Source organism: Blautia caecimuris, from assembly GCF_024622975.1.
In the GTDB taxonomy this organism is placed as follows: Bacteria; Bacillota; Clostridia; order Lachnospirales; family Lachnospiraceae; genus Blautia_A; species Blautia_A caecimuris.
The window spans coordinates 173,014-266,804 of the sequence record NZ_JANJZT010000002.1 but is presented as its reverse complement, the minus strand read 5'-3'; the positions used below and the strand labels follow the sequence as shown (position 1 = coordinate 266,804).

General features: G+C 42.6%; 75 protein-coding genes and 6 pseudogenes (1 of these 81 running past the window's edge). 68 read left to right on the top strand and 13 right to left on the bottom strand.

What is annotated here, in order from left to right; genetic code table 11:
• The 3 genes and pseudogenes from NSA57_RS02685 to NSA57_RS02675 form a co-directional block, all read left to right on the top strand.
• Window positions 1–317 (top strand): annotated as a pseudogene (locus tag NSA57_RS02685) (hypothetical protein); the annotation flags it as partial.
• The gene (locus NSA57_RS02680) at window positions 301–501 is read left to right on the top strand and encodes a hypothetical protein (protein WP_257463918.1); all 201 of its coding nucleotides are present in this window, start codon (window positions 301–303) and stop codon (window positions 499–501) included. The pseudogene NSA57_RS02685 and the gene NSA57_RS02680, both read left to right, overlap by 17 nt.
• 265 nt (window positions 502–766) lie before the next feature.
• Window positions 767–1,216 (top strand): annotated as a pseudogene (locus NSA57_RS02675) (group II intron reverse transcriptase/maturase); the annotation flags it as partial.
• Window positions 1,217–1,256: 40 nt separating this feature from the next.
• On the opposite strand, the gene NSA57_RS02670 reads toward NSA57_RS02675, so the two are convergent.
• Window positions 1,257–2,111: an IS3 family transposase gene (locus NSA57_RS02670; protein ID WP_257463917.1), complete on the bottom strand. Its 855-nt coding sequence runs from the start codon at window positions 2,109–2,111 to the stop codon at window positions 1,257–1,259.
• A complete protein-coding gene (locus NSA57_RS02665) occupies window positions 2,111–2,404 on the bottom strand; it encodes a transposase (RefSeq protein WP_257463916.1) in 294 nt (97 codons plus the stop codon). The genes NSA57_RS02670 and NSA57_RS02665 overlap by 1 nt, the downstream gene beginning before the upstream one ends.
• 102 nt (window positions 2,405–2,506) lie before the next feature.
• Here NSA57_RS02665 and NSA57_RS02660 point away from each other — a divergent pair, with 102 nt between their 5' ends.
• On the top strand, window positions 2,507–3,220 hold the full coding sequence (locus NSA57_RS02660; RefSeq protein ID WP_330671284.1) for a transposase: 714 nt from the start codon (window positions 2,507–2,509) through the stop codon (window positions 3,218–3,220).
• A 148-nt stretch (window positions 3,221–3,368) separates the two neighbouring features.
• Here NSA57_RS02660 and NSA57_RS02655 read toward each other — a convergent pair whose 3' ends face one another.
• Window positions 3,369–4,958 (bottom strand): response regulator transcription factor, encoded by a 1,590-nt coding sequence (locus tag NSA57_RS02655; RefSeq protein ID WP_257463915.1) that lies wholly within the window; start codon window positions 4,956–4,958, stop codon window positions 3,369–3,371.
• Window positions 4,955–6,712, bottom strand: a complete 1,758-nt coding sequence (locus NSA57_RS02650) for a sensor histidine kinase (RefSeq protein ID WP_257463914.1) — start codon at window positions 6,710–6,712, stop codon at window positions 4,955–4,957. Before NSA57_RS02650 ends, NSA57_RS02655 begins: the two co-directional genes overlap by 4 nt.
• A gap of 294 nt (window positions 6,713–7,006) precedes the next feature.
• Here NSA57_RS02650 and NSA57_RS02645 point away from each other — a divergent pair, with 294 nt between their 5' ends.
• The 8 genes and pseudogenes from NSA57_RS02645 to NSA57_RS02610 all read left to right on the top strand — a co-directional run bounded on the left by NSA57_RS02645 (window position 7,007) and on the right by NSA57_RS02610 (window position 13,196).
• On the top strand, window positions 7,007–7,699 hold the full coding sequence (locus tag NSA57_RS02645; protein ID WP_257463913.1) for a transposase: 693 nt from the start codon (window positions 7,007–7,009) through the stop codon (window positions 7,697–7,699).
• On the top strand, window positions 7,666–8,091 hold the full coding sequence (locus NSA57_RS02640; protein WP_257463912.1) for a hypothetical protein: 426 nt from the start codon (window positions 7,666–7,668) through the stop codon (window positions 8,089–8,091). Before NSA57_RS02645 ends, NSA57_RS02640 begins: the two co-directional genes overlap by 34 nt.
• 165 nt (window positions 8,092–8,256) lie before the next feature.
• Window positions 8,257–9,588, top strand: a complete 1,332-nt coding sequence (locus NSA57_RS02635; protein WP_257463910.1) for an ABC transporter substrate-binding protein — start codon at window positions 8,257–8,259, stop codon at window positions 9,586–9,588.
• A gap of 59 nt (window positions 9,589–9,647) precedes the next feature.
• Window positions 9,648–10,511, top strand: coding sequence for a carbohydrate ABC transporter permease (locus NSA57_RS02630; RefSeq protein WP_257463909.1), 864 nt, complete (start codon window positions 9,648–9,650; stop codon window positions 10,509–10,511).
• Window positions 10,511–11,338 carry a carbohydrate ABC transporter permease gene (locus NSA57_RS02625; protein ID WP_257463908.1) on the top strand — a complete coding sequence of 276 codons (828 nt, stop codon included), beginning with the start codon at window positions 10,511–10,513 and terminating at the stop codon, window positions 11,336–11,338. The genes NSA57_RS02630 and NSA57_RS02625 overlap by 1 nt, the downstream gene beginning before the upstream one ends.
• Window positions 11,339–11,391: 53 nt before the next feature.
• The gene (locus NSA57_RS02620; protein ID WP_257463907.1) at window positions 11,392–12,204 is read left to right on the top strand and encodes an MBL fold metallo-hydrolase; all 813 of its coding nucleotides are present in this window, start codon (window positions 11,392–11,394) and stop codon (window positions 12,202–12,204) included.
• Between the two features lie 188 nt (window positions 12,205–12,392).
• Window positions 12,393–12,674: pseudogene (locus NSA57_RS02615) on the top strand (substrate-binding domain-containing protein); the annotation flags it as partial.
• 378 nt (window positions 12,675–13,052) lie between these two features.
• The gene (locus NSA57_RS02610) at window positions 13,053–13,196 is read left to right on the top strand and encodes a hypothetical protein (protein ID WP_257463906.1); all 144 of its coding nucleotides are present in this window, start codon (window positions 13,053–13,055) and stop codon (window positions 13,194–13,196) included.
• 28 nt (window positions 13,197–13,224) lie between these two features.
• On the opposite strand, the gene NSA57_RS02605 is transcribed toward NSA57_RS02610, so the two are convergent.
• Both NSA57_RS02605 and NSA57_RS02600 read right to left on the bottom strand, forming a co-directional pair.
• Complete coding sequence (locus NSA57_RS02605) at window positions 13,225–14,139, bottom strand: IS3 family transposase (protein WP_257463905.1); 915 nt, start codon at window positions 14,137–14,139, stop codon at window positions 13,225–13,227.
• Window positions 14,136–14,420, bottom strand: coding sequence for a transposase (locus tag NSA57_RS02600; RefSeq protein WP_009261811.1), 285 nt, complete (start codon window positions 14,418–14,420; stop codon window positions 14,136–14,138). Before NSA57_RS02600 ends, NSA57_RS02605 begins: the two co-directional genes overlap by 4 nt.
• Window positions 14,421–14,437: 17 nt before the next feature.
• On the opposite strand from NSA57_RS02600, the gene NSA57_RS19895 reads away from it, so the two are divergent.
• Window positions 14,438–14,668, top strand: coding sequence for an integrase core domain-containing protein (locus NSA57_RS19895; RefSeq protein ID WP_354183245.1), 231 nt, complete (start codon window positions 14,438–14,440; stop codon window positions 14,666–14,668).
• Between the two features lie 39 nt (window positions 14,669–14,707).
• Window positions 14,708–14,944, top strand: a pseudogene (locus tag NSA57_RS02595) (reverse transcriptase domain-containing protein); the annotation flags it as partial.
• Between the two features lie 239 nt (window positions 14,945–15,183).
• Here the strand turns inward: NSA57_RS02595 and NSA57_RS02590 are convergent.
• Complete coding sequence (locus NSA57_RS02590; protein ID WP_022220923.1) at window positions 15,184–16,047, bottom strand: AraC family transcriptional regulator; 864 nt, start codon at window positions 16,045–16,047, stop codon at window positions 15,184–15,186.
• A 200-nt stretch (window positions 16,048–16,247) separates the two neighbouring features.
• On the opposite strand from NSA57_RS02590, the gene NSA57_RS02585 reads away from it, so the two are divergent.
• The 27 genes and pseudogenes from NSA57_RS02585 to aspS all read left to right on the top strand — a co-directional run bounded on the left by NSA57_RS02585 (window position 16,248) and on the right by aspS (window position 50,109).
• Window positions 16,248–19,286 (top strand): glycoside hydrolase family 2 TIM barrel-domain containing protein, encoded by a 3,039-nt coding sequence (locus NSA57_RS02585; protein WP_257463903.1) that lies wholly within the window; start codon window positions 16,248–16,250, stop codon window positions 19,284–19,286.
• A gap of 157 nt (window positions 19,287–19,443) precedes the next feature.
• Window positions 19,444–20,841 carry an MFS transporter gene (locus NSA57_RS02580; protein ID WP_257463902.1) on the top strand — a complete coding sequence of 466 codons (1,398 nt, stop codon included), beginning with the start codon at window positions 19,444–19,446 and terminating at the stop codon, window positions 20,839–20,841.
• 351 nt (window positions 20,842–21,192) lie between these two features.
• The gene (locus tag NSA57_RS02575) at window positions 21,193–21,993 is read left to right on the top strand and encodes a helix-turn-helix transcriptional regulator (protein ID WP_257463901.1); all 801 of its coding nucleotides are present in this window, start codon (window positions 21,193–21,195) and stop codon (window positions 21,991–21,993) included.
• Between the two features lie 161 nt (window positions 21,994–22,154).
• Window positions 22,155–22,967: an HAD-IIA family hydrolase gene (locus NSA57_RS02570; RefSeq protein WP_257463900.1), complete on the top strand. Its 813-nt coding sequence runs from the start codon at window positions 22,155–22,157 to the stop codon at window positions 22,965–22,967.
• A 28-nt stretch (window positions 22,968–22,995) separates the two neighbouring features.
• A pseudogene (locus tag NSA57_RS19775) lies at window positions 22,996–23,433 on the top strand (hypothetical protein); the annotation flags it as partial.
• Window positions 23,434–23,474: 41 nt separating this feature from the next.
• Entirely contained in the window at window positions 23,475–23,693 is a 219-nt protein-coding gene (locus NSA57_RS02560) for a hypothetical protein (protein WP_330671283.1), read from the top strand.
• Between the two features lie 117 nt (window positions 23,694–23,810).
• Entirely contained in the window at window positions 23,811–24,527 is a 717-nt protein-coding gene (locus NSA57_RS02555; protein WP_257463898.1) for a recombinase family protein, read from the top strand.
• Window positions 24,524–25,594 carry a recombinase family protein gene (locus NSA57_RS02550; RefSeq protein WP_257463897.1) on the top strand — a complete coding sequence of 357 codons (1,071 nt, stop codon included), beginning with the start codon at window positions 24,524–24,526 and terminating at the stop codon, window positions 25,592–25,594. The genes NSA57_RS02555 and NSA57_RS02550 overlap by 4 nt, the downstream gene beginning before the upstream one ends.
• Entirely contained in the window at window positions 25,591–27,168 is a 1,578-nt protein-coding gene (locus NSA57_RS02545) for a recombinase family protein (RefSeq protein WP_257463896.1), read from the top strand. The genes NSA57_RS02550 and NSA57_RS02545 overlap by 4 nt, the downstream gene beginning before the upstream one ends.
• Before the next feature lie 121 nt (window positions 27,169–27,289).
• Window positions 27,290–27,541: pseudogene (locus NSA57_RS02540) on the top strand (tyrosine-type recombinase/integrase); the annotation flags it as partial.
• Between the two features lie 497 nt (window positions 27,542–28,038).
• Window positions 28,039–28,506 carry a low molecular weight protein-tyrosine-phosphatase gene (locus NSA57_RS02535; protein WP_257463895.1) on the top strand — a complete coding sequence of 156 codons (468 nt, stop codon included), beginning with the start codon at window positions 28,039–28,041 and terminating at the stop codon, window positions 28,504–28,506.
• 453 nt (window positions 28,507–28,959) lie between these two features.
• Window positions 28,960–29,910 carry a DUF5688 family protein gene (locus NSA57_RS02530; RefSeq protein ID WP_257463894.1) on the top strand — a complete coding sequence of 317 codons (951 nt, stop codon included), beginning with the start codon at window positions 28,960–28,962 and terminating at the stop codon, window positions 29,908–29,910.
• Between the two features lie 103 nt (window positions 29,911–30,013).
• On the top strand, window positions 30,014–30,778 hold the full coding sequence (locus tag NSA57_RS02525; protein ID WP_257463893.1) for an N-acetylmuramoyl-L-alanine amidase: 765 nt from the start codon (window positions 30,014–30,016) through the stop codon (window positions 30,776–30,778).
• Between the two features lie 594 nt (window positions 30,779–31,372).
• Window positions 31,373–31,966: a YdcF family protein gene (locus NSA57_RS02520; protein WP_257463892.1), complete on the top strand. Its 594-nt coding sequence runs from the start codon at window positions 31,373–31,375 to the stop codon at window positions 31,964–31,966.
• Window positions 31,967–32,561: 595 nt separating this feature from the next.
• Window positions 32,562–34,277: an ICP22 family protein gene (locus NSA57_RS02515; protein ID WP_257463891.1), complete on the top strand. Its 1,716-nt coding sequence runs from the start codon at window positions 32,562–32,564 to the stop codon at window positions 34,275–34,277.
• 59 nt (window positions 34,278–34,336) lie between these two features.
• Window positions 34,337–34,687 carry a TIGR04086 family membrane protein gene (locus NSA57_RS02510; RefSeq protein WP_147598137.1) on the top strand — a complete coding sequence of 117 codons (351 nt, stop codon included), beginning with the start codon at window positions 34,337–34,339 and terminating at the stop codon, window positions 34,685–34,687.
• An 80-nt stretch (window positions 34,688–34,767) separates the two neighbouring features.
• A complete protein-coding gene (gene scfA / locus NSA57_RS02505) occupies window positions 34,768–34,908 on the top strand; it encodes a six-cysteine ranthipeptide SCIFF (RefSeq protein WP_015524633.1) in 141 nt (46 codons plus the stop codon).
• 513 nt (window positions 34,909–35,421) lie between these two features.
• Window positions 35,422–36,786, top strand: coding sequence for a thioether cross-link-forming SCIFF peptide maturase (gene scfB, locus NSA57_RS02500; protein WP_173752357.1), 1,365 nt, complete (start codon window positions 35,422–35,424; stop codon window positions 36,784–36,786).
• A gap of 213 nt (window positions 36,787–36,999) precedes the next feature.
• Window positions 37,000–39,396, top strand: coding sequence for a protein translocase subunit SecD (secD, locus tag NSA57_RS02495; protein WP_147598139.1), 2,397 nt, complete (start codon window positions 37,000–37,002; stop codon window positions 39,394–39,396).
• Between the two features lie 58 nt (window positions 39,397–39,454).
• Window positions 39,455–41,167 (top strand): single-stranded-DNA-specific exonuclease RecJ, encoded by a 1,713-nt coding sequence (gene recJ, locus NSA57_RS02490; RefSeq protein WP_173752355.1) that lies wholly within the window; start codon window positions 39,455–39,457, stop codon window positions 41,165–41,167.
• Between the two features lie 172 nt (window positions 41,168–41,339).
• A complete protein-coding gene (locus tag NSA57_RS02485) occupies window positions 41,340–41,864 on the top strand; it encodes an adenine phosphoribosyltransferase (RefSeq protein ID WP_147598141.1) in 525 nt (174 codons plus the stop codon).
• Between the two features lie 68 nt (window positions 41,865–41,932).
• Entirely contained in the window at window positions 41,933–44,260 is a 2,328-nt protein-coding gene (locus NSA57_RS02480) for a RelA/SpoT family protein (RefSeq protein WP_022067553.1), read from the top strand.
• Between the two features lie 41 nt (window positions 44,261–44,301).
• Window positions 44,302–44,931: an MBL fold metallo-hydrolase gene (locus tag NSA57_RS02475; RefSeq protein WP_022067552.1), complete on the top strand. Its 630-nt coding sequence runs from the start codon at window positions 44,302–44,304 to the stop codon at window positions 44,929–44,931.
• Window positions 44,903–46,447, top strand: coding sequence for a coproporphyrinogen dehydrogenase HemZ (hemZ, locus tag NSA57_RS02470; RefSeq protein WP_257463888.1), 1,545 nt, complete (start codon window positions 44,903–44,905; stop codon window positions 46,445–46,447). The genes NSA57_RS02475 and hemZ overlap by 29 nt, the downstream gene beginning before the upstream one ends.
• A gap of 9 nt (window positions 46,448–46,456) precedes the next feature.
• Window positions 46,457–47,029: an HD-GYP domain-containing protein gene (locus NSA57_RS02465; protein ID WP_390428125.1), complete on the top strand. Its 573-nt coding sequence runs from the start codon at window positions 46,457–46,459 to the stop codon at window positions 47,027–47,029.
• 12 nt (window positions 47,030–47,041) lie between these two features.
• Complete coding sequence (gene hisS, locus NSA57_RS02460) at window positions 47,042–48,298, top strand: histidine--tRNA ligase (RefSeq protein WP_257463886.1); 1,257 nt, start codon at window positions 47,042–47,044, stop codon at window positions 48,296–48,298.
• Window positions 48,299–48,312: 14 nt separating this feature from the next.
• On the top strand, window positions 48,313–50,109 hold the full coding sequence (gene aspS / locus NSA57_RS02455; protein ID WP_257463885.1) for an aspartate--tRNA ligase: 1,797 nt from the start codon (window positions 48,313–48,315) through the stop codon (window positions 50,107–50,109).
• Between the two features lie 74 nt (window positions 50,110–50,183).
• Here the strand turns inward: aspS and NSA57_RS02450 are convergent, their stop codons facing one another.
• Window positions 50,184–51,374: a hypothetical protein gene (locus NSA57_RS02450; protein ID WP_257463884.1), complete on the bottom strand. Its 1,191-nt coding sequence runs from the start codon at window positions 51,372–51,374 to the stop codon at window positions 50,184–50,186.
• Window positions 51,375–51,624: 250 nt separating this feature from the next.
• Here NSA57_RS02450 and NSA57_RS02445 point away from each other — a divergent pair, with 250 nt between their 5' ends.
• The 4 genes from NSA57_RS02445 to NSA57_RS02430 are packed head-to-tail and all read left to right on the top strand — an operon-like array spanning window position 51,625 to window position 57,074.
• The gene (locus NSA57_RS02445) at window positions 51,625–53,151 is read left to right on the top strand and encodes an efflux RND transporter periplasmic adaptor subunit (RefSeq protein ID WP_257463883.1); all 1,527 of its coding nucleotides are present in this window, start codon (window positions 51,625–51,627) and stop codon (window positions 53,149–53,151) included.
• Window positions 53,152–53,164: 13 nt separating this feature from the next.
• A complete protein-coding gene (locus tag NSA57_RS02440; protein WP_022067545.1) occupies window positions 53,165–53,845 on the top strand; it encodes an ABC transporter ATP-binding protein in 681 nt (226 codons plus the stop codon).
• Window positions 53,842–55,809 carry a biotin/lipoyl attachment domain-containing protein gene (locus NSA57_RS02435; RefSeq protein ID WP_173752352.1) on the top strand — a complete coding sequence of 656 codons (1,968 nt, stop codon included), beginning with the start codon at window positions 53,842–53,844 and terminating at the stop codon, window positions 55,807–55,809. The genes NSA57_RS02440 and NSA57_RS02435 overlap by 4 nt, the downstream gene beginning before the upstream one ends.
• A gap of 14 nt (window positions 55,810–55,823) precedes the next feature.
• Window positions 55,824–57,074: an ABC transporter permease gene (locus NSA57_RS02430; protein WP_173752351.1), complete on the top strand. Its 1,251-nt coding sequence runs from the start codon at window positions 55,824–55,826 to the stop codon at window positions 57,072–57,074.
• A gap of 123 nt (window positions 57,075–57,197) precedes the next feature.
• Here NSA57_RS02430 and NSA57_RS02425 read toward each other — a convergent pair whose 3' ends face one another.
• Complete coding sequence (locus NSA57_RS02425; protein WP_257463882.1) at window positions 57,198–58,475, bottom strand: sensor histidine kinase; 1,278 nt, start codon at window positions 58,473–58,475, stop codon at window positions 57,198–57,200.
• A 253-nt stretch (window positions 58,476–58,728) separates the two neighbouring features.
• Between NSA57_RS02425 and NSA57_RS02420 the strand changes: the two genes are divergently transcribed.
• Both NSA57_RS02420 and NSA57_RS02415 read left to right on the top strand, forming a co-directional pair.
• Window positions 58,729–61,020 carry an ABC transporter substrate-binding protein gene (locus NSA57_RS02420; RefSeq protein ID WP_257463881.1) on the top strand — a complete coding sequence of 764 codons (2,292 nt, stop codon included), beginning with the start codon at window positions 58,729–58,731 and terminating at the stop codon, window positions 61,018–61,020.
• Between the two features lie 234 nt (window positions 61,021–61,254).
• Window positions 61,255–63,603, top strand: coding sequence for an ABC transporter substrate-binding protein (locus tag NSA57_RS02415; protein ID WP_257463880.1), 2,349 nt, complete (start codon window positions 61,255–61,257; stop codon window positions 63,601–63,603).
• A gap of 225 nt (window positions 63,604–63,828) precedes the next feature.
• On the opposite strand, the gene NSA57_RS02410 is transcribed toward NSA57_RS02415, so the two are convergent.
• On the bottom strand, window positions 63,829–64,509 hold the full coding sequence (locus NSA57_RS02410) for a response regulator transcription factor (protein WP_147598151.1): 681 nt from the start codon (window positions 64,507–64,509) through the stop codon (window positions 63,829–63,831).
• Between the two features lie 286 nt (window positions 64,510–64,795).
• Here NSA57_RS02410 and NSA57_RS02405 point away from each other — a divergent pair, with 286 nt between their 5' ends.
• From NSA57_RS02405 to argS, 6 genes are all read left to right on the top strand, one after another.
• The gene (locus tag NSA57_RS02405) at window positions 64,796–65,659 is read left to right on the top strand and encodes a carbohydrate ABC transporter permease (protein ID WP_147598152.1); all 864 of its coding nucleotides are present in this window, start codon (window positions 64,796–64,798) and stop codon (window positions 65,657–65,659) included.
• Window positions 65,656–66,495 (top strand): carbohydrate ABC transporter permease, encoded by an 840-nt coding sequence (locus NSA57_RS02400; protein ID WP_173752346.1) that lies wholly within the window; start codon window positions 65,656–65,658, stop codon window positions 66,493–66,495. Before NSA57_RS02405 ends, NSA57_RS02400 begins: the two co-directional genes overlap by 4 nt.
• A gap of 6 nt (window positions 66,496–66,501) precedes the next feature.
• Window positions 66,502–67,947 (top strand): efflux RND transporter periplasmic adaptor subunit, encoded by a 1,446-nt coding sequence (locus NSA57_RS02395; protein WP_257463879.1) that lies wholly within the window; start codon window positions 66,502–66,504, stop codon window positions 67,945–67,947.
• Window positions 67,944–68,981: a hypothetical protein gene (locus NSA57_RS02390; RefSeq protein ID WP_257463878.1), complete on the top strand. Its 1,038-nt coding sequence runs from the start codon at window positions 67,944–67,946 to the stop codon at window positions 68,979–68,981. Before NSA57_RS02395 ends, NSA57_RS02390 begins: the two co-directional genes overlap by 4 nt.
• A 226-nt stretch (window positions 68,982–69,207) precedes the next feature.
• The gene (locus NSA57_RS02385) at window positions 69,208–70,077 is read left to right on the top strand and encodes a DegV family protein (RefSeq protein ID WP_257463877.1); all 870 of its coding nucleotides are present in this window, start codon (window positions 69,208–69,210) and stop codon (window positions 70,075–70,077) included.
• A gap of 35 nt (window positions 70,078–70,112) precedes the next feature.
• Window positions 70,113–71,879 (top strand): arginine--tRNA ligase, encoded by a 1,767-nt coding sequence (gene argS, locus NSA57_RS02380; protein ID WP_257463876.1) that lies wholly within the window; start codon window positions 70,113–70,115, stop codon window positions 71,877–71,879.
• Between the two features lie 4 nt (window positions 71,880–71,883).
• On the opposite strand, the gene NSA57_RS19890 is transcribed toward argS, so the two are convergent.
• The gene (locus NSA57_RS19890) at window positions 71,884–71,961 is read right to left on the bottom strand and encodes a helix-turn-helix domain-containing protein (protein ID WP_408611611.1); all 78 of its coding nucleotides are present in this window, start codon (window positions 71,959–71,961) and stop codon (window positions 71,884–71,886) included.
• 96 nt (window positions 71,962–72,057) lie between these two features.
• On the opposite strand from NSA57_RS19890, the gene NSA57_RS02375 reads away from it, so the two are divergent.
• The 6 genes from NSA57_RS02375 (at window position 72,058) to tsf (ending at window position 78,236) form a co-directional block, all read left to right on the top strand.
• Entirely contained in the window at window positions 72,058–72,420 is a 363-nt protein-coding gene (locus NSA57_RS02375; protein WP_179979119.1) for a GntR family transcriptional regulator, read from the top strand.
• Entirely contained in the window at window positions 72,417–73,319 is a 903-nt protein-coding gene (locus NSA57_RS02370; RefSeq protein ID WP_257463875.1) for an ABC transporter ATP-binding protein, read from the top strand. The genes NSA57_RS02375 and NSA57_RS02370 overlap by 4 nt, the downstream gene beginning before the upstream one ends.
• On the top strand, window positions 73,294–75,516 hold the full coding sequence (locus tag NSA57_RS02365; RefSeq protein WP_257463874.1) for a DUF6449 domain-containing protein: 2,223 nt from the start codon (window positions 73,294–73,296) through the stop codon (window positions 75,514–75,516). Before NSA57_RS02370 ends, NSA57_RS02365 begins: the two co-directional genes overlap by 26 nt.
• A complete protein-coding gene (locus NSA57_RS02360) occupies window positions 75,509–76,318 on the top strand; it encodes a pseudouridine synthase (protein ID WP_257463873.1) in 810 nt (269 codons plus the stop codon). Before NSA57_RS02365 ends, NSA57_RS02360 begins: the two co-directional genes overlap by 8 nt.
• A gap of 182 nt (window positions 76,319–76,500) precedes the next feature.
• Window positions 76,501–77,247 carry a 30S ribosomal protein S2 gene (gene rpsB / locus NSA57_RS02355; protein ID WP_022067527.1) on the top strand — a complete coding sequence of 249 codons (747 nt, stop codon included), beginning with the start codon at window positions 76,501–76,503 and terminating at the stop codon, window positions 77,245–77,247.
• Between the two features lie 50 nt (window positions 77,248–77,297).
• Entirely contained in the window at window positions 77,298–78,236 is a 939-nt protein-coding gene (gene tsf / locus NSA57_RS02350) for a translation elongation factor Ts (protein ID WP_138271386.1), read from the top strand.
• Window positions 78,237–78,424: 188 nt separating this feature from the next.
• Here tsf and NSA57_RS02345 read toward each other — a convergent pair whose 3' ends face one another.
• Complete coding sequence (locus NSA57_RS02345) at window positions 78,425–79,108, bottom strand: helix-turn-helix transcriptional regulator (protein WP_257463872.1); 684 nt, start codon at window positions 79,106–79,108, stop codon at window positions 78,425–78,427.
• Between the two features lie 182 nt (window positions 79,109–79,290).
• Here NSA57_RS02345 and NSA57_RS02340 point away from each other — a divergent pair, with 182 nt between their 5' ends.
• The 3 genes from NSA57_RS02340 to NSA57_RS02330 all read left to right on the top strand — a co-directional run bounded on the left by NSA57_RS02340 (window position 79,291) and on the right by NSA57_RS02330 (window position 82,454).
• Complete coding sequence (locus tag NSA57_RS02340; RefSeq protein WP_022066717.1) at window positions 79,291–79,668, top strand: RidA family protein; 378 nt, start codon at window positions 79,291–79,293, stop codon at window positions 79,666–79,668.
• Window positions 79,669–79,714: 46 nt separating this feature from the next.
• The gene (nhaC, locus tag NSA57_RS02335; RefSeq protein WP_173752338.1) at window positions 79,715–81,214 is read left to right on the top strand and encodes a Na+/H+ antiporter NhaC; all 1,500 of its coding nucleotides are present in this window, start codon (window positions 79,715–79,717) and stop codon (window positions 81,212–81,214) included.
• A 64-nt stretch (window positions 81,215–81,278) separates the two neighbouring features.
• The gene (locus NSA57_RS02330) at window positions 81,279–82,454 is read left to right on the top strand and encodes a MalY/PatB family protein (protein WP_257463871.1); all 1,176 of its coding nucleotides are present in this window, start codon (window positions 81,279–81,281) and stop codon (window positions 82,452–82,454) included.
• Between the two features lie 125 nt (window positions 82,455–82,579).
• Here NSA57_RS02330 and NSA57_RS02325 read toward each other — a convergent pair whose 3' ends face one another.
• Complete coding sequence (locus NSA57_RS02325) at window positions 82,580–86,809, bottom strand: 2-hydroxyacyl-CoA dehydratase (protein ID WP_257463870.1); 4,230 nt, start codon at window positions 86,807–86,809, stop codon at window positions 82,580–82,582.
• A 349-nt stretch (window positions 86,810–87,158) separates the two neighbouring features.
• On the opposite strand from NSA57_RS02325, the gene tgt reads away from it, so the two are divergent.
• The 6 genes from tgt to serC form a co-directional block, all read left to right on the top strand.
• Window positions 87,159–88,295 (top strand): tRNA guanosine(34) transglycosylase Tgt, encoded by a 1,137-nt coding sequence (gene tgt, locus NSA57_RS02320; RefSeq protein ID WP_173752336.1) that lies wholly within the window; start codon window positions 87,159–87,161, stop codon window positions 88,293–88,295.
• Between the two features lie 137 nt (window positions 88,296–88,432).
• Window positions 88,433–88,732 (top strand): preprotein translocase subunit YajC, encoded by a 300-nt coding sequence (yajC, locus tag NSA57_RS02315; protein WP_022066724.1) that lies wholly within the window; start codon window positions 88,433–88,435, stop codon window positions 88,730–88,732.
• A 226-nt stretch (window positions 88,733–88,958) separates the two neighbouring features.
• The gene (gene leuB / locus NSA57_RS02310) at window positions 88,959–90,041 is read left to right on the top strand and encodes a 3-isopropylmalate dehydrogenase (protein WP_147598168.1); all 1,083 of its coding nucleotides are present in this window, start codon (window positions 88,959–88,961) and stop codon (window positions 90,039–90,041) included.
• 143 nt (window positions 90,042–90,184) lie between these two features.
• Window positions 90,185–91,861: a dihydroxy-acid dehydratase gene (gene ilvD, locus NSA57_RS02305; RefSeq protein ID WP_138269805.1), complete on the top strand. Its 1,677-nt coding sequence runs from the start codon at window positions 90,185–90,187 to the stop codon at window positions 91,859–91,861.
• A 138-nt stretch (window positions 91,862–91,999) separates the two neighbouring features.
• Window positions 92,000–93,688: a biosynthetic-type acetolactate synthase large subunit gene (ilvB, locus tag NSA57_RS02300; RefSeq protein ID WP_257463869.1), complete on the top strand. Its 1,689-nt coding sequence runs from the start codon at window positions 92,000–92,002 to the stop codon at window positions 93,686–93,688.
• Window positions 93,672–93,791: the start of a 3-phosphoserine/phosphohydroxythreonine transaminase gene (gene serC, locus NSA57_RS02295; RefSeq protein WP_173752333.1), read on the top strand. Its footprint extends 963 nt past the window's final position; 120 of the gene's 1,083 nt are visible here — the first part of the coding sequence; its start codon is at window positions 93,672–93,674; its stop codon lies off the right edge, out of view. The genes ilvB and serC overlap by 17 nt, the downstream gene beginning before the upstream one ends.

Here is a 93,791-nt window from a genome sequence, read left to right as displayed (position 1 = left end):
CTTTCTTTGATAACACTATTTTACCATACATCATCTCAAAAATATATAGCAGAAATTTAATTTATTCTATACTAGTTAGAGAAATCAAAGAAGAACTTGATACAGAAATTGAAGTTCTGAAATTGTTGGATACAGTTGAATATGATTATCCAAACTTCCATTTATCCATGGATTGCTTTATCTGCAAGATTAAATCAGGTGATTTGGTATTGAAAGAACATGAAGATTCAGCATGGTTAACGAAAGATACATTATATAGTGTGGATTGGCTACCGGCAGATCAGGGATTGATTCCCCTGGTTGAGAAACACTTATGATTCCTGGACTGAGGACACCGATGCGGAGACGGTGAAGACGGTGGTAGCCGGACTTCAGATGATGGGACTCAACGCAAAGGAAGAAAGGCGGACCATCAAGAAGGTCTTTGATATGAGACCACAGCCACAGCCGGATGCTATAAAACAGCCACAGGAACAGCCTAATGAAGAGCCGGATGGCTGACAGTGGAGATTCCTCGCAGGCTGATGAATGATACGGTACTTGCCAATCTTGACTGCATCATCGATGGAAAGGGTAGCCTGACGAAGAAAATAAGCAGGTGAACTGGTGCTGAAAAGCCGTGATCGAACTTATGATGAGTTCTGCGAAAAAGAGGAACTCGGAGGAATGGTCACAAGTCGGTTGAAATAAACAGGCATTATTCAGTCTAATGATAAGGATTACGAGTAAGACCAAAAGGGTCACTTTCGAGAGGAGGTGATGCCTTATGCCAAAGAAAAGTAAAACATTATGTGTAGATGACCTGCGTCATGCGGAGTACTACGGAATGCAAGGTACTTTTGATGAACTATATCAAAAAAGTCAGAACGGTGAAGTATTTGAGAATCTTATGGATTTGATACTGAGCAGGGATAACATTTTACTTGCGTACCGAAACATCAAAGCGAACAAAGGCAGCTACACGGCAAGAACAGACAAAAAGAACATCACAGATATTGGGAGTCAAACTCCTGATGATGTGGTAAAAAGAGTGAGATTTATTGTTACGGGAAGCGAACACGGCTACAGACCAAAGCCTGTAAGACGGAAAGATATCCCGAAACCAAACGGAAAAACACGTCCGCTGGGAATCCCATGTATATGGGATAGGTTGATACAGCAATGTATCAAGCAGATCATGAAACCAATCTGCGAAGCAAAGTTCAGCAATAATAGTTTGTACTGGTCAAGCTTTTTGGTAACACTTTGTTCGGAAATCATGCTCTATATCGAAACTCCATTGGTGTCATATAGTTATTCGTTGAATGAGGTCTCACATAGTTGTACCAGTTAATGTATTGCTTTGTCATTTCATCTAACTGCTCAACACTTTCAAAAGTATATCTATAGTAAAAATAATTTTTGAAAGTATTATAAAATCTTTCCATTGGCGCATTATCATAAGGACAGCCAGCCTTGCTCATACTTTGAATTACGCCGTTATCCTTGCAAAAATTGACAAACTCCCAAGATGTATATTGTACTCCCTGATCGCTGTGCAGAAGTATTCCATTGCTTGGTTTTTCTTTTTTTAGGGCTTCCGTAAGTGTTTCTATTGCAAGTTCTGTATTTATGTAGTCGCTATTGACTGATGCTATAGCAGATCTGTCAAATAAATCCATAATGGTACAGTTATATCGAAACTTACCATTAGGCTGACGCATATATGTAAAATCAGTGCACCAAATCTTATTTTTTTCATCGACGTTGAAGTTTTGTTTTAAGAGATTATCAAAGATTTTATGTTTTTTACAGCTTTTGTAACCTGGCTTTTTTCTCATAACTATAGCAGACAGATTAAGATCCTTATTCATATATTTATGGATGGTTGTTGTACTCAGATGTATACCATATCTTTGTAGAAAGATTTTCATAGGCCGATATCCAATAGTTCTATTATTGTTGTAATAGATATACTTTATCCTTTCATAAACCATAAATCTTTGCTCGTAATAATCTCTTTTCGTATCTTTCAGATAATTGTAGTAACAATTAAGACTAATCTTAAAATGTCTGCACAACCATCTTAAGCCAAATTGCTCCTTATTTTTGTCAATGAATCGATATACCACTAATCGATTTCCTTTGCAAAGAATGCCGCTGCTTTTTTTTTAAAATCAATTTCTTTATCCTTCTCATGAAGAAGCTGGTTCAGTCTTCTGATTTCCTTTGCAGATTCGAATTCTTCCTGTGATGTTTTAGTGGTAGTTTTATATTGGCATTCTTCACCATGTTTTTTTACCCACCCGGTGAGGGTGCTTTTTGCAACATTGTAGTCAGCTGCTATCTCACTTATTGAGCGATCACCTGCCATATAGGCTTTGACTACTTCAATTTTAAAATTTTCATTGTAACGTGTGGCCATGATTGGTCCCTCCTTTGGATAATAAATATTATATACTATCCGAACAAGGTGTTACAAATTTAGTTTACCACTACAGCTACTTATAGAAAAAAATCCGGTAAACTGTACCGAGGTTATACAGCTAATCTTGAAGAAACAGTTGGTAAGAATGGCTCTGTAATCACAGATTATCAGTTTGATAAAAATACACATACCGATAGTCATTTCCTTCAGGATACGCTTTCAGCAATGGAAAAGTCCGAAGAAGAAATCATTCTGATTACAGATGGTGGTTATGACGGACAGGATAACATTGCTCTTGCAAAGGAGAAAAATGTCAAACTGGTAACAACAGCTCTGATAGGGAAAGAGGCTCCAGATGCTTTGGCTGACTTTGAATTTAATGAGGATGGAACCCGTCTGTTAAAATGTGCCGCAGGTCATGAGCCTATAAGCCAGAGTTTTACAAAATCAACAAGACAATGCAGAGTATCATTTGACCGTAATCATTGTGCTGGTTGCCCATATCAAGATCAGCGCCGTCCAAAGATATATAAAAAAGTTGCCACTTTTATTGCTTCAAAAAATGCATCTAACAGAGCGAAAAGCCAAAGATACATGCAGAGTGAAGAATTCAGTAACTTAGCAAGGTTGAGAAATGGTGTAGAAACTATTCCTGCTAACATCCGAAAGAATTATCATCTTGATAAACTTCCAAGAGGTAAACAGCGTGGTAAATTTTTCTTTGGAAGCAAAATAGCTGCATTAAATTTCCGAAAGCTCTTTGGATTCCGAAAGGGCTTGGGTAATTATGCTCCAAATCCAGTATTAGTGTAAAATACACTGAAGAAATAGTAAGGAATGACAGTAAACAATAGTAAACGCTCCATAAGTGGGGGTACCCACTATGGAGCGTTTACGTATGAAATCTCAGAGACAGTACAAGGTCTTCCGATATTTTTTCGGATGACCTTGTTTTAACATTCTATAACTGTTTCATGATAAAACGATAATCAGTAGGTGCCATTTGAAAATTAGTATAAAAAACCTGGTTAAAATACTTGGTAGAAGTATAGCCTACTTTTTCTGAAATGTCAGATACTTTCATAGTAGTATGGGCAAGAAGCTCCTTAGCGGCTTCCATTCGACGTTCTGTGAGAAGCTGTGAAAAACCCATAGAGAGTTCTTTCTTTAGCAACCGGGAAATATATGAGCTATTGCGATTTATAAATTCTGCGGCATCATTTAATCCTATTTGTTTTTCATAGTTTTTATTTATGTATTCTATAACGGTATTAACGATTATTCCTGTGTTTCGTGTAGTGACACAGGACAGTTCCTGGATAATGTTTTTGATGCAGTTGGAAAAAATAGTTCTGCTGTGTTCGCTGCAGGGTTGTTCCATGCAGTAGCGTGTCATCGGAGCAGTAAGATAGCTGCTGTCCCTGGAATCATCCAGAAAATTTTTCAGTTGAATATGAAGGTTTAATTCGACTAGCTTGATAGCATCCTGTTGAGTGAGCAGATTTTCATTCTGTATCAGTGAAAAAAAAGCATCTCCGATTTCCAGTGCATCATTGAGATTACGTGTCTGAATGGCATTGATCAGATTGGAAATGATTTCGTTAATCTCAATAATACTGGAATTGTAATCATTTATTTCTGCAAAAAATAAGATACTGTCTTCCGGTGAAACGATGTTGGAAGCTTTATAAGAAAAACAATATTGTATCTGTTTATTGAGCTTAGGAAACTGTTGAATAGAGTTTCCGAGTTCACTGATTCCAATTGTGATAGAAGAAAAAAGTTTTTCCCTGGTATAACAGATCAGTGAATATGCCAGGCTTTTAACTTCTGCAACAGGGTCAGCAGATGTAACAGGCATAAGAATATATACAATGTTTCCAATATAGCATGATGCAATACCGTCATAGTCTTTATTAATCTTTTTCGACAGAGAATAAGAAATATAGTATTCCTGATTCTGCAGGATGTTCATACTGTTCGTGGTATTACACTTAATACCAATCAAATAGAACAAATCTGGATTCAGACCAAGTGAAAGACATTGCCGGAGCTGTTCAGGAGAAAAACTGGTGACAGGATTGATCAGCAAAGTTTCCATAAACTGTTTTTTCAAAAGACTCTGATTTTCTTTAAAAAATCTGGAAAGCATTTCTTTTTGTTTCTCTATATTTCCCTGCTCCTGAACTGCATTTATGGCTTTCTTTAAGCAGGCAAGGAATATGTCACTGTTCAATGGTTTAAGAAGGTAATCAAAGGCATCATATCTCAAAGCCGCCTGTGCATAAGAAAACTCGGAGTATCCGGAGACAAAGATGACCGGCAGGTTTAATTGTGATTCAGATATTTTCTGAAGAAGATGGATTCCATTTTCACAGGGCATTTGAATGTCCGAGAACAGAATATCAGGATGCTTTGTCTGAATGATGGTCCAGGCATCAGCTGCATTAGTGGCTGTCAGGATGGTGTGAGATTTAAAGTCAGACTGCCGGATTATATTTTCCATTGTCTGAAGTGCAATTGCTTCGTCGTCAACAAGTAATATTTTCATTTCAGATGTCCTGCTTTCTCAATTGGTTTTTCTACTAGTTTCAAAGGAAGACGAACCGTGATACATGCTCCATTGTTTTCGTTATTTTGCAGGATCAGTCCATGATTTTCGCCATAATAGAGCTTCAGTCGTTTGTCGATATTGTAAATTCCGTAAGCGGTGGAGGGCTTTTGCTGAGAACTTTTGGAAAAATTTTCCATGAATTCCTGGGAAAAACCTGGACCGTTGTCCTTTACACAAATCTGCAGATCGGCACCATCTGTACTTCCAAGGATTGCAATGATGCCTTTGCCAGAAATTTTGGAGGTTCCGTGGATCACTGCGTTTTCAATCAGAGGCTGGAGAATCAGCTTGGGAATATAGCAATGGTATAAAGCTTTGGGAATATCAATTAAAATAGTCAGATTATTTCCAAAACGAAGTTTTTGTATATAGGTATATTCTTTTACATAATACAAGGTCTCTTCCAGTGTGTTGAATGGTTTGCCTTTCAGGGACATGCGCTCAATATCAGCAAGTGAATTCAGTGCATGGTGACATTCTTCTTTTCTGTCCATATCTATCAGGCCGGAAATACAATTCAAAGTATTGTAAAGAAAGTGTGGATTGATCTGTGCCTGGAGACTTTCAATTTCAATATTCTTTGTAAGAATTTCCTGGTCATGGATCTTTTCAGATAATGCACGGATACGCGAAAGAGTCTGATTGTAAACATTGGATAACTGGGAAAATTCAATGGAACTATTCATATGGATAAATGCATCATTATCAATTGCTTTTGTTTTATTTAGTTTTTCCATGAAATAGTCAAATTCATCCGCTATACTTCGGGAGATAAAACGTGTTGCTCCGATAATTGCGATTAGAGCAAGAATAGATGGAAAAAGCAGCAGGATCACGAACGTGCGGGTTCCTTTATAAACCAGAGACTGATTGGTTATCAGCAATAATTGCAGATTACTTATGCTGGTGGAAAAGGAATCTGCTGTATATTTATATATCTGTGTATTTAAACGTTCAGTTTTTATGAGCTCAATAATATTCTGTTCTGAAAGTTCAGTAGTATTCCTGAAAATATGATGATTATTGTCAATTAAAACAAATTGGTACACGTTACTGTTCAGGGAAAAGATTTTATCAAAAACAGCAGCCTTGGACTCCACAACCAGTGTGCCAAGACGTTTTTTTCCTGTAGTCTCAGTTTTTCCAGTCCATTGATAAATAGTTCGACACATGTATAATTTGTCTGAAGCATCACTGATCTCAAAGATATAAGGTAATCCGTGGTAATCATCACCTTTTTTCAGAATTTCTGAAATGCAAGACGGGGAAAAACCAGATACTGGCTGTGATGAGTTGCTGGCTGTTGAAATCAGTTTTCCGCTGTCAGTGATAAAAAATACATTATCTGAATAGTTAACACTTAAAGAAGGATAATAGGGGGCGTCATTTAATAAAAGCTTTTGGAATTCCTGTCCATCATCCTGTGTTATGTTTATAAGATTGTTTTGTGTTGTATTTTTATAGCAAAAGATACTGGAATCTGAGGTAAACTGAGTAAAATAGGATTCCAGGGATGTGAGAGCCGTACTAGCGTAGGCTGTTTTTTCATTCTCAGAGGATTCTTTTACTGAGTGAAAATAAAATATGGTATCGATTGCTCCGATGGAAAGAAATGTGATCAGTAAGATAGGAATCACATAACGCGTGTATTTAATTCGAATGCTGACAGGGTGAGTTGTTTTTTGCTTCATACAAACCTCTTTCCGATAAATGTATTAGATATTTTGTCTTTTTGTAACTGTTCAGTATCCTCACAGTTATGTTTTTTTATTATAACTATAAATGAGCAAGTTCGTGATTTTGCATAAAAGAAAGACACCTCGATTCCGTGTGTTGTATAATGAAAGTGCCTAAACAAACATTTGCAACATTTACGAAAGAAGGTGTCTCTCGCAAATACTATACATCATTCCTCATTCATATACAACCAGTTTAAAAAATTAAACTTATGCAAATTTTATTCGTACCGAGTAATAAACCATCTTATGAGTATCCTAATCAGTATTTTCATTTCAGGATACCATGGAAAAACCACGGACTTTGCTAAAAACAGTTCCTGTCACAGAACTACGATTGCCCATTTCCTCAATTCCGGAAAATGGGATGATTCATTACTTTCAGATACGTTAAAATGCTCTGTCATTGAGATTATTTATTCAGAAGCAGCACGCACCGGAAAGCCTGTTTTCTGTATTGTGGACGATACGATCGCTTCAAAGACAAAGCCTTCGTCACAGGCTTTACATCCCATTGAAGATGCGTATTTTCACCAATCCCATTTAAAGGGAAAACAGGATTACGGGCATCAGGCAGTTGCTGTTATGCTTTCCTGCAATGGTATTGTTCTGAACTATGCTTTTGTAATGTACAATAAGTCAATTTCCAAGATTGACATTGTACAAAACATTGCAAAGGAGCTGCCTGTTCCACCGGTAATGTCCTATTTTCTTTGTGACTGCTGGTATGTTTCTGAAAAGATAATCAATACCTTTGCACAGAGGGGGTTCCATACCATCGGTGCTTTGAAAACAAACCGTTTGCTGTATCCATCGGGAATGAAAAAGAAACTTAGTGAACTGGCCGCCGAATTGTCTGTTACACATAGTGAATTTGACCTTGTGACAGTCAAAAATGAAACTATTATGTGTACCGGTACGAGGGAAACCTCAACGGCATAGAAAATGCGGTAGTTCTTTTGAGTTATCCGGAAAAGGCATTTGGTGATCCCAAAGCATTGCGTGCTTTCATCAGTACAAACGCAGCCCTATCTACACAGGAGATTCTTTCCTGGTATGTGTGTCGATGGCCTATTGAAGTATTTTTTCGCCAGTGTAAGGATAAACTGGCACTGGACGGCTATCAGATACGCTCTGCACAGGGAATCAAAAGGTACTGGCTACTTATGTCACTGGCACATTTCATGTGTGCAGTGGGTACTGGTAGGTTTTGTTCGTTTGAAACTGGATATCACGAAATCTGTGATACCATTCAGCTGGAAAAGTATCGTTATCTTTTTCAATGCGCAAAAGAAAGTAATGATTTTGATTCATTTATGAAATTTGTAGTGTAGTTTTGTGCAATTTTTCAAATTTGCTCATTTATAGTATTATAACATATGAGACTCGGAAAAAAAGAGAAGGTAAAAAATTTGGTATAGGATGTCATTATTCTGGAATCGAAAATTACTATGGATGAGAATATAATAAAGATATCAAAGAACAGGAGGATTTAACTTATGAGAAAGAGAGTAATCAGTACCTTGTTGGTAATGGCAACAACAGCAGGTTTATTTTCTGGAAATGTGTCTGCAGTGTATGCAGAAGAGCAGTCATCCGGAGATTATGAATATCAGGAGCTGGAGGATGCGGAAATTACATACTTTAATTATTCCGTAGAAGGAAAAGAACTGTATGAGAAAGAAATTGCTGCTTATAACGAAATTCATCCGAACGTGAAAATTAATCTTGAATTAGTTGGAGGCGGTACAGACTGGCGTTCTACATTAAAGGCTGAAATCTCAAGTGGTCAGGCACCGGATCTTGTGGTTATGGAAGGCGCATCTGATTTTGCTACATTTGGGGACATGATTGAAGATCTCAGTGATCAGCCGTGGGTGGAGCATATATATGAAAACAATATCGATGACTGCAAAGTCGAGGATGCAATAGTTGGTGCACCATCAGGCGTAGTGTGCTATGGAATGCTGTATAACAAAGCTGTTTTTGAAGCTTGCGGTATCGATGGTTCTACATTAAAGAGTTATGATGATATTGATGCGGCCTTTGGTAAGGTTCAGGATGCTATTGATGCAGGGGAACTTGCAGATCAGTTCCCGGATCTCGAAGCAGTTGTTTCACTTCCGGCAGCAGAATCCTGGGTACTTGCAAATCATGGTGCAAATCCGGCAATTCAGGCAGAGCTTGGAACGGCATTTGATACTTATGAAGCGGAGTCTCTTGATTTTACGTATGCAGATGCATTAAAGGACTACATTGATCTGATGGTAAAATATTCTCCTGACGCAGACAAACCAGAAGCGCTGGTTGGAGTTGATTATGACAGTGCAATGGGTGGTTCCTTCTGTATCGGAAGAACAGCTGTTATTCAGATGGGACAGTGGGTTGCTCCTGTAATCGACGAAATTGATCCAGAACTTCGTGAAAATATTGGTGTTCTTCCAATGCCTTTAAAGGGTGTGGATGAAGATAATATCTGTTATGGTATTGCTTCCTATTTTGTTGTCAACAAGAATTCAGATGATGCAAAAAAAGCTGCTGCAAAAGATTTTGTAAACTGGCTGCTTATGTCTGACGAAGGAAAAGCAATGATTACTTCTAATATCAGTGTTCCATTTGATAATTTTGAAGATTTTCCATCTGAAAATGTTATCAGTCTTGCATGCGAGCCATATGCAAAAGAAGGAAATACCTTCTCATTAGTATTTGGAGGTTATCCGGATGGCTGGTCTGATTTATTAGGTGCTGGAATCCAGAGCTATATCGCCGGTGAAAAAGAGTGGGATGCTGTCATCGAAGAAGCCAAAGCGAACTGGGCAGAAATGAGATAAAGAAAGAGTTTCAGGACAGCCGGACGATATTCTGGCTGTCCTTTTATGGAGGAAACGATATGCGTAAATCAAAAAAAATATTCTGGCTTTTTCTTGCTCCTTGTTTGATTACTTTTTGTATTGCTGTTGTAATTCCTACATTAACAGGCATTTATTATTCTTTTACAGACTGGGACGGACTCCATGCAAATTGTGATTTTGTTTTTTTAGACAATTATATCAGTGCAGTTCGTGATATTTATTTTCAAAATGCTTTCGTTTTTACTTTTAAATTTGTAATTATAACAGTGATTGCGGTAAATGTGGTTGCATTTGCAGCAGCTATGCTGGTAACTCAAAATATAAAAGGGAAAAATTTATTCAGAAGTATATTCTTTATGCCTAATCTGGTAGGTGGTGTACTGGTAGGTTTTGCATGGCAGTTCATTTTTTGTGATGTATTTGACAGTATTGGAGAAATTCTTGGAATTAACTGGCTCTGTGACTGGCTTTCTACTAAGTCTACAGGTTTCTGGGGACTGGTTATTCTTGTTGTATGGCAGATGAGTGGATATATGATGCTGATTTACATTGCACAGATACAGAATATTCCGGAAAATCTGTTGGAATCTGCGAGAATTGATGGTGCGAGTGCTTTTCAGTGTTTCTGGAAAATTAAGCTTCCGTTAATGATGCCTGCTTTTACCATTGGACTTTTCCTTACTCTGACAAATTGCTTTAAACTGTATGACCAGAACCTGACCTTAACTGGAGGCGGTCCTGCGAAAGCCACGGAAATGCTTACTATGGATATCTGTAACACGGCATTCTCAAGAAATATGTATGGAATGGCACAGGCAAAAGGTATTATTTTCCTTATTGTAGTTGCATTTATTACAGTAAGTCAGTTGATGTTTACAAAATCTAAGGAGGTGGAGATGTAATGCAGAGAAAAAAAATAATCTCTAAAACAGTGATTATCCTGTGTTGTATTATGCTGGCGGCGTTTTTTATCTTCCCGATCTTATTATTGTTTATTAACTCATTTAAATCTTTAAAAGAAATCTACATGAGTGTTCTCCAGCTTCCTGAGACCATGAATTTGGACAATTATGTTTCTGCATTCAAAGAACTGGATTACTTGAATGCCATCAAGAATTCTCTGATTGTAACATGTACGGTAACGGCTGCAAATGTGATCTGCTGTTCTATGGCAGCGTGGGTGCTGGTACGATATAAAACCAAAACAAGCAGACTGATATTTACCATTTTTTCCGTTGCAGTGCTTGTACCATTTCAGTGTGTCATGCTTCCACTGCTGGCAGAAATGGGAAAATTAAATATGATCAATATGCCGGGACTGATGCTTGTAAATCTTGGATTTGGTTCTTCTATGTCGATTATTTTATTCCATGGATTTATGAAAAACGTTCCGGTGGAACTGGAAGAGGCTGCGGCAATTGATGGCGCCAGTCAGCCAAGAATATTTTTCACAATTGTGTTGCCTCTGATTAAAGGAATTGCAGTAACCGTTGCCATCCTGAATGTTATGTCTCTTTGGAATGATTATCTGCTTCCGTCTTTGACCATCAACCGGAGCGGAACACAAACCCTTCCACTTAGAACATATTTATTCTTCGGTGCTTACACGAAGAAGTGGAACCTGGGTTCTGCAGCGCTCGTTATGGCAATTATTCCGGTAATTATTTTTTATGTCCTTTGTCAGAAACACATTATTAAAGGTGTAACGGAGGGCGCAGTGAAGGGTTAAGTTTAGCTGGTTATGATGAATAGTGACGGTTAATAGTAAAGGAGATAGAAACTATGTGTTGGACTGTAAATGAGATAAAAAAAGGTGTTTGGCATGTTGATGAGAGTGGACTGGACGCTATGTATGTGGTAAAGGGCAGCAAAATGTCTGCGGTGATTGATACGGGAACTGGAATTGGTAATTTTAAGGGGTTGGTAGAATCGTTGGTGGGTAATCCCTATATTGTATTGATCACTCATGGTCATGTAGATCATGCCGGCGGATGTGGTCAGTTTGAAGAAGTTTATATTAATGAAGGCGATTATCAGGCTGCACTGAATATAAAGGTGGAAGACAGGGAAAGATATTTAAAGAATATGGAAAGTGCCGGTGCTATTGCACCTGGCAGCCTGAGTATTTCTGAAAAACTGAGAAATGATCAGAAGCCAGTATTTCATTTTTTTAAAGATGGGGACATTTTTGACATTGGAGATAAAAAGCTGGTTGTATATGAGATGACAGGACATACAGCTGGATCTGTATGTATTCTGGATGAAGAAGACAGAGTTCTGTTTTCTGGTGACAATGTAAATGATCTGGAATTGATCTGCGCTTCTGCCAGCGATCGTGAGGCTTTATTGAAAGAATGGTATGAGGCCGGAAAAAGAATTTTTGCAAGAAAAGATTCATTTGATGTCTGTGGTGGCGGGCATTGTCTGATTTCAATTGAAAAAGCGGAAGAAGCCCTGATGTGTGGGAAAATGATTTTATCTGGTGAATTGCAGGCAAAAGTTGAAAAAGTTCATTTTTTCCATGCACCATTTTATAAGTATAAAAACAGCCGTCTTTATAATGGCGATTTTGCAGCACTTTATTCAAAAGAATAATGAAGAACAAAGAGCATTAGGAAACTGGTGCTCTTTCTTTATATATGGTGCTTGAAGGAGAAGCCGGACATCAGGACTCTATCGTACGGACAGAATATTCTGTGAATACTCTGATAGAAAATGGCGTGGAATTAGAAAAACTGGGATATGCGATTGCCAATTGGAACAGAGCGTAGGCTCAGACCAAGACAGCAGCTCTGCTGACCCAGTATGCTGGAAGGATTGAACTGATTATTGCAAATAATGACGATATGGCTCTTGGAGCAATTGATGCCTTTCGGGATTCGAAGATCCCAAAAGAAGACTGGCCAGGAGTAGTAGGTATTGATGGTACCGACGTTGGACTGGCTGCTGTAAAGAGAGGCGAGATGATTGGCACAGTATATAATGACAAAGAAGGACAGGCCCAGGAAATGCTGAACCTTGCTTTTGCAATCGCAACGGGGGAGACTGTCCGAAAACCAGGATGAGTTTTCATCAGAATTGAATTAAGTTTGATTCACTCATATGAGTGTTCAATATAGATATAAAAAACTGCAGTTACTGTTCAGAGGTATGCATAAGTCATTGTAAAAAATAACGAAATTTATTTTTTTATTTTGTGGATATTCATTTTGGACAGGAAAAACTGTGTTTATAGTTTTTCCTGCCGTTCTTTTGGGACAAAGTTATACACCAGATTCTGGATTTCAGAGCCCGTTTTCGAAGTTTCATGGCTGATATCAATGCTTTTTCAATCGCAAAACGAATACTTATCCACAGTCAAATTGACGAAAGAACGATTTTGGGAAATTCGCTTTTTTTCTATGTTTTTGTTATACTCTTTCATAAGAAAGAGAGGTTTTCTTATGGACATCGATTTAAAAGAAGAATTGAAAAAACGTGATGAACTTCTCGCTGGTTACCTCAAACAGATTGAGATACAAGAGGAATTTATCCAAAAACAAAAGGAAATGATTGAATATCTGGAATGGTCCTATGCCAAGATTTAGTACAAGTTAAAATGAGGTTTTCCTCATCTTAACCTGCCAGCTGCAATTCGTCTTGCGGAAGTCTACGATACAGCTCTTCATAATCGTTTGGTGACATATAATCACAGTGACTATGAATTCGTTTCGTATTGTAGAATGCTTCCAAATATTCAAAAATCAAACGATATGCATGGTCATAATCTCGAATCTTAAACCGATTCAGCCATTCTCTCTTAATCAGGGAATGGAACGACTCAATACATACGTTATCCCATGGATATGCCTTTTTAGAATAACTACACTGCATGGTTGCGGTTACATGTTTGTATTCTTTTGATACATACTGGCTTCCCCGGTCTGAATGCAGAATTAAAGGCTTATCGATATTGCGTCTTGCTTTGGCTTTCTTTATTGTTTCAATCACGCAGGATACTTCCAATGTTTTGGAAAGTGTCCAGGCAATGATTTTTCTGGAATATAAGTCCATGATACTGGTCAGATAAACAAATCCGTCTATCGTCCAGATATAAGTGATATCAGAGCACCAAACAGCATTTGGACGTTCTGGATTAAACTGTTCATCAAGGATATTTTTTAATTCGCTGCTGAAGTCAGAATCTTTGGTTGTGATCGTCCATGGCTTGACCCACTGGGCTTTGATGCCCATTTGCTTCATATACTTACCAACAGTACGTTCGGAGATGATTTCTCCTGATTTACGCAATTCCTTGGTGATTTTAGGGGCACCATAATTCTGTTTGGATTCATCGTAAATATCCTGAATTTTAGCTTTTACGGCTTTACGTCTTTTTTCCGTATTAGAAGGAACACGTTTTAGCCACGCATGATAACCAGAACGAGAAACGCCAAGATGTTTCAACATTCCGAAGACAGAAACTCGGCGCTTCGCCTTATGGGCAGTTTCTGCCATCTCCGTAACTTCGAGATAAATGGCTTCCGTCATTTTCCCAGAATGTTGATTGCTTTTTTTAATACTTCAAGGGCATCCTGTGCATCTCGTAATTCTCGTTTTAATCGTGCGATTTCTTTTGCTTCATCAGAAGCATAGTTACCGGAACCACGGCTTTCAATATCACCTGTTTCACGCAGTTCTTTCTGCCAGCGTGATAATGTCTGCTGACTGATTCCTAAGTTTGTAGCACAGCCTTGCAGTCCTAAGTTCTTGTGATCATGATAGTACTGGACTGCATCCAGCTTAAATTGTTTATCATAGTGCTTTGCCATAATGAGATCCTCCTTCAGTGCGGTACCTACATTGTACCATAATTTTTCTTATAAGGAATTCTCATTTTGACTTGTACTATTTATATTCTAACACCACTTTCAAAAATTGTTTTTACTATAGATATACTTTTGAAAGTGTTGAGCAGTTAGATGAAATGACAAAGCAATACATTAACTGGTACAACTATGTGAGACCTCATTCAACGAATAACTATATGACACCAATGGAGTTTCGATATAGAGCATGATTTCCGAACAAAGTGTTACCAAAAAGCTTGACCAGTACACCTGTAAGACGGAAAGATATCCCGAAACCAAACGGAAAAACACGTCTGCTGGGAATCCCATGTATATGGGATAGGTTGATACAGCAATGTATCAAGCAGATCATGAAACCAATCTGCGAAGCAAAGTTCAGCAATAATAGTTATGGATTTCGTCCGAATAGATCCGTTGAACACGCCATTAACAGAACCTACACCATGCTTCAAATGATGAACTTTCATTATGTTATTGAGTTTGATGAAACAGAGCAAGGATTGCCAGCATTAATCTATGGTGAACAAAGAGTGAGTTCGTTGCCGATATAGGACATTACAGGAGAACACATAGATACAGATAATGAGTATATGTATTATTATTCGGTTGAGTTTGTAAAATAAGAATAGCAAAAAGAGAGAAGAGGATGCCATGGACTCGTTGATTTGATGATTCCGTGGCATCCTCTTTTGGAGAGGAAACTGGATTTATGATATTGTGGATTTTAGAACTTGTTTCTTATCTTTCGGTATTCTCTCGGCGAATATCCTTTCAGCTTGTGGAAAAGCCGGCTGAAATAAAGCTGATTATCATACCCGACGATTTTAGAAATTTCATTGATGGAATAGGTTGTTGTTTCAAGTAACATCTGGGCATTGTTAATTCGGATTCCCACAATAAACTGCATTGGTGTAGAACCTGTGTATTTTTTGAAGTTTCGGATAAACCAGCTGACACTCATTCCACGTGAGGCAGCATAATCATCTATGCTAATATTCTGGTTATAATTTTCACTGAAAAAGGTAACTGCGTTATCCATCTCGTGATCCAGGTATTCATTTTTCGAGATATGTTCCCTGGTCAGTTCCCGATGAAAGATGATAAGAAGATGACGGAGCAGAAGGACAAGCATTTCCTCATAATTATCTTGGCAACGCTGAAGCTCGATGATAATACGCTTGAAAATCTGTTCGTATTCCATAGAGGTTCCGACCTGAAATACACGCTCTTTATCCGGGAATCCATATTGCCGTAGGATATTTTTTACATTGTTGCCTGTAAAATGAATCCAGTATACTTCTGTCTTATCTTTTCCATAATATTCATATTTCTGAAGTTCCTTCGGTCTGTACAGTACAATATTACCGGCGGGGACAATCGTCTCGTTATCCACATTGTCAAAATGAAAATGCCCACAACCAGCAGTGATATAGATAATCTGATAATCCAGGCGTCCCCTTGGACGGTAGGTTGGTAACTTTGGATGGCTGGAAAGGCGGTAAGTACCGCAACTTCCTACAACCAGTGGGCGACTTTTGTCTTTGAAATCCATATGGGAGTGGTTTAAATAACCGGTATTCATATACATATGGTAGCACCTCTTTCCCTTTTTTGTTATTGTATCATTTAGTGTATATTTTGTCTAATCCAATTCATAGACATGTTTTGCAGATTAGGATAAGATATATATAGCAAAACAGAGAAACGTAAACATAAAAGTAAAAGACAAGGTTTGCTGTGGAAAAACAAAGTGCAAAAAAATGTATATGTATTAAAGGAGAGTTATTTATGATTGTACCACGTTATTATGAGGATTTAAGCGTACTGCATGAAAATACAATGCCAGCCAGAGCCTATTTTATTCCGGCATCCAAAAGAATGGATAACCTGGTGGAGCACAGGGAAGAGTCAGACCGAATGCAGTTATTGAACGGAACTTGGAAGTTCCAGTATTTTAACAGTATCTATGATGTTCAGGAACCCTTCTTTGAGAAAGATTATGATACAGAAAATTTTGATGAGATTCAGGTTCCGAGTGTATGGCAGATGGCAGGATATGACACACATCAGTATACAAACATCAGGTATCCGTTCCCATTTGATCCACCGTATGTACCACAGGATATTCCATGTGGAACATATGCACATACCTTTGTTTATCACAAAGATGAAAATGCACCAAAAGCTTTCTTGAATTTTGAAGGAGTAGACAGTTGCTTTTATGTATGGATCAATGGCTCTTATGTAGGGTATAGCCAAGTTTCTCATATAACCAGTGAGTTTGATATCACCGACCTCCTTCGGGACGGAGAGAACAGCATAGCGGTTCTGGTCATGAAGTGGTGTGATGGTTCCTATTTGGAAGATCAGGACAAATTCCGTATGAGTGGTATTTTCCGGGATGTGTACATTTTGAAACGCCCAAAACAGGCAATCAGTGATTATCATATTAAAACAAGAATTGAAGATATGCTTGCGAAAGTAGAAATTGAAATGAAATTCTACTCTCCGTTAAATGTAAAAATTTCGATTGAAGATAGAAACGGAGCAGTTGTAGCACTAGGAAGTATTGCTGAAGAAGGAACAGCTGTATTAGAAATCGCAAGTCCGGAACTTTGGAATACAGAAAATCCATATCTATATAAACTGATTCTTGAAACAGAGAATGAAGTAATTGTAGATCACATTGCATTAAGAAAGATAGAGATTAAAGACCAGGTTATTTATTTAAATGGACAGAAGATTAAATTCCGTGGTGTCAATCGACATGATTCTGATCCGGTTACTGGATTTACAATCAATCCGGAACAGATTACAACCGATCTTACGTTAATGAAGCAGCATAATTTTAATGCGATCCGTTCCAGCCACTATCCGAACGCACCATTTTTCTATGAAATGTGTGACAAGTATGGATTCATGGTAATAGATGAAGCAGATATTGAAGCTCATGGTCCATTTATGATCTACAGAAAAGAAGACACTGATTACAATCGGTTCAAACGATGGAATGAGAAGATTGCAGATGATCCGGTATGGGAAGAGGCAATCGTTGATCGCGTAAAACTCATGGTGGAACGTGACAAAAACCGTTTCTGTATTGTTATGTGGTCAATGGGAAATGAGAGTGCTTATGGCTGCAACTTTGAAAAAGCACTGGAATGGACAAAGAATTTTGATCCAGACCGTATCACACAATATGAGAGTGCAAGATACCGTAATTATGATGAAACATATGATTACAGCAATCTGGATGTGTACAGCCGGATGTACCCAGCGCTTTCCGAAATTCAGGAATATCTGGATAAAGATGGAAGCAAACCCTTCCTTTTGGTAGAGTACTGTCACAGCATGGGAAACGGACCTGGAGATTTTGAAGATTACTTCCAGATGATTCAGGATAATGATAAAATGTGCGGCGGCTTTGTCTGGGAATGGTGTGACCATGCGATTTCTCATGGAACTGCTGAGAATGGAAAGACTATATATGCTTATGGGGGCGACCATGGCGAAGAAATTCATGATGGCAACTTCTGTATGGATGGATTAGTATATCCGGACAGAACGGTACATACAGGACTTTTGGAATACAAGAATGTTTATCGCCCAGCAAGAGTTATTTCCTATAACAAAGAAAGCGGAGAACTGGTGCTTCATAACTACATGGATTTTGATGACTTGAAAGATTATGTGAAGATTAGTTATGAGCTGACACAGGATGGTCTTGTGATCAGCAAAGGCATACTTCCGGAGTTTTCTGTGGCACCACACGGGGAAGGAAAAACAAACCTGAAGATCAATGTTCCAGAGAATGGGAAATGTTATTTAAAACTTATTTACCATCTGAAAAAAGAATTGCCACTGTTGGATGAAGACCATATTCTTGGATTTGATGAAATTGAGGTAAGTAAAGAGGATACAAAATGTAAACTTGCAGAGAAATGGATACCAAAAACGGTAGTGGACTCTGAATTACAGGTAAATGAAAATGATACACAGATTCATATCAAGGGGCGTGAATTTGCTTATACCATAGACAAACGTACTGCACTCTTTACAGAGATGAAATTCGCAGGGCGGGAATACTTGAACCATCCGATGGAATTAAATATTTGGAGAGCTCCAACAGATAACGATATGTACATCAAGTCTGAATGGAAGAAAGCCCACTATGATAAGGCTTACACAAGAGCCTATACGACAGAGGTTGTGCAGGGAAAACATGGTGTGAAGATTACAAGCCATGCTTCCGTTGTGGCAGAGACAGTACAGAAGATTCTTGATGTGACGATTACATGGAAAATAGAAGCTGCTGGAAAGATTGATGCAGATATTGCAGTAACAAAAGACGATGAATTCCCGGATCTTCCGAGATTTGGTGTGAGGATGTTCCTGGATAAAAAACTTTCAGTTGTAAGATACTTTGGAATGGGACCACAGGAAAGTTATTGTGATAAACATCAGGCTGCGAGCCACGGTTTGTACCGGGCAGATGTAGGGGATTTACATGAGGACTATATCCGTCCACAGGAAAATGGAAGCCATTATGATTGTGAATATGTAGAGCTTAACAACAGTCGATATGGAATTGTGGCATTCGCAGAAAAGGCATTTTCATTCAATGCTTCTTATTATACACAGGAAGAACTTGAGAAGAAAACGCATAATTATGAATTAATAGAATCAGATAGTGTAGTATTCTGTGTTGACTACGCATTAAATGGCATTGGTTCTAATAGTTGTGGTCCAGTTGTATTGGAGCAGTACCGATTTGATGATGTATTATTCCGGTTTCAGTTTACACTGATACCGTATGTAAAGGGATAATAAAGTTTCATGTAACCCGTAAACAAGGAAAGAGAGTCTGATTGTAATGTAAAGTCCGGATATACAGAGCAATCAGACAAAAAAACAGAATTAGATATCATACGGTTAGCCATATTGAGATTCTAAGTGCGATGAAGATGAGGAGCAAAGAAATTCGATGGAAGAAAAAAAGTATTTGAAATGGTATAACAAAATTGGATACGGATCAGGTGATATTGCAGGTAATGTAGTCTATGCGTTCCTGACATCTTTTATGATGGTCTATCTGACGGACTCGGTAGGACTTGCTGCAGGTGTCGTGGGTACCCTGATTGCCGTATCAAAACTATTTGATGGTTTTACAGATATATTTTTTGGATCAATGATTGACAAAACACACAGTAAAATGGGAAAAGCGAAACCCTGGATGCTATACGGATATATTGGTTGTGCCATTACGCTGGTCGGCTGCTTTGCAGTACCGGTGAGTTTGGGAACAACGGCTAAATATGCATGGTTCTTTATTTCTTATACACTGTTAAATGGTGTGTTTTATACAGCAAACAATATTGCTTATTCAGCACTTACGTCACTGATTACAAAGAACAGCAAAGAGCGTGTACAGATGGGATCTTACCGTTTTATTTTTGCATTTTCAACAAGTCTTCTGATTCAGGCGATTACAGTTGGATTTGTAGATAAATGTGGTGGAGATGCTGCAGCATGGAGAACGGTTGCTATTATCTATGCAATCATTGGTCTTGTCGTAAATACGATTTCAGCACTTTCTGTTAAGGAACTTCCTGAGGAAGAACTTAACGAAGGAGAAGTAAAGGATGATAATGAAAAGTACGGAATGGTACATGCATTCAAGCTTCTTGTCAAAAACAAATATTACATGATGATTTGTGGAACATATATTTTACAGCAGTTATATGGTGCCATGATTGGAGCTGGCATTTATTACATGACATGGGTACTGAAAAATAAGAATTTGTTTGGACAATTTGCATGGGCAGTAAATATTCCACTGATCATTGCCCTGATTTTCACACCGACATTAGTTGGTAAGTGGAAAGGTACGTATAAACTGAACTTAAGAGGTTACGTCTTAGCAGTCATCGGTAGAGCACTTGTTGTTGTTGCCGGATATATGGGCAGTGTTCCGCTGATGATGGCATTTACAGCTCTTGCAGCCTTAGGTCAGGGACCATGGCAGGGAGATATGAATGCAGTTATCGCATCTTGCTCTGAGTACACTTATCTTACGCAGGGAAAGAGAATTGACGGAACGATGTACTCTTGTACTTCTCTTGGTGTAAAAATCGGTGGAGGTATTGGAACCGCTGTTGTTGGATGGATGCTTGAGTTCAGTGGATATGTCGGAACAAATGCAACTCAGCCACAGTCTGCACTTGATATGATGCAGTTTATGTATCTTTGGCTTCCGTTAATCTTTGATGTATTGATTATGTTTGTACTTTCAAGAATGAATGTAGAAGATGCAAATAAAAAACTGAAAGCAGAAAAAGGAATTGCTGCAGATGAAGTAACAGATGCATCAGACATAAATTAGAATTGACAGGAGAAAGCGTTGTCTGGTCATTGCTCGATGAGACAGTGCTTTTTTCTATATATAAAGTGATTGAACTGTATTTTGAAAATAAAAAAGGACCACTTCATTTTTGTGAAATGGCCTTAAGAAAATATTCAGTTTTCACAAAATAGTCCTTTTAGTATTTATACATGGTAAGGATGCTCAAAATATTCAGCGTAGAATACTAAAAGGTCATTCAGATATTTTTTTAGGTTGCTCATTTGCAATTCCTCCTTTCCTTATTTACAAGTTGATTATAAGATAGGTGTAAAAGGATTGCTTGCCAAATCGAAAGAAGATATAGACAAATGTTGCAAAGGGGAGTATTTCATGCAGTTAAAATATGTTGACACAAAAGAGGAGATTATAGCAATAAATAGGAAGTCAAAACATATTGAACCACATCTTCATAATGCACTGGAGATCGTTTGTGTAACAAGTGGAGCATTAGAACTTGGTGTTGGACAGGAACTATACCATATGGAAAAAGGAGATATAGGCTTTGTATTTCCGGATGTTATTCATCACTATCAGGTACTGACACCCGGTGTAAATAAAGCGACTTATCTGATTGCATCGCCATTTACGATAGCCAAATTTGCAGATATCATGCAATCCATGGCTCCTGAATACCCAATCATCAAAGCGGAAAAGGTTGAACCGGAGGTATATAGGGTTATAAATGCAATTTTAGAGACAGAACAGTCGGATATTACTGTTGCACAGGCATATCTTCAAATTGTGTTGGCACGCTGCATAGGAAAATTAAATTTGGTAGAAAAGAGCAGTGTGGGGAGCAACGATCTTATTTACCAGACAGTTTCCTATATATCAGCAAATTTCAAGAAGAAGTTTTCGCTGGAAGAGATGGCAAAAGATCTGGGGGTGAGCAAATATGTTTTATCCAGACTCTTTTCCGAAACATTCCATAGAAACTTTAATCAATATCTTAACGATGCAAGGCTGAACTATGCATGCCATCGTTTGGAAAATACGAGTGATTCTATTACAAACATTTGTCTGGATAGTGGATTTGAAAGTCAGAGAACATTTAACCGAGTATTTAAAGAAAGATATAAAATATCACCGAGTGATTATCGGAGTATTTGTGTGAAAGAGATGTTGTCATAAAAGGTTCCGTTGATAGAAATATTTACTTTGATTTCACGGTACTATGTATTTGATTTTATGTGTGGATGATATAATATAAAAATATTTGTAGAAAATAGCGCTTTATTTTATTATGAAAAGAGCAAGGTGTATTCTAAAGAAACAAGAAAGGCAGGGCGCATATGAACATGAGAAAATCCATAATCGATTTTAATGAAAAAAAAGGATTCATCTGTGATATGGATGGTGTGATCTATCATGGCAATCAGATATTGCCAGGTGTTCCAGAATTCATTCAGTGGTTGCATGATGAAAAGAAAGAATATTTATTTTTGACAAATAATAGTGGATATACACCACGGGAATTAAATCAGAAACTGGCAAGGATGGGACTTGATGTGCCAGAAGAACATTTTTACACCAGCGCATTGGCAACAGCCGCTTTTTTAAAGGAACAGGCGGCAGGCTGTTCAGCATTTGTGATAGGAGAAGCCGGCCTGTTAAATGCACTTTATGATGTTGGCATTACAATGAATGATGTAAATCCGGATTATGTTGTTGTGGGAGAGGGACGCTCCTATTCATTGGATACATTAACAAAAGCAACGAATTTAGTTCTGAAAGGTGCAAAGCTGATCGGAGCAAACTCAGATGTCTCCGGACCGATTGAGAACGGCATTGCTCCTGCTTGTCGTGCATTGATTGCACCTATAGAAATGGCAACAGGTACACAGGCATATTTCTGTGGGAAACCGAATCCACTGATGATGAGAACAGGATTGAATATGCTTGGATGTCATTCAGCAGAAGCTGTAATGGTTGGGGATCGTATGGATACAGATGTGATTTCAGGAATGGAAAGTGGTATGTCTACTGTATTGGTTCTCTCTGGATGTTCAACGAAGGATACACTCAAAACTTATGCTTATCTTCCGACAATGGTATTGAATGGAGTGGGAGATATCGCCAGTATGGCAAAAACAAAAGAGGAATAGTGTTCGATAACTTGAAAATTTTGTAGGAATGATGACAGGACATTTTGATAATAAGGATCAATTTAATAAGCTGCAGGCAGAAGGGAAAATATAACTATATGCGGAACATGTAAATACAATCTGTAATGACAAAATAAATAACCTTCCTGAAGATTTCAAAGGAAAATTTGTTGTTGAAGAGAGCTATTATGAAATTAATGGGAAACGTCATGCATCTCCACATCTTTTCCTTATCACGGAAATAGAACAGGGAATTTTGCTTTCTTCTTATGAAATTCCAAAAGGAGAAGATAAAAATACATTTTCATAGGATTCTATGAAGAATGTTGATTACTCTAAACTAGAAAAATCTGAAAAATTTACTCCGGCACTTTATCATGGAAAGGACGGAATCTGGGAAGGAGGCAGCACAAGCCAGTTCTCTCCGGTAATGACATTCAAACTTTGGGAAAAGTTTTCCAATAATTTATAAGCGTGTATAATCAAAGGTTTGCATATTGGGATGAAATTCAGTTTGTTTGTAAAAAAGCCTTGAAAGCAGGTAGAAAGGCTGGCGGAGTGTCTTTAGCTGATGTTCGGGTTGATATTAAAACAACGATTGATGAAGCTATGAATAGCACTGCCCCAGAGGTGCAGGCAAATTTCAAAAAGTATTTTGGAAAAAAACGCCCTACGCCAGAGAAATACATTTATACCATTACGAAAAAGACAACGGTAAAATTATAATAAAAGGGTCGTGAAAATGCTTCACAGAATTGTGATCTGCATTATCACGACTCTTTTACTCTCTGTTTACTTTCAAAACTGTAAGTGTAATTGAATACTGCCCTTGCTATAATTTAATTGTATTCCAAGCATAAATTAGAGATTGACCCATCTGCAGGCAGTGTAGTACAGGATATTTTTAAGATGAAGCTGCAGGGAATGAGTCAGGATTCGATCGCTAATCGTTTAAATGAACTGGGTATTCTTTCCCCATTTGAGTATAAAATAAGCAGCGGCAGTCGTTATGAAACAGGTTTCCGGCAGAAAGAACAGGCACTTTGGAGTTCCGTTACGGTCCGCAGGATACTGGAAAACGAGGTTTATATCGGGAACCTTGTACAGGGAAAAAGGACAACACCAAACCATAAAGTGAAGCAGACTTATGTAAAGCCGGAAGATGACTGGATCCGGATTGAGAAAAATCATGAACCACTGGTGAGTGACCGTGATTTTGAAATCGTTCAGAGGCTTCTGGGCATGGATACACGTACTTCACCCGACCAAAAGCAGGTATATCTGTTATCCGGAATTGCTGTATGTGCGGATTGTGGAGCACCTATGACAAGAAAAGTTTCTACTGTGGCAGGAAAAAAATATGCTTATTATTTATGTTCCACAAATAAAGAAACAAAACGCTGTTACAGTCATAGAATACCGGAAAAGGATCTGGAAGATGCCGTACTGGTGATGCTGAAACAGCATATCCAGAATATCCTGCACATGAAAAGAGTCCTGGAATTTGTTGGTACTGTGCCATTTCAGGAGATCAATTTGAAGAAGCTGCAGAACATTTGAAAAGTATATTTTCTATGTATATGGATGGCAGGAACTATAGTGATATTGCAAGACAGCTCAATAAAGATGGAGTTTTATCGCCGACTTTACAGAGAAAATTCTATAAAACCGGTGAAAAGCCGCTTCCGGAGTCAAAACCCTGGAACAATTATGAAGTGAAACGAGTTCTTCAGGATGTTCATTGCACAGGTGATTCTGTATTTGGAAAATATCAGCAAAGTGTTTTCCAGGGAAATAAACAGAGAAATCGACCAGAGAGTGAATGGGTGCATGTGGAGAACACGCATGAAGGGATTATAGATAGAGAGTTGTTTCAACAGGTACAATCTAAAATCCAGGAATATACGGAAGCTTATAAGAAGAAACATCAGCAGAACAATGGGGCTATTCGAAATCATAATTTTTATATAGGGAAAATATGGTGCGGAGGTTGTGGCAACCGCATGACGTTGTCCAGAGAAAGAAATGGCACATTCTTTTATATCTGCGGAGCCAATACTAACCATAAATCCGGAGGAAAGCAATGCAAAGGGCACAGAGTCAGAAAAGAATATTTGGATGACGATGTTCTTCGCCTAATCCAAACGCATATGAAAACCGTATTGGATACAGAAAAAATGATTCAGGAAATGAATGCAGCTTCCAAAAACCAGACACAGTACCTGCTTTTGGATAAAGAAGTGGGGAAACTTCGACGGGAACTAAGCCGAATCAGTAAGCGTAAATCGGATTTATATGAAGATTACTCGGAACGTTTGATTACGGAAGAAGAGTACATACAGTTTTCTCGGATCTATTCCAATGAAATTGAGAATATCAAGAGCCGTCTGGACACAGTATTAGCGGCACAGGTTCGTTATTCCCAGGATTACCACATCGAAGAAGGCTGGGGAAATGTGATACATACTTATATGTCAAAGCGTAAGCTGACAAAAGAAATGGCAGATGCCTTTGTGGATTCAATTATTATCCATGGTAAGTATGATTATGAGATCAAGCTGGTATATGACGATCAGTTTGCAGATTTACAGAAATTAAAGAAAGAGAAGGAGGCGCAGTCAAGATGACAGATCATAGAAAAACAGCTGTTTACATCCGTTTATCCGCAGAAGATGACAATGTAGATGGCAGAGCCAAAAAAGAGAGCGACAGTGTAACTTCTCAGAGAATTCTGTTAAAATCATTTGTGATTGATCAGTTGGGTGTTGCTGAGGCAGATATCCTGGAATATGTGGATGACGGTGTCAGCGGTACTCATTTTAAAAGGCAGGGATTTCAACAGCTGCAGGATGACATGAAAAGCGGAGAAATCGGCTGTGTAGTTGTAAAAGACTTTTCCAGATTCGGAAGAGACTATCTGGAAGTTGGATTTTATATTGAATATATTTTTCCACTTTTACAGATTCGATTTATTTCGATTAATGACAGCTATGACAGTGCGGCGAGCAGCGGAATGACTGGTGGAATGAATGTAGCATTGCAGAATCTGGTATACAATATGTATAGTCTGGATTTGTCCAAGAAAATTTCATCAGCATTGCAGACAAGAACGAGAAATGGTACACGCCTTCTGGTAAATGCCAGATATGGCTATAAAAAAGGAAAAGATGGAAGGCTGGAAGTTGATTCGGAGGCTGCAAAAGTCGTGAAAATGATTTTTAAGATGGCAGCAGAGGGAACAAGTTTTGCAGATATTACAAGGGAATTGAACAGACAGGCGATTGCCACTTGTGATGAGCAGAAATTATCAAGAGGGGATCAGGTGCAGTTCCAGAGGTTTGACACGATCAAAAAGAAACACTGGAGTGCTACGACAGTAGCGGCAATTGTCCGGGATGAGATTTATATTGGAACAAGAATCTGGGGCAAAACACGTTGCAGTATGCATACTGGCCATAAAGCAGTTCTGAATGATGAAACAGAATGGGTTCGTCTGGAAAACCATCATACGGCAATTATAAACAGGGAATTGTTTAAAAAAGCAAATGAAATGCATCCGAAAAAACGGAGAATTGTTGCAGAATCACGCACCAATTTTACTCTGGAAAGACGTAAAAAACAGCCGGCATTGCTGATATGTGCTAACTGTGGGCATTCTCTGTTAAAAGAAACAGAGCATCTGCTGAAATGTTCAGATGCCCGAACCAATGGAAATCCTGTGTGCCGAAGTTTGGTGATCCGTAGGGAACCGATGGAGGAGAATATCCTAGGACTTGTCCATCAGTATGCAGCGTCATTGTTGGAAAAAGAAAAGAAAGCATCTTCCAAAAGTCAATGCGAATATAAAGAGATCAATACTGCAGAATTGCAAAAACAGAGCCGACAATTGACTTCAGAAAAGATGAAACTCTATGATGATTACAAAGATGGTCGTATGGATCGTGATTTGTATAAGCAGAGAGCTGAAAAGATAAGTGGACAGCTGGATGAAATCAAACGAAAAATAGAAGATGCCGAGAATAGCAAAAAGCTTCTTGAACAAAATGAACTTTCTGATAAAATAAAACTAAAAGATTTCTTGGGAATTCAGAAGTTCGATACAGAGAAGCTGCGTGAGATTATCAAGGTGATCCGTGTTCATAGTCAGAATGAAATTGAAATCGAATGGAATTTTGACGATATTTTTTCAGAACAGAGATAACTTGAGCAGGACGAGAATGACTTATCAAAAGATAATAGAGGTGCTGGGACTACCTGATGGGAGCGTCAGATAGTCTTCGGCAGAAAAAAATAAAATTTTTTTTGTCCTATACTTGACACATCCACATGTTTGCAGACATACGTATTGCTCTAATATGGCTAAGTCCGGAATGAATCCTAAAGTGCTCCAATATCTGATGGGACATTCAGATATCAGTGTCACTCTCAACACCTATACACATCTTAAATTGGATGATGCGATAGAAGAAGTAGAGAAGCTTGCACGTATGCAGGCAGAGGCAAATGAAGAGTTTAGACACATGGGGTTGAAGGATGATATACCAACAAAGAATGGTGGCAGAAAGCTTGGCTAAGACCATATAAAGACTGAAGACTTCAGAATTTTATTGCCGATTTCTGAAAGGGAAAATCAAGGTTGTAAAAGGATGAAATGTAGCATACAGAGCTAAGCTGTGGTCTAAAAATGGTCTAAATACATTTTGGAGCAATCATAGAGATTTGGATCTAAAATAGTAAAATATGAGTATTATCAGCCATTGGTGGTCAGCAAATGTTTCATAACATTTGCCGAAAATGCCGAAATATAGATAGGATGGGCACTGGTTGCAGGTTTTGAAAAAATTTGATTCTAAAAAGACCGGAAATAGACCAGAAAAAGCCAATGGTCTAAACTTGAAAAAATAGTCCATTTTAGACCAATATTTAGACCAGTTGGTGGAATAAATATACCGAGATAAGCCAAAATAAGCCGAGAAACAGAAAAATGGTCGATAGACTGAAAATGTGCGCAAAGCCCCATAAAATAAGGAAAAACCGAGAAAATCCAAGATAAGATAGGAGTTAAAAATATATGATACGAGTGCTTTTCATTTGCCACGGCAATATCTGCCGCAGCACCATGTCCCAGTTTGTATTCCAGGACATGATCAACCAAAAAGGTCTCACCGACCAGTTTTACATTAATTCAGCGGCTACCAGCCGGGAGGAAATCGGAAATGGTCCCCATTATGGGACGGTAAATAAGATGAAACAGGTTGGAATTCCGGTTCTTCCACACAGGGCGGTTCAGATGACAAAAAAGGATTATCGGGAGTATGATTATCTGATCGGCATGGACGAGGCCAATATCCGAAATATGATGCGGATTGCAGGCGGCGATCCGGAGGGGAAGATTCATATGCTGCTTGATTACAGTGATTCACCAAGAGCCATTGCGGATCCATGGTATACAGGAAATTTTGATATCACATATGATGATGTTGTGGAAGGATGTACTGCTTTTTTTAATTATCTGGAGGAAAGTGGCAGTATTTTTTGATTGAAATAGTGCGAAATCAATCATGTGCGGAGAGTGAGGACTGTTGTATTATGGTACAGGCCGCTGAGGTCTGTCAGAGAATATAATAAAATAGTTATTTGGTACTTCCGGAGGGAGAATTTGTCGATGAAAAATTCTTTACATCCGCCAGCATTGCTTATATACTGATAGCAGAGCAGCTCTTTTGGGAATCAAATCCCAGTCTATTTTCTTAGCTGTAAAGGAGTAACATCAAACAGTACATATATAGAGGCTGCAGAGTGTGCATATAAGAGCAAGCAGCTTCTATAGATAGGCTGTAACAGGGATTAGAAATAAAAATTTTATGTAATTTTCCCAATGTGCTTATTTACAGTTCTTAAAACGTAATCAGGCCTAAGTGGTCTTATTACCGTATCTAATCAATTTCATGGGTGTTTCGCCCGGGCTAACAGGAAAGAATGAGGAGTATAAATGCAGGAAGGTTATGAATGTTTCATAGAGGACTTTCGCCAGAGGCTTCTGGAGGCAACAGGATTTGGAGCAGACAGAATTTATTATAAGAAAAAGGAAGAGTATCCGGTTACACCGGGGGACCGATTGTTTATAAAGCGGAGGGAAGCCGGAGAGATTGCGGAGATCTGTGCTTTGTATATTTCAGATCTTTATGAAGAATATTGTCAGGGAGCAGAGATAGATGAGCTTCTCGGTGATGTTATGAAACGGCTGGAAAGTTTTTCGAGAACAGACATTGCTAAAAATGTTAAACTTCTGAATGATTATGAAAAGATAAAAAAAGAACTTTTTATCAGGCTTGTAAATGTACAGAGGAATAAAAGTGATCTGGAAGACGCTGTGTGCAGAGTCCTGGGAGATATTGCAATGGTTCTCTATGTGAAAATGGGAGAAATGGAACATTATATGACCAGTATGAAAATTAAGCGGCATATGATAAAACACTGGAACAGGGACGAGGATAAGATATTTGAAGAAGCTCTTTTGAATACGTATTTGATTTCTCCGCCAAGAATTTACTGCTGGGAAAAAATGATTTTTGATCCAAGATATGACGGGGAAAATTTTATGAATATACTCGCAGATTATCCAATTAGAAAGGATGCCATAGGAAATTGCCTGAGTACAGTAAAAAGGACAAATGGTGCAGTTGCAGTCTTTCTTCCGGGGGTAGCGGAGCGACTGGCAAATCTTTTTCAGGGGAATTTTTATGTAGTATTTACAAGTATACATGAAGTGATGATTCATAATGCAGCCACTGCAGATCCGGAAGATCTTCGCAGGGTTCTGGAGGATACTGTAAGAGATACCACGCCGGAAGAGGACTTTCTGACACTGAATATTTATTTTTATGACAGAGATACCGGTTTGTTCAGCCTTTATCAGGCACAGGAAGCAGAAGAACGCTGATACTTTAGAATGGCAGAGAAAATGCGATAGTTCTGGTAGAAAGATAACGCAGAGGAAAAGTCTGCATATACTGTTATAAAAGGAATATCAGGGGGAAACACCTTTGGCATATAAAATTGTACTTGACGCAGGACACGGCGGAGGTGATCCGGGAGCTGTCTATCAGGGAAGACAGGAGAAGGATGACACGCTCAGACTCACCATGGCTGTAGGAGAAATTCTGGAAAGAAACGGAATTGATGTGGTGTATACCAGAACGGAGGATATATATCAGACGCCGTTTGAAAAAGCAAAACTTGCAAATGAATCCGGGGCCGATTATTTTATTTCTTTTCACAGGAACAGCAGCCCCAGAGATAACCAGTATCAGGGCGTGGAGGTTCTGGTATATGACCGCAGTGGAATAAAATATAAGATGGCTGAAAATATACTTGGAGCTTTGGGAGAGATTGGATTTCGGGAGATTGGTGTGAAGGAACGTCCCGGTCTGGTAGTATTAAGGAGGACAAAAATGCCTGCACTTCTGGTCGAAGCAGGATTTTTGAATACGGATTCAGATAACGAGCTTTTTGACCAGCAGTTTGATGATACGGCAGATGCCATAGCCGGAGCGATACTTGGTACACTGACGGGAGAAACGATAGAAGATCCTCTTTATTATCGTGTTCAGACAGGGATTTTCAGAAACCGGGAAAATGCAGACAGAATGCTGTATCAGCTGATGGAACAGGGATATCCGTCTTTTATCCTAGAGGAAAACGGTCTTTATAAAGTGCAGACGGGTGCTTTTCAGCAGATAGGAAATGCAGTGGATATGGAACAGAGATTGCGCGATGCAGGATATAGTACTATAATTGTAACAAAATAAATGTTAAGGTTCATTTTGTTTATAGCAAGGGGGTGTAATTTATTCCGGCATGCTTGTGAATAAGATGAGCTTTGACAAGGAAGTTTCAGTTTTTTGCTATAAATGAGCAAATATCGAATTTTGCACAATAGAATCCGTAACACACAGACATAAAGGGAATATTAAGCTTTATATGTGCATCTTATAAAGACAAATTCGTGATGATTTTGTGTACTTTTTCAAATTTGCTCATTCATAGTTTTTTGTAAATTACGGTCAGATACCTGGTGTGTTCGTAAAGTATAAACATGACAAAATAAATATTACAAACGAACAAATGATAAATTTTGTACAATATAGTTTTTAATGAGTAAACACTGAAATTTTGCATAAAAAATTGTAATGTACAGATATAAAGGAAGTGTCAGAGTTTATATGGGAATTATACAGAGATAAACAGATGGACCCTTATTTGATTTTAGAAAATGTACATTTACAGAAGAGTACGTGAGGAAGAGGAAAGATAAACTATATAAAGATAAACGGAAGAGTTTTTGCAGAATTTCCGGAAAGTAAATTGATAGATAAAAACCTTGGAGTGGGAGGAGAGTACAAATGACAGAGTATGAGAAATTTTTGCAGGAATTGGAAACATTTATTTTTGTGGAAAATAAACCGGAGAAAGTGGATATTATTTTTGTTCCGGGAAATGGATATCCGCAGATGGCAGAGCAGGCAGCTATATTATATAAGGAAGGGATTGCTTCCTGCATTCTTCCAAGTGGAAGATATAGTGTTACACTGGGAAAATTTGTGGGGGTTCAGGCAAAATCTGATAAATACTATGAAGATTATCATACAGAATGGGACTTTCTGAAAGATGTTCTTGTAAAAAACGGAGTAAAGGAAAATGATATTTTAAAAGAAGATCGTGCTACTTTTACCTGGGAAAATGCAAAATATTCCAGAATGGTTACAGACAGTAACGAAATATCTGTAAAAAAAGCTATTATATGCTGCAAAACCTATCATGCCAGAAGGGCACTGATGTATTATCAGAAGGCATACCCGGAAACTGAATTTCTGGTATGTCCTTCTGAAGTGGATGGAATCAATCGCAGAAACTGGAAAAATACAGAAGAAGGAATTCTGGCAGTCACAGGGGAGGCTACAAGAATCATAAACCAGTTTTCTTTGATGATGGAGTAGGGAAAAAGGACTGAGTTATATCAGGTTTTTTTCTGCATAGCAGTCGGAAACTATATGTAGAATTTATAAAGACTAAATATCGAATTTTACACAATAAAATCAGTAATATACGGATATAAAAAATATTAAGTTCTATATGTGCATCTTACAAAGAAAGATTTGTAATGAGTTTGTGCTCTTTTTTTATTAATTTGCTCATTTATAGTTTATAGCCTGCAAATAAAAAGTAATTGATTTTATGTCAAGTACTTTATATAGCAGAATCAGGTATGTGCAAGAGAAAAATTCTATTTGTGCAAGACTAAATTCTGTCGCGGATACAGTGTGGAATTTAAGTTTATAGTTTGCCTCATTTTATAACGCATTTTATAACACTGAAAAAATTATATTTTAGGGGTGTCGAAAAAAACAGAACTATGATATAATACCTATGTCGTAATGTGAAATATTCTGTTACGAAATATTTACAAAAACATAAAAATCTGATATATTAAAAATGAATGAAAACAGGAAATCTGTTACAAACAGATTTTGATTATTATATAGATAAAACTAATGATTATATATTGATGTTGATAATAGATGAGGTGTAATAATGAAAAAAAATAACGGTAAGAGAAATGTACAGTTTTTGGCAGCAGCGGCGTTAACAGCAGCTTTAATGGCAGGGCAGATTCAGCCGGCAGCAGTTTACGGAAGTGAAAACATTCAGGTCAGCAGCCTGATTCCGGATAATGTGACTGTGGAACAGCCGGTACCCCTTTCTGAGATTTCTCTTCCATCCAGTGAATATGGTACTTTATCCTGGGCAGACGAGTCAAGTGTGCCGTCAGAACGCGTACAGTCTTACGATGTTGTTTTTCGTCCCTATAATGCAGCAGATCTTTCAAAAATCTCAGGCTGGGACGGAAGCTCTGATGTGATCTACAGCAGTGTGAGAGTAGTAGTGAGCGGTATTGAAGAAAATGAATCCCAGGAAGAGGAATGGTCTGAGGAGAATAATGGAGAAGCTTCCGAGGATCAGAATGACAGCCAGTGGGAAGAAGAAAACAGCGGCACGGGAGAGAATGACAGTCAGGAATCAGAAGATCACAGCACTGGATCCACAGACGAAGATGCTGGAGAGTCCAATCCAGATGGACAGGAAAATGACGGAACAGAGGAGGATTCTCAGCAGAACAGTAATGGTGATTCTGCAGACAAAGGCAACAATGAATCTAGCGGAAACAGCCAGACAGAGGGCAGCCAGCAGGATGGAGACAGCGATTCTGCAGAAGAGAATAACAGCCAGGAATCGGAGGATCAGAATGCCGGTTCTAAGGATGAAGATGCCAGTGACTTCAATGGAAACGGTGAGACAGAAGAGGAGTCACAGCAGGATGGAGACAGCAATCCTGCAGAAGGAGAATCTCAGGATAATGCCGGAGATAAAGAGGACATGCCGGAAGCAGGGGAAAAACCGGAGCCAACTGTAACTCCGGAGGCAACTGTGACTCCGGAAGTATCAGTGACACCGGAACCAACTGTAACCCCGGAAGCAGATAAGGATAATATTTTTGAACAGGAAGATCAGAAAGACCAGCGTCCGTCAGATCTGGAAGAAAATCTTACAGAAGAAGAAAAGGAAGAGTTGGCTGCTGCAAATCATACCAGCAACGGGATTTCTGTGTCTGGAATCAATCTGCCATGGTATGTTCAGTTCAGAGCAACCAGCGGAGAGGATTACCAGTTTACAAATGAAAACGAGGCCAATCTGTTTAAATCCTATGAATTTGAGCTTTGGGATCTGAGAAACAATACAGAATATGAAATTCCGGACGGAGAGTATATCAGTGTGACAGTTCCGGTAAAAGCAGGTTATACATACACTATTGAGCATCTTCTGGACAGTGGGGCAATGGAAACGATTGTTCCCAGTGTGGAAGGAAGTACTATGGTATTCAGCACCCATTCTTTCAGCCCCTTTGGTATTGCAGGAAGTAAACCGCTTGTAGGAGGAGAAATTCAGGAAGATGGATACGGGGATTTAGTACCGGTTGCAACAGTAACACCTACCGCTTCTGCAGGAGTAACAGCAGTTCCGGAAAAGGATGACAGCAGCAGTGTACAGAAGCCACAGGATGACAGTAAGGATTCTGATAAACAGACAAATACATCAGAGGACAGCAGTAAAGAAGCTGAAGAAAATGATGGCAGTTCCAAATCTGCGGTGAATACAGGAGACAACACAATGATCGCACCTTTTATAATTCTGGGTGTGGTAGCTATTGTGGTAGTAGGCGTGATTATTTACTTCAGAAAGAAAAAATAAATTATAGTAAGGCATAAGAAAAAAGCCCTCCCATATAATGTTATGGGGAGGGCTTTTTTATGAAAACAAAAACTGTTTTAAGATCATTGTTTCTTGCATATGGCCTGACAGGCGTCTGCCTTCTGCTTCTGGCATTCCTGGTATTTCAGTTTGATCTGGGACTGGCGCCGGTATCAGCGGGAATTGTGGCAGTGTATGTAATCTCCTGTCTGGCAGGGGGCTTTATGGCAGGAAAAATCATGCGAAAGGATAAATATTTTTGGGGGATTTTAGTAGGTCTTGCATATTTTATACTTCTTGTTTTGGTATCCTTTGCCGCAGAAGGAAAGTGGGATATGTCTTTTCAGCATTTGCTGACTACTTTTTGTATGTGCCTGGGCGGAGGGGCTCTTGGAGGCATGCTTGCATAACCTAAAAAAAGACTTTTATTTGAGAGAATTTTATGCTATACTATGCCCAGACAATTATATATACATAAGGAGGATATACAATGGAGCATATCAAAACATTAAATACAAAAAATCTGCAGAACACAGTTAAAAAAGGTGGATGTGGTGAGTGCCAGACTTCCTGCCAGTCAGCATGTAAAACTTCCTGTACTGTAGGAAATCAGAGCTGCGAGCATAAATAAGGCGGAGTTCAGGGAAGTCAGTTAAGCAGCGGGTGAGTCCGCTGCTTATTCTTTTTATTTACCGGGAAAGCAGTGTATTTTGTACTAATTTCCCTAGTAAATAAAATATTCTGCGGGAATGTAACCGGATGCACGAGGAATATAAGCGTTCATGGCTGTCTGCATCTGGCCAGAAAAGCAGAGTAAGTCTCTCAGGGATTGAGAGATTTAGGGCGTTCCAAGCGGCTCCGTCCGCTTTGTTCGCAGAAAAGTGTTTTATAAACTGTAAATGAAAAAGAGTGCAAAACTCAGTATTTACTCATTTATGGTTGAACAGATAAAAGTGTACAGAAAGCAGACAGATATGCTTGAAATAAAAAAGCGGATCTGGGAGGCTGAGTGTACAGTCCCTGAGAATATAAGAGGACAGGGAACCTGCAGAAAAAGTTCACCTGACTTCTGAAGTGAGTTCAGGACAGATGAAATCTGTCCTGGATTTTTCAGGTATAATTTACAGGAAAGGATTTCAAAAAAATGAGTCTGATTCACAGATACCAGAGCAATGGATATAATATTGTTCTTGACATTAACAGTGGATGTATTCACCTGGTAGACCTTGTAACCTATGAGGTCCTGCCATGCATGGAGAACGAGCTGTCAACAGAAGAAATCGTGGAAAGGCTGAAAGACAGATTCAGCCCGGAGGAGATCAGAACTTCTGTTTCGGAATGTGAAAAGCTGAAAGAAGAAGGAATGCTTTTTACCAGAGATATTTATGAAAGTGCAATTGATGAGTTTTCAAAAAACAGCCGTCCGGTTGTAAAAGCACTTTGTCTGCATATTGCCCATGACTGTAATCTTGCCTGCCGCTACTGTTTTGCGGAGGAGGGAGAATATCATGGAAGAAGAGCCCTGATGTCCTTTGAGGTTGGAAAAAAGGCCCTGGATTTTCTGATTGCCAATTCCGGCTCCAGAAGAAACCTGGAGGTGGATTTTTTTGGCGGCGAGCCGCTGATGAACTGGCAGGTGGTAAAAGATCTGGTGAAATATGGAAGAGAGCAGGAAAAGCTTCATAATAAGAAATTCCGCTTTACACTTACAACCAACGGCGTTCTTCTTGATGATGAGGTAATGGAATTCTGCAATCGCGAAATGTCCAATGTTGTTCTCAGTGTAGACGGCCGTAAAGAGGTACACGACTATATGAGACCGTTCCGCAAGGGCGCCGGAAGCTATGATCTGATCATGCCGAAATTCCAGAAATTTGCGGAATCCAGAAATCAGGACAACTATTATGTAAGAGGAACTTTTACTCACCATAATCTTGATTTTTCAAAGGATGTTCTTCATCTTGCGGATCTTGGATTTAAACAGATCTCTGTTGAACCGGTAGTGGCTCCGGATGAAGAAGAGTATGCGATCCGCAAAGAAGATATTCCTCAGATTCTGGATGAATACGATGCGCTTGCAAAAGACATGATCAAACGGGAAAAAGAAGGAAAAGGCTTTAATTTCTTCCATTTTATGATTGATCTTACAGGCGGTCCCTGTGTGTATAAGCGTCTTTCCGGATGCGGTTCAGGAACAGAGTACCTGGCAGTGACTCCGTGGGGAGATTTTTATCCCTGTCATCAGTTTGTGGGTGAAGAAGAATTCCTGATGGGTAATGTTGATGAGGGAATTACCAGACCCCAGATCCGTGAAGAGTTTAAGGGCTGTAATGTTTATACAAAGGATGACTGCAAGGACTGTTTTGCCAGATTTTACTGCAGCGGAGGCTGTGCAGCCAACGCATATCATTTCCAGAAGGATGTAAAGGGCAGCTATGAGATCGGATGCGAGCTTCAGAGAAAGCGTGTGGAGTGCGCGATCATGATCAAGGCTGCGCTTGCAGAATAAGTGTTTATAAAAAATGTCCGACAGTCACTGACGGACGGAAGGGCTGCAAATGAGAAGCAGGTTATCGGCTTTTTATGCGGATGAGAAGTCCGGGAAAGGAAGCAGGAATACCTGTTGCTTTATCACTATGCAGCTTAAGAAACAGGATGGATAATCCCTTACCGGCTGTAAGGGATATTACCCATAAATACATTGTGGTAGAAGGGAAGAACAATGAAGAAAAAAAGAGGAGTCATTGTACTGGTCCTGACTGCGATCATTACGGTTTTTCTGTGCTATACTGCAGCTGTCGGCCTGGGTCCGACAGGAACCGGAGCGGCAAAAAATATTAAAACCGGTCTTGATCTGTCAGGCGGTGTAAGTATTACTTACGAGGCAAAAGATAAAAACCCAAGCAAGGAAGATATGTCAGATACTGTTTATAAAATGCAGAAGCGTGTGGAACAGTACAGTACTGAGGCGCAGGCATATCAGGAAGGCGACAACCGTATTACAGTGGAAATTCCCGGTGTAACAGATGCGGACAAGATCCTCAATGATCTTGGAAAACCGGGCTCTCTGTGTTTTATTGAACAGACAGACAAGGATGGAAATCAGAACTTTGTTGCCGGTGAAAAAAATTACGAACTCACAAGAAGTCTTGATGAGATCAGAGAAGCCGGTTCTGTAGTTCTGGAAGGTACGGATGTTGCGGACGCAGAAGGCGGTACTTACCAGAATGAAAACGGAGCAAGAGAATATGCGGTAAGCCTGAAGCTTACAAAAGAAGGCAAAAAGAAATTTGCCGAGGCAACAGAGGCAAATGTAGGAAAGCAGATTGCAATTGTGTATGACAACGCTGTTTTAAGCGCACCTACGGTACAGGAAGCCATTACAGGCGGACAGGCAGAGATTAATGGAATGGATGGGGTAGAGGAGGCGCAGAACCTTGCGTCCTATATCCGTATCGGTTCCCTGAGCCTGGAACTGGAAGAACTGCGTTCCAGTGTAGTTGCAGCGCAGCTGGGAGAAGAAGCGATCACTACAAGTGTAGTTGCAGGAGCAATCGGTCTTGTGATCGTGATCCTGTTTATGATCTTTGCATACAGAATCCCCGGTCTGGTGGCAGCAATCGCTTTGATCCTTTATACTGCGATCGAGCTGATCACTCTGAATGCTTTTGACATTACACTGACACTTCCCGGTATTGCCGGTATCATCCTGGGTATTGGTATGGCTGTGGATGCCAACGTTATTATCTATGCCCGTATCCGTGAGGAAATCGCATCAGGTTCTTCTGTAAGAACAGCCATCAAGTCCGGATTCAGCAAAGCGTTTTCTGCCATTATTGACGGTAATGTTACAACTCTGATCGCGGCGCTGGTACTGATGTGGATGGGCTCCGGAACAGTAAAAGGATTTGCCTATACACTGGCGCTGGGTATTGTAGTATCCATGTTCACGGCGCTGGTCGTATCAAGACTGATCGTAAATGCTCTGTATGCGGTAGGTATTCAGGATGAAAAATTCTACGGAAGAGCAAAGAAGAGAAAATGCATCAATTTTGTTGGAAAGAAAAATATTTTCTTTATTATTTCTCTGATTCTGATTCTTGTGGGACCGGTATCCATGATGATCCATCAGAAAACAGATGGAAGCATTCTGAATTACAGTCTGGAATTTTCCGGCGGAACTGCAACTACAGTTACCTTTAATGAGGATATGGATATTAAACAGATCGACTCAGAGGTAACACCTGTTGTAGAAAAGGTAACAGGAGATAAGAATGTACAGCCTACCAAGGTTGTGGGAACAAATCAGGTGATTATTAAGACACGCGCACTGTCCCAGCCGGAAAGAGAAAAGCTCAATCAGGCAATGGTTGACAACTTTGACGTAGATGAAGCTCTGATCTCTACAGAAAGTATTTCTTCTACTGTAAGTTCTGAAATGAGACAGGATGCTTTTGTAGCCGTTGTTGTTGCGACTCTGTGTATGCTGGCATATATCTGGATCCGTTTTAAGGACATCCGTTTTGCAAGCAGTGCAGTATTGGCTCTTGTACATGACGTTCTTGTTGTGTTTGCCTTTTATGCACTTGCGCGTATCTCTGTTGGAAATACCTTTATTGCATGTATGCTGACGATTGTCGGTTACAGTATCAATGCAACAATTGTTATTTTTGACCGTATCCGCGAAAACCTTAAGAAAATGGGAAGCCGCGCAGATCTTACAGAGATCGTTAATGACAGTATCACTCAGACACTTACCAGAAGTATTTATACCTCTCTGACAACCTTTGTTATGGTAGCAGTGCTTTATATTATGGGAGTTTCTTCCATCCGTGAATTTGCACTGCCTCTGATGGTAGGTATTGTCTGCGGAGCTTATTCTTCTGTTTGTATTACAGGCTCTCTGTGGCTTGTAATGAAACGTGGCTTTGGCAAAAACAAAGTCCAGGCGATCGCTTCAAAGAATGTGGCTGCGGAAAATAAAAATACAGCTCAGACATCCGGACAGAAGTCTGATAACGGACAGAAACAGCCGAAAAAGAAAAATCGTAAAAGAGTAGCAGAACGTCTTGCGGCTCAGGAAGCGGAAAAGAACGCAGAAGAAAATAAAACAGAATAAAACAGGATTGTCCCGGGGCAGCAGGCTGTCTCGGGATGTGTTTTTACAGGAGAAAAAAATGGAAAAATGGGTAGTAACAGCAAAAAAAGCAGACTTTCAGAAAATCGGGCAGACCTTTGGCATTGATCCGGTGATCGCACGTCTGATCAGGAACAGAGATGTGGAAGGTATGGAAAATATCCGCTCGTATCTGTACGGAACGCTGGAAGAGCTTCCTTCTCCGTGGTTTTTAAAAGATATGAAAAAAGCTGTGGAGATCCTGAAAGACAAGATTGATCAGAAAGCCAGGATCAGGATCATCGGGGATTATGATATTGACGGAGTAACTGCCACTTATATTCTTCTTACGGGATTTCGCCGTCTTGGGGCAAGGGTGGATACCTATATTCCGGACAGAATAAAGGACGGATACGGAATGCACAGTCAGCTGATCGAAAAGGCGGCAGAGGACGGAATCGATACGATCATTACCTGTGACAACGGAATTGCAGCGTCTGCGGAAATTCAGCAGGCAAAGGAAAAGGGTATGACAGTGATTGTAACGGATCATCATGAAATCCCTTATCGAGACACGGATAAGGGGAGGGAATGGATTGTTCCTGAAGCAGATGCAGTGATCAATCCGAAACAGTCGGGCTGTCCATATCCAAACAAAAATATCTGTGGAGCCGTGGTTGCATGGAAACTGATCTGGGCTCTTTATGAGACATATGGAATTGACAGAAATGAGATCCTGGAATTTTCTGAACCGGCAGCGGTGGCAACTGTGGGAGACGTGATGGATCTTCAGGGGGAAAACCGCATTATTGTAAAGGAAGGGCTGAGAAGGCTTCCAACTACAAAGAATCAGGGATTTCGCGCTCTCATTGAGGCAAACGGCCTGGGAGGTGAACGGATCACAGCCTATCATGTGGGATTTGTGCTGGGACCATGTATCAATGCAAGCGGAAGGCTGGACACTGCGGCCCGGGCTTTGCGGCTTCTTTGTACAGAGGATGCGGACAGAGCGGCGAAGGAGGCCGGGGATCTGGTTGCATTAAACCAGAGCAGAAAAGCCATGACAGAAAAAGGCAGGGAAGAGGCAGAGCACATCATTGAAAGTCAGGGCCTTTCCTCAGACCGGGTTCTGGTAGTGTATCTGCCGGAATGCCATGAAAGCCTGGCGGGGATCATTGCTGGAAGGCTGAGGGAAAAATATTATAAGCCTTCATTTGTGCTGACAAAGGCAGAAAAGGGAGCCAAGGGCAGCGGCCGCTCCATTGAAGCCTATTCCATGTATGACGAGCTGGTTAAGTGCAGTGATCTTCTGGAACAGTTTGGCGGTCATCCCATGGCGGCAGGACTGTCTCTGGCAGAAGAAAATATCGACGCATTCCGAAAAAGGCTGAATGAGGTATGTACGCTGACGGAGGAGGAGCTTGTGCCTAAGGTGGTGATCGATGTTCCGATGCCGATTTCTTATCTGTCCAGAACGCTGACGGAGCAGCTGTCTGTTCTGGAACCTTTTGGCAAAGGAAATTCAAAGCCTCTGTTTGCCCAGAAGGGACTTCGTGTTTTAAATCTGAGAATTTTTGGAAAGAATCAGAATGTGGCAAAAATGTGTCTGATGGACGGACAGGGAAATTCTGTAGATGCAGTATATTTTGGAGCAGCGAAAGAATTTGAACAGTATGTACAGCAGAAAGAGCTGATTTCCGTGACGTATTATCCGGAGATCAACGTCTATCAGGGAAGAGAAAGTCTCCAGGCGGTAATCCGCAATTACTTTTAACTGCAGTAGGAAACTGTGGAGAACGGTTCATATGGCGTGGGTTTACGCTGTGAACGGAGCGAACAGCAGCGGTATTTGGCGAGACTTGTCGGGTTTTGGATTGATTCCATAAAAAAAAAGTGATATACTGATTTAGATTTATATTATAGAAAAAAGGCGGAGGTGCGGGATTATGAAGAAAATTGAGGATTATGTAAGAAGTATTCCGGATTTTCCGGAACCGGGCATTATTTTTCGTGATGTAACAAGTATTCTGCAGGATGCGGACGGACTGAAACTGGCAATTGATTCCATGCAGGAATGTCTGAAGGACACAGAGGTGGATGTGATCGTTGGAACAGAGTCAAGAGGATTTATGTTCGGAGTTCCCATCGCATACAATCTTCATAAGCCATTTGTACCGGTACGTAAAAAAGGTAAGCTTCCATGTGAGACAGTATCCAGAAGCTATGATCTGGAATATGGAAGCGCAACCATAGAAATGCACAGAGATTCCATCAAACCAGGACAGAAGGTTGCGGTGATCGATGATCTGATCGCTACAGGAGGTACGGTTGAGGCGGCTGTGAAGCTTATTGAAGAGCTTGGCGGAGAGGTTGTCAAAATTGTATTTCTTATGGAACTTGCCGGGCTGAAAGGCCGTGAGAAACTGGCTGGCTATGATGTGGCTTCTGTGATCCGATACGAAGGGAAATAACCACAGACGGAGCGTACGACGGCTGCTAAAGAAGAACAGGCAGCAGAATATCAGACAGGTGGGAGAGAATGACAGAAAGAAATAAAAATATACAAACGGAAAAAAGTCCGGGCGCTGTAGATCAGGCAAAAATTGAATCCGTGAAAAAGGCAGATGCAGCGGTAAAATCCATGAGTGATTTTACAAGTCCGGAAGTTCTGTATCAGGAATTGATCACCAGTGTGAGAAAATACCATCCGTCTACGGATATTTCCATGATACAGAAAGCCTACGAGGTAGCAAGAGAGGCTCATAAGGATCAGAAAAGAAAATCCGGGGAGCCCTATATCATCCATCCGCTCTGTGTGGGAATCATTCTTGCAGATCTGGAGCTGGATAAAGAGACGATCGTTGCGGGACTTCTTCATGATGCGGTAGAGGACACCTGGATGACCTATGAAGAGGTAGAAAAGGAATTCGGTTCCGAGGTTGCTCTTCTGGTGGACGGAGTTACCAAGCTGGGACAGCTGAATTATTCCAAGGACAAGGTGGAGCTTCAGGCAGAAAATTTAAGAAAAATGTTTCTTGCCATGGCAAAGGATATCAGAGTAATTCTGATCAAGCTTGCGGACCGTCTCCACAATATGCGTACTCTGCAGTACATGCGTCCGGAAAAGCAGCAGGAAAAGGCCAGGGAGACCATGGATATTTATGCGCCCATTGCCATGCGCCTTGGTATATCGAAGATCAAGGTGGAACTGGATGATCTTTCGCTTAAATACCTGAAGCCGGATGTGTACTACGATCTGGTAGACAAGGTTTCCCTGAAAAAAAGTGAACGACAGGATTTTGTCAACGGGATTGTGAAACAGGTAAAGCAGCATATGGAGGATGCGGGGATCCAGGCTCAGGTGGACGGACGGATCAAGCATTTCTTCAGCATCTATAAAAAAATGGTCAATCAGGGCAAGACCATTGATCAGATCTATGATCTTTTTGCAGTCAGGATCCTGGTGGACAATGTAAAGGACTGCTATGCGGCTCTGGGAGTGATCCACGAAATGTACAAACCGATTCCCGGCCGTTTTAAAGACTATATTGCCATGCCGAAGCCTAATATGTACCAGTCTCTTCATACGACTCTGATCGGACCAAGCGGACAGCCTTTTGAGATTCAGATCCGTACCTATGAAATGCACAAAACAGCAGAATATGGTATTGCGGCGCACTGGAAATATAAGGAGTCCTCGGACGGAAAGGTACCTGTAGGAAAAAGTGAAGAGGAAAAACTGAACTGGCTGAGACAGATCCTGGAATGGCAGAGAGATATGTCTGATAACCGGGAATTTATGAGCCTTTTGAAAAACGATCTGGATCTTTTTGCAGACAGTGTTTACTGTTTCACTCCTCAGGGGGATGTGAAAAACCTTCCGGCAGGATCCACGCCTATTGATTTTGCCTACTGTGTGCACAGTGCAGTAGGAAACCGTATGGTAGGCGCCAGGGTAAACGGCAAGCTTGTTCCCATTGAATATGAGATCCAGAACGGTGACAGAATTGAGATCATCACATCACAGAATTCCCAGGGACCAAGCCGCGACTGGCTGAAAATGGTAAAAAGCACTCAGGCAAAAAACAAGATCAATCAGTGGTTCAAAAAGGAACTGAAGGAAGACAATATTTTAAAGGGCAAGGACATGCTGGCTCAGTATGCCAAATCCAAAGGCTACAAGATCGGTACCTACAGCAAGAGTCAGTATCTTGAGGCAGTTATGCGCAAATACGGTTTCCGCGACTGGGATTCCGTTCTGGCTGCCATCGGACACGGAGGGCTGAAAGAAGGCCAGGTCTTTAACAAGCTGATGGAGGCTTACGAAAAAGAGCATGCCAAAAAGATCACGGATCAGGATGTTCTGGATGCTGCCACAGATGCTCATGAAAAGCTTCATCTGGTAAAATCCAAGGGCGGAATTGTTGTCCGTGGCATCCATGATGTTGCAGTTCGTTTTTCAAAATGCTGCAGTCCCATTCCCGGCGACGAGATTGTGGGATTTGTTACAAGAGGACGGGGAATCACCATTCACCGTACAGACTGTGTAAATATTCTTAATATGTCAGAAACCGACAGGACAAGGCTCATTGAGGCTGAGTGGCAGGCAGATACCAGAGCTTCGGAAAAATATATGGCAGAGCTTAAGATCTTTGCCAACAACCGTACCGGACTTCTGGTAGACCTTTCAAAAATATTTACAGAGCGTAAGATTGATGTAAAAAATATGAACTGCCGTACAAGCAAGCAGGATAAGGCGACCATTGCCGTAAGCTTTGAGGTAGGCAGCAAAGAGGAGCTGGCGTCTCTTGTAGAAAAAATCCGCCAGGTGGAAAGTGTGATCGATGTGGAGCGTACCACAGGCTGATCAGTCATAAAAATACAGGGACAGAGAAAGAGGGGACCGATATGAAAAACTCAGAGCTTCAGACATGCGTTCTTGGTTCTGTATCAACGAACTGCTATCTGCTGAAAAACAAAAACACGGGGGAGCTTCTGATCGTGGATCCGGCGGATCATGCACAGGAAATCTTTTCCAGAATAAGGGAAATGCAGGCGAAGCCTGCTGCAATTCTTTTAACCCATGGTCATTATGACCACATTCTTGCAGTGGAGGACGTAAAAAAAGAATACCAGATTCCGGTTTATGCCTGTGAAAAAGAAGCAGGGACTCTTCTGGATCCTTCCGCAAATCTGTCCGGATACGGAAACCGCTCCTGTTCCCTGAAGGCAGATATACTTCTTGAAGACCTTCAGGCTTTTGAGGCGGCGGGCTTTTCCGTTCAGATGCTTCACACACCCGGACACACTCCGGGAAGCTGCTGCTATTATCTGAAGGATGAAGGAATCCTGTTCAGCGGGGATACGCTGTTTTATGGTTCTGTGGGAAGAACCGATTTTCCGGGAGGAAGCACGGCTCAAATTGTGGAAAGCCTTCACAGACTTACAGATTCTCTTCCTGAGGAAACAGAAGTTTATCCCGGACACGATATTTCAACCACTATCGGTTATGAAAAGAGGTACAATCCATTTGTATAAGATCAGTATTCTGTTTGACAACAGAGAATTTGAACATGATATTTATGAGCTGATCCGAGCCTTTTACCCGGAGGCTGAAATTGCAGTTTCCTATGAAGAGGAAGACGGGGCAAATACAGCGGATCTTCTGTTCCGGGTGGAAAAGCAGGAGCAGAGTTTTATAATCCGGTATCAAAATGAAAGCAATACCGGGGTGACAAGTGCAGAGATCATAAGGGGGCACTCTTCGGATGATGCCCCTCTTTCCTGTACGGAAGAAAAAGATGCAGCCAGACAGCAGCGCAAGGAGCAGAAGGATGTTCTGAAATACTCATTATATAAACTTCTGACAAAGCTTACAGGAAAGACCCTTCCATGGGGAAATCTTACAGGGATCCGGCCGGCAAAGCTTGCCATGGCAATGATTGAAGCCGGAATGAAAAATTCAGAGATTGCAGAAGAAATGCGGAAACGTTATCTGGTAAGTCCTGAAAAAACAGCTCTTGCCATTACCATTGCCAACCGGGAAAGAGAAATTCTGAAAGATATTGATTATGAAAACGGATACAGCCTTTATGTGGGGATTCCTTTCTGTCCGAGTATCTGTCTTTACTGTTCTTTCAGCTCCTATCCTCTGAAGCAGTGGAAGGACAGAGTGGAGCTTTATCTGGATGCGCTCTGTAAGGAAATCCGGGAAGTTTCTTCTATTATGAAGAAAAAAGGACGTAAGCTGGATACGGTTTATATTGGCGGCGGAACGCCGACTACCCTGGAGCCGGATCAGCTTCAGAGACTTCTGGATACCCTGACGGAACATTTTGACTGCAGAAACCTGGCTGAGTTTACCATTGAAGCAGGAAGACCGGACAGCATTACCAGAGAAAAGCTTCAGGTGATCCGGAAATATCCGGTAAGCAGGATTTCCGTGAATCCTCAGACTATGAATCAGGAGACTCTGGAGATTATCGGAAGACGCCATACTGCGGAGGAGACAAGGCAGGCCTTTTATCTTGCACGGGAATGTGGTTTTGACAATATCAATATGGATCTGATCGTTGGACTTCCGGGCGAAGATCTGAAAAAGGTACAGTATACCCTGGATGAAATTAAAAGGATGGCTCCGGACAGTATTACGGTTCATTCTCTTGCGGTAAAAAGGGCGGCAAGGCTGAATATTTTTAAAGATAAATATCAGGAAATGACCTTTGAAAATAATCAGGAAATCATGGAAATGACCATGAAAACAGCCTGCGAAATGGGAATGGGTCCTTATTATCTGTACAGACAGAAAAATATGAAGGGCAATTTTGAAAATGTAGGTTATGCAGAGGTTGACAAAGCCGGGATTTACAATATACTAATTATGGAAGAGAAACAGCCCATTATTGCACTGGGAGCAGGCGGATCTTCAAAGCTGGTATTTGATCATGGAGCGAGGATCGAGCGTGTGGAGAATGTGAAGGATGTATGGAATTATATTACCCGTATTGATGAAATGATTGAAAGAAAACGGGTGGCTGTTGACCGATGGCTTTAAGGACAGGAGGTGTGCAGATTGAGTGCGGCGCAGGCAGACGCAGAAAAGACAGCAGACAGAATACTGGATTTTGACCTTTCAGCAGAGCTGAATCATGGGATTGTTGTCAGCAACCTTGCGTATGCGGTGGCTTCCGAGCTGGGGCTGGAGCAGGAGAGCTGTTATGAGCTTGCTGTTGCGGGAATGCTTCACGATATCGGCAAGCTGAAGCTGACAGAATACATCAACGGACGCGAAAGGGATCCTCTTCTGATCGAGGAGCTAAAATATGTGCGTATGCATTCTACTCTGGGCTATGAGGAATTAAAAGACCAGGGGTATTCAGAGTTTGTTCTGGAAAGTATTCTCTATCATCATGAGAATTATGACGGAACCGGATATCCCGATAATCTCATTGGAGATCAGATTCCCATTGGAGCCAGGATCTTGAGAGTGTGCGATGTATTTGCAGCGCTTACATCTGACAGGCCATACAGGACTGCGTTTGATGTTGCAACTGTAATGGAGCTTATGATCGATGAGATCAAAAATTTTGATATGGAAGTTTTTCTTGCATTTCAGAGAATTATACATAATAAATAACAGGAGGCAGGCATGGCATTAAAGAAAAAACCAGTAACCGGTATGAAGGATATTTTACCGAAGGAAATGGAAATCCGAAACTATGTAATGAATATGATCCGGGAAACCTATGGGAAATTCGGATTTTCTTCTATTGAAACTCCCTGTGTGGAGCATATTGAAAACCTCAGCAGCAAGCAGGGCGGCGAAAATGAGAAACTGATTTTTAAGATCCTGAAAAGAGGAGAAAAGCTGAAGCTGGAAAGCGCAAAGGAGGAAGCGGATCTTGTGGATTCCGGACTTCGCTATGATCTGACAGTGCCTCTTTCCAGATATTATTCCAATCATGCCAATGAGCTTCCTGCTCCTTTTAAGGCGCTGCAGATGGGAAATGTATGGAGAGCAGACCGCCCTCAGAGAGGCCGTTTCCGTCAGTTTATGCAGTGTGATATTGATATTTTAGGAGAGCTTACTTATCTGGCTGAAATTGAGCTTGTGCTGGCAACCACAACACTTCTGGGCAAACTGGATTTTCATAATTTTACCATCAGGATCAATGACCGTAAAATTCTGAAGGCAATGGCTCAGTACAGCGGATTCCCGGCAGAAAGCTTTGATACCGTGTTTATTATCCTTGACAAGATGGACAAGATCGGTCTTGAGGGAGTTTCCGAAGAGCTGGAAAAAGAAGGCTTTGCAAGAGAAAGCATTGACACGTATCTTGGCATGTTCCGTGAGATCACCTCTGATATCCAGGGTGTGCGCTACATTAAAGAAAAGCTGAAGGATGTTCTTGATCCAAAGGTTGCAGAGGATCTGGAAACCATTATCGCTTCTGTGGACGCGGTAAAGAGCACGGACTTTAAGATTTCCTTTGACCCTACGCTGGTGCGGGGAATGTCCTATTATACAGGTCCGATCTTTGAGATCGCAATGGATGAATTCGGCGGTTCTGTAGGCGGCGGCGGACGTTATGACGAGATGATCGGAAAATTTACAGGACAGAACACAAGCGCCTGCGGATTTTCTATTGGATTTGAAAGAATTGTCATGCTGCTTCTGGAAAGAGGCTATGAGGTTCCGGGAACCGGCGAAAAGAAGGCGTATCTCATTGAAAAGAACATGCCTGCAGACAAGCTTCTGACAATTCTGAAGCAGGCTGAAGAGGAAAGAAGAAATGGAACTCAGGTAACCATTTCTATTATGAAGAAAAATAAAAAATTCCAGAAAGAACAGATGATGACAGAAGGCTATACTGAATTCGTTGAGTTTTTCAGGGATAAATTATAAAAAGGAGTAAGATCATGGCTGAAAGTATGAAGGGACTGCACAGAACCTGCCGCTGTGCGGAAGTAACAAAAGAGATGACAGGCAGCAGAGTGACTCTGATGGGATGGGTGCAGAAAGCCAGAAACAAAGGCGGACTTGTATTTGTTGATCTGAGAGACCGTTCCGGAATCATGCAGGTGATTTTTGAAAACGGAAGTATTGATGAAGAAGGTTTTGAGAAAGCCGGAAAGCTGAGAAGTGAATTTGTGATCGCAGTTACCGGTATTGTAGAAAAACGAGGCGGGGCCGTAAATGAAAACCTTGCCACAGGAGAGCTGGAGCTTCGTGCCAATGAGCTTCGTGTACTTTCCGAGTCAGAGGTTCCTCCTTTCCCAATAGAGGAAAACAGCAAAACAAAGGATGAGATCCGTTTAAAATACCGTTATCTGGATCTGAGAAGACCGGATATCCAGAGAAATCTTATGATGAAAAGCCAGGTTGCCACTCTCACCAGAAAATTCTTTGCAGAAGAAGGTTTCCTGGAGGTGGAGACTCCGATCCTTGGAAAGAGTACACCGGAAGGCGCCAGAGATTACCTGGTTCCGTCCAGAGTTCATCCGGGCAGCTTTTACGGACTGCCGCAGTCTCCGCAGCTTTACAAGCAGCTTCTTATGTGTTCCGGATATGACCGTTATATCCAGATCGCGCGCTGCTTCCGTGATGAAGATCTCCGTGCGGACCGTCAGCCGGAGTTTACCCAGATCGATATGGAGCTGTCCTTTGTGGATGTAGACGATGTCATTGATGTAAATGAAAGATATCTTGCATATCTGTTTAAAGAGGTTCTGGATGTGGATGTTCAGCTTCCGATCCAGCGTATCACCTGGCAGGAGGCCATGGACCGTTTTGGCTCTGACAAGCCGGACATGCGTTTCGGAATGGAGCTTCATGATGTCAGCGAAACAGTAAAGGACTGTGAGTTTGTGGTATTTAAGGGCGCTCTTGAAGCAGGCGGAACTGTCCGCGGAATCAACGCAGAGGGACAGGGATCCATGCCCAGAAAGAAAATCGACAAGCTTGTGGAATTTGCAAAGGGATATGGCGCAAAAGGTCTCGCCTATATTGCTATTGCAGAAGACGGATCAAGAAAGTCCTCTTTTGCCAAATTCATGAAGGAAGAAGAGATGGACGCTCTTGTTCAGGCGATGGAAGGAAAGCCGGGAGACCTGCTTCTTTTTGCCGCTGATAAGAACAAAGTAGTTTATGATGTGCTTGGCGCTCTCCGTGTGGAGCTTGCAAAACAGATGGAGCTTCTGGATAAGAACGAGTATCGTTTTGTGTGGGTAACAGAATTCCCGCTTCTTGAGTGGAGCGAAGAGGAGAACCGCTTTACTGCCATGCATCATCCGTTTACCATGCCTATGGAAGAGGATCTTCCGCTTCTGGATACAGATCCGGGCAAGGTTCGTGCAAAAGCGTATGACATTGTACTGAATGGAAATGAGATCGGTGGAGGAAGTGTGAGAATCCATCAGAATGATATTCAGGAAAAAATGTTTGAAAAGCTTGGATTTACGGAAGAATCTGCTTATGAACAGTTCGGATTCCTTCTGAATGCCTTTAAATACGGTGTTCCGCCTCATGCAGGACTGGCTTACGGACTTGACCGCCTGGTTATGCTGATGACAAAGGTTGACAGCATCCGTGAAGTGATCGCTTTCCCGAAAGTGAAAGATGCGTCCTGCCTTATGACACAGTCTCCAAGCGTTGTCAGTGAAGCGCAGTTACAGGAACTGGGACTTGAGACTGCTCCGGAGAAAACAGAAGAATAAGATACAGTCAGATGACTGTAAAATAAGAAAAGGGCTTTTCCGTTTTGGGAAAGCCCTTTTAGCTCTATAACAGATCAATTTTCTTCAGAAATATTTTCGCCGGAGGAATCAGGATTCTCCTCAGGGTTTTCTTCCGGGGAAAGCTCTTCTTCCACAGGAGTACTGCTGAGAGTGCCAAAGATTCCGGCTCCGATCACCTGCCCGTCATCCTGCAGCTTCCAGGAAGCACCGTCGTTGGTAAGAGAAAAGCTTGCCGGGTGCGTCAGTGTTTTTGTATTATTTTCTATGCTTTTCAGAAGAAGCTCCAGAGAATGATTATATCGTTTCTGAGAACCGTCGATGACTGCCTGTGGAGACGCAAGATATTCTTCCAGTTCTTTCTGATAAGCAGTAAGAATTGCATTGCTGTCAAAGGTAGTGATCTCGGCTTCTACGGCAGCCTGATAGCTTTTTATCTGAGAAGAGGTTATTTTAAAATCAAAGTTTTTATGCATTTGTTCCACCAGAGCGCTGGCAATGGAAGCTTTTGCATCATCTGAAGTATTCAGAAGGCTTTCCAGACCAAGATAGTTGCTCATCTGATCCAGATCCATAGTTTTCAGGGTGTTTAAATAGACGGTCAGTGTTTCCTCCGGCGTCAGGAGGTCACTGTCAGAGAGATAAGTGATAAGACCGCCGACAAGACTGTTTTCCAGTTCATGAGTACGTCTGATTTCCCATTCTTCTTCCTTTTCTGTACCCTGGTTGCTAAGGGTCAGGGAGCAGCTGGTTTCTACAGTTTTATACTGATTATTTTTCAGAAGTTCACTGAGGATGAGATAACGGTCCTCCAGGGAACCGGAATTTTCTTCTGTATTCTGAGAAGAGGAAGCTGCGGCAAGCAGGATTGCGTTTTCAAGATGAGAAACCGCGTAATCTTTTGCGAGAGCCTGAGCGTCAATGGTGGTGAGCTTCAGGTTTGCAGAAGCTTCTTTCTTGTCTTTGGCAACTTTGATACGTTGGATTTTGTAGTCAAAATCCTCGAAAAAAAGAGAAAAAACATCTTCAACTTCCTTGGAAAGTTCGGTTTTTTCTGTGGCATCCGGAAACAGCTCCTGATAGGAAATATACTTCTGAGCCGTATCAGAATCCAGATTTTTCAGGAGATCCAGTTCATTTGTAATGACTCCCTCCACATCTGACTTATCTGAGTGGGAACAGCCGATGATCATTGATACGGCAAAGATAAGCACGAGAAGCGGAATCAGACCTTTTGCGATCTTCATATGATTCTTTCCTTTCCAAAATATTCCCCTCCATTTTACCAGATAACAGGGTAAAAGTCAAAAAAACGGAAATTAGGTGTAATTTTTCTAAAAAAGAATGAAAAAACTGTGAAACAACAGGTGATTTTTGTCAGGACTTTTCTTTTAAAGCGTAATCTGCTATGATAGTACAGTCAGATAGTTCGTTGCTGTGAAGGTCGTGAACAGTAATGATAGTTCCTTTGTTTACAGGGAGGTAAAAATAAAAAATATGAAAAAACGTATTTTGATCCTTTTGGGGATTCTTATAATTGGTGGCGCTGCAGGAGGAGTCTGCTGGAAACTGGGATTTTTCGGGCAGGAGCAGGAAAGCGGAGAAACCGCCTATGTTACAGAGATCAGCCAGATCACCGGAGACGTTGCGGGAATCGCAAACAGGTATGCCGGTGTTGTGGAACCGCAGAAAACAGAAGAGGTAGAGCTGGAAAACGGACGTAAAGTAAAAACAGTGAAAGTAAAGACCGGCGAGGAGGTAAAGCAGGGACAGCTTCTTTTTGAATATGATCTTACCAGTATCCAGGAGGATCTGGAGGAGACCCAGCTTGATCTTGACCGTCTGAAAAATGAAGCCGCCAGTCTGAGCGAACAGATCGCCACTCTTGAAAAAGAAAAAAAGCAGGCGGAAAAAGACGACCAGCTCTCTTATACCATTGAGATCGAAACAAATAAAATGAATCTCAAAAAAAATGAATACAGTCAGAAAAGCAAGCAGGCGGAGATTACGAAGCTCCAGAATACAATGGGAAATACAGAAGTACGAAGTCCTATTGACGGAGTGATCCAGAAGATCGATACCACAAAGCTTACAACAGATGACAGCGGCATGGACGATATGGATCAGGATATGAGCTATTCTGATACTGGTATGACAGGAGAAAGCAGTCAGAATGCTTTTATTACCATTCTCAGTACGGGAGCATACAGGATCAAAGGAACGGTTAATGAGATGAACGTAGGAAGCATTATCGAAGGAGAACCTGTGATCATCCGTTCCCGTGTGGACGAAAACCAGGTATGGAAGGGAACCATGGGAAGTGTTGACAGAGAAAGCACCAATTCCCAGAGCAGCAGCAACGCATGGGGAATGATGGATGCAAGCGGCGACTCCCAGACATCCTCCACTACATATCCTTTTTATGTGGAACTGCAGTCCTCTGAGGGCCTGATGCTTGGGCAGCATGTATACATTGAGCCGGATGAGGGACAGGAGGAGAAAAAAGAAGGCCTGTGGATCAGTGAATTTTATATTGTGGATGCAGACACCAACAGTCCTTATGTATGGGCGGCAGACAAGGATAAGCGCCTGGTAAAGAAAAGCGTGATCCTGGGACAGTATGATGAAACTCTGGGTGAATATGAAATCGTAGAGGGACTTACCAAAAAAGACTGCATTGCCTATCCTTCCCAGCTTTATGAGGAGGGAATGAAAACAACGACCAACAGCGCGGCTGCTACGGATTTTACTGCTCTGGAAATGGAGAATACCGGAAATGGAGATGAGGGAGCGCAGCCGGCAGAAGCGCCTGTGGAGGAAATTCCGGCAGACGACGGTTCGGCAGAGATACCGGAGACAGTGTCAGAAGAGATTTCTGCTGATGATATCCCTGCAGAGGAAGTTACGGAAGAGGAGAGTATTTCTTCAGACATGGGAAGCGGCATGGAGGATTCTATGGTAGAAATGGTTCCGGATACGTCTCTTCCTGAGAATGAAGTTCTGGTTCCGGCAGGCGATGAATAACAGGAGGAATGGAATGATTCTTGAATTAAAAGGAATTTATAAAGATTACATTCAGGGAAAGATGACGGTTCCTGTTCTGAAAGATGTGAATTTTTCCATGGAGGAAGGCGAATATGTGGCGATCATGGGGCCTTCGGGTTCCGGAAAAACAACGCTGATGAACATTATCGGATGTCTGGATCAGGCTACGAAGGGCAGCTTTTTTCTGGACGGGCAGGATATCCGTTCCTGTTCGGAAAACGCCATGTCGGATATCAGGCTGAATAAGATCGGCTTTGTGTTCCAGAGCTTTCATCTGCTTCCAAGGCAGTCTGCTCTTGCAAATGTGGAGATGCCGCTGAATTATGCAAAGGTGCCAAAAAAGGAACGCCGGGAAAGAGCGCTGAAAGCATTGGACAGAGTAGGGCTTTCAGACAGAGTGGATTTCCGGCCCAATCAGCTTTCCGGAGGCCAGATGCAGCGAGTAGCTATCGCAAGAGCAATTGTAAACAGCCCCAAGCTTCTTCTGGCAGATGAGCCTACCGGTGCTCTGGACAGCAAATCAGGCGCTCAGGTAATGGAACTTTTTCAGAAGCTGAATGACGAGGGTGTAACGGTTCTGATGATCACACATGATCCGGATATTGCCGCCCATGCAAAACGGGTAGTGACGATCCGCGATGGTGTGCTTCAGGAAAAAGAGGTGAAATCATGAAAAATGCCAAAAAGATCATCATAGGTGTTGTTGTGGTGGCTCTGGTGGCAGGAGGTGCTGCGGGTGGAGCAGTTTATCTAAAAAGTAATAACAAAGAGACAGTAGGCGTAGTCAGTGTGGACAGCCTGGCCTCTGATTATTATATGGACGATACCACTCTGGATGGAAATATTGTTACAAATGTGACACAGAATGTAACGGTGGATAAAGATATGATCATCAAGGATCTGTATGTTCAGAAAGGCGACACCGTAAAAAAAGGAGACAAGCTGATGTCCTTTGACATGACTCTTGTCCAGATGGAACTGAATATTGCAAAGTTAAAAAAACAGAAGCAGGAGCAGGATCTGGAAAAAGCTGTCAACAGGCTGAACAGCCTGAAGAACGGGGGGCCCATTGAGGAAGAGGACAGCCGGCTTCCGGATCTGCCGACGGACAACAGTACATCTGATACTGAGATGGCCTCGGCAGCAGGAAACGTAAACGGAAGCTATCTGGCAGCCATAATCAGACCGATTCTGGCTGCTGCAGATGTGGGGCTTGTGACAGAAGATGATTTTTCTTCCGGTGATTCTGATACCGGAGCTGATCAGGAAGACACCGGTGCACAGCCGGATTCCGGCGATCAGGGAGTTTCCGGTGACGACAGCTTTGTTGATTTTGGAGACGGAAATCAGGAACAGATCACACCGGATCCTTCTGCGACACCTTCACCGGAACCGCTTCCTTCTGAAGCACCGGATGAAGAATTTACAGATACCCCTTCAGACAATGACATTGAGATCATTGATCCGGAACCGGACAGTCACGAAAGCGACATTACAGACGGTGAACCGGAGTTTTATCAGAAGCTAGATGCAGATACGGTTCCTTTTACAGGAACAGGTACAGAGGAAGATCCTTTTGTATTTCTCTGTAGCTCAGCCAAAGGAAAAGTCGTTGCCACCGGAGGATTTTTAAACAAAATGGCAGGCTTTAAGGCGGATGGAACAAAGGAACCGGGAATCAATGGATACTGGTATCAGCTGGAATTTCATCAGAATGACACGATCACGAATTTTGCTGACAGAAAAGAATCCTGCACCGGCTATTATCTGATAGACGGAAGTCTTCTGGAAAAAATGGTAGAGGAAACCGCTTCTGTGGAATATACTCTTGAGGGCGCTTCTCACTATGAAGATGATTTTGAGATTCCCGGCGGCGGAGACGATATGGGCGGCAGCGATCCAGGTGTGACCATTTCCAGAGAAGAGGCCATTAAGATCCAGCAGACAAAGGTAGAAGGTCTGAAGCTGGATATCAGACAGAGCGACATTGATATTGGCAAGCTGGAAAAAAAGGTAAACAAGGAAGTTATTTACAGTAAGCTGGACGGAACCATTGCAAAAGTGGGAGATCCGGTTACAGGAGTATCAGACGGAAATGCATTTATGACTATAAAAAGCAAAGAAGGCTATTATGTAAAAGGTACGGTCAGCGAACTGCTTCTGGATAAGCTCCAGGAGGGGACAATTCTGAACTGTTCCGGCTCAAACGGAGTTTTTGATGCAGAGGTTGTGGATGTATCTGAGTATCCGGTATCGGATGAGGTTTACGGAACAGGCATGGGAAATCCAAATGTTTCTTATTATACTTACAGTGCCACAATCACAGATAAATCAGTTCAGGTAACAGAGGATGACTGGCTGAGTGTTAATATCCAGGGAGGCACAGATAATTCAGGAGTCATTGTTCTGGACAAAGCGTTTGTAAGAACTGAAAACGGAGCTTATTATGTATATAAAGAAGAAAACGGAGTACTGAAAAAGCAGCCTCTGACTGTTGGCGGAAATGCAAACGGCGGAATGTCTGTAATTGTAAAAGGCGGAATTACCAGAGAAGATAAGATTGCATTCCCTTATGGAAAAACAGCAAAAGAGGGTGTAAAAACAAAAGACATCTCTCTTGAAGAACTGTATCAGTAGAAAGGTGGAATTTTATGCTTGAAAATATGAGGATATCCATTCAGGGAATCTGGTCCCATAAAATGCGTTCCTTTCTGACCATGCTGGGTATCATTATTGGAATTGCTTCTATTATTGCTATTGTATCTACGATCAAGGGAACAAGTGAACAGATTAAAGAAGATCTGATCGGTTCAGGAAATAATACAGTGACGATCAGCCTTTATTCCGGTGACAGCGGTTATGATCCCATGTTTGGAATGACGGACGGCGGTAAACCTCCTCTTCTTACGAAAGAACAGAAGGAAGAAGTTATGGATATGGAGCACGTTGAGAACGCTACATTTTTCCATACAAGCACTTACAGCAGTATATATTATCAGAATACTGCTCTGCAGGGAGGTACGGTATACGGAATTGATGAAAATTACCTGGATACCTGCGGATATATGGTACGATCCGGAAGAGGATTTATTCAGAAGGATTACGACAATCTGAACAAGGTAGCTCTGATTGACAGCAATGCGGCAGAGAATCTTTTTTCCGGAGAGGATCCTCTGGGAAAAACCATTGAAGTCGGAGACGACCCTTTTACGGTTGTGGGAATCGTTCAGCAGGGGGACAGCTATCAGCCCAACATTTCAAGTCTTGACGAATATTATTCCTATTATCAGACGGTTGTCGGAACAGTGATGATTCCAAGTAAATGCTGGCCCATTGCATTTCAGTTTGACGAGCCGGAAAACGTTGTGATCAAAGCAGACTCTACAGATAATATGAGTTCAGCGGGAAACGATGCGGCTAAGATTTTAAATCAGGGAATCGAAGAAGATTCCAAGTTTAAATACAAAGCTGATGATGTAATGGAAAAAGTCAAGGATATGCAGCAGCTCAGTGAAAGCACAAACCAGCAGCTTCTGTGGATCGCAAGTATTTCCCTTCTGGTAGGAGGAATCGGTGTTATGAATATTATGCTGGTTTCTGTTACTGAGAGAACCAGTGAGATCGGTCTGAAAAAGGCGATCGGGGCAAGAAAAAAAGTTATTCTTTATCAGTTTCTTACAGAGGCTTCCATGCTGACCAGCATTGGAGGTGTGATCGGAGTGATTCTGGGAATTGTTTTGTCCAAGGTGGTATCGGAGATCTCCGGGGCGCCTACGGCCATCAGTATACCGGCAATCATAGGATCCGTACTGTTTTCTACTCTGATCGGAGTGATCTTTGGGCTCCTGCCTTCGGTAAAGGCTGCGAACCTGAATCCTATTGACGCATTGAGAAGTGAATAAATAAAAAGAAAACTGCTTTTCTCTGAAGCCGGATTTCCGGAAAAGGGAAAAGCAGTTTTTTTATATAAAGCTTTCGTTCATAAAGAGTTTCAATCCATAAAGAGATTTTGCCCATAGACAGTTTTAATGCACAGGAAGCTTCAGCTGAAAGGTGGCGCCTCCGCCGGGAGTGTCGGAAACACTGAGGGTTCCATGATGAAGAAGCGCAATTTCTTTTGCAATGCAAAGTCCAAGGCCAAAATGCTGCTTATCGTTTCTTGAGGTGTCAGAACGGTAGAATCTCTGGAATACGGCTTCTTTTTCCGAATCAGGAATACCGGGGCCATTATCAGCAACAAACAGAGAAACGGAAGCCGCTTCCTGTCTGGCAGAAAGCCGGATCATGCCTCCTTCCGGTACATAGGCAAGAGCATTGTCGATAAGGATTGCCAGAGCCTGAGAAATTTTCAGGCTGTCACAGAAACAGACAGGGAGAGAGTCTTCAGGCAGCTCAATGAGAAGCTGCTTTTTTTTATGCCGGGCAGTCTGTTCATATTTTTCGTATACATCCAGCAGAAGAGTATCTATTTCGCAGGAGGTACAGTCCAGAACCCAGGTGTGGTTATCTGATCTGGAAAGGGACAGCATGTCCTGGATCAGCCGGGACATTCGTTTACATTCATCAAGGCTGATGGAAATAAAGTGCTCTGTCTGTTCCGGATCCGCATAGGAAACTGCAGACAGGCTTGTCTGGATCACAGTAAGCGGAGAGCGGAGCTCATGGGAAGCTGCGGCAATAAAGGCATTCTGCTCCTTTCTGCTTTTTTCCAGAGGGCGGATCATTTTTCGGGTAAAGAACCAGGAAAATACAGCCAGCGCGGAAACCGCGGCAATGACTGCCACAAGAAAAGCAATCCTTATAGTTTTGATCTGCCCGGACTGTGCATCCAGAGAGTAAAGAAGAACGGTATTCAGGACGCCGCCGTTTTTGGGAATCCTGGCTGTGCAGGCATAATACCCCGGAAGCTGAAACATGACTATCTTTGACAGAGTCTGAGAGGTCTGGCCACTGTCAAGATTCAGTCCGTGATTTTCTGCAGACTCTTTTTTTGCCAGATCAAAGATCTTCCGCATGTTGTCCTGGCCGTGGAGCTGCTCAAAAAACAGCGGGGTATTTCCGTCATAGATCTGCATATCTATGCCGTAATTGCTTTCTGCCTGCTGGATCCATCGGTGAGACAGGACGTTCTGACTTTCCAGATGAGAAACACAGGAATAGGCATTGTTGGTAAATACTGTATAATGCTTCTGGCGAATGTTGCTTTCTGTAATGATAAGGCAGGCAGAAGCCAGAAGAACAAGAATGGTTCCTGTAATAAAGGTAGAAAACAGTGTCATATGGATGTGAAGTTTCCGGAACATGACAGCCTCCTTAATAATGTGATTTTATGGACATCATAGAAATATTTTTCGCAGGATATAGAAGAAAACAGGAAAAATACAGCTGGTCTTACATCTATCATAGCACAAAAATGCCTGCGAGAGATACAGAGATTATTGCACCCAATCCTTAAAATAATCTCTAAAGTTATTAAAGCCTGATCTGAAAATAGAGAGTGTTTAGAGGTTGCCATATTAAAATAAGGAAAAATGAAATTATATGGGAGGGTGAGAAATGAAATACTGGAGAAAAAGAATCGTATATATGATGGCTATTATGCTGTCAGCAGGAGGGATTGCCGGAAGTATGGGAAGTGAGATTGTTCTGGCAGAAGAGAAAGAAACAGTGAAAGGACGGTATGCGGAGCAGAAGCTTTCCCTTCCTGAAGAGAACTGTAAGGCAGTGATTGATATCTGTTTTCTGGAAGACGGAACTATGCGTATTGCTTACCGGGACAGTGAGGCAAAGCTGAAAACAGCAGATTCAAAGGATCAGGGAAAAAGCTGGGAGACGCCCCGGGATCTGTGGGAGGAATTTGGAAAAAGTGAAAAAGCAGAGCCGATGAAGGTGAATCTTTCCAAAGACGGAGGAATTTTCAGCAGCTGGAATTGTCTGGAAGGAGAGAATACTTTTCTGGCAGTTTACCTTTCAGCGGAAGGAACCAAAAAAGAGTTTGATCTTACCCAGATGCCGGAAGGACAGGGATATGTGTATAAAAGTCAGTTCAGTCCTTCGGGAAATATTCTGCTGATGGGAGATAAGTTTTTATGTGAGATTAGCAGGGAGGACGGCAGACTGATCCGAACCTATGAAAGTGGAGGCTATGTTACAGATTTTGGAATTGCAGGAAATCAGCTTCTTGTTTTTGCAGATGACACGATACATTATTATAATGCAAAAACAGGAGATCCCCTTCCGGAGGAAACAGTGTTTACAGAACATCTCCAGATGGAAAGTGGGGAAAATACAGAGGAAGTTGTTTCATCCAGAGTATTTACAGGAATGGGAGAGCAAGGCATTCTCTATGTAAGCAAAAAAGGGATTTACGTATATAATTTGGGCGGTTCTGTTGTGGAACAGCTTTTAAGCGAAGGCTATCTGACCGGGATTTCTTCAAAAACAGAGCTGATGGACGTGGAAACAGATGCAGATGGAAACATTTACCTGGCAGTTTCAGACCGCTACTCAGATAATCCCACAGGAATGCTTTTAAAGTACGGGTATGATAAAGAACAGGAAGCGGTTCCTGGCACAGAGCTTGATATTTATATGCTGAAAAGAGACACTCATATGGAGCAGATGATTTCCTTGTTCCAGAAAGAATATCCGGATATCAGTGTAACGGTTCAGGAGGGAATGACGGGAGAGGATGGGGTTACTGCCACAGATGCCATGAAAAACCTGAATACAGAGATCATGTCAGGAGAGGGGCCGGACGTGTTGCTTATGGACAATCTGGATGCAGAAAATTATATTGAGAGGGGAATGCTTGAGGATATCAGCGGAATAATGGAAAAAGCAGGGATCCTGGAGAATATTCAGAAGGCCTATGAGGAAGAGGACGGAAGTATTTACTGTATGCCTGTGAGATTCGGCATTCCTATTTTGGCAGGGGGTTCCGGAGAGATTGACAATGCAGTGAATCTTGAAAAAATTGCAGATATGACGGAAAAGTACGAAAATCAATATTCAGATTCCTTTTTTCCGGCCTATCAGACCAGATGGCCGGGAGTAATGCTTCGCTTCTTTGGCGAGATTTCTGCCTCAGAATGGATGAAAAAAGACAGAACCCTGGATGCGGAAAAAGTAAAAGATTTTTTTCAACAGGTAAACAGGATTTATCAGGCAGGACAGAAGGCAGGCAACGCATCTTTGGACAGTACCTATGAGTATGCGGAAAAAATGGAAAGAATTTATGACAAAAATCGAAGAGAGGAGTCTTCCCTCAATTCATATCTGGTGCCTTGTGCAGACGGGCAGGCGCTTTTCTCCTATGGCTATCTGTTTTCTCTGGAAGAACTGTTCTTATTAACTACCATCGAAAAGCAGAATTCGGATATCAGTCACAGGCTGTTAAACGGTCAGGCTGAAAACTGTTTTTCTCCGGAGATGATTATGGGGATCAGTGTGAAAGCAAGGGAAAAGGAGGCAGCAGAATTATTTGTCAGTTTTCTGTTCAGCGAGGAGCAGCAGAAAAATAACAAAGAAGCCGGATTTCCTGTAAGAAAATCTGTTTATGACAGTGAAGAATACTGGGAGCTTGGACAGGAAGGAAATATAGAATACGGATTCAGTTCGGCTTATAATGGCGAGAGTCATGATATGATAACAGTAGTTCATTCGGCAGACGATCAGATAAAGGAAATACAGAAGTTAGGAAAGACCCTTACGATGCCCTCAGGAGGAAGCCGGATCATCCAGGATTCTGTTCTGGAAGCCGGAAAACGTTATCTGTACGGGGGAACAGATCTGGATAAAGCGGTAGAGCAGGCCGTGTCTCAGGTAAAGCTTTACCTGGCAGAATAAATCCTTAGAGGTTGTTTTAAGATAAGGCTGATATGATGTGAAATCATAAGAGAACGGAATGAGTCATAAGGATGAAAGTCTGAGATGAATTTCGTGAAAGGATATGCCGGGTCGCTTAATAAAGCAGGGTACTGCGGATATTGAGTTTTGTGGCCGCGGCAAAATAAAAAGAACTGTTCACAGATTACCGGAAACGGAGTGAACAGTCACAAATAATAAACAGGAGGACATAAAATGCGACATCAGATATGGAAAAAGGGAACAGCGCTGACAGCGGCTTTTGCTCTGGCGGTTGTGCCGGCACTTGCAGGTTGCGGCTCAGAACAAAAGGAAAAAGCCGCGGATTCCGGAAAGTCCGGTGAACAGGATAAAGAAAAAAAGGAGATGGCAATGGGCAGATATCTGGAAGAGGATGTGACTCTTCCGGAGGGATGCGGAGATATTGCAGATATGACAATGCTTGAGGACGGAAGCCTTCGGGTCTGCTATATCAGAAGTGGGGAAGGAGCCTTTTATACAGATTCTTCCGATGGAGGAAAAACCTGGGGGGAGACAAAGAACCTTGCAGAGCTTCTGGGGATCGATCCGGAAAAATATACGGTTTCCTATCCGAAGCTGGGAGCGAACGGAGGCATTTTTCTTACCATTTATCCTTTTTCCGAAAACGTGGAAGAAATGTCTTATTACTACATTTCTCCTGACGGAACCAATCAGAAAATGGATATCGGCAAAGAGCTTTCCAGCGGATATGTTGCAGATGCAAGATTCACACATAATAATACGGTCATTATTAATGATTTTGGCACAGCGCTTGTGGAAATCAGTCTGGATGACGGAAGCATTGTCCGTAAATATGAGGAAGGAGGAACGGTCAGCTGCTTTGCAGTACTTGGAAAGCATCTGATCGCCGTGACAGATACCACTCTTCACTATTATAATCTGGAAACAGGGGAACCCCTTGAGGATGAGACGGCTCTTACAGAACAGATTACTTCTGATGAGACAAACCTTCAGCTGACAAGTACAAGCTCTTTTCCTATGGTGTTTACAGAAGGGGACGAGGAGGACAGTATTTTTTATACAGATGATAAAGGCATGTACCGGTATTCCTTTGGCGGCAGTGTGGTAGAACAGGTGATTGACGGAAATCTCAACCGGATATCCTCACCGGACATTTCTCTGGTCTCCATGGTAAGGGATAAAGACGGGAACTTTTATCTGGCGGTTCAGGACAGCTCTGAAGATATGGGAAGGACAGGAAAGATTCTGAAATATGCATATTCACCGGATACCCCTGCAACACCGGATACAGAGCTGACGGTCTATTCTCTTACAGATAACACTTATATCCGACAGGTAGCAGCCCTGTTCCAGAAAAAGTATCCGGATATTTATCTGAATCTGGAGATCGGCATTACGGACGAAGAAGCCGTGACCAGTACAGACGCCCTGAAAAATCTGAACACAGAGATCATGGCAGGAAATGGTCCGGATGTTCTTGTAATGGATGGCATTCCTTCAGACACCTATGTGGAAAAAGGCATGCTGAAGGACATCAGCGGTATTCTTGATAAAATTGAGGAAGAGGACGGTATTCTTGACAACATCCGTGAGAGCTATGTGCAGGAGGACGGAAGCCAGTATGTCATGCCGGTGAGATTTGGAATTCCCATGCTTCAGGGACAGGGAGAGGATGTAACTGCTGTTACAGACCTTGCATCCATGGCAGATACTCTGGAAAAATATCAGAGTGAATATTCTGAAATGCATATGCCGATGTCTCTTCTTGTGGGAGGGGCAGATACGTTTATCAGACAGTTTGCAGATGTGAATGCTCCTGCATGGCTGAAGGAGGACGGAACCCTGGATGAAGCTGCTGTGACAGAATATCTGGAGCAGGCAAACCGTATCTATCAGACCGGAAAGACCGGAATTGACGCGCTGAAGGCTCAGGGCTTTGCCGTATATTCTATTGGAGAAAGAAATATGATGTCTGATATATCAGCCTCTGCAATCAGCGTACTGGGAGGATATTACAAGCTTTCAGTCGGAAGGCTGCTGTCTCCGGACGGGCTTGCCTTTCTGTACAGTGCAGAACAGGAAGAAACGAATCTGACACACAGTCTCTGGAACGGACAGGCACAGAACTGCTTTATCCCGGAACAGACAGTGGGAATCAGCGCTAAAGCAGCAGAACCTGAGGCAGCAGAAAAGCTGGTAGAGTTTCTGTTCAGTAAAGAAGGTCAGGAAACAGGCGCAAGTGAAGGCTTCCCGGTAAATGAAGCGGTTTATGACAGTGAGGAGTACTGGGCAGTGGGAGATGAAAACGGAAATCTGGGAACTCTTGGATCTGGAAATGTAGAAACAGGCGAATATATAGAGTTTGATATTGTAAGAGCAGATGAAGAAACCACAAAGCGCGTTCAGGAGCTTGGAAAAACTCTGACTCAGCCGTCAGAACAGAATGAAATCATACTGGAGGCAGTTGCTTCAAACGGCAGCAGATATCTGGAAGGCGAGATCAGCCTTGAGGAGGCGGCAAAAGGGGCGATCCAGCAGGTAAATCTGTATCTGTCTGAATAACCGGCAGGCGGCTGCATGACCTGGATAAATGATATTCAGACAGCTTTATTGATGAGGGGACAAAGATAAAAAAGCGGCGGTTATCTTGCAGCCGGAATCCAGGAAGAGGAATCCGGAAAGAGATAACTGCCGTTTCTGATGTGCATTGGATTGAATGGATAAATGAATGGATATGAGAGAAAACCGGACAGATGACAAGATAAAATCAGTAGGGCTGGGGATATGCTACTGAAAAACTTCCAGCTGGTATCCCACACCCCGGACAGTTTTTATCTGCAGGGAGCTTTCTACGGTTTTCAGCCTCCGGCGCAGAAAATGAATATAATTGTCAAGGTTTCCTTCCTCCACATCTGAGTCAAGTCCCCAGACTCTTGTAAGAAGAAGCTGGCGGGGAAGTGTCTGTCCGGGATTGCGGAGAAATACTTCCATAAGGTCTCCCTCCCGGCTGGAAAGGGTACAGTCCTTTTTGCCGCTGGAAAGGCGGCGGGTTTCCGGTATAAAAGTAACGTCTCCGAGAGAAACTGCGTCAGCAGCAGGATTATAGGCGGCAGGACGGCGCAGAAGACAGCGGATTCTGGCAAGAAGCTCTTCAAAGGCAAAGGGCTTTACCATATAGTCGTCAGCTCCGCAGTTCAGTCCGGTAAGGCGGTCGTTCAGCTCCCCAAGGGCCGTAAGGATGATAACCGGGGTTTTGATCTGACGGGAGCGGGCTTCCTTCAGAACTTCAATTCCGTTCATATGAGGGAGCATCCGGTCCAGGATCACAAGGTCGTAGGGTGTTTCCTGCATGTAATAAAGGCCTTCTTCCCCGTCATGGCAGAGAGTGACAGAGAAGCCTTCCTGCTCCAGACGGAAGGAAACAGCAGAGCACAGCTCCCGGTCATCTTCGATCATTAAAATATTCATATGTTTACCTCTCGTTGTTTCGGAAATTTGCATCAGCCTGCAGAGAAATGCTTACAGTCTGATGCTATCCAGTTATTCTAACAAAGTATTCTGTAAACTTCCTTTAAAAATAAAAACCCCCTTAGAGTTTTTTTAAAGAATGTCCTGTTACACTTGTTTTATCGTTACTGTTTATGGTGTTCACAGCGGCCGGACAAAATGGATTCAAATTACTTTCGGTGATGGAAGTCTGTCCTGTACATTCTGAGAACAGTAACATTTTATCATCATTGGGGAGAACAAAAAAGTGACTGGATCAAAAAAAATAAAAAAAAGAGAATATAAGGGATTCTTATTTCTGCTTCCAAGCTTTGCTGGTGTGTGTCTGTTCTGGGTGATCCCGTATCTGGACGTGATCAGGCGCTCTTTTTTCAGCGCAATCAGCGGAGAATTTACAGGCCTGAAAAATTACAGCACAATTTTTGAGAACCAGGCCTTTCGTCTGGCGGCAGGGAATACGCTTCGTTTTTTTCTTGTGTGTATTCCTCTCCTGGTAGTGCTGTCTCTTATGATCGCTGTTCTTCTTACCAGAAGAAAAAAAAGCATGCAGGCGCTGAAAAGTATGTTCCTTCTGCCAATGGCAATTCCTGTGGCTTCTGTAGTTCTTTTGTGGAAAGTTCTGTTTCACGATCAGGGTCTTCTGAACCATTTTCTGGAAACTCTTTCCCTTCAGGGCGTGGACTGGATGAATACGGACGCTTCCTTCTGGGTGCTGGTAGTAAGCTATCTGTGGAGAAATCTGGGATACGATATTGTTCTGTGGGTGGCAGGGCTTGGAGCCATTCCAACTGCTCTTTATGAGGCTGCAAGGGTGGACGGAGCAGGAGAGTGGAAATGCTTTATAAAAATCACTCTTCCAAATCTCCTGCCTTCTCTTTTTACCATTGTGGTACTGTCTCTGTTAAACGGTTTTAAAGTGTTCCGGGAGGCGTATCTGGTGGCAGGAGACTATCCTCAGGACAGTATGTATCTTTTGCAGCACCTTTTTAACAACTGGTACCGGGATCTTTCCCTGGATAAAATGGCGGCTGCGGCAGTGGTAACAGGAGCGGCGATTCTCATCCTGATTCTGTTTCTTCAGAAAGCCTGGGCGAGGGAGGATACATTATGACAAAAAAACTTCTGACAGGTCTGGTTTTCTGTATGGCATTGACTGCAGTGTTTCCCATATTGTTTCTTATCTGCGGTTCTTTTATGGGCAATATGGAAATCAGAGAGCTTCTTATGCCGGTTCTTGGAAATATGGAGGGCTTTGCTTCCTGGAAACTGATGCCCCAGTATCCTACTATGATGCATTATGTGGAGCTTCTTCTTGACTCCCCGGAATTTTTTGTAATGTTCTGGAATTCCGTAAAGCTTACAGCAGCGATTCTGGCAGGTCAGCTTCTGGTGGGAACTCCGGCGGCATGGGGATTTGCAAGATACCAGTTTCCGGGTAAAAAAATTTTATTTACTATTTATATTGCGCTTATGATGATGCCTTTTCAGGTGATGATGCTCAGCAACTATCTTGTTCTGGATCAGATGAGGCTTCTGGACACTATGGCAGGGATTATTTTGCCGGCAGTGTTTTCCACCTTTCCGGTGTTTCTGATGTACCGTTTTTTTCAGGGGCTTCCGGAAGCAATTATGGATTCTGCCAGAATTGATGGCGCAGGAGAGCTGAGGATCTTTTTCAGAATCGGAATACCGCTGGGATCTCCTGGAATGATCTCGGCTCTGGTTCTGGGGTTTCTGGAATACTGGAATCTTATTGAACAGCCTATGGCTTTTTTAAAAACAAAGGAAAAATGGCCGTTGTCTTTGTATCTTCCGAATATCAGTACAGAACAGGCGGGAACCGCCTTTGCGGCATCTGTTCTTGTTCTGATTCCGGCAGTGCTGGTATTTCTGGCAGGTCAGGATTATCTGGAACAGGGAATTGTTTCTACGGCAGTTAAGGAGTAAAAAGAAATGAAGCGGGAAAAATTATTAAAATGGTTTGCAGCGTTTTTTGCGGCAATGCTTGTATTTACATTTTTGTCAAAGGCGGCAGATTCCGTCAGTGTTGCAAAGGTACTGGCGTTAGCGCCTCAGAATCAGCTGATCAGCCATACAGTATCGGGAACAGGAAAAATAGAAAGTACAAAGGAGACGGCTGTTTTTGTCCAGGAAGGAATTAAGATCGCTCAGGTCCATGTAAAGGCAGGAGAAGCGGTAAAAAAAGGACAGCCGCTGATGACTTTACTGGAAAGTAGTATCCAGGAAAGCATTGACAAAAAAAAGGACGAGATCCAGGAGGCTTCTCTGAAGATCAGCGATATCCAGAGCCAGAAAAACATTGATGCCCAGAAACGGGAAAATTCCTCCCGCTGGGCACAGCAGGATCTTGATACAGCTCTGGGAAACGGGGACATTAACATTTCCAATGCCCAGAATGAGCTGAATATTGCCCAGCAGAGGCTTGCAGAGTACAGACAGAAAAAAGCAGAGGCTCAGAAGCAGCAGGAACTGGAGCAGCAGTCCCAGGGATCGGATTTTGGAGACGGGGGAGAGGGACAGACTGATTTTTCAGACGGAAGCAATCTTCCTCAGGAGCCCATTATTTCCGAAGAGGATACACAGGAGCAGGCTCTTGCAGACGATGTCCGGGCAAAAACAGAGGCGCTGAATCAGGTGATCATGAGCCGGAATCAGGAAGTGACCACTGCAGACAGGGCAAAACAGGAGGCAGCGCTTCCGGCGCCTCAGGACAGCACAGAGGAAACCCTTCAGACACAGCTTGACAATCTGAATGAAGAGCTGGAAAAGCTGAATGTTCTGATGCAGAGTAAAGGGGAGATCACAGCTCCGGCAGACGGCGTGGTAAAAACAGTTTCCGCTCAGACCGGCGGGCAGACAGTTCAGGATGCGGCAGCAGTTCTCTATGAACTGACAGGGGGATTAAGTATGACAGGAACGATCACAAAGGACGATCTGGAATACGTTTCCGCAGGGTCGTCTGTGCATCTGGAGGGCAACAGCAAAACGGTTGTGGAAAATGCGGTGGTTCAGTCGGTTCAGGAAGATTCTGCGAATCCGGGAACATATATCCTTACTGTGGACGTTCCCCAAAGTGGGCTGAGCGTAGGGGAAAGCGTGGATTTTACGGTGCAGAAGGAGGAAGGACCTTATGCCTGCTGTGTGCCGCTTTCTGCACTTTACGGGCAGAAAGGCCAGGAATATGTACTTGTTCTTGACACCAGAGACTCTGTGCTGGGAGAGGTACAGGTTGCCAGAAAGGTTCCTGTTACAGTCATAGAAAAAAATGAGACAACTGCAGCTCTTCAGGAAGGAACGCTTTCAGGTTCTCAGAAGATTATTACAGAAACAGACAGAGAGATCGCAGACGGCAGCCGGGTAAGGCTGCAGGAATCATGAGCTCAGGTAAGCGGACGTTTCAAGGGATTTCCTGGAAATGTCTGCTTCCGGGAGCGCTGGCACTGTTTTTTTATGCAGGCGCAGTGCTGGCATTTGGCAGTATGATGGAAGAGCCTTCTGTTTCTGTGTTTCTGTCAGGAGCTTACCCGGAAGAAAACCGGGCAGAGGAGATTCTGGAAACACTGGAACAGACAGAAGCAGAATCCTCAGCCTGTTTTTACTGGGACGGCGGCATGATCACACTGACAGAGCCGGACTATGGACGGAGTGCGCAGGTGATGGCAGCAGGAATCCTGGGGGATGGAAGTCTTTATGATAAAAGAATCCATGGATTCTGGGAAAAAGATAAAGAAGGCTGCGTCATTGACGGGGACACAGCCTGGAAGCTTTTTGGCACCAGAGAGGCAGAGGGGCGTCAGCTTGTATATGGAGAAAAAACTTACCAGGTCCGTCAGGTGCTGCCCTGGAAACAGAGAATGATCCTGATCCGCCCGGAGGAAGAAAACACCATGTATACCAGAGTGTTTCTGAAAAATGAGAAGCTGCAGGATTCAAAGACAGCAGAGCAGTTTCTGATGGCTTATGGACTGAATGGCACAGTTGTGGATTCCGGATTTCTTATAAGCGCAGCCAGAATGCTTCTTCTGATATTTCCGGGGATAGTGATGGGGATTCTTTTTCTGAAAGCAAACAGGGAGAGAAGGATTTGCAGAAAGGAACAGGCCGCCGCCTTCTGGATGTGGACAGGAGCCTGCGTTCTGATTGTGGCTGCAGCCGCAGTGCTACTCTGGAAAAACATGGAGATCCCTCAGGAGTGGATCCCGTCCAGATGGTCGGATTTTCAGTTCTGGTCCGATAAATTCAGGGAGCTGGAAGAAAAGGTGAGACTTTTTCTCATGCTTCCAAAGACTGTGGGGCAGGCGGAGAATATTTCAGGGTTTGTGAAGTGCGTGGGCTGTTCAATGGGCTCGGCGTTTATTGGTATTCTGGCACTGTTATCGAAAAGGGAAAGAAGCAAAAGAACATCTGCATGAGAAAATACATTTTAGGCTCCCGGGTATCTTTCGGTATCCGGGATTTGCCGTTTCAGAAAAATGTGTTAAAATATGAGTGGAAAATATGCTTTCAGAAGCTTGTGAAGCAGGGTTTATATTCAGGTGAGACTATCGTGGCAAATTTTTAATTGAGATACCCCAAAAAGTATGTTAAACTGTATACAGCATGTATTTTTCAGGATAAAGGAAATAAGGAGAATGCAGTATGAGAAAAATTGCCATTGTAACTGACAGCAACAGCGGCATTACGCAGGATGAGGGAAGAAAGCTTGGAATCTCTGTTCTGCCGATGCCCTTTTATATTAATGAGGTTATGTATCTGGAAGGGGTTACGCTTTCTCAGGAGGAGTTTTATGAGCGACTGAAAAAGGATGAACCTATTTCCACCTCTCAGCCAAATCCGGGTGAAGTCTGCGGACTGTGGGATACACTTTTAAAAGAATACAATGAGATCGTGCATATTCCCATGTCAAGCGGGCTGAGCGCTTCCTGTGAAACGGCCATGGGACTTGCCCGTGATTATAACGGCAAGGTTCAGGTTGTGGATAACCAGAGGATTTCTGTAACTCAGAAGCAGTCTGTGATGGATGCGCTGACGCTTGTACAGGCTGGTAAAAGCGCTGCGGAGATCCGTGAGATCCTTGAGGCAGAAAGACGGGAATCCAGCATTTATATTACGCTGGAAACTCTGAAATATCTCAAAAAAGGCGGACGTATCACACCGGCAGCCGCAGCGATCGGTACAGTTCTGAATCTGAAACCGGTACTGCAGATCCAGGGAGACAAGCTGGACGCCTATTCAAAGGTCAGAGGAAAGAAGCAGGCCAAAAGAGTGATGCTGAAGGCCATGAAAGAGGATTTCGACAGTCGTTTTGCAGAATATGCAAAGCGCGGCGAAATGTGTCTGGAGATGGCATATACGGGAAATCAGGAAGAAGCAGAGGAATTCAAAAAAGAGGTTCAGGAAATGTTTCCTGATTATGAGATCCAGATGGATCCCCTGTCTTTAAGCGTTGCCTGTCATATCGGACATGGAGCTCTTGCAGTTGCCTGCTCAAAAAAGGTTACTGTCTGAAAAAAGAAAAGAATAAATACGAGGAGTCATAAGACATGAAGAAACTGATGGAAATTATGGCAGAGGAGCTTTCCTCAGCCTTTGAAAAAGCCGGATATGATCCGGAATACGGAAAGGTAACAGTATCCAACAGACCGGATCTCTGTGAGTTTCAGTGCAACGGGGCAATGGCAGGCGCCAAGGCATACAAAAAAGCACCGTTTATGATCGCAGATGATGTGGTGGAATATTTAAAAGACAGCCGGGTATTTTCTGCGGCAGAGGTAGTAAAACCGGGATTTATCAACCTGAAAGTAAAAGAAGAGTTCCTTGCAGACTATCTGAAGGAGATGGCAGAGGATCCGAAATTTTCTGTTGCCCAGGCAGAAAATCCCAAAACGATCATTATTGATTATGGCGGACCAAATGTGGCAAAACCACTTCATGTAGGTCATCTTCGTTCAGCAATCATCGGAGAGAGCATTAAAAGAATCGGACGTTTTGTAGGCCATAAAGTGATCGGCGATGTACATCTGGGAGACTGGGGACTTCAGATGGGGCTGATCATCACAGAACTGAAACACCGCAAACCGGAGCTGGTATATTTTGACGACAGCTATCAGGGGGAATATCCTGCAGAAGCGCCGTTTACCATTGGAGAACTGGAAGAGATTTATCCCTGCGCCAGCGGAAAATCCAAAGAGGATGAGGATTACCGCAACGAGGCTCTGGAGGCAACTCACCTTCTGCAGCAGGGAAAGCCAGGCTATATGGCTCTCTGGAATCATATCATGCAGGTTTCTGTAACAGACCTTAAAAGAAATTATGATAATCTGAATGTTTCCTTTGATCTGTGGAAAAAGGAATCTGACGCGCAGCCTTATATTCCGGATATGGTCCAGGCCATGAAGGATCAGGGATTTGCTTATGAGGATCAGGGCGCTCTTGTTGTAGATGTAAAGGAAGAGACAGACACCAAGGAAATCCCGCCCTGTATGCTCTTGAAATCAGACGGAGCTTCCCTTTATACAACAACAGATCTTGCAACCATCGTAGAGCGTATGAAGCTTTATGATCCGGACGAGATCCTTTATGTAGTGGACAAACGCCAGGAACTTCATTTTATCCAGGTATTCCGCTGCGCGAGAAAGACAGGCCTTGTAAAAGAGGACACCAGGCTTTCTTTCCTTGGCTTCGGTACAATGAACGGAAAAGACGGCAAGCCTTTTAAGACAAGAGAAGGAGGCGTTATGCGTCTGGAACGTCTGATCGCGGATATCGACCAGGAAATGTATACCAAGATCGTAGAAAACAGAAGCGTAAGAGATAAGGATGCCACAGAGACAGCTCAGATCGTAGGTCTGTCTGCGATCAAGTACGGCGATCTTTCCAATCAGGCTACCAAGGATTACATTTTTGATATTGACCGCTTTACCTCTTTTGAGGGAAATACAGGTCCGTACATTCTCTACACGATTGTGCGTATCAAATCTATCCTGAACCGTTATGTGGAAGAGGGAGGAAGCCTTGAGGGAATCCAGATGCTTCCTGCAGTAAATAACAGCCAGAAGAACCTGATGCTGGAGCTGACAAAATTCGGTGCAACCGTGGAGAATGCTTTTGAGGAAAAAGCGCCGCACAAGATCTGTGCATATATCTACGAGGTTTCCAATGCATTTAACAGCTTTTACCATGAGACAAAGATTTTAAGTGAGGAAGATCAGGCGCAGAAGGAATCCTTCCTGAAGCTCCTTGATGTGACAAAAGGTATTCTGGAGACCAGTATTGATCTTCTGGGATTTTCCGCACCGGATCGTATGTAAAACATTACAGAGATTTATTTTTTAACATCCGCCAGAGTGTGCTGCGGCTTATGCCCAGCCTTCTGGCGGTTTTTTCTTGTATAAAAATCTTGAATAGATTTTAAATATATGGTACAATAAGTGTATCAATACAGTTAATACACTATAAGCCAGAAGGGAGGAACGTCTTATTATTATCTTGGATTATCAGGATCGCAGACCGATCTATGAGCAGGTAACAGAAAAATTCCGTGTACTGATCTATCAGGAGGCTCTTCCGGCAGGCAGCCGTCTTCCTTCTGTCCGTCAGCTTGCCATGGAGCTTTCCATCAATCCCAATACCATACAGAGGGCCTATGCGGAGCTGGAACAGGAGGGATTGATCTATCCGGTTAAGGGCAGGGGGAATTTTGTGGCAGATGCCAATCAGATATTAAAAATAAAAAGGGAGGATTACCGTAAAGAGCTTCGAAAAACTGTACAAAAAGGGCAGAGCCTGGGAATACAGAAGGGAGAGCTGATACAGGTGGTAAACTCCTGTTATGAGGAGGAAGGCCAATGATAGAGATAAAAAAATGCAGCAAGTCTTTTGGCTCCGTAAAAGCAGTGGATAAAGTTTCTCTTGAAATAGGAGAAAGAGAAGTGTTTGGTCTGGTGGGAAGCAACGGTGCAGGAAAAAGTACTCTTCTTCGTATGGCGGCAGGGATTTTGAAGCCGGATGAGGGGGAGATAGAGATTGACGGCGAAAGTATATACGATAATGAAAAAGCAAAAGCCTGTATTTTTTATATACCTGACGACAGTTATTTCCCGGCTGATTATACACCACGGGATATAGCAGATTTTTACAGATGTTATTATCCGAAATTTGATGTGCAGAGATTTTCAAAATTCCTGCGGCAGTTTCATATGGATGATAAAAAACGAATCAGTACTTTTTCAAAAGGAATGAGAAAACAGCTTCTTGTGCTCCTGGGAGTCAGCGCCGGTACAAAATACCTGCTCTGCGATGAGACTTTTGACGGTCTTGATCCGGTTATGCGCCAGGGAGTAAAAAGCCTTTTTGCATCAGAGATCATGGGAAGAGAATTCACACCGGTGATCGCGTCTCATAACCTCAGAGAACTGGAGGATATCTGCGACCATGTGGGACTTCTGTATAAAGGAGGAATTCTGCTTTCCAGAGATCTGGAGGATATGAAATTTCATATTCATAAAATCCAGTGTGTTCTGAAAGACAAAGATCAGGAACGTCAGCTTCAGAAAGAAATGGATGTATTAAAGACGGAGCACCAGGGTTCTCTGCTGCTTCTGACTGTACGGGGAACCCGGGAGCAGATCATGGAGAAAATACAGGGGAAAAATCCCCTTTTCTGTGAAATTCTTCCTTTGACTCTGGAAGAAATTTTTATTAGTGAAACGGAGGTGGCAGGCTATGAAATCAAAAATATGTTCTTCTGAATACGTGAGAACTGTTTCCAGAGGAAAAAGCTGGATTCCTGCGTTTTTGAGTCTGGGGTTCTTCTTGGCATTTCCTGTTGCACTGCTTCTTGTGGTGGGAAACTGGAAAGCGGCCCGGTATACGCCGGATCAGCTTCATCTGCTCTATGAGGGACTGTGGAAAGAAAAGCTGGTCTTTACAGGAGGAGCAATAACCATTGTGGCTGCCATAATGAACAGTATAAATGGATTCAGCTATGTTTATTCCCGTAAAAAGGTGGATTTTTATCACAGCCTTCCGGTAAAGCGTTCCCGGATGTTCTGGAATCGTGTATACACGGGGCTTTTATACTATCTTGTTCCTTATATGATCATGGAGTTTTTTGCGGTTTGTATAGGAGCGGCAAAAGGATTTTTCAGTCTGAAGCTTATGGAGCTGGCTGCCAGACTTTTGCTTGTTCATTTGCTTTTATACTTTCTGTTTTATTTCAGTATAGTCCTTGTTTTTTGTGTGACGGGGAATTTTCTCATGGGAGTTTTATGCCTGGCAGGTATGCAGTTATATGGACCGGCATTGGGAATCTTGATGTCATTTTGCGCATACGGCTTTTTCGACACCTTTTCTTCAAACTATCCATATGGGATTTTTAAAGCATTGGAGGACTATGCCTCGCCGATTACTCTGACGGCTGCGTTCTGGCAAAAATATGAGGCTGGACAGGGCGCGGCACTGGCGGCTGTTCTGTTTGTTCTGACATTGATATTTACAGCGGTCTCTTATTTTGCCTACATACACAGGCCGTCTGAGGCAGCAGGGAAACCAATGGTGTATGGGAAACTGGCAGCAGTAATAAAATTTATGGTTGTTGTGCCGTGCGGCATGGGAACAGGCTTTGTTTTTTATCTGATTCCCACAAGTCACGCTCGGAATATCTGGTGTGTATTTGGAATGATACTTGGAACGGTACTTGCTCATGGAATGATAGAAGCATTGTACCAAATGGATTTTCACGCATTTTTTTCCAAAAAGGTACAGCTGCTTGCGGCGGCGGTCCTTGTTACAGTATGCGCACTGATTTACCAGAAGGATCTTCTGAATTTTGATGCCTATATTCCCCGTCAGGAAGACATCAAAGCGCTCAACCTGGATATGATGACACTGTCCGGCGATATGACAGACTATGTAAAAGAACAGGAAGACGGTACATTCTCTATAGAAGACTCTACATCCTGGGAGAAAAGAGAGAATGCTTTTTCCGGAAAAGACGGAATCGGAGAGGAAACCTATGAGATTCTGCAGAAAATTGTTGAAAATCAGGAAAACAGAAAGTTCAGATATGGAGGAGAACAGACAGAAGAAGGAACTTTTCGCCGTTTGCAGCTGGGGTATCAGCTTCGGTCAGGCAGAGAAGTGAAGCGCAGTTATGTGATAAATACAGAAGAATGCGGTGAGCTTTTGTATAATCTTTATAAAGAAGAAAATCTGAAAAATAAAACAGAACAATTTCTGGCTTCAGATACCGCATATCTGGATAATATTTCTTTTATTTCAGGAAACGGAAGAGGATATGATATTTTTCAGGATCATCCGGAAAAACAGAAAAAACTGATTGAGGCGGTAAAAACAGATATTCAGGAAGCTGCTCCGGAAGATTTGCTTGCTCTTCCTTTTGCAGAGCTTCATATAAGCTATATACTTCCGGTAACTGAAGATATCCACAGTCTGGTCCCAGGAGAAGAGAAACCGGAAAAACGTGCATATGGAGAAATAAATCTTTTTCCTTCTTATAAAAATACGATTGCGGTTCTTAAAGAGACAGGATATCCTTTAAGCTTTGAAGAAACGGAAATCAAAAAAGCAAAGATCCTCTATTATAATGAATCGGGAGAAGAAGAAACAGCTGCAGAATATACAGAAAAAGAACAGCTTGAAGCTCTGGTACAGGCGGCGGCTCCATCTTTCGGCACTTTTGCCTGGATAGAATATGAACCGGATGTAGCGGCAATCTTTCAGACAGAACAGGGGGAAGAATGTTATGCAGAGTTCCTGAGGGGCCGCATTCCGGAATTTATCCGTCAGGAAAGCGGAAGTACGGACAACAGGGAAGGCGAACTGACGGAGACAGGAAACCCGGAGAGGACAGAGGTTACAGGAGGGGTCGACGGACCCGCAGAGATTTCTGTTGAGAAAGAAAAAAGAGAGGGAGCGGATGAGTAAAGCAGTGAGACTGGATAAATTTCTGGCGGATGCCGGAAAGGGAACCAGAAGCGAGGTAAAAAAATTCATACAAAAAGGTCTGGTGCAGGTCAACGGCAGGACTGTGAAAAAACCGGAGCAAAAGATAACAGAAGAGGACCGGGTGGAGCTTCTGGGAAATCCTGTATCCATGGCTCCGGAGTTTGTGTACTACATTCTTCATAAGCCGGCCGGTTACGTAAGCGCCACGGAGGACAGATATGACAGAACAGTGATGGAACTGATTCCGGAGGCAAGAAAGGGAATGTTTCCCGTAGGACGTCTGGATAAGGATACAGAAGGACTTCTTCTTATCACAGATGACGGGGGACTGGCTCATGAGCTTTTATCCCCGGCGCATCATGTGGAAAAAACGTATTTCGTAAGAGTGGAGGGAACGGTAACAGAAGAGGACAGACAAAAGCTGGAGCAGGGGATTGATATTGGAGAAAAAAGACTGACGCTTCCGGCAAAGGTGCAGCTTTTTCCTCAGGAAGACAGCGACAGAGAAAAGGCTGAGCTTTTGCGCCGGGTACGCACAGAAAACCTTCCGGAGAGCTATACAGAACTGCTTCTGACCATCAGAGAGGGAAAATTTCACCAGGTCAAGCGGATGATGAAGGCAGTGGGAAAGCCCGTGATTTATCTGAAAAGGATCTCCATGGGACCACTTACTCTTCCGGATGAACTGAAAAAAGGAGAATACCGTCCTCTTACAGAGGAAGAGGTTCAAAAATTAAAAAATACAGGCGGCTCTTCAGCAGAAAAACAGAAAAAATGCTGAAAATACAGCTAAAAACAGGAAAACCCTCTTTACACAGAGGGTTTTTGTGTGTTATACTCCAAGAGTTGCAAAATAATCACGCGTGGAGATTCCGATGGATGGTGCCCATACGGTGTGACGGCGGGGTCCAGATAGAAAATGATCCGCGCGGAAGAATCTAACCAAAAAAGGAGAACAAAAACATGAGCGTTATTTCAATGAAACAGCTTTTGGAAGCAGGTGTTCATTTCGGACATCAGACAAGAAGATGGAACCCTAAAATGGCTCCGTACATCTACACAGAGAGAAACGGTATCTATATCATCGACCTTCAGCAGTCTGTAGGTATGGTTGACGATGCTTACAATGCAATCGCTGACATCGTAGCAAACGGCGGAAACATCCTTTTCGTAGGAACAAAGAAACAGGCTCAGGATGCTATCAAGGTTGAGGCAGAGCGCTGCGGACAGTTCTATGTAAACGAGAGATGGCTTGGCGGTATGCTTACAAACTTCAAGACAATCCAGAGCCGTATCGCAAGACTGAAAGAGATCGAGGCTATGGAGGCTGACGGAACATTTGACGTGCTTCCTAAGAAAGAAGTTATTGAATTAAGAAAAGAGCTTACAAAACTGCAGAAAAACCTTGGTGGTATCAAAGAGATGAAACGTCTTCCGGACGCTATCTTCATCGTTGACCCGAAAAAAGAGAGAATCTGCGTACAGGAAGCTCATACATTAGGTATTCCGCTTATCGGTATCTGTGATACAAACTGCGATCCGGAAGAGCTTGATTATGTAATTCCGGGTAATGATGACGCTATCCGTGCCGTAAAACTCATCGTTTCCAAGATGGCAGACGCTGTTATCGAGGCAAACCAGGGTACAGCTGAGGCTGACGGCGAGATCGAAGCAGAGTCTGAGGAGTTTGCTGAGACAGTAGAAGAGTAATTTTATTTTATTAAATTATTCAGGTTAAAAATATCCAGGAGGAAATTGAGATGGCTATTACAGCAGCACAGGTAAAAGAGTTAAGAGAAATGACCGGCGCCGGAATGATGGACTGTAAGAAAGCTCTTACAGCTACAGAAGGCGATATGGATAAAGCAGTAGAGTTCCTTCGCGAAAAAGGACTTGCAACTGCTCAGAAAAAAGCAAGCCGTGTAGCAGCAGAAGGTCTTTGCAAGACTGTTGTTGCAGAGGATGCTAAGAGCGCAGTAGTTGTTGAGGTTAATGCAGAGACAGACTTCGTAGCAAAGAATGAAAAATTCCAGAGCTATGTTGCAGACGTTGCCGCACAGGCGCTTACTACTACAGCAGCTGATATCGATGCTTTCCTTGCAGAGACATGGGCACTGAATAACGAGCAGACTGTAAAAGAAGCTCTTGCAGCTCAGATCGCAGTTATCGGCGAGAACATGAACATCAGAAGATTTGCTCAGGTAAAAGAAGAGAACGGCTTCGTTGCTTCCTATACACATATGGGCGGAAAAATCGGTGTTCTTGTTGACGTAGAGACAGACGTTGTAAACGACGCTGTAAAAGAGATGGCTAAGAATGTTGCAATGCAGATTGCAGCTCTGAAACCACAGTACACTAACAGCTCTGAAGTGAGCGCTGATTACATCGCTCATGAAAAAGAGATCCTTCTTGCTCAGATCATGAACGATCCGAAAGAGTCCCAGAAACCGGAGAAGGTTATCCAGGGTATGATCACCGGACGTATCAACAAAGAGCTGAAAGAAATCTGCCTTCTTGATCAGGTTTACGTTAAAGCAGAGGATGGAAAACAGACTGTTGCTAAATACGTAGAGCAGGTTGCTAAAGAAAATGGCGCAAACGTTGCAATCAAAGGCTTTGTTCGTTTCGAGACCGGCGAAGGAATCGAGAAGAAGGAAGAGGATTTTGCAGCTGAAGTAGCAAAACAGATGGGAAACTAATTTTCCAGACAACATGAACTTTAAAACCCTTGAAAAGCTCAGAAAATGGGCATTTTCAAGGGTTTTTTGCAGTTTGGGAGAAATTCATAAATCATCATAAAATACCCGTATTTTATCATCGGATTTGGGACGAAAAAAGGCTGTAAAGGTATTGATCCTTTTTCAGAAATGCTCATACAGGCAGTCCCTTACTCCGGCAGTTCGTTTTTTAGATTCCGAATATGCATGTAAACGGTATTCTTGGAAATATTCAGGCGGCCGGCCACCTTGATCACACTGTCTTTCAGGTTAAAAATTCCTTTTTTGTAGAGGGCGGTTACAATTTCTTTGTTTTTGTTGTTGGTGGAAATGGACGTGTCGTTTAAAATCTGGTCTTTTACGTCGGCAAGGGCCGTCTCGATCAGATCGTCCACATTTTCGGTAAAGGTTTCTGTTGTGTGCGGGAAGCTCTGCAGGGAATTAAGGTCTTCCGGGATCATCTGCTGGATTACAGTTGAGAGTGGAATATTCGTATAAAAATTGATGCAGATCATTCCAATAATACGGTTTCCTTCACCGGGAATGGGGATCGTTGTGGACTTCAGTATCACTCCGTCCTGCCTGCGGTTAAAATAAGAAATGGCAGAATGATCTTTTGAGTTTTCAATTTGTGAGAGCATGCCAAGAGCAAGATCTGTGATGGGAGCTCCGATTTTTCTGCCGGAATGGTGACCGTTTACAATCTGCATAACAGAGTGTTCCAGAGACTCCAGATTGTGCAGTATGACTTCATAGCCTTCTCCAAGATATTGTCCCAGTCCCTGGACAACAGGGATATAAGACTGCAGTATCATTCGTTCATTTTGAGTTAAAGTAATATATTCTTTTTTCATAGCGTTCCTTTTTTAATTATCCATTTTTTTTAATTATAATCTTCTTTCGTGCAATATGCAATAAAAACTGAAATGAAATTCAGTAAAAATGACATATAAAAAGAAACTTAATTTCATTGACTAAAAAATAATTTAGTGATATTATCAAATTGAACAAAAAAATAATGTGGGAGGAAGAGAAAATGTTAAAAGTGGTGAACACATTGAAAGCACCGGCAGCTATTGGACCATATTCACAGGGAATTATACTGAAAAATATTTTATTCAGTTCCGGACAAATTCCGGCAAGCCCTGAGACAGGGGAGATTGTGGGAACTGATATTACGGCTCAGGCAGAGCAGGTAATGGAAAATGTGAAAGCGATTTTGGATGAAGCAGGAACCTGCTTTGAGAACGTAGTAAAAACCACCTGCTTTTTAAGCGATATGGCAGATTTCGCAGAATTTAACAAAGTATATGAAAAATATTTTGTGTCAAAGCCTGCAAGATCCTGTGTTGCAGTAAAAGCTTTACCGAAAAACGTTCTCTGTGAAGTAGAAGTAATTGCAGAAATTCAGTAAACCTGCTTTGCAGATTGTGGAATGAATTTATTTTGGAGGAATACTTATGAGTGGGAAAGCAAAAAAAGTAAGAGAGAAAAAAGAGACCACCCTGTTTCTGGCAGTAATTCCGATTCTGGCAATGATCGTACTGCTGGGAGTGGGATATGCGGTTATGGGCTTAAGTCCGGAGGTTCTGATGCTGGTATCAGCAGCAATTGCAGGTGTGATCGCAATTTATCTTGGTTATACCTGGGATGAGATTATGGACTCTATAGTAGCCAAGCTCAGTAAAACAATGCCGGCAATTTTTATTTTGATCATTGTTGGATTTATGATCGGTTCCTGGATGATCGGCGGAACCATTCCGATGATGGTATTTTATGGACTGAAGCTGATCAGCCCGAAATATCTGGTTGTTACTTCGTTTCTGGTTACTGCGTTTGTATCAGTATGTACCGGAACATCCTGGGGCTCTGCGGGAACGATCGGTGTTGCTCTGATGGGCGTAGCGGCAGGTATGGGAGCTCCTCTTCCGATCGTGGCAGGCGCCATTGTATCCGGTGCATATTTCGGAGACAAAATGTCACCTCTGTCTGATACAACAAACCTTGCCCCTATTGCGGCAGGCGGAAAGCTTTATGATCATATTCAGCATATGTTCTGGACAACAGGCCCCGGATTTATTATCTGCTGCATTGTTTACACGATCGTAGGCTTTACATTTGGCGGAGATCTTGCGGCAGCAGGAACACCGGAAAAGGTTACTATTATTTTTGAGACACTTTCTCAGATCTTCAAATTTAATCCGTTGATCATTCTTCCGCCGCTTATTGTGCTTTACGGATCTGTTGCCAAAAAGCCGACCATTCCGATTATGCTGGCGTCCAGTGCGGTTGCAATTTTCAATGCTGTTACTTTCCAGAATTTCAGCCTTCAGGACTGCTTTACCGCTGCGATCAGCGGATTTAATATGGATATGATCCATGTTGCAGGATTTACCACAGAGGGACTGATTGAAGATATTCCCAAGCTTCTGCAGCGAGGCGGTATGGTTTCCATGCTGAATACTGTATTGATCGCATTTTGCGCTTATGGCTTTGCGGGAACACTGGCAGTAACCGGATCACTGAATATTGTTCTGAATAAACTTATGACTATTGTGAAGTCTACAGGAGGACTGATTGTTTCTACAATTGTTTCCTGTATCACAGCAGTGTTTGTTACATCAAACGGCCAGCTGTCCATCCTGATTCCAGGTGAGATGTTTAAGGATACTTACCTGAAAAAAGGTCTTGAGCCAAGAAACCTTTCCAGAACTCTGGAAGACTCTGCTACCGTTGTAGAGCCCATTACACCATGGACAGCAGCCGGTGTTTACATGGCTACAACTCTGGGAGTTTCCACTCTGGAATATCTTCCATGGGCAATTATCTGTTATACAGGTGTTATCTTTGCCGTAATCTGGGGATTCACCGGAATCGGTATCAAAAAGATTACAAAAGACAGCGAATACTATGATGAATATGTGGCTTTAAATAAAGCGGACGGGATTGACGTAGAATAAAAAATCGTGTGACAGACACGACTGAATAGGATAAGAGAATGCGGGCCCGGAAAGGACAAAGAATATGAAAATTAATTTTGATGAATGGAATGAAAGAAGAAATACTAATTGTGGAAAATGGGATACCATGGACAAAAAATATCAGAAAGAAGGAATGCTGCACCTTGGCGTTGCGGATATGGATTTCCGGTCTCCAAAACAGATCATTGACGCTTTTCAGGACATTCTTGACAAAGGTATTTTCGGCTATACGGATTTAAGCGACAGGTTCTACGAAAATATCCGGCAGTGGATGAAGCAGAAGCACCAGGCTGAGGTTGCCAGAGAAGAAATCGTATTTTGCCCGCGCATCAATGTTTCTTCCAGCATCTGTGTGGAAACATTTACAGAAGAAATGGACGAAGTGATCATCAATACGCCTGCCTATGGGCCTCTGTATCAGGCTGTTGTAAAGAATCACCGTAAAGTAGTGGAAAGCCCGCTGATACTGGAAAACGGAAGTTATAAGATCGACTTTGAGCATCTGGAATCGGTTGTGACAGATAAAACAAAAATGTTTATTCTCTGCAGTCCTCACAATCCGGTAGGACGGGTGTGGACAAGAGAAGAACTGGAAGAAGTGGGAGCGTTCTGCAAAAAGCATGATCTTCTTTTATTTGTAGATGAGATCCACGGTGATATTGTTGCAGAGGGAGTTACTTTTACAACGGCTCTTACCTTATCTGAGACAGTGAGAGAGAGGCTGATCGTTGCCACATCCCTGACAAAGACCTTTAATGTTCCGGGAGTGATCGTTTCTTATATGATTGTTCCTGATGAGGAGATCAGAAGCCGCATTGCTCAGACCATTGACCGTATTGGTATGCATAATCCCACTATTTTTGCAGTGGCAGCTGTAGAACACGGATATATGGAATGTGAAGAATGGTACCGGCAGATGCTTGCTTATGTAAATGAAAATGAAACATTTACACGTGAGTTTTTTGCAGAACATTTTCCGGAATTTGAGATTCTTGAAAGACAGGGAACATATCTTCTCTGGATCAGTTATGAGAAGCTTGGAATTACAGAGGAAGAGCTGGAAAAATGGTTTCTGGAAAAAGCCAATGTTTCTGTTTATATGGGAAGTGTTTTCGGAAACGAGGGCAGAGGCTTTATCCGTCTGAATATAGCAAGTCCAAGGGCAATGCTGAAAGAAGCTTATGAGAGAATGGCTGCAGTTTATTCAGAGATAAAATAAAAGATCTGAGACAAAAATAAAAAAGAGGATTTTCAACTGGTATATCTGTCCGGTGAAAGATCCTCTTTTTATATATGGATTCCGTTATTCAAAAATATAAAATACAGAGTGCTTCAGGTTGCTTACTACGCATCTTTTTCCATGTTTTTTACAGCAGTGGAAAGCATAAGCTTGATTCGGTTCAGCTGATTTACCTCGCTGGCGCCCGGGTCGTAGTCAATAGCAACAATATTTGCTTCCGGATGCCTGCGGCGGATCTCCTTGATCACGCCCTTGCCTACAATGTGGTTTGGCAGGCAGCCAAAGGGCTGAATACACACGATGTTCGGTACGCCGCCGTTGATCAGCTCCAGCATTTCGCCGGTAAGGAACCAGCCTTCTCCGGTCTGATTTCCCGGAGAGACAATAGGAGAAGCCATTTCCGCAAGCTGGCGGATATCCGCAGAAGAGGAAAAATGGCGGCTCTGTTCCAGAGCTTCGTCCGCGGCTTTGCGGAGCCAGTCAATTCCTTTGATTCCCCAGTTTGCAACTGTTGCCTTTGATTTTTTAAATCCAAGGTAATCGGACTTGAAATTCTGGTTAAAGAAACAGTAGCTGATAAAGTCGATCAGGTCAGGGCACACTGCCTCGGCGCCTTCTGCTTCCAGAAGCTCAGCCAGATGATTGTTTGCAGCAGGAAGGAATTTTACCAGGATCTCTCCTACGATTCCTACCCGGGGTCTGCGTTCTCCGGTAACCGGGATCATATCAAACTCGTGAACAAGATCACGGCACATTTTTTTGAACTGGCTGTGGCTGATGCTTCCTCCCTGAAGGAAAGAGATCACCCGCTGTTCCCATATTTTGTGTTTCCGGTTGACAATTCCTTTTTCCTGTTCATAAGGACGCATGCGGTAAACACATTTCATAAGAAGATCTCCGAACACAGCTCCATAGCATATTTTTTTCACCAGAGGGAGAGTCAGCTTAAAGCCAGGATTGCTTTCCAGACCGCTGAGGTTTAAAGAGATTACAGGAACCTGCTCCATATCGGCTTTTTTCAGCGCACGGCGGATAAATCCGATATAGTTGGAAGCCCGGCATCCGCCTCCTGTCTGGGTCATAATAACCGCTGTTTTATCCAGATCATATTTGCCGGATAAAAGCGCATCCATGATCTGTCCTACAACGATCAGCGAAGGATAGCAGGCGTCATTGTTTACATATTTCAGTCCCACATCCACAGCGCCTTTGTTGTCGTTTGGCAGAACCTCCAGATTGTATCCGCAGGAATTAAAGGCCGCCTGGAGAATACTGAAATGGAAAGGCGACATCTGCGGGCAGAGGATGGTGTAATCCTTTTTCATTTCTTTTGTAAAAACAACTTTTTGAATGGCAGAGGACTGGATATTCCGTTTCCTGTTCTGCTTTTCTTTGGCGCGGATGGCTGCCAGAAGAGAACGGATACGGATACGGGCTGCGCCGAGATTGTTTACCTCGTCAATTTTCAGACAGGTGTAGATCTTGCCGCTTCCGTCCAGGATTTCATACACCTCATCGGTTGTAACGGCATCCAGGCCGCAGCCAAAGGAATTCAGCTGGATCAGGTCAAGATCCTCCCTTGTTTTTACAAAGCTTGCGGCAGCATAAAGCCGGGAATGATACATCCACTGGTCATTGACGCGGATCGGACGCTCAATGTCTGCCAGATGGGAAATGGAATCCTCTGTGAGAACAGCAAGTCCGTAGCTGTTAATAAGATCCGGGATACCGTGATGGATTTCCGGGTCAATATGGTAAGGACGGCCTGCCAGGACAATGCCCCTGCGCCCTGTTTCTTTCAGGTATTCCAGAGTTTCTTCACCCTTTTTCTCAATATCTCTGCGGGCAGCGGCCAGTTCTTCCCAGGCAGCGTGAGCAGCAGCTTTTACTTCCTGAGCCGGCAGATCTTTAAAAACTTCTACAAGGCGGTCAGTAAGCACCGCTTCTGAGGTAAAGGCAAGAAAAGGATTACGGAAATCAATTTCCGGATCATGAAGCTCGTCCACATTGTTTTTGATGTTTTCCGCATAGGAAGTGACAATAGGGCAGTTGTAATGGTTTACTGCATCCGGGAACTCGTTGCGCTCATAGGGAATGCAGGGATAGAAAATGAATTTTATGCCCTTTTTCAAAAGCCAGCTTACATGCCCGTGGGCCATTTTTGCCGGATAACATTCGGATTCACTGGGAATGGATTCAATTCCAAGCTCATAAATTTTTCTGGTGGACGTAGGTGAAAGAACTACTTCATAATTCAGCTTTGTAAAAAAGGTAAACCAGAAGGGATAGTTCTCAAACATATTAAGAACACGGGGGATTCCTACCCTGCCCCGGACTGCCTTGTCTGCAGAGAGTGGCTCATAGGAAAAAATTCTTTTATATTTGTATTCGTAAAGGTTCGGAATATGTTCTTTGTTCTTTTCCTTGCCAATTCCGCGCTCGCATCGGTTCCCGCTGACAAACTGGCGTCCTCCGCTGAATTTGTTGATAGTCAGCCGGCAGTTATTGGTGCAGCCTCTGCAGTTTGCCATGGAGGTTGTATATTTCAGGGAATTGATCTTTTCAATAGGGAGCATAGTAGTTTCTTTGCCTTCTTCGTAACGCTCCCTGGCGATCAGAGCCGCGCCGAACGCTCCCATGATCCCTGCAATATCCGGACGGATTGCATGGCAGTCGGCGATTTTTTCAAAGCTTCTGAGAACTGCGTCATTATAAAAGGTTCCGCCCTGTACCACAATGTGCTTTCCGAGCTCAGAGGCGTCGGAAACCTTGATTACTTTGTAAAGCGCATTTTTGATAACGGAATAGGCAAGTCCGGCAGAAATATCAGAAACCTCTGCTCCTTCTTTCTGAGCCTGTTTCACCTTGGAGTTCATAAATACCGTACATCTTGTTCCGAGATCAATGGGATGTTCTGCATAAAGAGCCGCTTTTGCAAAATCCTGCACACTGTAGTTCAGAGACTTTGCAAAGGTTTCAATAAAGGAACCGCACCCGGAGGAGCAGGCTTCGTTAAGCTGCACACTGTCCACGGTCTGATTTTTGATCTTAATGCATTTCATATCCTGACCGCCGATATCAAGGATACAGTCTACCTCCGGATCAAAAAATGCAGCAGCATAATAATGGGAAACGGTTTCTACCTCTCCCTCGTCAAGAAGAAGCGCAGCCTTGATCAGAGCTTCTCCGTATCCTGTGGAACAGGCATAGGCAATGTGAGCGTCCTTTGGCAGACGGGAGTAAATCTCCTGAATAGAGCGGATGGCCGTATTCAGAGGACTTCCGTTGTTGCTGCTGTAAAAGGAATAAAGAAGGCTTCCGTCTTCGCCTACAAGGGCAGTTTTCGTGGTGGTGCTTCCTGCATCAATGCCGAGATAACAGTTTCCGCTGTAGGTGGAAAGCTCGCCGGTGGAAACCTTGTAAGAACTCTGGCGTTCTGTAAATTCTCTGTAATCCTCCTCTGAAGAAAAAAGAGGCTCCATGCGTTCTACTTCAAAATCAAGCTTAATGGAATGTCGGAGCCGGTCTTTTAAGTCCGTAAGAGAAACTGCCACTTCTTCCTTTGCATTGAGGGCAGAGCCAATGGCCGCAAAAAGATGAGAATTTTCCGGAACAATGGTGTGCTCCTCATCCAGCTTCAGAGTACGGATAAAGGCAGCTTTCAGCTCTGATAAAAAGTGCAGAGGACCACCCAGAAACGCAACATGTCCCCGGATTGGCTTACCGCAGGCAAGGCCGGAAATAGTCTGGTTGACAACTGCCTGAAAAATAGAGGCAGAAAGATCCTCTTTTGTAGCGCCCTCGTTGATCAGAGGCTGGATGTCTGTTTTGGCAAAAACACCGCAGCGGGCCGCGATAGGATAAAGGGCTTTATAGTTTTTTGCGTATTCGTTCAGTCCCGGAGCATCTGTCTGAAGAAGGGATGCCATCTGGTCAATAAAAGAACCGGTACCTCCGGCACAGATTCCGTTCATACGCTGTTCGATGTTTCCGCCCTCGAAATAAATGATCTTGGCATCCTCACCGCCAAGCTCAATGGCAACGTCTGTCTGCGGCGCCATTGTCTGCAGGGAGGAGGAAACAGCGATCACTTCCTGGACGAACGGGATCTCCAGATGATTGGCAAGAGTAAGACCTCCGGAACCGGTGATCACCGGATGAAGGGTACATTCGCCAAGCTTATCATGTGCTTTCTGGAGAAGATCGGCCAGAGTTTCCTGAATGTTTGCAAAATGTCTCTGATAATCGGCAAACAGCAGGGTTTGATTTTCATCAAGAATCGCAATCTTTACGGTGGTAGATCCGATATCAATTCCTAATGTATATGTATTCATAAAATGTGAGTCAGCCTCCTCGTGTCGTATCTGTTGTAGATCTGTCAAATATTCTTTCTTATTATAAGTAAACAATAAGATAAAGATTCCGTAACATTATACGACAAAGTTTTTAAAATGACAATGTATAACTTTCACAATTTGTAAGGGTAAACAGGAGTGCGATTCTGAAAAACAGATAAAAATGATCTGATTTTATTTTGCAAATACAGGAAGGGCTGTGCGAATGACACGATCTGTTTCTGCGTAAACCGCAGGATTTCCTCTGGCTGTATACTTTACATTTTATGCAATACAAGTTATACTGAAAAACAGTTAAAATATTACCGCAGAAAGAGGAAGCAGAACTATGGCAGAATATAAGTTGCTGAAAACAGAGGGGCGTGCAAAAAGGGCAGAGTTTCATACGGTCCACGGCACAATACAGACCCCTGTATTTATGAATGTAGGAACCATCGGCGCAATCAAAGGCGCAGTGTCCACCATGGATCTTCATGAGATTGGGACTCAGGTAGAGCTTTCCAATACCTATCATCTTCATGTGCGCCCTGGCGATAAAGTGGTAAAACAGCTTGGCGGGCTTCACAAGTTTATGGTATGGGACAAACCGATCCTGACAGATTCCGGCGGATTCCAGGTGTTTTCCCTTGCCAAGCTTCGCAAGATCAAGGAGGAGGGCGTTCACTTCCAGTCTCATATTGACGGACATAAAATCTTTATGGGTCCGGAGGAAAGTATGCAGATCCAGTCCAATCTTGCATCCACCATTGCCATGGCTTTTGACGAATGTCCAAGCAGTGTTGCAGACAGAGATTATGTGCAGAAATCTGTAGAGAGGACTACCCGCTGGCTTGCCAGATGTAAAAAAGAAATGGCAAGGCTGAACAGTCTTCCGGATACCATCAATAAGAATCAGCTTCTTTTTGGTATCAATCAGGGAGCTATTTATGAAGATATCCGTATTGAACATGCAAAAGAAATCGCAAAAATGGATCTGGACGGCTATGCGGTAGGGGGACTTGCAGTAGGAGAAACTCATGAAGAAATGTATCGGATCCTGGATGCAGTGGTTCCGTATCTGCCTCAGAACAAACCTACCTATCTGATGGGAGTGGGAACGCCTGCCAATATTATTGAAGGAGTGGACAGAGGCGTGGACTTCTTTGACTGCGTATACCCAAGCCGAAACGGACGTCATGGCCATGTGTACACCAATCATGGAAAAATGAATATGTTCAATGCAAAATATGAATTGGATACAAGACCGATAGAAGAGGGATGCCAGTGTCCGGCCTGCCGCCATTACAGCAGAGCCTATATCCGTCATCTTCTGAAAGCAAAGGAGATGCTGGGAATGCGTCTCTGCGTTCTTCACAATCTGTATTTTTATAATCACATGATGGAGGAGATCAGAGAAGCCCTTGACGAGGGAAGATTTGCAGAATATAAGAAAATGCGTCTGGAAGGCTTCCTCAGAGGAGAATAAAGCTGTATAAATAAAATACAGAAATAGAAAAAAAGCAACAAAAACACTTGAAGAAATTCTTATTTTTGTGTATGATGTGTTATAATGCTTCCGGACAGGGAAGCAGGTAAGACAGTCAGGAAACAGGAGGAAACAAAATGGAAGCAAGCGGAGCTGCAAGTATGGGCATGATGATCATATGGATGGTAATCATCTTTGGAATTATGTATTTCCTGATGATCCGCCCTCAGAAAAAAGAGCAGAAAAGACTTCAGGCTATGCTGAACAGTATGGAAGTAGGCGACAGCGTTGTAACAACAAGCGGTTTCTACGGTGTTGTTATTGACATGACAGAAGAAGACGTTATTGTAGAGTTTGGAAACAACAAAAACTGCCGTATTCCTATGAGAAAACAGGCAATTGCAGAAGTAGAGAAAGCTGAGCAGGCAACTGCATAACGAAAAATAGGCACCGGGTGACCGGTGCTTATTTTTTGGGGAAAATTGCTTAAAAAAAGAAGTTTTAACAGTTATAGCCAGAATGACATACATTTAGACAGTATTTACATGGAACTTTTTCGCTTTAACAGGTTGAAATCTTCCGCAAAGTGCGTTATTATAGTAACAATCCAAAAAAGGAAAGGGATCTGCAGGGTGGTTTCCTGCGGAAAAAGGAAATAAGAAAATGGAATATAAAATTGCTTTGATTCCCGGCGACGGGATTGGACCGGAAATTGTAAGGGAGGCCAGAAAGGTTCTGGACGCTGTCTGCAGCAAATATGGTCATAAGTTTATTTACTCGGAGGTTTTATTAGGAGGCGCTTCTATTGACGTACACGGAGTTCCGCTGACAGAAGAAGCAGTAGAAACTGCAAAGGCTTCTGATGCAGTTCTGATGGGTTCCATTGGAGGGGATGCAAAGACTTCTCCCTGGTACAAACTGGAACCGTCCAGACGCCCGGAGGCAGGGCTTCTGGCAATCCGCAAGGCTTTGAATCTTTTTGCTAATCTTCGTCCGGCGTATCTTTATCAGGAACTGAAGGCAGCCTGCCCCCTGAAAGAAGAGGTCATTGGAGAAGGCTTTGATATGATTATTGTCAGGGAGCTTACCGGAGGTCTTTATTTCGGGGAAAGAAAAACAGTTGAGGAAAATGGGATAAAAACAGCCGTTGATACACTTTCCTATAACGAAAATGAAATCCGCCGTATTGCAGTAAAGGCCTTTGACATTGCCATGAAGAGAAAGAAAAAGGTGACAAGCGTAGATAAGGCCAATGTGCTGGACTCTTCCCGGCTCTGGAGAAAGGTTGTGGAAGAAGTGGCAAAGGACTACCCGGAGGTAACTCTGGAGCATATGCTGGTTGACAACTGCGCCATGCAGCTTGTTCACAATCCGGGACAGTTTGATGTGATCCTTACAGAGAATATGTTTGGCGATATTCTTTCTGATGAGGCGAGCATGGTAACAGGCTCTATCGGAATGCTTTCTTCGGCAAGTCTGAATGATACAAAATTTGGTCTTTATGAGCCCAGTCACGGCTCTGCGCCGGATATTGCAGGACAAAATAAGGCAAATCCTATTGCAACTATTTTGTCAGCGGCAATGATGCTCCGCTACTCACTTGATCTTGACAGAGAAGCAGATGCAGTGGAGGCGGCTGTTCAGAAGGTCCTTACAGAAGGCTACCGGACAGGTGACATTATGTCAGAGGGCTGCAGACCAGTAGGAACCGCTGAGATGGGTGATCTGATCGCGGCAGCGGTGTAACAGAAAGAAACCGGAACAGAATCAGGAATTATTTGCCGGATACTGAATTTACAGAAAAGATCAGCTGCAATTACCGGATTTTATCTTACAGAAAAAATCAGTGGGGCTGATCTGTCTTACGACATAGAAGGGAGAACATACACATGAGAAGTGATGCAGTAAAAAAAGGTTCACAGCAGGCTCCGCACAGGTCCCTGTTTAATGCTCTTGGATTTACAAAGGAAGAAATGGAACGTCCCATGGTAGGAATTGTAAGCTCTTACAATGAAATTGTTCCCGGACATATGAATCTTGACAAAATAGTGGATGCAGTAAAACAGGGAGTTGCCATGGCTGGCGGAACCCCTGTTGTATTCCCGGCCATTGCAGTCTGCGACGGCATTGCCATGGGACATACAGGAATGAAATATTCTCTTGTTACAAGAGATCTGATCGCGGATTCCACTGAGGCAATGGCAATGGCTCATCAGTTTGATGCCCTGGTGATGGTTCCGAACTGTGACAAGAATGTTCCGGGCCTTCTGATGGCAGCTGCCAGGATCAATGTGCCAACGGTATTTGTAAGCGGAGGTCCTATGCTTGCAGGACGTATCCACGGACACAAAACCAGTCTTTCCAGTATGTTTGAAGCAGTGGGCGCTTATGCGGCAGGAAATATTTCTGAGGATGAGCTGACAGAATACGAAAACAAAACCTGCCCTACCTGCGGATCCTGTTCCGGTATGTATACTGCAAACTCCATGAACTGTCTTACAGAGGTTCTGGGTATGGGGCTTGGCGGAAACGGAACGATCCCGGCCGTTTATTCTGAAAGGATCCGTCTTGCCAAACATGCAGGAATGCAGGTTATGGAAATGTACAGAAGAAATATCCGCCCAAGAGATATTATGACAGAGGAAGCCATTCTCAACGCTCTGACTGTGGATATGGCTCTTGGCTGTTCCACAAACAGCATGCTTCATCTTCCGGCTATTGCCCATGAGATCGGCATGGATTTTGATATCAGCTTTGCGAACAGCATCAGTGAAAAAACTCCAAACCTCTGTCACCTTGCTCCGGCAGGACCTACTTATATGGAAGATTTAAACGCAGCAGGCGGCGTTTATGCAGTTATGAACGAGCTGGATAAAAAAGGACTTCTTCATACAGAGTGTATGACTGTCACAGGAAAGACTGTGGGAGAAAACATTAAAAACTGTGTAAACCTGAATCCTGAGGTAATACGCCCCATTGACAATCCATACAGCCAGACAGGAGGACTTGCAGTCCTGAAAGGAAACCTTGCTCCTGACGGAGGAGTGGTAAAACGTTCTGCGGTTGTGGAAGAGATGATGGTTCATGAAGGACCGGCCAGAGTGTTTGACTGTGAAGAGGATGCCATTGACGCCATCAAGGGCGGAAAAATTGTACCGGGAGACGTAGTTGTAATCCGTTACGAAGGCCCGAAAGGCGGACCGGGAATGAGAGAAATGCTGAATCCTACTTCCGCAATTGCAGGCATGGGACTTGGCTCTTCAGTGGCTCTTATTACGGACGGAAGGTTCAGCGGCGCATCCAGAGGAGCCTCCATCGGACATGTTTCTCCGGAAGCGGCAGTAGGAGGACCTATTGCTCTGATCGAAGAAGGAGATATCATCAGTATTGATATTCCGGCACTGAAACTGGAAGTAAAGGTTTCCGATGAGGAAATGCAGGCAAGAAAAGAGAGATGGCAGCCCAGAGAACCAAAAGTAACCACAGGATATCTGGCAAGATATGCGTCTATGGTAACCTCCGGAAACCGCGGAGCGATCCTTGAGGTACCGAAGATCCAGAAATAATGAAAAAAATGATCTGTTATAAAAAGAAGTCTGAAAAATATTTTACAGGTATCATAAAACAGCAACAGTTTTACAGGGGATCAATATAAGATTGAAGAGATATACCGGAAAATACAGAGGGAATAAGGAGGAGACGATATGCAGCTGACAGGCGCGGAAATTATCATAGAATGTCTGAAGGAACAGGGCGTGGATACCGTTTTTGGCTATCCGGGCGGGGCTATCCTGAACGTCTATGATGCACTTTATAAATACAGAGATGAGATCCATCATGTTCTGACCTCCCATGAGCAGGGAGCGGCTCATGCGGCAGACGGCTATGCACGTGCAACCGGAAAAGTAGGAGTGTGTATGGCAACTTCAGGACCGGGAGCCACAAACCTGGTAACCGGAATCGCCACTGCATATATGGATTCTGTTCCGGTAGTGGCGATCACTGCAAACGTAGGAAAACCTCTTCTGGGAAAAGATTCCTTCCAGGAAGTGGATATTGCAGGAATCGTTATGCCGATCACCAAGCACAGTTATATTGTAAAGGATATCACCAAGCTTGCGGACACCATACGAAAGGCTTTTTATATTGCAAAGAGCGGACGTCCGGGGCCGGTTCTGGTGGATGTGACAAAGGATGTGACAGGGGCGCTTTATGATTATTCTCCCCGCCGTCCGGCAACCGTAAACCGTGAGACAAGCGAGATCCACAGGGAGAATGTGGAACAGGCAGTAAACATGATCTGCAAGGCGCAGAAACCGTTTATTTTTGTTGGCGGCGGTTCTGTGATCTCCGGCGCATCGGAAGAAATCGCAGAGCTTTCTCACAGGATTCAGGCTCCGGTCTGCGACAGCCTTATGGGGAAAGGCGGATTCTCAGGAGAAGATCCATATTATACGGGAATGCTGGGAATGCATGGAACAAAAACCTCCAATCTGGGAGTCAGTCAGTGCGATCTTCTGATTGTTCTGGGAGCCCGGTTCAGTGACCGTGTAACCGGAAATGCAAAAACCTTTGCCAATAAAGCAAAGATTCTTCAGATAGATATTGACGCTGCGGAAATCAATAAAAACGTTCTGGTGGATGCTTATATAGAAGGCGACATCAAGGAAGTTTTAAGAAGGCTTCTGGAGGAAATCCCGGAGAAAAAGCATCCTCAGTGGATGGAACATATTCAGGAGATGAAGGCAAAATATCCTCTGAATTACGATCATACCCAGCTTACCGGACCGTATATCATTGAAAAACTTTATGAACTGACCGACGGAGATGCAATTATCACTACAGATGTGGGACAGCATCAGATGTGGGCGGCTCAGTATTATAAATACAAAGAACCGAGAACATTTTTAAGCTCCGGCGGCCTGGGAACCATGGGATTTGGTCTGGGGGCAGCTATCGGAGCAAAAATGGGAAGACCGGAAAAAACTGTGGTAAATATCGCAGGTGACGGATGTTTCCGGATGAACATGAATGAGATTGCAACAGCAGTGCGCTGTGGAAAACCACTTGTGCAGATCGTTCTGAACAACCATGTTCTGGGAATGGTGCGCCAGTGGCAGACTTTATTCTACGATCACAGATATTCGCATACTGTATTAAATGATGCAGTGGATTTTGTGAAGATCTCCGAGGGCATGGGGGCAAAGGCAATCCGTGTCACAAAAATGGAGGAAGTGGAATCTGCGCTTAAAGAAGCTCTGTCTTCTGATGGTCCGGTGGTTTTGGACTGTTGGATCGATCAGGATTTAAGTGTATTTCCAATGGTGCCTGCCGGGGCAAATATTGATGATGTCTTTGACGAGGAGGATATGAAAAATGAGCAGAGTGTATAACTTTTCCGCCGGACCGGCTGTACTGCCGGAACCGGTACTGAAAGAACTGGCAGAAGAAATGATGGATTATCAGGGCTGTGGCATGTCTGTGATGGAAATGAGT

Excerpts from the sequence above, each read along its gene's own strand:
- tsf (WP_138271386.1), top strand. The coding sequence starts at position 77,298 with ATGGCTATTACAGCAGCACAGGTAAAAGAGTTAAGAGAAATGACCGGC.
- NSA57_RS02520 (WP_257463892.1), top strand. The coding sequence starts at position 31,373 with ATGACAGAGTATGAGAAATTTTTGCAGGAATTGGAAACATTTATTTTT.
- NSA57_RS02655 (WP_257463915.1), bottom strand. The coding sequence starts at position 4,958 with ATGAAAATATTACTTGTTGACGACGAAGCAATTGCACTTCAGACAATG.
- NSA57_RS02600 (WP_009261811.1), bottom strand. The coding sequence starts at position 14,420 with ATGGCAAAGCACTATGATAAACAATTTAAGCTGGATGCAGTCCAGTAC.
- NSA57_RS02415 (WP_257463880.1), top strand. The coding sequence starts at position 61,255 with ATGCGACATCAGATATGGAAAAAGGGAACAGCGCTGACAGCGGCTTTT.
- NSA57_RS02395 (WP_257463879.1), top strand. The coding sequence starts at position 66,502 with ATGAAGCGGGAAAAATTATTAAAATGGTTTGCAGCGTTTTTTGCGGCA.
- rpsB (WP_022067527.1), top strand. The coding sequence starts at position 76,501 with ATGAGCGTTATTTCAATGAAACAGCTTTTGGAAGCAGGTGTTCATTTC.
- ilvB (WP_257463869.1), top strand. The coding sequence starts at position 92,000 with ATGCAGCTGACAGGCGCGGAAATTATCATAGAATGTCTGAAGGAACAG.
- NSA57_RS02480 (WP_022067553.1), top strand. The coding sequence starts at position 41,933 with ATGACAGAAAGAAATAAAAATATACAAACGGAAAAAAGTCCGGGCGCT.
- NSA57_RS02360 (WP_257463873.1), top strand. The coding sequence starts at position 75,509 with ATGAGTAAAGCAGTGAGACTGGATAAATTTCTGGCGGATGCCGGAAAG.
- NSA57_RS02345 (WP_257463872.1), bottom strand. The coding sequence starts at position 79,108 with ATGAAAAAAGAATATATTACTTTAACTCAAAATGAACGAATGATACTG.
- NSA57_RS02330 (WP_257463871.1), top strand. The coding sequence starts at position 81,279 with ATGAAAATTAATTTTGATGAATGGAATGAAAGAAGAAATACTAATTGT.
- NSA57_RS02385 (WP_257463877.1), top strand. The coding sequence starts at position 69,208 with ATGAGAAAAATTGCCATTGTAACTGACAGCAACAGCGGCATTACGCAG.
- NSA57_RS02590 (WP_022220923.1), bottom strand. The coding sequence starts at position 16,047 with ATGTATATGAATACCGGTTATTTAAACCACTCCCATATGGATTTCAAA.
- NSA57_RS02365 (WP_257463874.1), top strand. The coding sequence starts at position 73,294 with ATGAAATCAAAAATATGTTCTTCTGAATACGTGAGAACTGTTTCCAGA.
- NSA57_RS02515 (WP_257463891.1), top strand. The coding sequence starts at position 32,562 with ATGAAAAAAAATAACGGTAAGAGAAATGTACAGTTTTTGGCAGCAGCG.
- NSA57_RS02545 (WP_257463896.1), top strand. The coding sequence starts at position 25,591 with ATGACAGATCATAGAAAAACAGCTGTTTACATCCGTTTATCCGCAGAA.
- hemZ (WP_257463888.1), top strand. The coding sequence starts at position 44,903 with ATGAAAAGAGGTACAATCCATTTGTATAAGATCAGTATTCTGTTTGAC.
- NSA57_RS02585 (WP_257463903.1), top strand. The coding sequence starts at position 16,248 with ATGATTGTACCACGTTATTATGAGGATTTAAGCGTACTGCATGAAAAT.
- scfB (WP_173752357.1), top strand. The coding sequence starts at position 35,422 with ATGAGTCTGATTCACAGATACCAGAGCAATGGATATAATATTGTTCTT.
- NSA57_RS02485 (WP_147598141.1), top strand. The coding sequence starts at position 41,340 with ATGAAGAAAATTGAGGATTATGTAAGAAGTATTCCGGATTTTCCGGAA.
- NSA57_RS02580 (WP_257463902.1), top strand. The coding sequence starts at position 19,444 with ATGGAAGAAAAAAAGTATTTGAAATGGTATAACAAAATTGGATACGGA.
- argS (WP_257463876.1), top strand. The coding sequence starts at position 70,113 with ATGAAGAAACTGATGGAAATTATGGCAGAGGAGCTTTCCTCAGCCTTT.
- NSA57_RS02645 (WP_257463913.1), top strand. The coding sequence starts at position 7,007 with ATGAGTATCCTAATCAGTATTTTCATTTCAGGATACCATGGAAAAACC.
- NSA57_RS02435 (WP_173752352.1), top strand. The coding sequence starts at position 53,842 with ATGAAAAATGCCAAAAAGATCATCATAGGTGTTGTTGTGGTGGCTCTG.
- NSA57_RS02390 (WP_257463878.1), top strand. The coding sequence starts at position 67,944 with ATGAGCTCAGGTAAGCGGACGTTTCAAGGGATTTCCTGGAAATGTCTG.
- NSA57_RS02620 (WP_257463907.1), top strand. The coding sequence starts at position 11,392 with ATGTGTTGGACTGTAAATGAGATAAAAAAAGGTGTTTGGCATGTTGAT.
- hisS (WP_257463886.1), top strand. The coding sequence starts at position 47,042 with ATGGCATTAAAGAAAAAACCAGTAACCGGTATGAAGGATATTTTACCG.
- scfA (WP_015524633.1), top strand. The coding sequence starts at position 34,768 with ATGGAGCATATCAAAACATTAAATACAAAAAATCTGCAGAACACAGTT.
- NSA57_RS02340 (WP_022066717.1), top strand. The coding sequence starts at position 79,291 with ATGTTAAAAGTGGTGAACACATTGAAAGCACCGGCAGCTATTGGACCA.
- NSA57_RS02425 (WP_257463882.1), bottom strand. The coding sequence starts at position 58,475 with ATGTTCCGGAAACTTCACATCCATATGACACTGTTTTCTACCTTTATT.
- NSA57_RS02430 (WP_173752351.1), top strand. The coding sequence starts at position 55,824 with ATGCTTGAAAATATGAGGATATCCATTCAGGGAATCTGGTCCCATAAA.
- NSA57_RS02400 (WP_173752346.1), top strand. The coding sequence starts at position 65,656 with ATGACAAAAAAACTTCTGACAGGTCTGGTTTTCTGTATGGCATTGACT.
- NSA57_RS02445 (WP_257463883.1), top strand. The coding sequence starts at position 51,625 with ATGAAAAAACGTATTTTGATCCTTTTGGGGATTCTTATAATTGGTGGC.
- NSA57_RS02510 (WP_147598137.1), top strand. The coding sequence starts at position 34,337 with ATGAAAACAAAAACTGTTTTAAGATCATTGTTTCTTGCATATGGCCTG.
- NSA57_RS02475 (WP_022067552.1), top strand. The coding sequence starts at position 44,302 with ATGAAAAACTCAGAGCTTCAGACATGCGTTCTTGGTTCTGTATCAACG.
- NSA57_RS02650 (WP_257463914.1), bottom strand. The coding sequence starts at position 6,712 with ATGAAGCAAAAAACAACTCACCCTGTCAGCATTCGAATTAAATACACG.
- NSA57_RS02370 (WP_257463875.1), top strand. The coding sequence starts at position 72,417 with ATGATAGAGATAAAAAAATGCAGCAAGTCTTTTGGCTCCGTAAAAGCA.
- NSA57_RS02630 (WP_257463909.1), top strand. The coding sequence starts at position 9,648 with ATGCGTAAATCAAAAAAAATATTCTGGCTTTTTCTTGCTCCTTGTTTG.
- NSA57_RS02575 (WP_257463901.1), top strand. The coding sequence starts at position 21,193 with ATGCAGTTAAAATATGTTGACACAAAAGAGGAGATTATAGCAATAAAT.
- NSA57_RS02625 (WP_257463908.1), top strand. The coding sequence starts at position 10,511 with ATGCAGAGAAAAAAAATAATCTCTAAAACAGTGATTATCCTGTGTTGT.
- NSA57_RS02610 (WP_257463906.1), top strand. The coding sequence starts at position 13,053 with ATGGACATCGATTTAAAAGAAGAATTGAAAAAACGTGATGAACTTCTC.
- NSA57_RS02605 (WP_257463905.1), bottom strand. The coding sequence starts at position 14,139 with ATGACGGAAGCCATTTATCTCGAAGTTACGGAGATGGCAGAAACTGCC.
- nhaC (WP_173752338.1), top strand. The coding sequence starts at position 79,715 with ATGAGTGGGAAAGCAAAAAAAGTAAGAGAGAAAAAAGAGACCACCCTG.
- ilvD (WP_138269805.1), top strand. The coding sequence starts at position 90,185 with ATGAGAAGTGATGCAGTAAAAAAAGGTTCACAGCAGGCTCCGCACAGG.
- NSA57_RS02535 (WP_257463895.1), top strand. The coding sequence starts at position 28,039 with ATGATACGAGTGCTTTTCATTTGCCACGGCAATATCTGCCGCAGCACC.
- secD (WP_147598139.1), top strand. The coding sequence starts at position 37,000 with ATGAAGAAAAAAAGAGGAGTCATTGTACTGGTCCTGACTGCGATCATT.
- NSA57_RS02450 (WP_257463884.1), bottom strand. The coding sequence starts at position 51,374 with ATGAAGATCGCAAAAGGTCTGATTCCGCTTCTCGTGCTTATCTTTGCC.
- leuB (WP_147598168.1), top strand. The coding sequence starts at position 88,959 with ATGGAATATAAAATTGCTTTGATTCCCGGCGACGGGATTGGACCGGAA.
- aspS (WP_257463885.1), top strand. The coding sequence starts at position 48,313 with ATGGCTGAAAGTATGAAGGGACTGCACAGAACCTGCCGCTGTGCGGAA.
- NSA57_RS02665 (WP_257463916.1), bottom strand. The coding sequence starts at position 2,404 with ATGGCCACACGTTACAATGAAAATTTTAAAATTGAAGTAGTCAAAGCC.
- NSA57_RS02635 (WP_257463910.1), top strand. The coding sequence starts at position 8,257 with ATGAGAAAGAGAGTAATCAGTACCTTGTTGGTAATGGCAACAACAGCA.
- yajC (WP_022066724.1), top strand. The coding sequence starts at position 88,433 with ATGGAAGCAAGCGGAGCTGCAAGTATGGGCATGATGATCATATGGATG.
- NSA57_RS02440 (WP_022067545.1), top strand. The coding sequence starts at position 53,165 with ATGATTCTTGAATTAAAAGGAATTTATAAAGATTACATTCAGGGAAAG.
- NSA57_RS02325 (WP_257463870.1), bottom strand. The coding sequence starts at position 86,809 with ATGAATACATATACATTAGGAATTGATATCGGATCTACCACCGTAAAG.
- NSA57_RS02410 (WP_147598151.1), bottom strand. The coding sequence starts at position 64,509 with ATGAATATTTTAATGATCGAAGATGACCGGGAGCTGTGCTCTGCTGTT.
- NSA57_RS02420 (WP_257463881.1), top strand. The coding sequence starts at position 58,729 with ATGAAATACTGGAGAAAAAGAATCGTATATATGATGGCTATTATGCTG.
- tgt (WP_173752336.1), top strand. The coding sequence starts at position 87,159 with ATGGCAGAATATAAGTTGCTGAAAACAGAGGGGCGTGCAAAAAGGGCA.
- recJ (WP_173752355.1), top strand. The coding sequence starts at position 39,455 with ATGGAAAAATGGGTAGTAACAGCAAAAAAAGCAGACTTTCAGAAAATC.
- NSA57_RS02530 (WP_257463894.1), top strand. The coding sequence starts at position 28,960 with ATGCAGGAAGGTTATGAATGTTTCATAGAGGACTTTCGCCAGAGGCTT.
- NSA57_RS02570 (WP_257463900.1), top strand. The coding sequence starts at position 22,155 with ATGAACATGAGAAAATCCATAATCGATTTTAATGAAAAAAAAGGATTC.